A 107,213-nucleotide genomic window follows, 5' to 3' on the forward strand; every position below is an offset into this window, starting at 1 on the left:
GGCACCGCAGCGCTGGCGCCCGACGGAAGCAGGATCAAGACGGCGCTCGGACTGCATCCGGAACTCGCCGCCGCGCGAGCCCGGGAGTTGCCGTTGTTCGAGCGCCTGCTGCCCCGAACGGACTACGTTGGGGAGATTGGGCTCGACGGATCGCGGGAGCACCGCGACACGATGGATGCCCAGCTCGGGGTGTTGCGGGACATCCTCCGAATGTGCTCGCTCGCAGGTGGGCGGGTGATGTCCATGCACAGTAGGGGCGCCATCGACCGCGTGCTTGACGCCCTGGAGGCCGAGCCAAGCGCCGGCCGCCCGATCCTGCATTGGTTCGTGGGCACGAAACGCCAAGTGGAGCGTGCCGCTGAAATGGGCTGCTGGTTCTCCGTCGGCCCAAGCGTGCTGCTCGGGGAGCGTGGACGGACAGCCGTGCGTGCGATGCCTTGGGATCGGGTCCTCACGGAATCCGACGGGCCATTCGGGCAGTACCAGGGACAACCTACTAAGCCATGGGATGCCTGGGCAACCGTGGAGGGGCTTGCCCAGCTTTGGAACGCAAGTCGGGAAGAGGTCCAGTCGCGCCTTGTGTCGAACTTCCGGAAGATTGTGGCCGAGAAGTAGCTCATCCGAATGATGAGTAGGACGGCCTGCCTTCGCATCGAAGAGGGGCTTCGCAAACCTCTTGCAAGATGCGCCGCCAGCGAAAGAGGATTGTGAAAGGCCGAACGCCCGGCGCGACCGCACCCTGCCGATCGAATCTGAAAACGGCCGTTTACGAAAGGCTCCCCGTACCGTGCTCCTCGGCTACGCTCGCGTGTCCACCGTCGACGACCAGTCCACCACCGCCCAGGCCCGCGCCCTGCGCGACGCCGGATGCGAGCGAGTGTTCGAGGAAGTCGCATCCGGTGGCCGCTGGGACCGCCCAGAGCTTCAACGCCTACTCGATCACCTGCGGCCCGGCGACACGCTGGTCGTCTGGAAGCTCGACCGCCTGTCGCGGTCCCTCAAGGACGCCCTGACGGTCATGGAGCGGGTCGAGGCAGCCGGCGCAGGCTTCCGTTCGCTGACCGAGGCCGTCGACACCACGAGCCCCGCCGGCCGCATGATGGCGCACATGCTCGGGGCGTTCGCCGAGTTCGAGCGGTCCATGATCCGCGAAAGGACGGCCGCCGGTCTCCGTCAGGCCCGAGCCGAGGGGCGCGTCGGAGGGCGGCGCCGGAAGCTATCCACCGCCCAGCGTCGCGAGATCGTCGAGAGCGTCGTTTCGGGCCGGCGAACGGCGGCCGACATGGCGCGGCTTTACGGGGTGTCCCAGCCGACGGTCAGCAGGATCGTCGCCGACGCGCGCGCCGGACGAATGGACGCTTGAACATTACAACGATGTTTGCAATATCGCAGGGATGAACGACGACTCAGCCGTTGCCGCCCTATCCGCCCTTGCTCACGCCGATCGCCTCGCGGCCTTCCGGATGCTCGTCCGCGCCGGCCCGAACGGCATGCCGTCCGGGGAAATCGCCGAGGCGCTGTCGATCCCGCCGACGCGGATGAGCTTCCACCTCGCGACGCTCGAACGCGCCAAGCTCCTGCGCTCGTGGCGCGACGGGCGCCGCATCCTCTACGCCGCGAGCTACGACGACATGCGCCAGCTTCTCGCCTTCCTGACGGAGGACTGCTGTTCGGGGAACCCGGAGATCTGCGGGAACCTCGGCGCCGACCTTCTCGCCCCCTCCTGCTCGTCGGAGACCTGCTCGTGACCGTCACGATCTACCACAACCCCGCCTGCGGCACGTCCCGCAACACGCTGGAGATGATCCGCCAGTCCGGCGAGGAGCCGCAGGTTATCGAGTACCTGAAGGAGCCGCCGAGCTGCGAGCGGCTGGTCGAACTGATCGATGCCATGGGTATCCGACCGCGCGACCTCCTTCGCGAGAAGGGCACGCCCTACGCCGAGCTCGGCCTCGGGGACGAGACCCTGTCCGACGATGCCCTCCTCGACGCGATGATGGCGCACCCGATCCTGATCAACCGCCCGATCGTCGTGACGGACAAGGGCGCCGCGCTCTGCCGCCCGTCGGAGAAGGTGCTGCCGCTCCTCGCCAACCCCGTTGCCACCTTCACCAAGGAAGACGGGGAGACCGTCGGAGGCTCCCGGGCATGATCCCGACGCTCGTCGCGACGCCCGTCGACGATCCGGCCGGTCTCGTCGGCCTCCTGTCCACGGCAGGGCTGCCGACCGAGGACGTGGCCGAGCCCGGCCGGGTGTTCCTGCGCTACGCCACCGAGGACGGCGAGTTCGTCGGGATCGGCGGCTTCGAACCCCTCGGCGCCGCCGTCCTCCTGCGATCCATCGCCGTCGTTCCCGAGCATCGCGGGCGCGGCATGGGCGGCGCGATCACGGCGGACCTGATGGAGCGCGGCCGCGGGCAAGGCGCGGCCGACGCCTTCGCCTTCACGACAGGGGAACGGACCTTCCTCGCGGCGCTCGGCTTCCGCCGCGTCGAACGGACGGAAGCACCCGCCGCTGTGCTGGCGACACGGCAGGCCATGGGCCTGTGTTCGGCCTCGGCGGTCCTGTGGCGGAAGGAGACCGGACGATGATGGATCCCGTTGCCCTCGACCTGCCCTCCGTCGACATCGACCAGCTTCGACCGATCGACGGGAACGCGCTCGCCAGCCCTGGCGCCTCGACGCACCCGCCGCGCATCCTCGTCCTCCACGGCTCGATCCGCGAGCGGTCCTACTCCCGCCTCCTGTCCGAGGAGGCCGGTCGCCTGCTTCGCTGGTTCGGCTGCGAGGTGCGCACGTTCGACCCTCGCGGTCTGCCGCTCCCCGACGGGGCCGAGCCGGACCACCCGAAAGTCGCAGAGCTGCGCGACCTCGCCGACTGGTCCGAGGGCATGGTCTGGGTCAGCCCGGAGCGCCACGGCGCCATGACCGGCATCATGAAGGCGCAGATCGACTGGATCCCGCTGGCGCTTGGCGCCAAGCGTCCGACGCAGGGCAAGACCCTCGCCGTCATGGAGGTGTCGGGCGGCTCGCAGTCCTTCAACGCCGTGAACCAGATGCGCATCCTCGGCCGCTGGATGCGCATGGTGACGATTCCGAACCAGTCCTCGGTGCCGAAGGCGTTCCTCGAGTTCGACGAGGCGGGGCGCATGAAGCCGTCCGCCCTCTACAACCGGGTCGTCGACGTCTGCGAGGAACTAGTGAAGTTCACCTACCTCGTGCGCGGTCGCTCGGACACAATCACGGACCGCTACTCCGAACGCGTCGAGAGCGCCGAGAAGCTGTCCGAGCGCGTGGACCAGCGCACCCTCTGATCCTCCTTTCCCCCCGGAGCGTCCATGCTCGCCCTCGCGATCTTCGTCGCCACGCTCGTTCTCGTCATCTGGCAGCCCCGAGGCCTCGGCATCGGATGGTCGGCGCTCGCCGGGGCCGCCGTCGCGTTGGCGACCGGCGTCGTCGGCTGGGGCGATGTCGGGACGGTCTGGGAGATCGTCTGGGACGCGACGTTCACCTTCGTCGCGCTGATCGTCATCTCGCTCGTCCTCGACGAGGCTGGGTTCTTCGCCTGGGCCGCGCTCCACGTCGCCCGCTGGGGCGGGGGCAACGGGCGGCGGCTGTTCCCGCTCGTCGTCCTGCTGGGCGCGGCCATCGCCGCCGTCTTCGCGAACGACGGGGCCGCGCTGCTCCTGACCCCGATCGTGCTCGCCATCCTCCTGCGCCTCGACTTCCCGCCCGCCGGGGCGCTTGCCTTCGTCGTCGCCTGCGGGTTCGTCGCCGACACGACCAGCCTGCCGCTCGCCGTGTCAAACCTCGTCAACATCGTCACCGCGAACTTCTTCGACGTGTCCTTCGGCCGCTACGCGGCGGTCATGGTTCCGGTGAACCTCGTCTCGATGGCGGCAACGCTCCTCGTCCTGTGGACGTATTTCCGGAACGACATCCCGGCGACCTACGATGTGCGCCAGCTTGAAGCTCCCGGCAGCGCGATCCGCGACTCGGCCGTGTTCCAGACCGCGTTTCCGCTCCTCGGACTTCTACTCGTCGCCTACTTCGTGACGGGACCGCTCGGCGTGCCGATCGCGTTCGTGACAGGCGCCGCTGCCCTCGTCCTCCTGGCTGTCGCGGGACGGTGGTTCTCCGGCGGGCGCGGCGCGGTGGTCGACTTGGCCAGGGTCCTACGCGGCGCGCCGTGGCAGATCGTCCTGTTCTCGATCGGCATGTACCTCGTCGTCTACGGCCTCGGGAACGCCGGGCTGACAGACATCGCCGCAAACGTCCTACGCTGGCTTAGCGAGCAGGGCACGTTCATCGCCACCGTCGGGACGGGCTTCGTGGTGGCGGCTCTCGCCTCCGTCATGAACAACATGCCCGCCACGCTCGTCGGGGCGCTCGCGATCGACCGGGTCGACGTGGCGCCCCTGACCCGCGAACTCATGGTCTACGCCAACGTCGTGGGCAACGACCTCGGCCCGAAGCTCACGCCGATCGGATCGCTGGCGACCCTCCTGTGGCTCCACGTCCTCGCGGGCAAGGGGCAGCGGATCACGTGGGGCCAGTACATGCGGGTCGGCCTTGTCCTAACCCCGCCCGTCCTGCTGGCGACCCTCGTCGCCCTCTGGGTATGGCTGCCGCTCGTGTCGTCACCTTGAGGGACGCGCGCGGCGCTCAGGCGGACATCGCCGCCCTCGGGATCAGTCAGATCGTCGGCTACGGGACCCTCTACTACAGCTTCGGCATTCTCGCCCCCGCGATGGCGCGCGACGTCGGATGGCCGACCGAGTGGGTGTTCGGCGCCCTGTCGGCCGCGCTGCTCGCGGGCGGGCTGGTCGCGCCTTGGACGGGGCGCTGGCTCGACCGCTTCGGCGCCGGTCGGGTCATGGCCGCGGGGTCTGTCGCGGCCGCCGTTGCGCTGTTCGCCGCCGCCCTCGCTCCCGCGGCCCCCGCCTTCGTCCTCGCGCTCGTCGCGATCGAGGTCGCGTCCACCTTCGTCCAGTACGGGGCCGCCTTCCCCCTGCTGGTCCAGCGTCACCCGGGCACGGCGCAGCGAAGCATCCTGTACCTCACCTTGATCGCTGGGTTCGCCTCGACGCTGTTCTGGCCCCTGACGACGTGGCTGCACGGGACGATGTCGTGGCGCGAGGTCTACCTCGTCTTCGCGGCTATGAACCTCGCGGTCTGCCTGCCCATCCACCTGTGGCTCGCCCGCCGACCGAAGGCCTCGGCGCTCTCGCCGACTGAGGCTGAACCCTTCGCACCTGTCGCCCCGGCTCCGGGCCTCGTGTCGCCGTCCCTGCGGTCCCGGGCCTTCCTTCTGATGGGCGTCGCCTTCGCCTTCCAGAGCCTCGTGGTCTCGTCCGTGCTGGTCCACATGCTGCCTATCCTCTCGGCGCTCGAGCTGGGGCTTGCGGGCGTCATGGTCAGCGCCGTGTTCGGGCCGGCGTAGGTTGCGGGCCGCTTCACCCTCATGATGTTCGGGCGGGACCTGTCCCCGCTGGCGCTCGCGGTGATCTCCGCCGCCCTTCTGCCCGCCTCCCTGGTCCTCCTCGCGGCCACCGCGCCGTCGCCCGCCGGGGCGGCCGTCTTCGCCGCTCTGTTCGGCCTCGGGAACGGCCTCTACAGCATCGTCGGGGGTACCCTGCCGCTCGCGCTCTTCGGCCCGGAGGGATACGGCGCGTTGCAGGGGCGGGTCACGTCCATTCGGCTGATCATCGGATCGGTGGCTCCGTTCGCCTTCGCCCTAGCGACGGACTGGATGGGCGTCGGCGGCGGCCTGCTGGTCACGGCGTTCCTCGGCTGCGGGGCGGTCATCGCCTTCGCCGCCGTTAGGTTCCTCGTCTCGACGACGGAGCGGCGCCCCTGACCTGTCCGGGCAGACGGAACGCCCGAGCGCGCCGCCGAGAGCGTCCCGCCGCCGATCGAGCCGTAACGGCGACGTTCGTTACGGCCGCCGTCGCCCGTACGTCTATTCCGCCATGAACTCCGCCGCGGCCGAAGCCATCGTCGCCTCCAGCGCTCGGTCGAAGGTTGCCTTCTCCTTCGCCGACAGGCCGACCTTTTTGATCCCGGCGAGGATGCGTCCCTCGGGTCCCGTCCCCGAGAAGAACGCGTAGGGCGGCACCCCGAGGCCATGAACGGCTTGCTGGTCCACGCTCGCCGACACGATGTCGAGGGCAGCGCACTCGGCGAGCTTCCCCGCCGCCGATCGCTTGAGGGACTTGTAGCAGGCCCGGACGGCATCGGATGCCGCGGCGATCCCGCCTTCCTTGTAGATCGCGTCGAACCGCTCCGCGCCGCGCTGCACCCCGGCCGAGACCTGCCGGGACATGTCGGGGCCGGCGACGGCGGCGGCGGACGACAGCCAGAGAAGGGCGACGAGGGGAAGGCAGGCGGCGTGGCGCATGGAGGCTCCTGTCAGATGGCGCCGCCACTCTGGCACGCCGGGGCGAAGGAGCGGTTTCCAGAACCGATCGAATTCCTTCGAATTTCGAAGCGATCCGCCCTGTCTGGCGACCACGTTGTGACCGAGCGAGAAAGCTCGAAACCCCTGCGCCACAAGGCTTTCGATAGCCTTCCCGCTCGTCTCCGCCGAAATGCCTTTATAAGGATGGGGGCTTGGGCCGGGAAGGAGCGGAGCGACGCTCGGCCCGCCGCGCGAACTCGTCGGCGCGGCGGCGCTTGACGCGGGGGCGATCCGCCCGGACCCTGAAACGCAAAGACCCGGCCATGTGGGGTTGCCGCCCCGGCCGGGTCATGAAGCGTGTTTACGGAGGCGACGATGCGCGATGGGACCGCGACCGTCAAGACGAGATGAGCGTCGAGACCGACGCGTTCGAGTGGGTCCGCGAGCGCGCCTACCAGCGCTGGGGCAGGACGCCAAAGGCCGAACGACGGGTCGAGGAGGTCGCGGCTTGGTGCGCCGACGCGTCCCGGGCGTGGCGCGCCGGGGGTGAGGGTAGGCATGAGCTATCCGATGCCCAGATCGGCAGCATGTCGCGCAGCATCGCCAGATTCGTCGTCGATCAGCTCGTGGAGTTTCGGAAGCGTCCGCCGGCCCGCACGACGGCCGAAGGACGGGCGACGGAGCGCCTGCTGATGGCGACCGCCATTCCCGACTGGATCGAGGAGGACGGCGAGCGCGTCACGGCCCGGAAGGTCGCCGCCATCGCGCAGGTCAGTGAACGGAAGGCCTCCCGCGCGCTTGCCGAGCGCCGCGGCGCGCCGAAGCGCGAGGCCCAGGCCGCGGCGCTCGACGGGCACGAGCGCGCGCTGTTCGACGTCGCGAATGCACTTCTTCCCGACGACGGCTTCTGCGTCCTGCGCGTGAGCGACCTGGAGGCGCGCCTCTGGCCCGAGCCGGCCGAGACCGACGCGGCCCGCCGCAAGCGCCGCTCCCGTCTCCTGAAATCGTTCGAGGCCCTTCGACTGTTGTCGTTCCACGTCGTCGCGAAGGGCGACCTCTTGGCCCTTCGCCGTGGCAGGACGTGGAAGCCCGACGACGCGGCGGCCCGGCTGGCTGCGGCGGCATCGAAGCCCGGTCTCGTCGCCTCCCTCCCGGCTCCTCCGTCGCGTGCCACGTTCTGGACCTCGACCGAGGTCCGGGGCCTCGTGGCGACGCTGCGAGTAGCCCTGAAGAAGGGCTATGATCCCGACGTGTTCCGGGACTTCATCGCGATCCAGCGCGTCGTTCTCGACGGGCGCGCCACGGAGAATCTTCACCGCTTCGCCCATCGGATCAGCGGCGGCTACGGGTACTGGAGCAACGACCTGCCGACCTTCTTCTCCTTCGCGGCCGCGGGGCACTGGGGCATCCGCCTTGAACCGGGCGTCCGCGACGCGGTCGCCGAACTGGGGCGCCGCATCACCCTGCTGGAAGAGGACGGAAAATGGGGCCGATCGGCCGAGAGCGTCATGCACTCGCTCGAATGCTTCCAGTCCCGCGGCTCGCCCCTGTTCGAGTGCTTCGAGGCCGAGGGTCGGGCGCGGATCACCGCGTTCCGGGCAATCATCGAGGTTCGCGACCGCGCCGGCGACTGGATCGACATCGATCAGGCGCTCGCCCTCTGCGATCGTCTTGCGCGCGAGGAGGAGGCGGGACGCTGGTCGGCCGAGCCTTATCTCAATCCGGACTGCCCATTCTGATCGTTTCGAATTTCGAAGCGATCCGCCCTGTCTGGCGACCACGTTGTGACCGAGCGAGAAAGCTCGAAACCCCTGCGCCACAAGGCTTTCGATAGCCTTCCCGCTCGTCTCCGCCGAAATGCCTTTATAAGGATGGGGGCTTGGGCCGGGAAGGAGCGGAGCGACGCTCGGCCCGTCGCGCGAACTCGTCGGCGCGGCAATGGAAACAAAGTCGTGTTTGACGTGTCAAACATCCATTGCAACTCTTGGGGAGCGGCGGCACCATTGTCCTGAGACCCGCTCCAGGACCGCCCATGACCAGCCGCGTCGCCGACCCTCTGCACACCCTCTACGACGCGCTGGCCGCCCAGCAGGCGGCCCAGCCTACCCCTGTCCGTCACCTGCCCGCCGACGAGCGCCGCGCGTACATGCGCGAGGCCAAGCGCCGTTCGCGCGAGCGCCAGCGCGAGGCGGCCGAGGCCGGGTCTCCACAGGCGACGGACGACGCGATCCGGGCGGCGCTGGCCGACGCCGCGCTGATGATCCTCGCCACCGACGCTCCGGGCGCCGAGCAGGTCATGTCCGCGCTGCGCAGCGCCTTCCCCGGCCGCGGCGGGGTGGCCGGCACCGTCCGCGCCCGCTGCCGATCGGGGACGCTCCGGCCGACCCTCCTGCGGCCCTGACGGGATTTCCGAACCGGAACAAGGGCTTCAAATTGTTGACACCAATCTGGCTCAAATTGTTAACAAGCCTCTGTAAACGCTCAGGAATTTTTCATCGGGAGCGTTGACGCCAGCGGAAGGCCGTGGGATAACGGGTCTGTCGAGGCGGCAACGCCGAGACGCCGATCCGATCCCCGCAGGGGGTTAGAATTTTCGAGGCTCCGGCCGAGAGGTTCGCGTTTTCGATCCCCCTTGAGGGGTTTTGTGATCGGTCCCCTCGGGGGTCAGGAGAGAGCCGTCATAAGGCGGATCGAACCTAATGATCGTTCCGCGTAGCGGGTCCCGCATTCTGCCTCGGCTGAATGGGGGGGAAGGCGCTGGCACCGCGCCGTAGGATTACCCCACGGGGGATTCCTTTTACGGTGCCGACCGCCCTGCGCGAGCAGGGCTTCCCCTGTAAACGCAGGGGTCAACCAGTGTACGACGGTTCACCCGGCGCGCTGGCTCTACCCTCCCTGCGCAAGCAGGGTTCCTCCCTTCGTGGGAGGTTGTCTCCTCGGCGACGGGGAGTGGATCGAAACTTATAGAAACCGCTGCACAAGCGGCTCTGAAATATACGTTGTCGCGAGACATCGTTCACCGCCGAACAGGCGGCTCCTCCCTTCGCGGGAAGGTGTTTCTGCCCTGCGAGAGCAGGGACCCGTTCTCCCCACACGTGGGAGGGCAAACCGAGGTGGGTAAAGCAGAGGTCTGCTGGTCCATCGGTCTCCCCACATGCGGGAGGGAAATCGCCCTGCGGAAGCGGGGCCATCTGCAAGACGGGGCGCTCCGGAAACGGGCGCCCCTTCGGCGTTTCTGAGGCCGAACCGCGGCCCCGCCCATCTCCTCACCGCCCGAAGCCTTGCGAGTCCTAGCGCCCGGCCGCCCCGGATTGTACGCAACCAAGGATTGCGACCCCCAATCCTTGTCAAGCCGCACCTCCCAATCCTTTGGGCGGTGAGCGTGAGAAAAACGTTCCGGTTTTCGTGATTTGGAGCCTTCGGATAGGTACGATTTTCCAGCGAGTCCTACCGCGTCGACAGCGTTTTCCGGCGAGTCCTTGTCAATGTTTTCCCATAAAAATCAGTGCCTTAAATTATTTTTCTTTGCGTCCGAAGCCCTGGACGCCGGGCCGCCTCCTGGGCATTTTCACTGACGACGGAGCCGCCCGGTCGCGGGCAATTCCGTCAACGTTCAGGATGCAACTTTAAGGAACATTCGATGTCCGACGTGGACGACAAGCAGGCTGCGGAGACCGCCTTGGAGACGCCGATGCGCGGCGAGGTGATCGCGCTGGACGGCGGGGCGCTCGAAAACCCCGCGTTCGTGAGCCACAAGCGCGGCCGGAACTGGGGCGCAATCCTGACGGGGCCGAACGCCGCTCGCATGGAGCGGCGGTTCCTGCCGGCGCGCGGGGCGACGGTGGACCTGTCCGACGTGCAGCCCGGACAGGTGATCGAACTCGGCGGGGACTACGTCACCTCCGGCGGCAACAGGCACTACGACCGCCGCTACTACCTCGTGCTGGCGACGGACGGCGTCGATCAGATGACCGTCGAGCGCCACAGCACCGCCGCGCAGGCGCTCCGGGCGGCCCGCGAGCTCGCCAAGGCCGTGCCGGTCATCCAGTCCGCCGCGACGACGGCCGACGCAGCACCGGTGCTGTGATGGAGGGCGCGACTCTTTCCATCGGCCCGGGCGGGCTGGTCATGTTCGTGCAATTCTCGGACCCGACCTCCGTCGAGGTCGCAGACCTTCGCCGAGGCAAGTTGGACATCGGAATCCTCACGGTGGGCGGCACGGGAATCCTCCTGACCCGCTTCGGTGCGGCTATGGACACCCCGAGGTTTCCGCCACAGGACGCCATCGTGCTGGAGTGCCCGTTCCACATCGGACTCCTTCCGCCCGACCAGCGCCATCTCCCGACGCGCGAGGGTGGTCTGTCGCTCGCCCTGACGATCATCGTCCAAGACCAGTACGGCACGCAGCGCGGCGGCCGACACCTCGGCCTCGCCATCCCGACCGCCGAGGCGATCGAGCGCATCGTCGCCCGGCAGGCCAAGGAGGCGGCTCGGCCGGGGTGGACGAGGGCGAGCCACGATGCGGAGGTCGATCGCTTCTACGAGCGCAACCCCGACATCGGCCGGGCAGCCGACCGCCTGTTCGCGAAGGCGTGGGCGCGGGAGACCGTCCAATGACGACACCCGACGAACTACTCACGTACATCGACCGCGCAGGCTACGAGCGCGCCTGCGCCGACACCGGGACCATGCCGCTGCCCGACAACGAGACCGCCCGGCTGGCCGAGACCGGGTACGAGCGACTGGCGGAACTCGCGTCCGCCGGCGCCCCGATGGCCACGAAGGCGGCCCTCGCCACGCACCTCCGCCGGGGCTGGTCGCTCCACAGCGGCCGGCCGGAGACGACCCCGGTCGGGACTCGGCTTCTCGAAGGGTTGTTGTGATGAAGGACGACGCTTTCGCACCCGTCGTCGTACCGGAGTCCTCCGGTACGACGCAGCGCCCGCGCCTGTCGCCCGAAGAGCTGACCGTGGTTGCTAAGGCGATGCGCGAGTCCGCCGCACGCATGGATGCCGTCCTCGGCACCGACATGATGCTCGCGCTCGCCCACCTGGAGGGGCGGCCGGAGGACCCGCTGGCGGCCTTCGTCGAGTATTGCGGTCTCCCCGACATGCCGGAGGCCCGTTAGCCATGCGCGCGCTTCCAGCCACCCTCCGGGCGATCCTCCTCGACCCCGACGCGGACCCCGGCCACGCCGCTTCCGTCCTCCTGCTGCCGTGGCAGCGGGAGGAGGAAAGCCCTTTCCCTCGGCTGGTGACGGCCGTCGTCCGCGATGGCCGGACGGTTGCCACGGTGTCGGTCACGAGCGTGGTCGAATGCTGTCACGTCGTTATCATGCGGCGCGGACGCGGCGGCCCTGGCCGGCCGCGCCACTTCCTGACCCTGCCGGCGGCGCTCGCCGCCGCCGAGACCATCGCCGTCGGCTATGCCCTTGGGCTCAAACCAAGGATGTCCGCATGAGCGACCCGATGAATGCCCCGGTGGCGGGCGGCTTCCTCGCCGTGGTCATCGAGCTTTACGGCGTCGACATTGTTGCCGACGTGCTGCATGTCGACGCCGCGCAGGTCGCAGCGTGGCTTGAAACCGGACCGCCTCTCTGGACCTACATCCGCATTTCGGAGTTTGAGGACAAGGTCGAGCGGGCCTCGAAAGACGTCCGACAGGCCTGACCTGGACGCCCGGACTGCCGGGCCTCACGCTTGTCTCCCGACCCCAAGGAGGCCCCCCATGCTGCCGATCGTCCTGACCAACGCCCTCCACCGCCGCCCCTGGACGCGGCGCCTCGTCCTCGCCGCGGGCTACCTCGGCGGGACCGTCGCGCTCGCCTACGGCGGCCTCCTGTTCTGGACGGGCAGCATGAATGACGCGATGGAGTCTGGCTGGTGGATGGTCGGCGGGATCGCCGCGTGGCACTACACCGCGGAGGCCCAGACCCTATCCCAGCGCGAGCGCAGGGCCGCGTTGCCTGCTGTCAGCAAGCCCGATCCGATCGAATCCTAAGCCGCCTGGACGCCGTTCCGTAACGCCTCTACGGCATCCTCGGTCGCGGGCGCCGATGCCCAAGCGCGAGCGTCGCCGACACGTCGGCGAGGCAGCTACCCCCGGCCGGGATGCCGCTGGTCGAGGCCGGAACGGCCGCCGGGGCGGCCAGCAGATCGAGGAAACGACCATGGGACAGGCAGCCATCCAGATCACCGCAGGCATCCGCAGCCGCTGGGTCCGCGCGCTGGCGGTCATGGGGCTGATGGCCCTGCCGCCCGTCATGCTCCTGAGCGCCCCCGTCGTGGTCTACGCCGTCTGGAAGGCCCTCTACGGCTAAGGCCGGCAGGGTTCGCCGGGAACGACGAAGGGCGCCCGCATGGGGCGCCCTTTCGCATGTCTGCCGCGTCCTCGAGCACCTAGGCCGCCGCTCCGGGGCCGCCGGCCGCCGTCGCCGCAGCCTTCGCCCCGAGCTTCATCCCGGCCTTCGCGCCGTGCCCGCCGTCCTCTGACCCGCCGCCCGTCCTGCCGGACCCTCCGCCGCCCGGCTTCGGAACGTGGCGGGCGCCGCCCGTGACCCCGGCGACGACCGTGTTCCCGGCGTCGTCGTCGCCCCACGACGAGGCGCTGTAGCCGATGAACTCGGCGACCTTGGCGGGCATCTGCGTGACCATCCGGTACGACCACTGGATGATGGACCACTGGACGTAGAGCATCACGACGACGGACACGATCACCCCGACCGCCCCGATCGTCTGGCCCGCCTGCGAGGACTTGAAGGCGGCGTTGTAGCCTTCCAGGAAGGCGTTGAGGATCACCGCGTTCATCATGTGCATGGCGACGAAGGCGCCGACGGTCACGATCGGTCGGAGCATCACGCCGACCAGCAGGGAGACGTAGCCCTGACGCTGCGCCTGTCCGACGAGCTCCGGCTCGTCCAGCCTCACGTGTAGGAAAGCCCATATCGGAACCGCGATCGCCGATTTCACGACCTCCCACGCCCATGCGGCCAGCGCGAACGTCATGTAGATGAACGGGACGAGCGGCACGAGGTAGCAGAGCATCGCCCCGACGACGACGGCGCCCGCGATCAGCGGCCAGCCAGCCAGCATCACGAAGTCGAGCAGGCCGCCGCCGATCCCGCCGAACACCGCGCTGCCGCTATAGGCGACAAGCGCCGTGGCCCAGGCTGCCTGCCCAGACACGAGCAGCAGGGACCCGAGCGACATCAGGTCCCCCATGGGATCGACGCGCACGCCGTCGTACCCCGTCAGGTAGTCGGTGACGGGCAGTGTGATCGACTCCACGACCGCCGACAGGAGGTTGCTTCCCTGCGCCGCGTCCCCCGTCAGCGCCTCGCTCGTCGAGAGGGCGGCGAGCGCGGTTCCACGCCGTAGCTGGCCGTCCAACGTCGCAAGGGCAGTTCCGACCGCCCCGTCCAGCGTCTCCCACGCCGCAGGGTCCGGCTTGGTGCGTTCCGCGCGTTCGGCGACGGCCTCGGCGGACACGAGCGACGAGTGCGCCAAGGTCCGGTAGTAGCTCCCAAGCGCGTACCAGCCCCGCTCCTTGATGTCCCGGAGGACGAGCGTGCGCATGTCGCCGTCGTCGCCGTTCGAGAGCTTGGCGGCCACCGCCGACAGGCCCCGGTCGTAGCGCTCGCCGGCCTCGCGCAGCGCGGCATCGACGCCCTCTCGAAGGTAGCCGAGCCGCGCGTAGGCCGTCTCCGCGTCCGGCCCCGCGACATGGGTCTCGGACAGCGTCTTGACCGCCTCCGCGAGCCGCGGAATCCACGCCATCGCGCGGGCCTCCGAGATTACCGCGGCGACCGCCGCACGCCGCGCGTGACCGAACTCTCCGGCGCCGAACGCGTCCGCCGTCGACAGCGACAGCGACCCGCAGGCCGGACCCCACGACCACGCGTAGCCCGTCACCCGCGCGGGCTGGTCCTCGCCCCACGGGAACCAGCTTGCACGAGCCGGCGAGACGACATCCATGCCGGCCGGCGGGGGCAGCACCGCCGCCCCGTCGCCCTCGATCATCTGGTTCGCCCGCGCGGCGGCATAGGCCTGCGCGCAGACCTCGGACTCGATCACCGCGAGCACGACGTCCCGGCCGTTCGCCGACACGGGCGAGAGCGGATGCCCGTCGCGCAGCACGTACTCCGCCGCGCCGGCGGCGGCCGCGTTCGCCATGTTGAGGCCCGGCCGCGCGAACCCGTCCCGCAGCACGTAGTGGACGACGGACAGGCCGCCCGCGACCGGCACGAGGCACCCGAGGCCCAGGACGACGCGGATCATCGCCGCCGCACCCGACTGGCGCTCGGACAGCGCCTCGCCGCGCTCGGCCGCGCGCAGGACCATGGACAGCAGGGCGTAGGAGAGAACGCCGCAGGCGACGACGAGCAGGCCGGCCGAGAGGTAGCGGACGACGGTCGCGAACGCCGTGGTGTCCGACGACAGCGGCAGGATGGTGGTGACGATCCGCCACCCCACGTCCGTCGCGGGCGGTTCCTTCAGGAGGTCAGCCGGGCTCACTGTCCCGCCCCCTCGAACTCGGGCACGGGACCTCTCGCCATGTCGGCGAACAAGGCCGCGTCCCGCGGCTGCATCCGACCAACCAGCGCCGACAGAATCCAGTCCGGCGCAGTGCCGTCGCGCAGCGCCGCGAGCAAGGCGCCGCCGAGGACGACCTTGCGCCTCGTGTCGTCGCGGCGGCGAGCTTCCCGGAGCGCGGTGTCCGCGCTGGCGAGGGCCGCTTCGAGGCGCGCCTTCTTCTGCGCGAGCCGGTTGAGGTCGAGTGCCATGCGGTGTCCTCCCGTTCGTGCCGATCGACTCATCGCCGCCGGCGGAATCCGAAGCGCGGATCGGAAAACTCTTCCGCTCCGAGCGGGCCAACCGCCAGTTTTGCGAGGTTTCGTGCGGCCCGCAGGCACCCACGCGGAGCGCCCGACAGCCATGGTTCGGCGTCGGCTTGCGTCGCGCAAATCGGCGCCTGACGCTCTGCGTGGGGAAACCGGGAGAACCCGAAGGGCGCACTTATGCAAACCCCCTTCGGGAGTTTGCGCGCGGCCTACGGCGCTGGCCCCCGTCGCCGACGAGGAGGGACTACATGCCGACCGCACATCGCCAGATCGCCGACGCCGCGCGCGCCGCCTGGGACCATGCCACGACGCTCATCCTCGCGGCGCGGATCGACGGCACGTCGCGCGCCGACCTCGACGCGATCGCCGACTATGCCGACGAGCAGCGCGACCGCTGGCTGCGGGCGGACTGTCAGGCGCGCCGCGAACAGGACCGCAGTCCCGATCCGCTGACGGTTCTGTCGGCGCTCGACTACGGTATCAACGATCCGTTCGGCGAGCCGGGAGATGGTCGATGAGAGCGGTGCTCCTCCTCGCCGCTGCGGTCCTCGCGGGCTTCCCTGCCGCGAGTGCCGCCGACTACGTCTTCCGGGGCAAGCTTGCGCCGATCGAGGCGATGAACGCGCCCACGCCATCCGCACCCGCGGCGCCGGAATGGACGGCCGAGGGGATGCTCGCCTTGCGCCCCGGCGTGACGTACCTGACCGGGCCGACCTACCACGAGCTCATGGCGACAGGACTGCCGTCGCTCGTCGGCAATCGGATTGCGTCAATGCGCAACGAGCCGAAGTCCGGCGCCGTCTACCTCCAGACGTACAACTGGCGCCTTGGCCTTGGCTACATGGTCCGGTCGATGGACGAGGCACTGTCCCCGTTCGGCGTCCGCGCGTCCGCGCGTGGCGACCGGATCACGCTTCGCGTCGGGACGCGCGGCCTGTGGCTCAACCCGGCCTCGCAGGCCGGCGAAGGTCTGCTGCGCCTTCTCGGGCTGCGGGAGGCGGTGCCTTGACCTCGCTCCCGTCCAACGAGGCGTTGTTCCACCTGAACGCCAAGGTCATCCAGCGCTCCCGCGGCAAGAGCGCTGTCGCCGCTGCCGCCTACCGCGCCGGCGCGCGCCTCACCGACGCCCGCACCGGTTCCGTCTGGGACTACACGCGCAAGCGCCACATCCTGGACTCCTACGTGACGGCCCCGGCCGGCGCGCCTGCCTGGGCGCTGGACCGCGAGACGCTGTGGAGCCGCGTGGAACTCGCCGAGGTCCGCAGGAACTCCCAGACCGCACGCGAGATCGAGGTCAGCATCCCGCGCGACCTCCCACCGGCCGCGTGGCGCGCCTTTCTCGCCGACGTGGCGCGCCCCTACGTCGAGGCCGGGGCCGTGGTGGACACCTGCATCCACGTCCCGCCTGCCGCCGACAAGGCGCTGAACGCCCACGCGCACATGCTGATGACCTGCCGTCGGCTGGACCCCGTCAGCGAGACCGGGTTCGCGAGGACCCGGAACAACGACCTCGCCGCCTTCTTCGAGAGCGGCGGGCGGCGCGGCGGGACACGCGGCGACGCCCTGAAAGCCGAGCGCGGGCGCGTCGCCGCGGTGGTCAACGACCACCTCCGCCGCGCCGGGTCCCGCCGCCGCGCGGACCATCGCAGCTACGAGGCCCGGGGCGACCCACGCCCCCCCGAGCCGCACATCGGCGAGGGGCGGAAGTCCGCGACGATGCGGCGCCGGTCCCACGACCGTCGAACGATCGTCGTGGCGGGGCTCCGCCGGACCAAGACCCTCGAAAACCAGATCATCGAAGTGGAGAAAGAGATGGCACTGACCGCCCGAGGGTTCGCCCGCGCGCCTGCCCAAGACAAGAAGGCCCCGCGCCAGCAGGACTACAAGCTTTCGCTCCTTCGCGATCGCTTTCCGGACGGCGACTTCACGCCCTTCCGCGATGTCCTCTACCTCGTGGACGCCAAGGACCCGAGGCGCACCCGAGTCCTGACCCGCGACGGCGCATGGGTGGAGGCGGACGACGAAAGCGGCACCGTGTCCCTGTGGGGGCCGCGCAGCGCGCAGGCCGCCGCACTCGCCGACGCGATCAGCGTTTCCACCGGCTACGGCGTCGACAGGATCGAGCGCACCGCAGCGGCCGGGAAGCCAGGCAAGAGCCGCCGCAAGGGCGCCATCCCCGAGGAGGAGGCCGTCAGTCTCGCGGACCGCTGGCGGCGGCGAGGTTTCTCGGACGTGACAGAGTCCCCGGCCGGGGTCCGCGTCGGGCTCGGCGGGCGCAGCCGCCTCTTGGACTCCGGCGACCACATCGACCTGATCGGCCCTGTCTCCGACCAAGCCCTACGCGCCCTCGCGTCGAAAGCCGCCGAGGACTGGGGCGGGACGCTCGAACTCGACGGCCCGTGGCCTCCGGAGGCGCAGGCTCGCCTCTGGACGGAGTGCCAGCGGCAGGGCGTGACCCTGGCCGGCTACACCCCGCCGCCCGCCGTCGCCGCCGCATGGGCGGCCGAAAGCGGTTCCGTCGCCGACACGTCAACGAAATTGCGAGCCGTACGGTCGGAGACGGCCGAGGCGGACCTCCTCCTAGGCGCAGCGGCGGGCGACGTTGCGTCCCTCAAGCGCCTCGAACCCTCCCTCCGGGCCTTCGTGTCGGGCCACTGCGACGACGAACAGCGCCGCGACCTCGCGCGCGCCGACCGCGAGGACATCGTTCAGGCCCTCGCGGAGTTCCGGAAGTTGGGCGCGGCCGAGTTCGAGCGCCAGAAGGCTGAACGCCTCGCCGGGCGCCCGTCCATTTTCGATGCTCCGGCGAAGCCCGCCGATGCGCCGGCGCGGGATGCCGCCCCTGCGTTCGGGCGACGCTCGAATCCGATCGACTGAGGAGACCGCCATGCGCACCACCGACGACCTTTCCACCGTCCCGACATACCGTTCCCGTGCGATCGTGCGGGACCTTCAGGCCCTTGCGGTGCAGCCCGGCCTCGCGATCTCTGGACGCCACCCACTCAAGGATTTTCCCGCTCTGTCGGACGACCTGGCGCTCCGCCGTTTCGCGGCCGACCTTAGAGCGGGCGACTGGCATCGAATCGCCGATGCCGATCCCCACGACCTCGCCGCCCGGCTGCCCGCTTGGCGCGAGCAGGGGCGCGACCTCATCGCACGCGACCATGCCATCGCGACCGATTTCGTGGCGGCGCTGGACGGTGACAAGGCGGCGCTCGACCGCCTCCGGGCGCCAGAGTCCGAGGGCGGCTATGGAGAGGACTGGCTCGCCCGGCAGGTCTCCAGCCAACGCGGCCGTGCAGATGCGTGGCGCGAGCGCCTGACCGATTTGGACGTATTCAATGAGGAGCTTGGAGAGCTGGCTGCCGATGCGTATTTTGCCAGCCGCGAGCCTCTCCACGACAACGACTACGACGAGTTGGACGACTACGATCGCATCCGCGACTACGAGGACGGCGACAAGCCGGGACGGTACTACGGATGACCACCGCCGCCGACGTTCTCGAATCCCGCCGCGAGGCAGTCGCGCTCCGGCGGTACGTCCGCGAGCAAGCGGCCGGCAGGGCCGCCCCCGAATGGGTCATCTACGACGATCGGCTCGGTGCCTGGCTCTCGACCAGTGAAGCCCAAGCCACTGGCGGCGGTCGGGACTGGCGGCGCGTTCGGCAGCCCGGCGAGCCATGGTGCAGCACGCTCGGCCGCGACCTCACCATCGCGACCGACGACTCGCTCCAGGCCGTTTTCGCCACGATCGGCGAGGACGACCCCGGCGCATGGCGGCGCCTGTTCCTCGACGTCGACCGCGCCCCTGCGCGCTGCCTGTCGGACTGGCGCGCCCGCGGCCGACGCCTCCTCGCCGCGGTGTCCGGCGATCCCGTCGCGACGGGCGGAAACCTCGCCGGGCGGTTCGCCGCGCGGGGTACGGGCAAGCGGTCCTTGGCGGGCGTCTGAAACGGCCGCCCGGCACCCTCTCGCCGCAAGGACTCGACGGGGTGGTCCGATGCCGCCCGGCAAGGACTCACCGCTCTCGCGGCTCGCAGGAAGGCCCTTAAGAGCGACGGAAGTTTCAAGGGGTAGGAATGTGCCGCCCAACCTCACTTCGTCGTTCTGGCGGCTCGCACAGAAGCCTCCAGAACGCTCCGGCCTCTTCAGACGGCCTCGGGCACGTCCTCGCGGTCCCCGCCGCCCTCGTGCCGGGCAGCGCCCCGCCTAGGGGCCGGCGGGACGGGGGAGGCCCCTCACGGGACTATTGCCTGCTCGCCGGGGGCAGTCGGTCCCGCGCCTGTCTGCGGCGGCGCTCCTGCGGCTACCCCGAGAACCGGTCTCGCAGCCGAGAACTCCCGCAGCCGTGCCGGCCGCTCCGGTGCTCTGAGTCCTGCGTCGGCTTCGCCAGGGGGCATCTGCCGGTCGTCCGTGCAACGTCCTTCTACGCCGCAAATTGTTGACAAGCGGTCCGGTTAATGTCGCACACCATCAGTATGACGCGGACGCCGGATTTTAGTCAGCGTAACGTACCTCTCAGTGACGCATCTGAGTAAAAAGCTTCCTGCCCAATTTAAGGGAGTGTCGGTCGACTACCTGACATCAACTCAATTGCAGCAACGGAAGCATCACCCGTGGTACGCGACCAGCACGGCCCCCGCCGCGATGAGCCCGACGCCCAACCAGTTCGGGCCAGATAGCCGTTCGCCGAGGAACAGTGCGCCGAGGATCGCCACCAGAACGACACTCAGCTTGTCGATCGGTGCGACGCGGGCCGCATCGCCCATCTTCAGGGCGCGGAAGTAGCAGAGCCACGAGCCGCCCGTGGCCAGCCCGGAAAGGACCAGGAACAGGTAGGTCCGTCCCGACACCGCCCCCGGCCATTGCAGACGCCCGGTAACGGCCAGGATGCCGGCAAGAACGAACAGGATCACCACGGTGCGGATCAGCGTCGCGAAATCGGAATCGATGTTGGCGACGCCGACTTTGGCGAGAATCGCGGTCAGGGCGGCGAACCCCGCCGAACACAGTGCCCAGAACTGCCAGGAGGCAAGAGCGAGTTTCATGATGTGACTCCTCTTTTGAGACGGGGACTTCGTTGCGGAACACGCTATCCGACGCGGGCGACGGCCACGTCGTCGGTCTCGGGGGCCGGCGTCTTCTCCTCGAGCGCGCCGTCGCCCGCCCCGACCGTCCAGCGCTCGATATGCTTGAACACGATCACCTTGTCGCGCAGCAGCGCGCCGTGATGTCGGCAGAACGCCTCGAGGTCCGGCCGATGGCCGACCAGCTCGACGCACATCGTCAGCTCGGGGTTCGGCGTCTCGCTACCCTCGGGCTGCACGGGGCCGTGGTTGCTGAAGCCGTAGTGCGTGTGGTGGGCGACCGCGTTCACGATGCCCGCCTTCTTCGCCAGGAGCACGAGTTCACGATAGAGCGGCTTGGCGCCCCAGGAGGCGAAGCGCCCCGATCCCGGCGCCTTGTCGCGTGGCCTCAGGTAGATGCGCAGCATCCCGACGTCGCTCGGGATGAGGTAGTGGGTGTCGGTCATGGTGGTTCCTTCGGTGGCATAAGAGACGATCGGAACGACGACACCCGGACGGGCGCGTCGGCGGGGCAGCGACACGTTCGGGCGGGGACGCGGCAGGGCGCGCACCTCGCGCAGCGACACGTCGGGGGGCACGAAGCCGTGGTCGAGCTTCGGCACCCCGACGCGCTGGGACAGGTAGATGCCTGAATGGCCGCTGAAGACGTAGGCGAGGAAGCATCCGGTCGCGATGTAGACGGCGTTGTCGGCGCCGAAGAGTTCGATGCCCATGATGGTACAGGCGATCGGCGTGTTGGAGGCGCCTGCGAATACGGCGACAAAGCCGATCCCGGCGAAGAGGTCGACCGGCGCACCGATCGTGTGGCCGATCGATGCCCCGAGGCCGGCGCCGATGAAGAACAGGGGTGTGACCTCGCCGCCCTTGAACCCGCAGCCGAGCGTGACGACCGTGAACAGAAGCTTCCAGGCCCAGGCCCACGCATCGGAACGGGCGGGATCGAAGAAGCCGGAGATCGTCACGTCGGCCGGGTTCGGCGACCAGACCCCTAGGCCGAGATACTCGCGGGTGCCGAGCGCATGGACCAGCGCGATCAGGACAAGACCGCCGAGGACAGGGCGCAGCGGCGCGAACGGCACGACGCGCTTCACCAGCCCCTGCACGGCGTGAAGGCTTTCGGCGAAGAACTGGCTGACGAGCCCGAACGCGACGCCCGCGATCGCAACTTGGGCGAACAAGAGGATATCGAGCCGGAACCCTGGCCCGTCGGCACCGAACCCGATCAGGAAGTGGGTGTGCTCGATCCCCCATTGGAGGCAGACCCAATCTCCGACCACTGCCGCGACGAGACAGGGCACCAGCGCCTCGTACTGGATGCGACCGACGGTCAGCACCTCGAGCGCGAACACCGCCCCGGCGATGGGGGTGCCGAACACCGCACCGAAGCCCGCCGCGATGCCGGCCATGAGCAGGAGGCGAACCTCGCCCAACTCGAGGCGCAAAGCTTTGCCGAAGCCGGAGGCCAAGCTCCCGCCGAGCTGGACCGCCGTGCCCTCGCGTCCGGCAGAGCCGCCGAACAGGTGCGTGGCGACCGTCGAGACAAGGATCAGCGGCGCCATGCGCAAGGGCACGCCCGCGCCGGGCTCGTGGATCTGCTCGACGATCAGGTTGTTGCCGCTCTCGGCCGAGCGGCCGAACCAGTGGTAGACGAGGCCGACCGCAAGACCGCCGACGGGCAGCCAGTAGAGGAGCACCGGGTTGTCGAAGCGCGTGCGCGTCGCGACGTCGAGCGCCCACAGGAACAAGGCGCAGGCCGAACCGACGGCGGCCGCCATCGGCAGGACGAAGAGCACCCATCGGGCGAGAGCGAACGCCTGTAGGGTTCGGTTGGCGAGGGCGTTGGGCGGCATGGTCTGGCTCCGGATGAGGGCGGAGCGATCAGACGGAGTGTCGGGAAACACGGGCCGGACATGACTACTCGCCCGCGTGTGTTGCGGGTGGAGTAGGAGTCATCAGCCCATCGGGGAGCGGTTCGGCGCGAGGCCCGGCAGAATCCATTGCCGTTCATGACGTCTACGTGATCGCCGCGAGCATTGTCAACGCGGGCCTCGTGCGTCGCGAGATACGCCAACGGGGAACTGGTAGGCGAAGGGAATGTTGCTCTCTCCTGACGCAGTTTCCTGCGCCCTCGGAGATGTCACCATGCTCACAAGACGCGCCGTGCTCCAGGGGGCAAGTTCCATCGCAGTGGCTCGTACGACATGGCCCGCTTCCGCCGCTTCGGCGTCGGCGACCATGGCGGCACCCTCCGAGCCTTCCAGCGACTTGCTCGTCCACAGCAAGCTTCCCCTGAACGCCGAGACGCCGATAGCCAAGCTCCGGTCCGCCTTCGTCACGCCCCAGGCCGAGTTCTATATCCGCGACCACGGCACCGTGCCGACGATCGAGGAGGCGGGCTACAGGCTGACGATCGGCGGCAAGGTGAGAGCGCCCATCGAGCTGTCGCTCTCGGATCTCAAGTCACGCTTTCCCGAGCGCAAGGTGATGGCCGTCATGCAGTGCGCCGGCAACCGCCGGGCCGACATGGTCGACGTCGGGTATGTCGAGGGTGATCTCTGGGGTCCCGGAGCGATCGGCAATGCGGAGTGGACAGGCGTTTCACTTGCCGACGTCCTGAGCGCTGCCGGCGTCGAAGACGGTAGCGGGTTGCACGTCGCCTTCTCCGCTCACGACGAGGTGGTCATGAAGGATGACCGCTTCGACTACGGCGTTTCGATCCCGCTCGAGAAGGCGATGACGCCGGACGTGCTCCTCGCATGGGCCATGAACGGCGAGCCGTTGATGGCCGAGCACGGCTTTCCCCTACGCGTCGTGGTACCCGGCTATGCGGGAACGCGCAGCCCCAAATGGTTGGCCTCCATCATGGTGCAGGACGAAGAGGCCGATACCCCGATCCAGCGCAAGGAGTATCGGCTCTTTCCCCCGACGACGACGAAGGAGACGGCCGACAAGGACCCGAACGTCGTCATCAACGACATGCCGCTGAATTCCGCGATCTGCATGCCGGCGGCCGGGGCAACATTGAGGCCGGGAACGACGACAATCGAGGGTTACGCGATCGGGACGCAAAATGGCGTCGCGAAGGTCGAGGTCTCCTACGACGGTGGCGAGAACTGGCACGAGGCCGCCATCGACAAGCGGGCCGATACTCAATGGGCGTGGGTCTTCTGGTCCGTTGTCCTCGACCTGCCGGCCGGTCAGCACCAGCTCGCCGTCCGTTCCTTCGACGAGGTCGGCGGTTCGCAACCCGAGGACATCGCGAGGATCTGGAACTGGAAGGGCTACCTCGCCAATTCATGGCATCGCGTCTCGGTCAGCGTCGGCTAAGCTCTCGGGCTCTGACAATTACAACTCAACGCATCCGGTTGGCTTGGGCAGAGAAAAGCGCCGACCGAGATGCGGTGGGTTGGAGACCTGCGGACCGTATGATGAGGGGAACTGTCATGAGCAAACCAGACGGCTGGGAAGATCCGGAGGGGCTCGAGATGAAGGAGCTAGCCCAAATTGAAGATCGGAAGGCCGCAGCCAGAGGCGCGTCCCGATCGACCGTAGGCTCGGGTCTGACATGGCTTCTCATCGCAGGTTCGTTGCTGGCGGTCTGCGTCGTCCTGTGGATGACGCTTCGCTAGCGATGCAATGCTGGTCCACCCTTCTAGCGGCTGCTGAGGACCGGGGCGGCGGTGGCTTTCAGACCCTCGACCACGACCAGCCGCGGCTCCTCCCCCGCCGTCGGCTCCCCCGGGACGGCAAGCGTGCGCACCGGGCCGATGCTGGAGGCCATGCCGGCTCCCTTGTCGTTGGTCTTCAGCACCACGACGGGCTCGTCCTGTCCTTCGAAGAAGACGCCGTACTCCGTCATCGGCTTCAGCTTGGCGACGCTGACATCGATCGCGTCGACGAGCCCGAGATTGCGCGACACGACCATCCCGGAGCCAGTGGCCCCCTCAGGCGCCTTCAGCGAAAGCGTTAGGTTCTCCGGACCCGCCTTCAGCGGCACAAGGTTCTCGGTGCCCGCACCATCCGGGACCGCGCCCGGCACGAAGACGAGCGCCTGCGGGGCCTGTCCGATCGGGATCTCGGCGACGACCTTCTGCTCGGCCGTGTCGATCACATCGACCCGATCGTCATTCTCGAGCCCGACGAAGATACGGCTGCCGTCGTCGGATCCCCAGATGCCGTGGGGCAGGGCGCCCACCGGAATGGTTGCGACGAGTTCTGTCTTCTCTCCGGGCTTGTAGACCTTCACGACGTTCTCGCCGCCGATCGTGACATAGACCAGCGTCTCCCCGTTTACCGTGCCGAAGCCGAGATGGTTGGAGATCGGCCCGCTGTCGATGACCTCCTTCACCTCGAGCGTCCTAGCATCGACGCGCGTGACCTTGCCGACGTCCTTGTGCGTCAGCCAGACGTCGCTGCCGTCGGGGCTGACCTGCACGAAGGGCACGAAGGGCGAGACGACAGGAATGCGCTTGACGAGCGCGTGGCTCGCGACGTCGAAGACCTCCAGCACCGGATTGAACGAGTTCGCGACGAAGGCGAACTTGCCGTCGCGGGAGAACTTCGTCATGCCCGGACCGCTCGTCGTCGGGATGCGACCTGTTTCCTTGAAGGTCGCGGCATCGATCACCGAGAGGTAGTCCTCCCCGCGCACCGTCGCCCAGACTTGCGCGCCGTCCGGCGTGAAGAAGGCCTCGTGCGGGTTGCGCCCGACATAGGTCGTGCCCTTCACCGCGTTGGTCGCCGTATCGATGAAGGTGACGGAGTTCGTGACGGTCGAGACGACGACGAGCGTCTTGTGGTCCGGCGAGAACCCGAGGCCGTGGACGTTGACCTCGCCCTTGTAGAGCGGGCTCAGAACGTCCGGGCGTGGATTGCCGAGGCGGATCTGGCCGAGCAACGTGTTCCCGACGGGGTCGATGACAGACACCGTGTTGGAGTTCTGGTCGGCGGTATAGACGCGATCGGAGGCGGCAGGCAGCGCGAAGGCCGATGTCGAGACGACGAGCGCGGCGGCGAGGATGGCGGTGCGGGTCATGGGGTCGTCTCCGGAACGGGTTTCGCGGTGTCGGCTGATGCGGCAAGCATCGAGCGCATCAGCGTGATCTCGTAGGTCTGTTCGGTGATGATGGACTGGGCGAGGTTGCGGATCGCCGGGTCCTCGGTCGATCCGAGGACAGCCTTCGCCATGTCGATCGCACCCTGATGATGCGGGATCATCTGGGACAGGAAGTCATGATCGGGGTCGCCGGTCACCGGCGCCGACATCATGCCTGCGTGCATCGTCTCCATCGCCGCCGCGGTCGCTTGCGCATAGGGCGAGCCGTCGGGCGAGGCTGGTGCCATCGTCGCATGCTGATGGGCACGAGCGTCCTGCGCTTCGGCCGAAGTCAATGACATCCCGGCGAAGGCGAGGGCGAGGAGGAGCGTCTTCAACATGGGGCTGGCGTTTCCTTCGAGCACGGGCTGGAAGGGAAGACGCTCGGCGAACGCTTTCATTCCCGACGTCGCGACTTTTTTCCGCGACGCGGAGCCGAGAGCGCGTCCGCCGCTGCCGGTCCGACGCTGGAAGCAACCGATCGATGCAACCGATCGGAAAGACCGGAACAACGCGTTGGATGAATCCGTCGCCGCCGCGCATGGTCTGAGCAGAAAAAGGACCTCCGCCCATGACCTTCGAACAGATGCGTGCCGTCTCGCTCGGCCTCCACCCGCTGTCGCGCCTCGACAGCCCCCGCGAGGTGGTGCGCCAGTTCACCCCGAACTGGTTCGCCGCCACCATGGGGACGGGCATCCTGGCCATCGCGCTCGCGCAGTTCGGGACCGCGGTCCCGGTCCTCCATGCGATCGGGGAAGGGCTGTGGATGCTGAACATCGGGCTCTTCGCCCTGTTCACCGCGCTCTACGCCGCCCGCTGGATCTTCTTCTTCGACGGGGCCAAGCGCATCTTCGGCCATTCCGTCGTGTCGATGTTCTTCGGCTGCATTCCGATGGGGCTCGCCACCATCATCAACGGTTTCCTCGTCTTCGGACTACCGCGCTTCGGCTCCGCCGCGGTCGGGATCGCCGAGACGCTCTGGTGGATCGACGTCGCAATGGCGGCGGCCTGCGGGATCGCGATCCCCTACATGATGTTCACGCGCCAAAGCCACTCGATCGACCAGATGACCGCGGTCTGGCTTCTGCCGATGGTGGCGGCCGAGGTCGCCGCGGTGTCGGGCGGGCTGCTTGCACCCCATCTCGCCGACCCGCAGAGCCAGCTCCTCGTCCTCACGCTGTCCTACGCGCTCTGGGCCCTGTCGGTACCGATCGCGATGAGCGTCCTCGTCGTGCTCGTTCTGCGGCTCGCCGTCCATAAGCTGCCGCACGCATCCATGGCCTCGTCGAGTTGGCTGGCGCTCGGCCCCATCGGCACCGGCGCGCTTGGCCTGATGACGCTGGGCGGAGCCGCCCCCGCGATCCTCGCCGCCAACGGGCTGGACCGCTTCGGGGCGACGATGGAGGGCGTTGGCCTCGTCGGCGGCCTGCTTCTCTGGGGCTACGGCCTGTGGTGGCTCGCCATCGCGACGCTGGTCACGGTCCGCTACGTCAGGGAAGGCCTGCCGTTCAATCTAGGCTGGTGGGGTTACACGTTCCCGATCGGCGTCTACGCCGTGACGACGCTGAAGCTCGGCACCATCCTGCCCATTCCCGCGATCCACGGCTTCGGCGTGGCGCTGGTCGCACTTCTGGCCGTGGTTTGGTCGATCGTGGCGGTGCGCACGGTCCGGGGCGCGTGGCGCGGCGACCTCTTCGTCGCTCCCTGCCTCAAGGCCGGCTGATCCACCTTTGTGCTGACCCGATCATGCCCTCGGAACCCGCCCTGAAGGAATGCGGGCGGGGCTGGCGAGCGTCCTTCCCGACACAGCCAAGAACCGACTGTCGTCACGACCCTTCAGAACGAAACGCAGCCGCGCCAGCCTGGAACTTTGCCGCACCGCCCTGGGCGGGATGGCGGACGTAGGTGACCGGTACGCCGAACCCTTCGCTCGCGCCTTCCGCCACTCGACCGATGGCGAGGATGCGACGGGGTCGGATGGCTTCGACGAGAAGCGCCAGTGTGTCCCGAGACCTAGTGATCTCGGACCGGGACGGCGTTCGGTTGCGCACGGGTATCCCCGTCCGGTGCGGGTGGTGCATCACCGCGTTCCAGAACAGGGGCAGCCGTTCCGGCAGTGCATCCCAGATCTGGCGCGAGGTGCCGGACGGCGGTGCGGCGGAGGCGTCGGCCGTCGTGGCGATCTCGAACGGTGCGATGGCAAGGCGCGAGGAGAGGTCGACCAGTCGGCCTTCGCCCGTGAAGGGCACGCCCGTGCGCCGGGCTCCGAACCTCGAAGGCGCTTCACCGAGCCATAGGTCGATGCCGTCCCGTCCGGCAAACGCATGGAGGTATCGCCGAAGGTTGCGGCAGCGGATCGAAGCGGCATCCGGAACATCGACCGCCGGGTCCGTGTCGGCGTAGGGATTGAAGAGGGTCGGCATCCCGGCCGATGCGGCCATGTGCATGACGAGACGATCCAGCCCCGTCTTCTGGTTGCCTGTCACGCGCCCGGACCCGGATGGTCGTTTCGAAGCTCGTGCAGGAACGCCGATGCCGCTCGGCTGAGGCTGCGCTCCTTCATCTCCACCGCATGGAAGCCGCGAGCGGGAAGCGCAAAGGCGATCTCGATCAGCGTCCGGCTCCGCAGTCCCGGCTGAGCCACTGCGAGCGGCAGGACGCCCACGACGCCGCCGGCCTCGATGGCTGATCGCACGGCCTCGTTGGACGGGAGTTCGAGATCGACCGACAATGCGGCGGGATCGATGCCCGCGCCCCGCAGCGCGTCTTCCAGAATGCTACGCGTGCCGGATCCGGGCTCGCGCATGACCCATCTCACCCCTGCAAGCTCCGGGACGCGTGGCGGGGCGCCCTTGGGCGATTCAGCACCTGGGGATGCGACGAGAACGAGCCGGTCGTCGGCGACACGGGTCGTGCGCAGACGCGGATCGCGCAGTTCGTCCTCGACGAAGCCGAGATCGGCATCCCCGGCGGCCACCGCCTCGCTGACCTCCAGTGTGTTGGCGATCCGCAGGGAGAGGGTGATGCCGGGATGGCGTTCGCGGAAGTGCCGCATGCGAGGTGGAAGCCAGTGGTTGGCGACCGTCTGGCTGGCTGCCAGCGCGACATGCCCGCGCCGAAGGTCGGTCAGATCGTCGAGTGCCTTGGCCGCCTCCGCGGCCCGTGCGAGGACCGAGCGCGCTTCCGGGAGGAACAACCGTCCCGCCTCGGTCAACTCGATGCCGCGCCCGACCCGGTCGAACAGACGGACGCCGTGACGGCTCTCCAGCGCGGCCAGCGCCGAGCTCGTGGCCGACTGCGTGAGGTTCAACGACCGCGCCGCCTCGGTCACGTGTTGGCGCTCGGCGACCGCGACGAAGATGCGAAGCTGTTCCAGCGTCACGGGCGCTCCTCAAAGCTGGTTCGCGGGCTTGGGCTCCGGCGGTCGCTCCAGTTCGTCGTAGACGAGCCGGGCGACCGGCATCAACGCCTCGCGGGCTGTCGCGGCCGTCACGACATAGCCAAGGCCGCGGTCGCGCCACAGGAAGGCGGATACGCCGTCCTCCTCGACGAACTGGAACGACGTCTCCTCCGTCTCATCCGTCTTGACGTACAGCGTCAGCCGCGTGCCCGCGTCATCGTCGTACATCAGCATCGCGGCCGGACCGGAACGACCCGGCAGAAGGCGGCCGCCCATCAGGCGGTAGCCGAGCCGGGTAAGGTCTGGGACGGTGATCGGCGTTCGCAGCCGCTTCGACAGCCAGCCCACGAGATGGGCTCCCTCGTCGGCCCTGACCTCGACGGGATGGACGACCTCGACCACGAAGGTGCGGTAGGCCGCGATCGCGTCGTCCGCCATGCGGGCGGTGCGGACGGGTTCGGCGTTCGGGGCGCCGAGGATGCCGTTCGCCATCCAGCCCCCGAGCCCGCCGAGTGCGAGCCAGGCGCAGACGGCCGCGACCGACCGTAGATGAAGCAGCCGGCGACGGCGCACCCCGGCGCGGATGCTGGAGATGCGAAGGCGAGCCGGGATGGGTTCGGCGGCCTTGGGCCCAAGGCGGTCGCGCAACTCGGCGAGCAGCCTGCGATCCCGCTCCAGGTCGGCGGCGATCGCAGGGTGGTCCACGAGATAGCGTTCCACCGCTTCGACGCGTTCGGCACCGAGACGCCCGTCGAGATAGGCCTGGAGGTCGTCCTCGCCGACGGGAAGATCGATCGGGTTCACTTGACCCTCCTGAGGTTCGGCCTCGCGCCATGGTCGAGATAAGAGCGCAAGCGCTCCCGGGCACGCGACAGGCGCGACATCACGGTTCCGATCGGCAGTCCCGTGACCTTGGCGGTCTCCTCGTAGCTCAGGTCTTCGACGCCGACGAGAAGAAGCACCGTGCGGTGCTCCTCGCTGAGCGTCTCTAGGCCGGCGAGGACGTCGCGGAACTCGGCCTTGCCCAACTGGCCGCCATCGACTCCGGGCGGCTCGGCCATGTCGTCGAGCCCGACGTGCTCGCCGCGCCGGCGGCCCTGGCGCAGAGCCGACAGGTGAAGGTTGCGCAGGATGGCGTAGATCCAGGCGCGCAGGTCGCCGTCGGGGCGGCGCAGGTGCCAGCGCCCGACGACGCGCTCCAAACAGTCCTGGACGAGATCGTCGGCGGCTGTGGCGTCCCGCACTAGGGCGTAGGCATAGCGCCGCAGCCCCGGGATCAGCGGTTCCACCAACCGTGCGATCTCATCCTCGCTCATGGCGGCCCTCGCTTCCCGGCCTTACTTCGCGAGCGCCGGGTCGACCTGCCAGATCTCGTCGGCAAGCTTGCCGTCGCGGAACAGCATGACGTAGCGCACGGGAATCTTGTCCTTGCCCGCGAACACGACGTTCGCGGTGACGGTCGCACCCTTCGGGTTCATCGCCTCCGAGACGCCCATGACGTTCGCGGTCAGGTTCGGCTGGGCCTTGGCGAACTTCTCCCAGACCGCCTTGATCTCGGAACCCTTGTAGGTGCCGTCGAGCGGGCCGCCTACCCAATGAAGGGTCGCGCCGTCACCGTAGGCGCCTGCGACTGCGGCGGTGTCCCCCTTGGCGATCGATGCGATGCGGGCCTGCGCCATGTCGGCGGCAGGGCCGGCATGGGCTGCGGTTGCCGTGATCACGGCCATGGCCGCGGTGGCGAGAAGGGTCTTCATGGGTGTTCGTCCTCGACGTCGGAGATTGCTGACCATGCCGAGACGCTGCCGACGATCCCTTATTCCCGTGCGATTGGCAAAAATCTCGGGTGCGTCTCGCGGAATAAACTCCGGCGGGCAGCGTCCCTTTCTTGAACCGCCCGGTCTTTGGGGCACCCACCACCCGACGCAAACCGCCAGGAGTTCCGATGTTCCGCCTTCCACTTCTTGCTGCCGGCGCCGTGCTTGCCGCATGCGCTTTCGCGCAGGCCGCCGACACCGAACTGTTCGATCCCACCATCCGGCACGAGCCGAAGGACGGCGTCGTTCGCCTCTACGGTGCGGGCGGACCCAACACGGCGTTCCAGAAGGTCGCCGACCTTTGGATGCGGCAGACCGGGAACAAGGTCGAGATCACCGCCGGCCCGGAGGGCACGTGGTCGAAGAAGGCCCAGGGTGATGCCGACATCATCTGGGGCACGTCCGAGCAGTCGATGACGGCCTTCCTCCAGACCTACAAGACCTTCTCGTCGACCCAAGTTCAGCCGATCTACGTCCGTCCCACCGTGATCGCGGTGAAGAAAGGCAATCCGAAGGGGATCCAGGGCTTCGAGGACCTCCTGAAGGACGGCATGCGGATTGTCGTCACGGAAGGGTCGGGCGTCGCCAACACGTCGGGCACCGGAACCTGGGAGGACGTGGCGGGCCGTCTCGGCAGGCTGTCGGACATCGAGCGCTTCCGCCGCAACATCGTCAGCTTCTCCACCGGCTCTGGCGCCAGCTTCAAGGCGTTCGGGGATCTCGATGCGGACGCCTGGATCACGTGGCCGGACTGGACGGTGACGAAGGCCGACGTGCTCGACGCCGTGCCGATCGAGACGGACCGCCGCATCTGGCGCGACCTGAACATTGCGGTCGCTCCGGACGCCGATCCGCAGGCGAAGGAGTTCGCCGAATTCCTGGTCACACCGGAGGCGCAGGCTTTGATGCGCACGGAAGGGTGGGAGCGGTGACTTCCCAACCTCGCGAGAGCGCGTTACCGTCTCATCGCTACGGGGATGGGGTTCCCCCACAACCGCCCGCGTCGGGCTGATGACTCCTATCGAAACCGCGGCGCATGCTTGGATTTCTCCGAGCATGCGAACCCATGTCGATAGGAGACCCGCATGTCCTTCACCAGTTGCGTCATCGTCATGCTGGGCGGTGCGCTCGGCACGTTCCTGCGCTACGCCATCTCGGTTGTCGCCCTGCCGATCAGCCGCGACCTGCCCTGGGGCACGATCCTCATCAACATCGCGGGCTCCTTCGCGATCGGCCTGTTCGGGACGCTCACGCTCGCTTCGGGCCGTTTCCCGGCTTCGGAGAACCTTCGTCTGTTCGTGATGATCGGCCTCTGCGGTGGCTTCACCACCTTCTCCTCGTTCAGCCTTCAGACGCTCGATCTCCTGCGGGCCGGTGCCGTCCCCCGCGCCATGCTGAACGTTGCCCTGTCGGTGGTCCTGTGCGTGGCGGCCGTTGCCGTTGGTCACTTCGTGGCTTCACGCTACAACGACAGCGCCCAGCGTATCGCGCAGATCGACATCGAGGAGGATGCGTAGCCTTGTGCGGCGACCGGCGCTGTCCTGTTGAGGGAAGTTACAGAAACACGCGTGTTGTCTCCGAAGGGTCGATGGCTGATGGTCTGCTACAGGAGGCTCGTTTCGTAGTGCCGATCGTGCGAAAGGGATGGCACCCGGTCGGTCGATTTCGGGTGTGGAATGTGGTCGACCGGACGGGCCGAAGCAGCACCCAGGGTGCCGTATCGTTCGACGAGGGCGCATGGTCCTGCGACGCCTAGCGCTTGCCGTCGGCGGAAGTGCCGTCGCGTGGGCCTGCATGGCGTATCTCGTCCTGCCGTTCGCGCTGCGCCACTACGAGCATCAGACCGCGCTGAACGGCTTGGAGATGGTGACGCGTACGGCGGACGGGCTGTCGGGCGATCCTCTCAACGTCGGCGTCGTCGGATCCCGGAGCGAACTCGTGACGGCCATGGCAGCCGCAGGTTGGACGCCGGCCGATCCCGTGACGCTTCGCACCAGCATCGAGATCGTCGGTAGCGTGGTTCTCGACCGCGCTTATCGCGATGCGCCCGTAAGTCCGCTGTTCTACCAAAGGCGACAACAGGACCTCGCCTTCGAGAAGGCGGTCGGACTGAGCGCAGACCGGCGCCAGCATGTGCGTTTCTGGAATGTCCTGTCAGCCGGGGCGGAGGGCCGACCTGTCTGGCTCGGATCCGCCTCGTTCGATGTCGGCGTCGGGTTCAGCCATTACACGGGTGCCGTGACCCATGCCATCTCTCCGGACGTCGATGCGATGCGTGACGAGTTGGCGGCCGATCTTGCCAGGACCGGGCGTGTTGCGGAGGTCTACGAGGTGACGGGCGTCGGCTTGACCTTGAACGGTCGCAATGGCGAAGGGGACCGCTACTACACGGACGGCGAGATCCGCTTCTCCATCCTGGCGCCTCCGGGGGTGGCGGGACGCCAGCCGCCTCCCGTCCTGCCCAACCCGCCGCTCATCGACCTCAAGAACGCGTTGTGGAACGCCGCCACCAACTGAGGACGTGCAACGCTTTGGCAAAGTGCGCCTAGGAATCGTATCGTCCGCTAGGGAGCGGATTTATGAGAGGTACCTACGGCGCGAACGGGCCGGAAGCAGATGGGCCGCAGGCCGACGCCTACCCGATCGTCTGTATCTTTGATGGCGAGGCATTCTTCGTGACGCCGAACAACCTCTTCCGCGCCACGGTGGGGGCCGTCGTGCTGGGCCTCGGCACGATCACCTCCGTCGAGGCGTTCCCGAACGGCGGCGACACCGTCGCCGGCACGGAGGCAGTCCTGCGGACGCGCTGAACCGACGACGATCCGGCTTCCCCGTCACGCGAACATGCGGGCAGCCATCCAAACCGCCATCCCGACCATCATGAGGTTCTCGGTGAGGGACACGAAGCCGAGGGGCACGTTGGAGTCCCCGCCGACGCACGCGCACTTCAGTTCGCGCTTCTGGACGTAGACAGCCTTGAAGACCGAGATGGCTCCGACCGTGCCGATGAACAGCGCGACCGGGACGGACAGCCACATCGCGGCGCCTGCCAGCATCAGCACGCCCGCCAGCGCCTCGCCGAAGGGGTAGAGGTAGGCGTAGCGGACCCAGCGCTGGGCCAGGAGATCGTAGCCAAGGAACATCGTGGCGAAGCCCTCCACGTCCCGCAGCTTCTGCACAGCCAGGAGGCACATCGCGATCGAGACGAACCACTCGACGGTTCGCACCGTCAGCAGGGTTTCGAGAAGCGCCCAGGTCACCGCCATCGCCATCAGGGCGGCCATGGCGAAGATGGCGATAACGGGCTTGTAGGTGACGGCCTTGGGGTCGGCGACGGACTTGCCGAGGAAGCGCCGGAGGTCGTCGTACCCGCCGACCCGCTTCCCGTCCACGAACGTCTGGGGCGTCGTCTCCACGTGGTGCTCTGCCTTGAAGGCGTCGGTCTCGTCGCGGGTCGTCAGCCAGCGGTCGTCGACCTCGAAGCCCTCGCGCTTGAGGAGGTCGACGGCGCGCAGGCCCCAGGGGCAGATGTGTTTGGGCATGACCATCCGGTAGATGGTCGCCCGCTTGGCCTTCACCGCGCTTGAGGGAGCCGTGCTGCCGTCTGCAATCGTCGTGGACATGTCGGCGTCCTTTCCTTCGCTCAATTGCCGGCCGCGATGGCGGCCTCGGGCATCCGCGGCGGCAGGTCCGGTGCGCCGTCGGCGGGCGGGTTGGCCTCGAGGTCGGCGATGAGGCGCTCCATCTCCCCGATCTCGCGGACCTGCGCCTCCACGATGCCGTCGGCGAGCTCGCGGACCCGCGGGTCGCGAATGTGTGCGCGCTCGCTCGTCATGATCGCGATGGAGTGGTGGGGGATCATCGCCTTCATGTAGGCGACGTCGTGGACGGTCTCCTGGCTGCGCACGAGCCACAGGGCCCCGGCGAAGACGACGACGCCGGCCGCGACGATGGCCGCGTTGGTACCCTTCCTGGGGTACATCCCCCACATGAAGCCGATCATGATCAGTGCCATCACGGCACCCATCACCACGGCCATCCACGTCCGCGTCTGGCTGTAGAAGACGTGGTCGAGCGCGTATGTGTTTAGGTACATCAAGCCGAACATCACGACCGTCGAGGTCGCGATCATCGCGGCGAACCGTCCGTAACCCATAGCTCCTGCTCCGTTCGTTGGTGTGTCGAGATGCCCCGGAGGCGGCCGCCCCCGGGGCACGGGTCCGCCGCTTACTTCGCGAGCGCCTCGACGCGGGCGGTCATCTCCTCGATTTCCTTCTTCTGCGCGTCGATGATCATCCGGGCCATCTCCTTGGACTTCTCGTCCTTGCCCGTCTTGAGCTCGACCTCGGACATGGCGATCGCACCCTGGTGATGGGCGATCATCCCGCAGTTGAACGCGAGGTCCGGGTCCTTGATCATGGCCGCCTTCATCATGGGGCCGTGCATCTTCATCATCGCGTCCATGTTGCCCTTCTGGACCTCGTCCATCTGGCCGCCGGACATCATGCCCTCCATGCCGCCCATCATCTTGGACATGTCCATGGACCCGGCGGCGGCCTCGCAGGCGGCGGGGAGCGTCACCTGCTCCGACGACGCCGCCATGCCGTGCTGGTCCTGCGCGGAAGCGTGGGAGACGGCGGCGGCGAGAAGAGCGGCGGACAGGATCGTGATCTTGCGCATTGGTTCGTTCCTATGGATGGGGTCCCTCGGGACCTTTTGCTGGATGTCAGCGTGCGGCCGCGGGAGCGCGGCGACGCCGTTGCTTGTTCGCTCAGTGACGGCGGACCGGGTGCTCCGGCCCCGCCGACGGCATGCGTCGTCATGGATGGGGATTCGTGCCGATCCGGTCGCCGACGCCGCGGCGACCGTCGTCGGACGGGGACGGTGAGCGACGCCATCGGACTCGGACCGCCTCGCGGCCGCGAGGGCTCGGCACGGTCGGTCGGGCCTCTCGAGACGGCTCAGGCGGTCTTTGGGGGACGCTTCGGGCCGGGCGGCAGGATGCCCTTGCCGTCCTGGTACAAGGTTGGGGCGGGATCGGCCTCGAGGGCCACGCGGACGAAGCCGGGCGGCGCCGGGAACGGCAGGAGGCTGGTGCAGGACTTCCCGCAGCAGGACATGCCAGACGTGTCGCCGTCGGGCTTGTGTGCCCCGCCATGGGCATGCGTCGACGGACTCGGCGCGCAATCGGCGGCCGGATGGTCGTGGACGCTCACGCCGGCCGTCGCCGTTCCGTGCCCGGCGAACGCGGCGACCGCAACCAGGGACAGGATGACGACGAGACTACGCAGGCATGCGCCGAGCATGGGACGTTCCGACTTCCGATCCGTCGAGAACAGGCGGCGGCGGAAGGAGTTCCATTCGATCGGCACGAGGTGCGAGGAACGACGACCCAGGAGTGGCCGTATGCGTGTCTCCGGTGGGGCCATCGGGTCTCACTCCCGTCCAGCGCGGTAGAAGACCCCGGGGGCGGTCGACACGTCTCCGAACGACAGGACGTCGGACCGGGCCTTCGGGTCTTGCCATGCCGGGCGATCCCGCTGGCATGCCCGGTGCCGCGATGCCCGCAACCCTCGGCCTGTCGACATGAGCCTGTCGACGCCATCCATGGGCACGTGCCCTTCAATCACGTAGCCGCCGATCCTGGCCGTGTGGCAGGATTCGACCGCCTCCAAGACGCCGAGCAGGCGCTTCTGCCTTGCCATGTCATCTCGTTTGCTCTCGCCCCGACGTGCTTCGTTCTGCTCACAATCTGGAAGGCGCCGCCGTGGCTGGTCGTGCCCTTCGGTGCGCTGGGGGCGTGGCGATCGGGGTTTAGTAACTCAGACTGCGGAACGGCCGCTTTCGGGTTTCTAGTGAACCCCGTCGAACGGCGAGCTTGGGTCGGTCGGGGTCGGTGTATACGTGTCAATTAATGTAGCACACCCTCAGCATGTTGTGGCCGCCGGCCGCCGCGACCTCCAGCGCCCGGCGAGCGCTCGCCTGGCCGCGGATCTCGGCCATGTCGGGCAGGTCGGTGGCGGCGAGGCGGACCGCGGGCTCCGGTCGGCCGAGCACCTGCGTGCCGCGGAAATGGTTGGCGATCTGGATCAGGCTGCGCGCCGCCACGATCGCCATATCGGCCCCGGCCCAAGCGGCCTCCGGGCCGCCGGGCTCGGGACAGATGAGGCCGAGCCCCAGCTCGTTGGCGGCCATGGCGGCCGGCAGCACGCCCGCCACCGGCGAGACCGTGCCGCCGAGCGAGAGCTCTCCGAGCACCAGGTACTCCGCCAGCCGGTCGGCTGGCAGCGCGCCGAGCGCGGCCATCAGCCCGAGGGCGATCGGCAGATCGTAGTGGGAGCCTTCCTTCGGCAGGTCGGCGGGGGCGAGGTTCACGGTCACGCGCTTGGGCGGCATGGCGAGGCCCGAGGCGTGGAGCGCGGCCTGCACCCGCTCGCGGCTCTCGGCCACCGCCTTGTCGGCGAGACCGACGATCTGCATTCCCATCTTGCCGGGCGCGACCATCACCTCGACATCCACCGGAATGGCGTCGACGCCCTGGAAGGCGACGGTCCTGACGCGTGAGATCATGCTGGACCGCCCCCGACCGGCTCAAGCGGCCCGCGAGCCGTGGTCGGAGGCTAGTTCGAAGCCACGCGCCGCGCAAGAACAGGCAGGGAACGGCTCGCCGCGCGTGAAGAAAAAAGGGGCGGCCTGCGCCGCCCCCTCTCGCGATTGTCAGTAGTCGCGGTCGTAGGGGCCGTCCTCGGGATCGAAGGGGCGCATGTCCGTCCGCTGCCAGCGCGGCGGCGGCGGGCCGTCCTCGAAGCGGTCGTCACGGCGGTCCCGGCGGTCCTCGCGCCGCTCCTCCCAGCGATCGCGGCGCTCGTCGCGGCGCGCATGGGGCGGCGGGGGCGGCGGACCGTCGCGCCAGTCGCGGCGCGGCGCCGCGCGGTCGAAGATGCGCGGTCCGTAGACGCCGTCCCAGCGCTGGCGGTCGCGATAGAACGGCCGGCCGCGATAGTGGCGGTCCCAGTAGTCGCCGAAGGAATAGGTGATCACCGGCGCGCCGAGATAACGCACCGACCGTTCGCCGGTGTAGCGCGTGCCGCCGCGCACGAAGGCGAGGTAGTTCGACGACATCCAGCCGCGCTGGCCGTAGAAGTCGACGTCGCACCAGGAACGGTTGGCGAGGCAGCCGTAGACCTGGACGTCCTCGCCGCCGCGCACGACGTTGACGGGCGGATAGGCGGTCGAGGGTCCGGCGCGCAGGTTGACGTTGGTGGTGGCGATCGCGGTCGCCGCGTGGGCGACCCCGGGCAGCGCCACGGCGCCCAGGGCGAAGGCGGTCTTCAGGAGGGTCAGTCGGGGCATGGGAGCCGTCCGGTTCTCGTGTCGTCGATGGAAGCCATTCAAGCACCGCCCGGGCGAACGGTTCCCGAACGCCGCGTTCATCGGGCGTTCAGGATGCGGCCCGGCCTATCGCTTGGCCTCCACCGCGTCCCAGTAGAGCGCGGCGATGTCGGCGCCGCCGAACCGCTTCACCTCGCGGATGCCCGTCGGCGAGGTGACGTTGATCTCGGTCAGGTAGTCGCCGATCACGTCGATGCCGACGAAGACCTGGCCGCGCTCCTTCAGCGCCGGGCCGATCCGCGCGCAGATCTCGCGCTCGCGCTCCGTCAGCTCGGTCGGCTCGGCTCGCCCGCCCACATGCATGTTGGAGCGCGCGTCGGTCTCGGACGGCACGCGGTTGATCGCGCCCACCGGCTCGCCGTCGATCAGGATCACGCGCTTGTCGCCCCGGCGCACGTCCTTCAGGTAGCGTTGCACGATGAAGGGCTCGCGGAACAGGAGCGCGAAGGTCTCCATGAAGGAGGACAGGTTGCGGTCCTCCCGCGTCAGGTGGAACACGCCCGCGCCGCCGTTGCCGTAGAGCGGCTTCATCACGATCTCGCCGAACTCGGCGCGAAACGCGGCGACCTCGTCCGGATCCTTGGTGATGATCGTCTCCGGCATCAGGTCGGCGAACTCGGTGACGAAGATCTTCTCGGGCATGTTGCGCACCCAGGCCGGATCGTTGACCACCAGCGTCTTCGGGTGGATGCGCTCCAGGATGTGGGTGGAGGTGATGTAGTTCATGTCGAAGGGCGGGTCCTGGCGCAGCAGCACCACGTCCATCTCGGAGAGGTCCACCTTCTCCGGCGCGCCGAGGGTGAAGTGCCGGCCCTGCTCCTCCACGAGGTTCATCGTCTCGACGCGGGCCGTCGCGCGCCCGTCGCGCAGCGACAGCCGGTCGGGCGTGTAGTGGAACAGCTCGTGCCCGCGCCGCTCCGCCTCCAGGCACAGGGCGAAGGTCGAATCGCCCTTGATGGTGATTCCCGACACATGGTCCATCTGGACCGCGACCTTGAGCGACATGGCGGCTTTCCCCGGCTGGAATGGGCGCTTACCGGCGCGAGGTAGCGGGGAACCGGGCCCAAGTCCATGCGCCTCCAGTTGCCGGCGCGCCTCGCGCCTCCCATCTCGTGGTCGCAGACCCGCTCAAGGAGCCGCCCGCGATGATCCTGGCCTCGGCCGCCCGCGCCCTGCGCGACCTCTTCTCACCGCCCTTCCGGGCCGCGCTCTGGAAGTCGCTCGGCCTCACCGCCGTGGTGCTGGTGGCGCTGTGGTTCGCCGTGCGCTGGCTGTTCGAATGGGTCGCGATCCCCTTCTTCGCGCAGTTCTCGCCGGACATGCCGGCCTGGGTCGACAATGCCGGCACCTTCGCCGGATGGGCGGCCGGGATCGCGCTGGCCTTCCTTCTCGCCTTCCTGATCGCCCCGGTCTCGGCGGTGATCGCGGGCCTGTTCCTGGACGACGTGGCCGAGGTGGTGGAGCGCGACGACTACGCCGGCCAGCCGGTGGGGCGCGCCCTGCCGCTCGGCCGCTCCGTCGTGCTCTCGGTCCGCTTCTTCGGCGTCGTGATCCTCGGCAATCTCGTCGCCTTCGCGCTGCTCTGGGTGCCGGTGGTCAATTTCGGCGCCTTCTTCGTGATCAACGGCTATCTGCTGGGGCGCGAGTATTTCGAGTTCGCGGCGCTGCGCTACCGGTCGGAGGAGGAGGTTCGCACGCTGCGCACCCGCTACGGCACGACGGTGTTTCTGGCCGGGCTGCTGCTTGCCGCTTTCCTGGCGGTGCCGATCCTCAATCTCCTGACGCCGCTGTTCGCCGCCGCGATGATGGTGCACCTCCACCAGCGCGTGTCGCAGCGCGAGGGCGGCCTGCCGCTCCCCGCCGCCGGCACGCCGGGCGCGATCGGCGGCGAGGCCGCCGCGTCTCAGCCGCCCGGCCGCTTCGCCCCCGGCGGCAGGGGCTGAGGTCCCGGCGGCGCGTCCGGCAGGGCGACCAGGGGCGCGGCCGTGTCGCACGTCTTCTCGTCGGCCCGGCAGAGGTCGGCGATGACGCACACCGCGCAGTCGGGCTTGCGCGCCTTGCACACGAAGCGCCCGTGCAGGATCAGCCAATGGTGGGCGTGGCGCAGGAACCCGTCCGGGATGATCGCGAGGAACCCCTGCTCCACCGCCTCCGGCGTCTTGCCCGGCGCGATCCGGATACGGTTGCCGATGCGCAGGATATGCGTGTCGACCGCCAGCGTCTCCTCGCCGAAGGCCGTGTTCATGATGACGTTGGCGGTCTTGCGTCCGACGCCCGGCAGCGCCTCCAGCGCCGCCCGCTCGCGCGGCACCTCGCCGCCGTGCCGGTCCCGGAGGATCTCGGACAGGCGATGGACGTTCCGCGCCTTGGTTCGGAAGAAGCCGATCGTCCGGATCGCCTCGCGGATCGCGTCCTCGCCAAGCGCCGCCATGGTCTCGGGGGTCGCCGCCCGGGCGAAGAGGTCCCGCGTCGCCCGGTTGACGCCGGCGTCCGTCATCTGCGCCGAGAGCACCACGGCCACCAACAGCGTGAACGTGTTGACGTGCTCCAGCTCGGAGGTCGGATGCGCGCGCTGGACGGCGAAGCGGCGGAAGATCTCGGCCACCTCCTCCGGCGCGTAGGGGATCGGCGGCGCTTCGGCGCCGGCCTTGGCGCGCACCGCCCGGGCGAGCGCGCTCGCCCCGCCGGCCTTCGGCTCCGACGCGTCGGATCGCTTTCGCGGCGCTTTCTCCGATGCCTTCGGGGCGCGTTTGGCCGCAGGCGCTTTTTCCGCCATGGTTTCCACCTATGATGCGCTGACGGGCCCATCGGGCCCGTCCCTGTTTGGAACGGATCCAGCCTGCGAGGCAAGACGCGGATGACCGACGGCTCCGAGCGCACCGTGTTCCACGCCCTCCTGACCCCCTACCGCTCGCTTGGCCGGCGCGGCTTCAACGTCACCATGGCCCTGTTCGGCGGAGCGAGCCTCCTGTCGGGCCTGGTGTTCCTGTCGCACGGGGCCTGGCCGGTGGTGGGCTTCTTCGGGCTGGACGTGTGCCTCCTGTGGCTCGCGCTGCGCGCCAGCTTCCGTTCGGCGCGCGCCACCGAGGAGGTGCGCGTGTCGCGGCTGGAGCTCACCATCCGCAAGACCTCGGCGCGCGGCACCGTGCAGGAGGCGCGCTACAATCCGTTCTGGGCGCGGTTCCTGGTGCGTCGGCACGAACTGGCCGGGGTCACGCACATGGCCGTCGCCGGCGAGGGTCGCCAGACCGAGATCGGCGCCTTCCTGAACCCGGAGGACCGGGCGAGCTTCGCCGAGGCGTTCGGCCGGGCGCTCCACGAGGCCAAGCGCGGCTGACGGGTGCCGGAAAACGGGTGGCGGGCGAAGCCCCGAGGGTCCAAGTTCGGCGCGACCACCCGCCGAGGAGCGATCCGATGACCCTTCACGCCCCGTCCCCCGTCTCGGCCCTGCCGCCGGACGCGGCCTCGGACGGCCTCAGCGAAGTTCCGCCCCCGTCCGACTATCCGCTGGTGCGCGCGGCGATCGAGTTCATCTCGGCCGAGTATCGCAGCCAGCCCTCGCTGGACGCCGTGGCCGAGGCCTGCGGCGTCACGCCCCAGCGTCTGGAGGCCGCGTGCCGCCGCTGGGCGGGGCTCAGCCCCAAGGCCTTCCTCCAGGCGGTGACCATCGATCACGCGCGCCGCCTCCTGGCCGACGGCCTGCCGCTGCTCGACACCGCCCTCGAGGTCGGCCTGTCCGGCCCCTCGCGCCTGCACGACCTCTTCGTCAAGCACGAGGCGATGAGCCCCGGCCTGCACAAGGCGCGCGGCCAGGGATTGAGCCTCGCCTACGGCTTCGCGGACACGCCCTTCGGCCGGGCGCTCGCGATCTGGACCGCGCAGGGGCTCGCCGGGCTCGCCTTCTCCGACGAGGACCGGGGCGGCGACGCGCATGCGCTGTCCGACATGCTGGGCCGCTGGCCGCGCGCCGAGGCGACCCGCAGCGACGAGGGTGCGGCGCGGCGGCTCGCCCGCGTGTTCCGTCCGCAGGAATGGGCCGCCGGCGCGCCGCTGCGCATCGTGCTGATCGGCACCGACTTCGAGGTGCGGGTGTGGGAGCGGCTCCTCGCCATCCCGCTCGGCGAGGCACACACCTATTCGGGCATCGCGGCCGAGATCGGGGCGCCCAAGGCCTCGCGCGCCGTGGGCGCGGCGGTCGGCCGCAACCCGATCTCCTTCGTGGTGCCCTGCCACCGCGTGGTCGGAAAGTCCGGCGCGCTCACCGGCTACCATTGGGGCCTGACGCGCAAGCGCGCCATGCTCGGCTGGGAGTTCGCGATGACGCGCGCGGGCTGATCGCCGCAGGCCGGGAACGCGGCGGGCCGCCGGAGCGTCCTTCGCGGGCGAGGCAACGGGCGGGAACGGCGACGATATGGACGCACGGACGGTGGAGGCGGACACGCCGGCGGGCGATGCGGGCGCGATGAGCGCACCGGAGCGCGCGGAGGCCTTTCGCCGCCTGCGCGAGCACATGCCCGGCCGGACCCGCGACGCGAAGGGCCCGAAGGACCAGCCCGACCCGTTCCGCTCCGTGGTCTCCTGCCTCCTGTCGGCCCAGAGCCGCGACGTCAACACGGCCGCCGCCGTGCGCGCGCTGTTCGCCCTCGCCACCACGCCCGACGCGATGCTGCGCCTGCCGCAGGAGGAGATCGCGCGGGCGATCAAGCCGTGCGGGCTCTACAACATGAAGGCGAGGAGCATCCATCGCCTCTGCGCGGCGCTGATCGCCGAGCATGGGCGCGTGGTGCCGCGCACGCGCGAGGGCCTGATGAGCCTGCCCGGCATCGGGCGCAAATGCGCCGACATCGTCATGAGCTTCGCCTTCGACCAGGACGTGATCGCCGTGGACACCCACGTCTTCCGCGTCTGCAACCGCACCGGCATCACGCGCGAGCGCACGGCCGACCGGACCGCCGAGGCGCTGGAGCGCACCGTGCCCGACTGGGCGCGGCACGACGGCCATTTCTGGCTGATCCAGTTCGGCAAGAGCGTGTGCCTGTCGCGGCGGCCGCGTTGCGAGACCTGCTTCCTGGCCGACCTCTGCCGCTGGTACGCCGCGGTGCGCGAGGCGCCCGACGCCTGACGCCGGACCCTTGGCGCCCCACGCTCCGGCCGGCCCCGATCGCCCGGCCTACCGGCGCTTCAGCGCGGCCGAAAGCGCCGCGCCGAGAGCGCCCTCCTCGCGCGCCGGCTCCGCCCGGGGCGCGGGCTGCGGCCTGGGCGCCGCCGTCCCGGAGGCCGGTCGCCCCGCGGGCGCGCCGCCCTCGGCCGGATCGCGCCGCATGGACAGGGAGATCCGCTTGCGCTTCACGTCCACCTCCACCACGCGCACCCGCACGATCTGCCCCGTCCTGACCACCTCGGCCGGATCCTTCACGAAACAGTCGGCGAGCTGGGAGACATGCACCAGCCCGTCCTGGTGGACGCCGATGTCCACGAAGGCGCCGAAGGCCGCGACGTTGGTGACCGTGCCCTCCAGGCTCATGCCGGGCCGCAGGTCCCCGATCGTGTCCACGCCTTCGGCGAAGGTCGCGGTCCGGAAGGCGGGTCGCGGATCGCGGCCGGGCTTCTCCAGCTCGGCGATGATGTCGCGCACGGTCGGCAGGCCGAACCCGTCGCCCACGAAGCGGCCGGGATCGAGCGACTTCAGCGCGGCCGGATCGCGCATCGCGCTTCGCACGTCGCGGCCCAGTGCCGCCACGATCCGGCGCGCCACCGGATAGGCTTCCGGGTGCACGGCCGAGGCGTCGAGCGGCTCCGCGCCGTCCGCGATGCGCAGGAAGCCGGCGCATTGCTCGAAGGCCTTCGGCCCGAGGCGCGCCACGTCGAGGAGCCGGCGGCGCGAGGCGAACGGGCCGTTCGCGTCGCGGTGCGCGACGATCGCATCGGCCAGCGCCGGCCCGAGCCCGGCGACGTGCGACAGGAGCGCGGCGGAGGCGGTGTTGAGATCGACGCCGACCGCGTTCACCGCGTCCTCCACCACCGCGTCGAGCGCGCGCGACAGGCGTCCCTGGTCCACGTCGTGCTGGTACTGGCCGACGCCGATCGCCTTGGGATCGACCTTGATGAGTTCGGACAGAGGGTCCTGCAGGCGCCGCGCGATCGACACGGCGCCCCGGATCGAGACGTCCACGTCCGGCATCTCGCGGGCGGCGAGCTCGGAGGCCGAGTAGACCGAGGCGCCCGCCTCGCTCACCACCGCCTTCGCCGGCTTGGCGCCCGGCAGACCGGCGATCACGGCGGCGGCGAGGGCCTCGGTCTCGCGGCTCGCGGTGCCGTTGCCGATCGCCACCAGTTCGACGCCGTGGCGGGCGATCAGGCGGGCGAGCGTCGCGCTGGCGCCGGCGACGTCGTTGCGCGGCTGGAACGGGTACACGGTGGCGCTGTCCAGGAGGCGGCCCGTGGCGTCCACCACCGCGACCTTGACGCCGGTGCGCACGCCGGGATCGAGGCCCAGCACCGTCCTGGCGCCGGCGGGCGCGGCCAGGAGCAGGTCCTTGAGATTGCGCGAGAAGACGCGGATCGCCTCGCCGTCGGCGCCGTCCTTCAGCGTTCCCATCAGCTCGGTGGAGAGGCTCGGGCGCAGCTTCTGCCGCCAGGCCCAGCGCGCGACGCCCAGAAGCCATGCGTCGCCCGCCCCGCCGCCCGCGAGCCTCGCGCCGGCATGCCGCGCGACCATCGCCTCCACCGGCTTCACGCTCGCCGGATCGTCCGCGTCCACCTCGATCTCGAGCGCGACCACGCCTTCCTTCTCGGCGCGCAGCAGCGCCAGCACCCGGTGGCTCGGCGCGGTGGCCCACTTCTCGTCGTGGTCGAAATAGTCGGAGAACTTGGCGCCCGTCTCCTCCTTGCCCGCCACCACGCGCGCCCGCAGCCGCGCCCTGGCCACGAGGTGGCGCCGGATCTCGCCGACCAGCGCGGGGTTCTCCGCCATGCCCTCGGCGACGATGTCGCGCGCGCCCTCCAGCGCGGCCTTCGCGTCCGGCACGTCGGCCGTCACGAAGCGGGCGGCGAGCGCGGCGGGATCGGCCGCGCGGTCGGCGAGGATGCGCTCGGCGAGCGGGCCGAGGCCGCGCTCGCGGGCGGCGTCGGCGCGGTTTCGGCGCTTGGGGCGGAAGGGAAGATAGACGTCCTCCAGCGCGACCCGCGTCGCCGCGCCCCGGATCGCCGCCTCGATCTCGCGCGTGAGCTTGCCCTGCTCGCGCACCGACTTCAGCACCGCGGCGCGGCGCGCCTCCAGCTCGCGCAGGTAGGCGAGGCGCGTCTCCAGCGCGCGGAGCTGCGTGTCGTCGAGCCCGCCCGTCGCCTCCTTGCGGTAGCGCGCGACGAAGGGCACCGTGGCGCCGCCGTCCAGAAGCGCCACCGCCGCCGCGACCTGTTCGGCCCGCGCCCCGATCTCGCCGGCGATGGTGCTCTCGATGGCCGATTGCGTGGTGGTCATGTGGCTCTCCGCTCCTGGAACTGCGGCGACCCCTCGGCCACCAAGTCGGCGCATTCGCGGCGAAGGAGGTGGAGCGTGAACACTGCGTTCCCCCGCGCCCCGGCTGCGCGAACGGCCAAGGCGTGGCATGGGACGCAACCGTTTCCAAGGGAGATTTTCGTCCATGAAGCTCTACTACAAGCCCGGCGCGTGCTCGCTCGCGCCCCACATCGTCGCCTGCGAGGCGGACCTTCCCGTCGAGCTGGTGGCGGTGGATCTCGCCCGCAAGACGCTCGGCGACGGGTCGGACTACGCCGCGGTCAACCCGAACGGCTACGTGCCGGCGCTCGACATCGGCGACGGCCCGGTGCTTACGGAGGCCTCCGTGGTGGTGCAGTACCTGGCGGACCGCAAGCCCGGCTCCGGCCTGATGCCGGCGGCCGGCACCACGGAGCGCTACCGCGCGCAGCAGTGGCTCGCCTTCGTCTCCACCGAGCTGCACAAGCAGTTCAGCCCGCTGTTCAAGCCGAACACCCCGGACGCCACCAAGGAGATCCAGCGGGAGATCCTGGCCCGGCGCTTCGCCTTCGTGGACGATGCGCTGGCCGACCGGACCTTCCTCACCGGCGAAGGGTTCACGGCGGCCGACGCCTACCTCTTCACCGTGCTGCGCTGGGCGGACGCGATGCGGCTCGACATGACGGCCTTCCCCAACATCGCGCGCTTCATGGCGGCGGTGCAGGCCCGCCCGGCGGTCCGGCGGGCGCTCGAGGCCGAGGGCCTCGCCTGATCAGGCCACCACGAAACCGTGGGCGAAGGGGTCGCGGTCGTCGATGAAGATCGTGTTGATGCCGGTCTGACGCGCCCAGCCGGCGACCGAGGGCACGATCGCCGGGCGGTCGCCCACGGTGGCGGCCGCCTCCACCCGGCCCCGGAACAGCGAGCCGATGATGCTCTCGTGCACGAAGTCGTCGCCGACCGCCAGGCGCCCCTTGGCGGCGAGCTGCGCCATGCGCGCCGAGGTGCCGGTGCCGCAGGGGCTGCGGTCGATCGCCTTGTCGCCGTAGAACACGGCGTTGCGCGCGTGCGCCTCCGCGTGGCGCGGGGCGCCTGTCCACAGGACATGGCTGAGGCCCCGGATCGCCGGGTGTTCGGGATGGACGAACTCGTAGCGTTCGTTGAGCGCCCGGCGCAGGCGGGGCGACAGGGCGATCAGGTCGCCCGCCGAGAAGTCCGCCATGTCGCGATACACCGCCTGCGGCTCCACGATGGCGTAGAAGTTGCCGCCATAGGCGACGTCGACCACCACCTCGCCGAACCCTTCGACCTGGACCGCGAGCCCTTCCGAATGGAGGAAGCCCGGCACGTTGCGCAGGCGCACCTCCTCCACGAAGCGGCCGTCCTGGACGTAGGTCACGTCGACCCGGCCGGCCGGTGCGTCCACCGCCAGCCGCCCCGGCTCGCGCGGGGTGACGAGCCCGTTCTCGATCGCCATGGTCACCGTGCCGATCAGCCCGTGGCCGCACATGGGCAGGCAGCCCGAGGTCTCGATGAACAGGACGCCCACGTCGCAGTCGGCGCGGGTCGGCGGGTAGAGGATCGAGCCCGACATCATGTCGTGGCCGCGCGGCTCGAACATCAGGCCGGTGCGGATCCAGTCGTACTGCGCCAGGAAATGCGCCCGCCGCTCCAGCATGGTGGCGCCCTCCAGGAGCGGCCCGCCGCCGGACACGAGGCGCACCGGGTTGCCGCAGGTGTGGCCGTCGAGGCAGGAGAAGGTGCGGGTTGCCATGGGATGCCTCAAGCGAAACGCTGGGGGGAGAAGGATCGAAGCGGGATCGGCGGAACCTGTCCGGTCAGGAGGTCGGCGACGAGGCGCGCCGTGCCGGCCGACTGCGTGAGGCCGAGATGGCCGTGGCCGAAGGCATAGGCGACCCGCCGGCTGCCGCGCGAGAAGCCGATCGCGGGCAGCGAATCGGGCAAGGAGGGGCGAAAGCCCATCCACGGCCGCCCGCCCTCGGTGCGGAGGCCCGGCAGGAAGCGCGCCGCCTTGGCGAGCATCGCCTCGGACCGCCGGAAGTCCGGCGCCCGCTCTAGGCCGGCGAGTTCCACCGCGCCGCCGACGCGGATGCCGCCCGCCAGCCGGGTGACCACGAACCCATGGCCCCCGAAGGTGACCTGCGTGCGCAGGTCGAAGGCGCCGGGCGGCAAGGTCGTGTTGTAGCCGCGCTCGGTTTCCAGCGGGATGCGCTCGCCGAGCGTGCGGGCGAGCCGGTGCGAGAAGGCGCCCGCCGCCACCACCACCTGCCCGGCGCGGCGCGCGGCCCCTTGCGTCTCCACCGTGACGCCCCCGGCGTCCGGCCGCAGCGCGCGCGCATCCGCGACGGCGATCGCGCCGCCGCCGGCAGCGAACCGCTCGGCCAGCGCCAGCACGTAGTCGCGCGGATCGGCGATCGAGAACCAGCCGGGCGTGAAGGTGCCGCGCACGAAGCGGGGCGAAAGGCCGGGCTGCACGGCCGCCATGTCGCCTGCGTCGAGGTGGCGGAAGTCGATGCCGTGCCGCTCGCGCGCGTCCCAGCCGGGCAAGGAGGCGAGCCACTCGGCCTCGCTCTCGTAGAGTTCGAGATTGCCCTCCCGGCGCAGCATCGGCAGCGTGCCGGTGGCGGCGAGGAAGGGTTCGAGCTCGGCGCGCGACAGGTCCATCAGCGCGGTCTGCGCGGCGGTCGCCGCCTCGACGCGCGTTGGCGAGCAGGCCCGCGCCACGCGCCACATCCAGGGCGCGACGCGCGGCGCGTACGGGATCGGCACCGAGAGCGGCCCCAGCGGGTCGAGCAGCCAGCGCGGGGCCTTGCGCATCAGCCCCGGCGAGGCGAGCGGCAGGATGTCGGTGAAGGCGAAGGCACCCGCGTTGCCGGCCGAGGCGCCCGCCGCCGGTCCCTCGCGGTCGATCACCAGGACCCGGCGCCCGCGCCCCTGGAGGGCGAGCGCCGCCGACAGGCCGACCACGCCGGCCCCGATCACGATCACGTCCGGCTCCGGGGCGTCCTCCACGGGCGAAACGGGTCCCCGGCCGTTCAGGCGGCGCGACGCGGCGCGTGGGTCGCCGTGCGCGACCAGTCGGCGTACCAGGCGTCGAACAGGGCGAGCTGCGCCTCGGCATAGCCGCGCTGCGACGCGGACAAGGCGTCGCTCTCGTTGAAGTGCAGCGCGAACTCGCCGTATCCCTTGAGCACCATCAGGTGCTTGAAGAAGAGCACGAGATCCGGCCCCTCGTCGAACGAGGACAGGACGGCGAGCGCCGCCTCCAGCTCGCCGGCCTGGCGCCGCGCCTCGGCGTCGCCCCGCGCCGCCGCCTCGGACAGGGCGCACAGGTGCAGCACCTCGCGCGGCAGCACGTTGCCGATGCCGGTGATGGCGCCGGTCGCTCCGCAGTTGACGAAGCCGTGCACCACGGCGGTGTCGACGCCCACCATCAGCGTCACGCCGTCGTCGCGGCTGGTGATGTGCTCGGCCGCGTAGCGCAGGTCGTCCGGGCCGCCGAACTCCTTGAAGCCGACGAGGTTGGGATGCTCGGCGCGCAGCGCGAAGAACAGCTCGGCGCGTGTCGCAAAGCCATAGTACGGGCTGTTGTAGATCACCGCCGGAAGCTCCGGCGCGGCCGAAAGCACGGCCTTGAAATGCGCCTTCTGGGCGGCGGGCACCGTGCCGCGCGACAGGACGCGCGGAATGACCATGAGCCCCTTGGCGCCGACCTTCGCGGCGTGCGCGGCATGGGCCGCGGCCGCGGCCGTGCTCACCGCGCCCGTGCCGACGATCACCGGCACGCCGGCGCGGCAGAGCCGTTCCACGCCCTCCATGCGCTCCGCGTCGGTCAGGAGCGGCCAGTCGCCCATCGAGCCGCAATAGACCACGGCCGACATGCCCGCCGCGACGAGGCGGCGGGCGGTGGCGACCAGCGCGTCGAAGTCGGGCGTGCGGTCGGGGCGGCACGGCGTCATCAGGGCGGGGATCACCCCGGAGAAGACGGTCGAGGACATGGCGGGCTCCTGACGGTTCGGGGCGGACGGGCACCGACGGCGCCGCGCCTCATACCCCCCGATTACCACTCTGCATTCTATTTGTCGACAGAACTGCGCGTGAGTGCGATCGCCAGGTCGGAGCGGCGCGCCATCAGCCGGCCGATCTGCTCCACGATCTGCTCGGCATGGGCACCTGCCAGCCGGTCGGACGCCTCGGCGTCGCGCGCGGCCAGGGCGGCGATCAGGTCCTCGTGCTCCTCCACGAAGCGCCGTGGCAGGCGGTCGTCGTAGGATTCGTAGTAGAGCCGGAGCAGGCGCCGGCCGTCGTTCAGCAGCCGGTCGAACAGCGCGCAGAAGTAGGGGTTCCGCCCGGCCTCGGCGATCGCGGCGTGGAAGGCGGCGTTGGTGGCGATCATGGCCAGCGCGTCCTGCGCGGCGACGGCCTCGGCGAAGGCCGCCTGCCGGGCGCGGATGGCGTCGAGGTCGCCCGCGCGGTGATGCTCGGCGGCGAGCCGCGTGGTGACGCGGTACATCAGGACCAGCGCGTCGAAGAAGGGCGGCAGCGCGGCGACGTCGAGCGACGACACGAGAGTGGAGCGGTTGGGCAGGGCCGTCACCAGCCCCTCCCCCTGGAGGCGCACCAGCGCCTCGCGCACCGGCGTGCGCGACAGGCCGAAGCGTTCGGACAGCGCCACCTCGTCCACCGGGCTGCCGGGCGCGAGACGGAGGTCCAGGATCTCGTCGCGGAGCTGCTCGTAGACGAGCCGCGCGCCCGAGCCGCGTCGGCGCTCCGGGGTCGTCGGATCGGCGGGCTCGCTCATGGGGGCTCCTGGAAGCGGGACGGGGCCGAGCTTTAGGCGGCGGACGCGGCGAAGGCCAGCCCGGCCGGGCCTCAGCCGCGCCGCCAGAGCGTCTCGATCTCCCGCCCACCGCGCATGCGCACCACCCGGCGCACATGCGCGGCGATGTCGGGCACGCCGGGCTCGACGGCAAGCTCCACCACGCGCTCGCCCCGCGCCCGCTTCGCGCGCCAGGCGGCGTAGGGATAGTCCGCGATGGGCAGGAAGGTGGAGCGGCCGCGCGGCGCGGCCCGGCGCGCGGCAAAGCCCGAGTTGATCGCGCACAGCGTGATCCGGTCGCGATGGGCGGCGACCAGCGACGCGGTGTCCGCCTCGATCACGTCGTGCGCCTCGGCGCGATAGGAGCCGGCGTTGAGGAGCCGCAGGAGGCGCGCCCGCGTGAGGCTGAAGAAGGCGCGGGCGTTGAGGAGCGCATACCAGTCCGCCGGCCTCAGCCCGTCCTCGAGACACGCGGCGAGGCTGCGCTCCGCCAACGGCTTCTGGTCGCGGATCGTCGCGCCGCCGTGTTCGGGGTGGCGGATCCGCACCGACGCCGCACGACGCGCTTCCACCAAGCGGCGCGCCTCGCCCTCCACCTCGAACAGGTCGAGGAGCGCCGCCGTGCCCCAGAGCCCGTGGCGCCGGATCGAGAGCCAGCTTCCCTCGGTGGTCATGTGGTAGAGGACCGGGCAGTCCCGGACCAGTTCGGCGAACTCGTCCTCGCTCATTCCCCGCGCCTCCCGAACCGCGTCGAGACGCAGATGGGGCGCGCGGGCCGGCCCGGCAGGCGGCGCGTCGCCGCGCCGCGCCGGCCTCAGGCGAAGAGCTGCCAGCGGCGGGGGCGCACGGTGATCGGCGTTCCCGCCTCGCTCGGGGCGTCGGCCGGCAGCTCCACCTCGATCCGGCGCGCCGGTTCCGCGAGGTTGAACTCGGCCATGCGCGCGCCGCCGACGCGCCGCGTCAGCGAGATGCGGCCCGACAGGCCGCGCGCCTCGGCCGGCAGGACCTCGAAGTCGTGCGGGCGCACGAACATGCGCCAGGCGCCGTCGGCGGCGTCGGTACGTCCCAGCGGCACGCCCCCGCAGGCGATCTCGCCGCCGCGCACCGCCACCGGCAGCTCGTTGGACTGGCCGATGAAGGAGAACACGAAGGGGCTCTCCGGCCGGTCGTAGATGTCGTCGGCCGAGCCCACCTGCTCGATCCGGCCCTGGCTCATCACCACCACCCGGTCGGCCAGCTCCACCGCCTCGTCCTGGTCGTGGGTGACGAAGACCGTGGTGTGGCCGGTGCGCTCGTGCAGCTCGCGCAGCCAGCGGCGAAGGTCCTTGCGCACCTTGGCGTCGAGCGCGCCGAAGGGCTCGTCGAGCAGCAGCACGCGCGGCTCGGTGGCGAGCGCGCGGGCCAGCGCGACGCGCTGGCGCTGGCCCCCCGAGAGCTGCATCGGATAGCGCCGGCCGATGTCGGGAAGCTGCACGAGGTCGAGAAGCTCCTGCGTCCGGCGGCGGATCTCGGCGCCGGGCGGCCGGGAGCGGCGCTCGCGCACCGACAGGCCGAAGCCGATATTGTCGGCCACCGTCATGTGCTTGAACAGCGCGTAGTGCTGGAACACGAAGCCGACGTTGCGCTCCTGCACGCTCTTGGCCGAGGCGTCCTCGTCGCCGAACAGGATCCGGCCGGCGGTGGGGAACTCGAGCCCCGCGATCAGCCGGAGCAGCGTGGTCTTCCCCGAGCCGGAGGGCCCCAGCAGCGCGATCAGCTCGCCCGAGCGGATGTCGAGCGAGACGTCGTGCAGCGCGGGGTAGCGGTCGAATTCCTTGCGGATGTTGTGGACGCCGATCTTCATCGTGGACTTTCCGTCGTCAGTGGCCGCCGCGACCGGCCCGGATGTCGCCGGCATAGCGCCATTCCAGGAAGGTCTTGAGGCAGAGGGTGAGAAGGGCGAGCAGCGCCAGGAGCGTGGCCACGGCGAAGGCGGCCGAGAAGGCGTATTCGTTGTAGAGGATCTCGACATGGAGCGGCATCGTGTTGGTCTCGCCCCGGATCCGGCCCGAGATCACCGCGACCGCCCCGAACTCGCCCATGGCGCGCGCGTTGCACAGGAGCACGCCGTAGAGCAGCGCCCAGCGCACGTTGGGCAGCGTCACGCGCCGGAAGGTCTGCCAGCCGCCGGCGCCGAGCGAGATCGCCGCCTCCTCGTCGCCCGTGCCCTGCTCCTGCATCAGCGGGATCAGCTCGCGCGCCACGAAGGGCAGCGTGACGAAGACGGTGGCCATCACGATGCCCGGCAGCGCGAAGACGATGGGGATCCCCGTCGCCTGCACCAGCCAGTGGAAATAGCCCTGGGCGCCGAACAGGAGCACGAAGACCAGGCCCGCGATCACCGGAGAGACCGAGAAGGGCAGGTCGATCAGCGTGGTCAGCAGCGTCTTGCCGCGGAACTCGAACTTGGCGATCGCCCAGGCGGCGCACAGGCCGAACACGAGGTTCACCGGCACGGCGATGGCCGCGACGGTCAGCGTCAGCCGGATGGCGGCGAGCGCGTCCGGGTCGCTCACCGCCTCGCGGAAGGCGGCGACGCCCCCGCGCAGCGCCTCCGCGAACACGGCCACCAGCGGCAGGAACAGGACCAGCGCCAGGAACAGCATCGCGACGGCGATCAGCGTCCAGCGGACGGCCGGGCTCTCGTCCGTGGGCGAGGGACGGCGGCGACGCGCGGCGCCGGCCGGCGCCGGCGAGTGGGTATCAAGCGCCAAGGCCATGTCTGCGCCGGCTCCAGGTCTGAAGGAGGTTGATGAGAAGCAGGATGGCGAAGGAGATCAGGAGCATCAGCGCCGCCACGGCCGTGGCGGCGGGATAGTTGAACTCCTCCAGCCGGATCACGATCAGGAGCGGCGCGATCTCCGACACGTAGGGGATGTTGCCGGCGATGAAGATCACCGAGCCGTATTCGCCGATCGAGCGCGCGAGGGCCAGCGCGAAGCCGGTGAGCAGCGCCGGCAGCACGCTCGGCAGCACGACGCGGAACACGGTCTGGAAGCGGTTGGCCCCGAGGGTCGCGGCGGCCTGCTCCAGCTCGGCGTCGACCTCCTCCAGCACCGGCTGCACCGTGCGCACCACGAAGGGCAGCGACACGAACACCAGCGCCACCACCACGCCGAGCGGCGAATAGGCGATGCGCAGGCCGCCTTCGCCGAACATGGGCGCGAAGGGGCCGCCCGGCGCGAACAGCCGGCCCACCCAGCCGTTCGGCGCGTAGAGCGAGGTCAGCGCGATGCCGGCCACGGCCGTGGGCAGGGCGAAGGGCAGGTCGATCGCCGCGTCCACCAGCCGGCGGCCGGGAAAGCGGTAGCGCACCAGGACCCAGGCGAGCAGCAGCCCGAACGCGGCGTTCACCAGCGCCGCCACCAGCGAGGCGCCGAACGACAGGGTCAGCGCCGACACGACCCGGCGGTCGGTGGCGAGCGCGAGGAACTCAGCCGGCCCGAGCCCCGCCGCCCGGACGGCCAGCGCCGACAGGGGCAGGAGCACGAGCAGGCTGAGGACGCAGAGCGTGACGCCCAGCGACAGGCCGAAGCCCGGCACCACGCTGGGCTGTCGGAAGCGGAAGGCCGGGCGTCCGGCGACGGTCGAGGCCATGGGGCTCCTGGAAACGGGGCGGCCGGCGGCGCGCCCGGGCGGCTCGATGGGGAAGGTGGCCGGGCTCGCCGGGCCGTCAGTTGGCGGGCCGGTAGATCTGGTCGAAGATGCCGCCGTCGCCGAAATGCTCCGGCTGCACCTTGGCCCAGCCGCCGAATTCGGCGTCGTCCACCGTCACGAGGTCCACCGCCGGAAACCGCTCTAGAAGCGCCTTGTCGGCGACCTTCTCGGGCTCGGACGGACGGTAGAAATGCTTGGCCGCGAGGCTCTGGCCGTCCGGCGAATAGAGATAGTCGAGATAGGCCTTGGCCACCTCGGTCGTGCCCTTGGCGTCGCTGTTGCCCGGCACCAGCGCGACCGGCGGCTCCGCCAGGATCGAGACCGAGGGCACCACGATCTCGAACTGGTCGGGCCCGAGTTCCTCCAGCGCCAGGAAGGCCTCGTTCTCCCAGGCCAGGAGCACGTCGCCGATGCCGCGCTGGACGAAGGTGGTGGTGGAGCCGCGCGCCCCGGTGTCGAGCACCGGCACGTGGCGATAGACATCGCCCACATAGGCCTTCACCTTTTCGGCGTCGCCGCCGAACTGCCGGTCGGCCCAGGCCCAGGCGGCCAGGTAGTTCCAGCGCGCGCCGCCCGAGGTCTTGGGGTTGGGCGTGACGACCTGGACGCCGTCCTTCACCAGGTCGCCCCAGTCGGCGATGCCCTTGGGATTGCCCTTGCGCACCAGGAACACGATGGTCGACGTGTAGGGCGCCGAGTTGTGCGGCAGGAGCGTGCGCCAGTTCTCCGGAATCTTTCCGGTGGCCTTGGCGATCGCATCGATGTCGGCCTGGAGGGCCAGGGTCACGACGTCGGCGTCGAGGCCGTCGATCACGGTGCGCGCCTGCGCGCCCGAGCCGCCGTGCGACATGCGCACGGTGGGCGCGTCCTGCCCCTCGGCCTTGCGATGCGCGGCGAAGGCGGCGTTGAAGTCGCGATAGAGCTCGCGCGTCGGATCGTAGGAGACGTTGAGCAGCGTCTGGGCGGACGCGGGCACCGCGAGGGCCAGGAGCGCGGCGGCGGCCATTCCGAGCGACGGGATGAGGCGCATTCGGGGTTCCTTTCCGGCCTGAGGCCCGAGCTTCGATGAGACGAGGCTATGGGCGCCGGACGGATCGGAACAGGAACAATCTACTAAATCAAGTCAGTTTGTGGACAATTCGATGCTGCGAGCCGCCGGCCGACGTCGGCGGCCCGCAGGGTGCGTCAGGCGGACAGGATCTCCTTCGACGCCACGGAGGAGTCGGCGTTGAGGCGGTAGACGATCGGCACGCCGGTCGCGAGCTCCTGGCCGACGATCTCCTCGCCAGACAGGCCGTCCAGTGCCATGATCAGCGCGCGCAGCGAGTTGCCGTGGGCGGCGACGATCACCGTGCCCCCGCCCAGCACCTGGGGCTGGATGCGGTGGATGTAGTAGGGCCAGACGCGGGCGCCGGTGTCCTTCAGCGACTCCCCGCCCGGCGGCGGCACGTCGTAGGAACGGCGCCAGACGTGCACCTGGTCCTCGCCCCACTTGGCGCGGGCGTCGTCCTTGTTGAGACCGGACAGGTCGCCGTAGTCGCGCTCGTTCAGCGCCTGGTCGCGATGGGTCTCGATGCCGCCCTGGCCGAGCTCGCCCTCGATCAGCGCCAGCGTGCGCTGGGCGCGCGACAGGACGCTGGTGAAGGCCACGTCGAAGCGCAGGCCCGCCGCCTTCAGCCGGCGGCCGGCGGCGCGCGCCTCCTCGACGCCCTGCTCGGTCAGGTCCGGGTCGCGCCAGCCGGTGAAGAGGTTCTTGAGGTTCCATTCGCTCTGGCCGTGGCGGACGAGGACGAGGGTTCGGGACATCGGGCAGGCTCCCTTGGGGGTTGAAGGTCGGGTCAGAGGCCGAGAACGTCGCGCATCGAATAGAGGCCGGGCGGCCGGTTCCGAGCCCAGAGCGCCGCGCGCAGGGCGCCGCGCGCGAAAATCGCCCGGTCCTCGGCGTGGTGCGACAGGGTGATGCGCTCGCCCTCGCCCGCCAGGATCACGTCGTGGTCGCCCACCACCGAGCCGCCGCGCAGGGTGGCGAAGCCGATCGTTCCGGCGGCGCGGGGCCCGGTGTGCCCGTCGCGGACGCGCACGGAGGTCTCCGCGAGGTCGATCCCGCGCCCTTCGGCGGCGGCCCGGCCGAGGAGCAGCGCGGTGCCGGAGGGCGCGTCCACCTTGTGGCGGTGGTGCATCTCCAGGATCTCTATGTCGAAGGCGTCCGGCCCGAGCGCGCGCGCCGCCTGCTCCACCAGGACGGACAGGAGGTTGACGCCAAGGCTCATGTTGCCGGACTTCACGATCCGCGCGCCCTGCGCCCCGGCCGCGGCGATGGCCTCGTCGTCCGCAGCGGAGCACCCGGTCGTGCCGATCACGTGCACCAGCCCGCGCCGGGCCGTCTCGCGCGCCAGGAAGACGCTGGCCGCCGGGGCGGTAAAGTCGATCACGCCGTCGCCGGCCGCGAGCGCCGCGTCGAGATCGTCGGTCACGGGGACACCGAGATGCCCGGCGCCCGCGAGTTGGCCCGCGTCGCTGCCGAGCGCCAGCGAGCCCGGCCGCTCCAGCGCGGCGGCCACGGTCAGGTCCGGCGCCTCGTGCGCCAGACGCACCAGCGTGCGGCCCATCCGGCCCGCCGCCCCCAGAATCACCAGCCGCATCGCGTCCATGCGCGCCCCTCCTTCAGTCCACCGTCTCGCCCGCGCCCGACTGGAGCGCGTGGAAGCGTGCGTAGAGCCCGTTCGGGCGCGCGCTGAGCTCGGCATGGCTGCCGGTCTCCACCACGCGGCCGCGCTCCACCACCAGGATCTGGTCGGCGCCCACCACCGTGGAGAGGCGATGGGCGACCACCAGCACGGTGCGCCCGCGCATCGCCTCCTCCAGCGCCCGCTGCACCAGCATCTCGGAGCGCGAATCCAGCGCCGAGGTGGCCTCGTCCAGCACCAGGATCGGCGCGTCGCGCACCAGGGCGCGGGCGATCGACAGGCGCTGGCGCTGGCCGCCAGACAGGGTCGCACCGCCTTCGCCGACCGGCGTCTCGTAGCCCAGCGGCTGGGCCAGGATGAAGTCCTCCGCCTGGGCGCGGCGCGCCGCCTCCTCCACCTCGGCGTCGTCCGCCTCGGGCCGCCCGAAGCGGATGTTGTCGCGGATCGTGCCCTCGAACAGAACCGGCTGCTGCGGCACATAGGCGATCTGCGTGCGCAGGGAACGCTTGGTGACCTCCCGGATGTCCTGGCCGTCGATCAGGATATGGCCCGAGGCCGGGTCGTGAAACCGCTCCAGCAGCGACAGGACCGTGGACTTGCCCCCGCCCGACGCTCCCACCAGCGCCGTGGTCCGCCCGGCCGGCGCGGTGAAGCCGACGCCGCGCAGGACCTCCTCACCGCCGGGATAGGCGAAGCGCACGTCCTGGAACACGATCTCGCCGCGCGCCACCTCCAGCGCCCGCGCGCCCGGCGCGTCGGCCTGCCGGGGCGGCTCGTCCAGGATCTCGTAGATCATGCGCGCGTTGACCAGCGCCTTCTCGAGCTGCACCTGCAGCCGGGCCAGCCGGCGCGCCGGGTCGTAGGCGAGGAGCAGCGCCGTGATGAAGGCGAACATGGCGCCGGGCGAATAGCCGTAGACGATGGAGCGGTAGCCCGACCAGGCGATCACGGCGGCCACGGCGAGGCCGGCCACCGTTTCCGTCACCGGACCGGACCGCTCGGTGATCGCCGCGATGCGGTTGGAGCGCTCCTCCGCCTGCCGGATCAGCCCTTCGGTGCGATCGCGCAGCAGCGCCTCCATGGTGAAGGCCTTCACCACCTGGATGCCCTGCGCCGTCTCCTGCATGGAGCCCAGGACGCGGGCGTTGAGGTCCACCGACTGGCGCGTCGCCTTGCGCAGCTTGCGCGACAGGGTGGAGATCATGATCGCGATCGGCGGCCCGGCGGTGAGCGCGATCAAGGACAGGACCCAGTCCTGCCAGATCATCGCGGCCACCAGGAACACCAGGGTCAGGAGGTCGCGCGCGAGCGAGGTGACCGTGAGGTTCAGCGTGTCGCGCACGCCCGAGACGTTCTGGTTGATGCGCGCGGCGAGCTGCGCCGATCGGTTCTCGCTGTAGAAGTCGACCGACAGCTCGGTGAGATGCGCGAAGAGCCGGCGCTGGTAGCGCGCCACGATGTCGTTGCCGATCCGCGACAGGATCACGCCCTGTCCGTAGGAGGCCATCCCCCGGATCAGGAACGAGAGGAACACGGCGAAGGGCAGCGAGAACAGGACCGCGCGGTTGCCCTCCACGAAGATCTGGTCGATCACGTCGCGCATGATCCAGGCGAGGAAGGCCGTGGTCAGCGCCACCAGGATCAGGCACACGATCGCCAGGGCGTAGCCGCGCACGTGCTCTCGCCCGTTCTCCGCCAGGATCCGCCTCAGGAGGCGCAGCGCCTCGCCGCGCTCGGCCCCGTCCGACAGCGACAGGCTCTTCTTGGTTCCGATCAACGCCACCAACCCTCGTTCGGCGGCTCTATAGCGCGTCGCCGCGAGGCTGCCTACCGGGCGCGAATTCGCGCCCTCCCGTCAGGCGATCCAGCGCCGGCCCGCCGTTTCCAGGCCGTAGAAGCGGGGCGTGCGGGCGTAGGCGGCAAGGCCGGCGAGCGCAGCCAGCGGCTGGGTGATCACGAACAGCGGGATGTCGCGCAGCAGATCGCCGTGTGGCGCCTTGTCCTCGAAGGCGGCGCGCATCTCGGCGGCCCGGACCACCGGGATGATGCGCTGGAAGATGCCGCCGGCGATGTAGACCCCGCCGCGCGCCATGAACAGGAGCGCGAGGTCGCCGGCGAGTCGCCCGAGATACACGGCGAAGAGCTGCACGGCCTCGCCCGACTGGTGGTCGCGCGCGTTCAGCGCGGCCTCGGTCACGGCCGCCGGGTCGGCATGGACCGGGGCGACGCCGTCGGCCGCGCACACGGCGCGGTAGAGATTGACGAGGCCGCGCCCGCACAGGATCTGCTCGCCCGAGACGCGGCCCCCGATCGTTTCGAGATGCGGCCAGATGGCGGCGTCGCGCGCGGTTCGCGGGCCGAGATCGACATGGCCGCCCTCGCCCGCCACGGGAATCCACATCCGGCGCGCGCGCACCAGCCCGGCGACGCCGAGGCCCGTGCCGGGCCCGACCACGACCCGGCTCGCCCCCTCGCGCACGGTGCCCCCGCCGATCGCCTCGCGCCCGCCCTCGGGCAGCGCCGACACGGCGAGCGCCTGCGCCTCGAAGTCGTTGAGCACGATGACCTCCTCGAAGCCGAGGCCGCCGATCAGCGTGCGCGGACGCACCACCCAGGGGCAGTTGGTGAGGTCGATCTCGTCGCCGTCCACCGGGCCGGCGATGGCCAGGACCGCCGTGGCAGGGCGGATCGAGGTCTTGTCCAGGACGGCGGACTGGATCGCGTCGTCGATGTTGGCGAAATCGGCGGTCTGGACGGTGGGAAAAGCCTTGGGCTCGGCCAGCGCGTCGGGGAGAATCGCGAAGCGGGCGTTGGTGCCCCCGATGTCGCCGATCAGGATGGGAAACTTCAGACTGTCGGTCGTGTCGGCGACATGAACCATGGGACATCCCATCTCATCGTTTGACGATCGCCATAACACCGCGGCGCCGCCGGCAAAAGACGCCCCCGCCGGGGCGCCCGTCGCCGAGCCGGTCGACGCGCCCCATTTCGTGGACTATCCCGAGTCTCATGAACGCAACCAAGGACGACCCGCTTGCGATCCGCATCAGCCGCGCGCTGGCCGACCGCATCGTCACCGGCGCGATCGCGGCGGGAGCCCGGTTGCGCCAGGACCACGTGGCGGCGGAGTTCCAGGCCAGCCATGTGCCGGTGCGCGAGGCCTTCCGCCGCCTCGAGGCGCAGGGGCTCGTGGTGAGCGAGCCGCGACGGGGGGTGCGGGTCGCGAGCTTCAGCCCCGACGAGGTGCGCGAGGTCGCCGAGATGCGCGCCTCGCTGGAGAGCCTCGCCCTGCGCAACGCCTTCCCGCACCTGACGCGCTCGCTCCTGGACGAGGCCGGCCGGATCGTGGAGGCGGGCGACCAGGCGCGCAGCGTGCAGGCCTGGGAGGAGGCCAACCGGGCCTTCCACCGCACGATCCTCGGCCCGTGCGGCATGCCACGCCTGCTGCGGACCATCGAGGATCTCCAGGCGGCCAGCGCGCGGTTCCTGTTCTCCGGCTGGCGCGCGGAGTGGGACGCGCCCACGGACCGCGATCACCGGGCGATCCTGGAGGCGCTGCGCGCCGGCGACCGCGACCGCGCCGCCGGCACGCTCGCGCGCCACGTGCAGCGGGCCGGACAGGTCGGTCCATCGGCACCGCCGCGCTGACAGAGGAATTTATCTATTATTTGCAGGTCTATTGATCGAATCGCCGCAGACGGCAATGCTCCGCCGATCAGATCCCTAGAAATAATAGATAAAGATGATGCGCGATCCCTCCACCTCCCTTCCCGCCATCCGGTCGCGGCGGCTGCCCGTCGTGCTCGCCCTGCCGCTCGGCGTCGCGCTGATGACGCTGGCCGCCAAGGTGCAGGTGCCCTTCTGGCCTGTTCCCATGACCCTGCACACCATGGCGGTCATGGGCTTCGCGGCGTTCCTCGGCCCGCGCCGCGCCGCGACGATCTTCCTCGCCTACCTCGCCGCCGGCGCCGCCGGCCTGCCGGTGTTCTCCGGCACGCCCGAGCGCGGGATCGGCCTTGCCTACATGGTCGGGCCGACGGGCGGGTACCTCGCCGGGTACCTGGTCGCCTGCGCGCTGGTGGGACATCTCGCCGCCGGGCGCGGCGCCCTCGGCCGCTTCGCGGCGATGCTGGCGGGGCTCGTTCCGGTCTACGCGCTGGGCGCGGCCTGGCTGACGCTGTTCGTCCCGGCCTCCGAGGTCTTTGCGACGGGCGTCGCGCCGTTCGTTCCGGGGGACGTCGTGAAGATCGCCATCCTGACGGCCGTCTTCGCGGCGCTGGCGCGCCGGACCGCCGCCCGATGAGCGCCGACGACGGCCGAATCCGCCACGACTGGGTGGTGGACGAGATCGCGGCGCTGCTCGGCGCGCCGCTTCTCGACCTCGTCGGCCGCGCCCAGGCCGTGCATCGGCAGCATCACGATCCGAACGCCGTGCAGCGCGCGAGCCTCCTGTCGATCAAGACGGGCGGCTGCCCGGAGAACTGCGCCTACTGCCCGCAGTCGGCCCATCATCGCGAGGTGGACCTCACGCGCGAGCGGCTGATGCGGCCGGAGGCCGTGCTCCGGCTCGCCGAAACGGCGCGAGCGGCGGGCGCCACGCGCTTCTGCATGGGCGCGGCGTGGCGAGAGGTGCGCGACGGCCCGGCGTTCGACGCCGTGGTGGAGATGGTGGAGGGCGTCGACGCGCTGGGCCTCGAGGCCTGCGTGACGCTCGGCATGCTGAAGCCGCACCACGCCGAGCGCCTCGCGCGGGCGGGCCTCAAGGCCTACAACCACAATCTCGACACCTCGCCCGAATTCTACAGCCGCATCGTCACCACGCGGACCTACGAGGACCGACTGGAGACGCTCGCCGCCGTGCGCGCCGCCGGCATCGACCTGTGCTGCGGCGGCATCATCGGCATGGGCGAGAGCCTCCGGGACCGGGCGAGCCTCCTGCAGGTGCTGGCCGGCTTCGATCCCCATCCCGAGAGCGTGCCGATCAACGCCCTGGTGCCCGTCGCCGGCACGCCGCTCGCCGGGCGGCGGGAGGTCGACGCGCTGGACCTCGTGCGCATGGTCGCCGCCGCGCGCCTGACGATGCCTAAGGCGCGCGTGCGCCTGTCGGCCGGACGAGCCGCGCTCGGCCGCGACGCGCAGATCCTATGCTTCCTGGCCGGGGCAAACTCGATCTTCTATGGCGACACGCTGCTGACCACGCCCAACGCGGGGATCGGCGAGGACGCCGACCTCCTGGCCGCGATCGGCCCGCTCGCGGACAAGGCGCCGGCGTTCGCGGCGGCGGCCTCCTGACCGCTCGCCGCGCTCAGCCGTTGGGACGGAAGCGCGGCATCGGCAGGCGTCCGGCGTCCGGCACGGCGGCCGGCGGCACCGGGGCGGCCACCGGCGGACGGGCGGCCGGCACCGGCTCCGGCGCGAGCGCCATCGGCGCCGCCTCGACGGGCGGGGCGGCGCGCGCGGCCACCGGCGCACCGCCGGCGTCGGGCTGCTTCAGCACCGCCGCGCAGGCGCGCGGCAGCGCGGCCAGGAAGATCGGCGGCGGCTTCTTGTAGGGCTTGGCGTTCGGCGGCGGCGGCTGGAGCGCCACGTTGAACCACCAGTCCAGCTTGTCGCAGCCGTCGCCCTTGCCGGTGGATTCCTGCGGCTGGCAGTTGGGCGAGCCCGGCTGGCAGACCATGCGGACGTGGAAATGGTAGTCGTGGCCGTACATCGGCCGCACCTTGTTGAGCCAAGCCCGGTCGCGCCCGGCCGTGCGGCAGAGCTTCTCCTTGATGCCGGGATGCACGAAGATGCGCTCCACCTCGGGCTCGCGCGCGGCGGTGCGCAGGAGCTTCAGCATCTCCGGCCGCCAGCGCCGCTCGTCGACATGGCGGGTGCGCGGGTCGATCACGGAGGGCAGCGGCATGCCGTCCCGCTCCTCGTCCGAGAGGCGGCGGTTCGGCATCTCGGTGAGATAGATGTCGGCATCGAGGCCGATCTGGTGCGAGGCGTGGCCGTCCCTCATCGGGCCGCCGCGCGGCTGGGCCATGTCGCCGAACAGGAGGCCGCGCCAGTTCGCCTCGCGCCGCGCGTCGACCGACAGGCGCTGGAGCAGCGCGATCATCGCGGGATGGGCATAGGCGCGGTCGCGCGAGGGCTTCATCACCTGCCAGGTCGGCCCGTCCTTGGGCATCTCCATGCCGCCGGCGAGGCACCCCTTGGAATAGAAGCCGATGCTCTGCGGCGCGGCGGCCGAAGGGTGACGCTCGGCCGAGAACAGATCCTTGGCCGCCGGCTCGGCCCGCGCCGCGCCGCCGAGTGCGAGCGCCAGCGCCAGCGCCAGTGCGAGGGCCCGTCCCGGCCCCATCGATCCCGCCATGCCACAACCCTCCGTTCGGCCGCGATGAGCCCCACAGATCGGCCGAAACTATGGCCGGCGGTTGACCTGGAGCTTGCGCGGGGCGTGGCGCCTCAGACCGGGACGGGCGCGCCCGCCTCGGCCGAGCGGTAGAAGGCGTCGATGACGCGCTGATTGAGCACCGACTCCTCCAGCGTGAACAGCGCCTCGCCCGAGCCCGCGACGGCCCGTGCGAAGGCCTCGGCCTGGAGCCGGTACTGATCGACCCCGCCGAAGCGCGCGGTCTCGGCATGGCCGTGGCCGCAGTCGTGCAGGTGCACGGCGGCGTCGCCGTAGATCCCCGCGTTGAAGGGCGCGTCCACCTCGATGAAGCCCCCCGTGCCGTGGAACACCATGGTCTGGCGCGCGGCGAGCTGGGTGGCGACGTAGAAGCCGAGGCGGAAGTCCTCGAACTCCGCCTCGCACTCGGCCAGGATGTCTGTGCCGAACCGCTCGTCGCGCTCGATCCGGGCGCGCGCGGCGCGCGGCTCCAGGCCCGTGGCGAAGCGCGTCGCCACCACCGGATAGACGCCGATGTCGGGCAGGCCGCCGCCGCCGAGCTCGAGCCGGTTGCGCATGTTGGACGGGTCGTCGTTGAAATAGGAGAAGGCGCCCTGCACCAGGCGCAGGCGGCCGATGCGGCCCGCCGCGATCCACTCGCGCACCTTGGCCCATTGCGGATGGTGGCGCACCATGAAGGCCTCCGCCACCACGACGCCGGCGCGGTCGCGCGCGGCGATCACGGGCGCGATGTCCTCGGCGCGCAGGGCCAGCGGCTTCTCCACCAGCACGTGCTTGCCCGCCTCGGCCGCCCGGACCGCCCACTCCACGTGCTGCGCGGTGGGAAGCGGCACGTAGACCGCGTCGATCTCGGGCGAGGCGAGCAGCGCCTCGTAGGAGCCGAAGGCGCGCGGCGCGCCGAAATGGCGCGCGAGCTCGCGCGCCCGCCCCTCGTCGCGGCTGGCGATGCCCTCCACCACGCAGCCCTCCGCCTTCAGGAGCGCCGGAACGACGTGCTCGCGGGCGATCTTGGCGCCCGACAGAATTCCCCAACGCAGCATGGCCGCCTCCCCTTCTCCCTTGTGCCGGCCCTCGGGTCCGGCTCCGTCGACCGGCTCGCCTGCCCCGCTCAGGCGCGCAGCCGGCCGCCGGTCGCCTTCTCCACCGCCGCCACGATCTTGGCGGAGGCCGCCTCGAGATCCTCGTCGGTGAGCGTCTTCTCCGCCGGATTGAGCGTCACCTCGATGGCCACCGACTTGGCGTTCTCGCCGAGCGCGGCGCCTTCGAACACGTCGAACAGGCGCACCTCGCCGATCAGCTTGCGGTCGGCCCCCTCGGCGGCGCGGATCAGACGGATCGCGTCGACGCCCCGGTCCACCACGAAGGCGAAGTCGCGCTTCACCGGCTGGAAGGGCGAAAGCCGCAGCACCGGCTTGGTGCGCGTCGCCTTGCGCTTGCCCTCCGGCACCTCGTCCAGGAACACCTCGAAGCCGGCCGCGGCGCCCGACACGCCGAGCGTCTTCAGCGCGCGCGGATGGAACTCGCCGAACTCGGCCAGCACGGTCTTCGGACCGAGCTTGATCCGGCCCGACCGGCCCGGATGGTACCAGGAACTGGCGGGCGTCTCGAACTGGAGCCGCTCCACCGGCACGCCCACGGCCTCCAGCACGGCCAGCGCGTCGGCCTTGGCGTCGAACACGCCGACGGGCGCCGCGTTGCCGGCCCAGTCGCGCCCGGCGCCGGCATGGCCCGCCGTGCCCCGTCGCACGCCGCCCGCCACGCGCGCCTGGCCGTCCGGCTCGTCGGAGCGGTAGACCGACGCCACCTCGAACAGCGCCAGGTCGCCGAAGCCGCGCTGCGTGTTGCGCTGGGCCGCCTGCAGGAGGTTGGGCAGCAGGGAGGGGCGCATGTCCGACAGGTCGGCCGCGATCGGGTTCTCCAGGCTGAGATGGGCGGCGCCCCCGCCGAACGCCCGGGCCGCCTCCGCAGAGACGAAGGAATAGGTCACCGCCTCGGCGAGGCCCCGCGCGGCGAGCGTGCGCCGGGCGGCGCGGTCGCGCAACTGGCGCGGCGTCAGGATGCGGGCGTTGACGCCCGCCAGCGGCGGCAGCGGCCGGGGCTCGATCGTGTCGACGCCCACGAGGCGCATGATCTCCTCCACGAGATCGGCCTTGCCCTCGATGTCCGGGCGCCAGGACGGGGGCGCGACGCCCGCTTCGTCGCCGCGCCGCTCCACGGCGAAGCCGAGCCGGGTCAGGATCTCGACCTGGCGCTCGGGTTCGACCTGGAGGCCGGTCAGGCGCTCCACCTCGGAGAAGGGGAAACGGATCGGCTCGCGCGCGTCCGCGCGCGCGGGCACCACCAGCGCCTCGCTGGGCGTGCCGCCGCACAGGTCCATCACGAGGCGAGTGGCGAGCTCGAGGCCCGTCGCCATGAAGGCCGGGTCGACGCCGCGCTCGAAGCGGTAGCGCGCGTCGGTGATGATGCCGAGCGAACGGCCGGTGCGGGCGATGGCGAGCGGCTCCCACAGCGCCGATTCGATCAGGACGTCGGTGGTGCGCTCGTCGCAGCCCGACGCTTCGCCCCCCAGGATGCCGCCGATGGATTCGGGGCCCCGGTCGTCGGCGATCACGCAGACCTTCGGGTTCAGGGCATGGGTGCGCCCGTCCAGGCCGACCAGTTCCTCGCCCTCGCGCGCCTGGCGCACCACGAGCCCGCCCGCGACCTTGGCCGCGTCGAACACGTGCAGCGGCCGGCCCCGATCGAAGGTCATGTAGTTGGTGACGTCGACCAGAGCGTTGATCGGACGCAGGCCGATCGCCTTCAGCCGCTTCTGCATCCATTCGGGCGAGGCGCCGTTGCGCACGCCCGACACGCGGCGCAGCGCGAAGCCGAGGCAGGTCGCGCTGTCGACCGAGACCGGCACCGGGCAGGCGCCCTCGCCCGCCACCGGCTCCACCGCGTCGCCCTTCAGCGTGCCGAGGCCGGAGGCCGCGAGATCGCGCGCGATGCCGTGGACGCCCGTCGCGTCCGGCCGGTTGGGCGTCAGGTTGATCTCGATCACCGGGTCGGCAAGCCCGGCATAGTCGGCGAAGGCGGTGCCCACGGGCGCGTCGTCCGGCAGGTCGATGATGCCGTTGTGCTCGTCGGACAGCTCCAGCTCGCGCTCCGAGCACATCATGCCGAAGCTCTCGACGCCGCGGATCTTGCCGATGCCCAGCGTCACGTCGAGGCCGGGCACGTAGGTGCCCGGCAGGCCCAGCACGCCCACGAGACCGGCGCGCGCGTTGGGCGCCCCGCAGACGACCTGCAGCGGCTTGCCGTCGTTGACGCCGGGCCCGGCGTCAACGGTCAGCACCTGGAGCTTGTCGGCGTCGGGATGGCGCGCGGCGGCGAGGACGCGCGCGATGGTGAAGGCGCGCATGCCCGCCTTGTCGTCGAGCGATTCCACCTCGAGGCCGATGGCGGTGAGACGCTCGGCGATCTCCGGCAGGGTGGCGTCGGTGTCGAGATGATCCTTCAGCCAGGACAGGGTGAACTTCATGACGGGCTCGATGGTCTGGAACGAAAAGGGGGCTCGGGCGCGGGCCGGAGCGGGACGGGATCAGGCGCGGTCGGCGACGTCGTCGGCCGCCCGGCGGACCAGGCCGCTGGCATGCACGAAGCGGTACACCGAAAGGGCGACCAGCGCGAACACGAGGTTGAGGATCAGGAGCGTGCCCAAGGGCTCGGCGGCGTCGAAGGCGAAGCGCGCGATCACCGTGGGCAGCAGGATGCCGACGCCCAGCGAGCCGAGAACGGCAGGCGTCGCCGGCAGGTTGGCGTAGAGCACGGCGAAGATCGCCACGGTGACGAGGGCCAGCACGTAGACGGAGGCGGACCCCGCCAGCGCACCGAAGGACACCGACAGGAACAGCCAGCCGAACACGGCCGCGACCAGCGTGCCGATGATCGCGCCGGCGATCACGGACACCGCTTCCACCACGGCGGTTCGGGCGATGCCGGCGGCGGATCGGGCCATGGGATGCGTCTCCTCGTTGGACCCGGCGCGGGCCGGGCGGACGGTCGCGGCTGTGATGCCCGCCTTTGGCCCCAGGGTCAAATGGGCACCGCCCGAACGCGGCTCAGGGGGCGCGTGGGTCCTGCATGAAGCCGCGCCGCACGAGGTCCTGCGTGTCGCCGACCCGAAGCGAGCCCGGATAGGCGAGCGAGAGGTCCGCGCCGAACCCGTCGGCTTCGCTGATCTGGCGGTAGAACATCGAGCCGCCGAAGTGCTGGCCCTCGCGGGCGAGACGCGGGAACTCCTCCACCGAGGCGGCCGAGAACTTGAAGTGGAGGAGCACCGCGTTGACCGGGGCGAAGTTGCGCGCGATGGGCAGCGGGCCGTGGATCGAACCGCCGGCCAGCGAGGTCGCCTCGTCCACCAGGATCAGGGGAAACTTGGTGAGGCGGATGGCGTTGCCGAAGAGGCGCGTGCGCGGCCCCCCGCGCACCGCCAGGGTGAACTTCTCGGCCCGGATCTCGTAGCCGTCGCCGTCGATCATCGGCGAGACCTCCAGCGGATGGCGTCCGCCGGACGGATCGGCGTCCCGCAGCGCGCCCGTGGGGTAGAGGTCCAGCATCGGCGCGAGGCAGCGCTTGCGGCCGGCCCGCTCGAGATCGGCGATGAGGTCGGGGATCCGTCGCGTCTCGCTGCCCGGAAAGACCAGGAACTCGTCGGCGTCGACGTTGAGATACCAGCGACCGCGCCCGTAGAGCGTGAACAGCGCGTCGCGCCAAGCGAGGCCGCGACCGCCCTCGGCGAAGGAGGCCGCGGCGGTGAAGAGGTCGACGTCGCCTTGGGCCGCGAGGCGCTCGGCCGTGCCGTCGGTGGAGCGGTCGTCCACCAGCACGAAGCGGGTGACTCCCAGGCGCCGGTAATGGTCGAGGAAGGCGTCGAGATAGGCCGCCACGTTGCGCAGAACGCAGACCAGCGCGAGATCGCCGGCCGCGAGCGGGCGCACCGGCCCGGCCGGCGTCAGCCCGGCCCCGGCCGCATCCGCCGCCGGCGGGGCACGGCGCCGGTAGCGCCGCTCTCGCAGCGCGAGCGCCAGCCGCCGGAGCGGCGACAGCCGCCCGATCGCCGCCCAGTCGGCGGGATCGGCCACGGGGTAGCGGACGCCGTGCGCCATTCTCCAAGGCTCCCTAGCTGCTGAGCCCCCCGAACAGTGTCGGCATGTCGAGGGGACGGAAACCGTAATGCTCGACCCAGCGGATGTCCGCGTCGAAGAAGGCGCGCAGGTCCGGCATGCCGTATTTCAGCATGGCGATGCGGTCGATGCCCATGCCCCAGGCGAAGCCTTGGTACTCGTCCGGGTCGAGGCCGACGCCGCGCAGGACGTTGGGATGGACCATGCCGCAGCCGAGGATCTCCATCCAGTCCGTGCCCTCGCCGAAGCGCACCTCGCTGCCCGAGCGGTCGCACTGGATGTCGAGCTCCATGGAGGGCTCGGTGAACGGGAAGAAGCTCGGCCGGAAGCGCATCTCGAGGCTCGGTACCTCGAAGAACGCCTTGCAGAACTCGGTCAGCACCCACTTCATGTTGGCGATGTTGGCCGTCCGGTCGACCACCAGCCCCTCCACCTGGTGGAACATGGGCGTGTGCGTCGCGTCCGAATCCTGCCGGTAGGTCTTGCCGGGGATCACGATGCGGATCGGCGGGCGCGAGGCCTCCATGGTGCGGATCTGCACGGGCGAGGTGTGGGTGCGCAGGAGCTTGCGCTCCGCTCCCTCGCGCGGCTTCAGGAAGAACGTGTCGTGCATCTCGCGCGCCGGGTGGCCTTCGGGAAAGTTCAGCGCGGTGAAGTTGTAGCGGTCGGTCTCGATGTCGGGCCCTTCCGCCACCGAGAAGCCCATGTCGGCGAAGATCGCGGTGATCTCGTCCACCACCTGGGAGATCGGGTGGATGCGCCCGCGACCCACGGCGGCGGGACGCACCGGCAGCGTGACGTCGAGCGTCTCGGCGGCCAGGCGCGCGTCGATCGCGGCTTCGGCCAGCCGTTCGCGCTTGGCGCCCATCGCGTCCTGCACGCGGTCGCGCAAGCCGTTGAGCTTCGGCCCGAACTCGCGCCGCTCCTCGGCGTCCATCCGGCCGAGGCCCTTGAGCAGGTCGGAGATCTCCCCCTTCTTGCCGAGGGCGGCGAGGCGCACGGCCTCCAGCGCGCCCTCGTCGGCGGCTTGGTCGATGTCCTGGAGATAGCGGGCTTCGATCGCGGACAGGTCCGTCACGGCGGGTCCTCACGGGCAGGCGGCAGGATGCCGGAGGGCGCCAAAGGCCGCCCGGCGGCGCCTTCCTACAGCATCGACCGGCCGAGCAAAACGCTTTTCGCTCCGGGTCCTACAGGGACGGGCCGCCGTCCTCCTCGCTCCAGGTCGCCGCGGGCCTGGGCGCCAGCGGCCCGGGCATCGGGTCGACGCCCGTCAGCGCGGCCAGGAGGAAGGTCGTCGCCGCGACGTAGCGCAGAAGGTCCCCGCCGTTGTGAAGACGCAGCAGGAGGCGGCCGGGCCCGAGCGTCCAGGCCAGCCGGCAGAGATGGAGGCGCAGCCGCGTGGAGGCCGTCTCGGGCGCCCGGGCACGATAGGCGGCCATGGCGCGCAGCGGCGTCTGGGGATCGATCGCCCGATGGCAGACCTGGAAGAACAGGAGCCAGAGGTCGCGCGCCTGCGCGTCGGACAGCGGCATCGCCGCCTCCGGCTCCTCCTCGAAGTCGAACCAGACGAACCGCCCGCCGCCGAGCGGCGCCGTGTCGCGCGGGTGGGGACGACCATGGCACAGGCCGGCGGCGTGGATCTCGGCCAGCGAGCCGGCGAGCGCGACCAGGAGGGCGTCGTGCCGCGCCGTCTCGCCCTCCAGCCGCAGCCGCTTCAGGACGGCCTGCGTGTCCGAACCGGCGTCGGAGGCGCTGAGCGCCGTCGGCCCGGCGGGCGCCAGGTCGGGCACGGCGATGCCGGCCGCGCGGAACCGGGCGCTCTTGCGCAGCTCTCGCGCCACGCGCTGGCGCGGGTCGGCCGGCGGCGAGGCGCTCCAGATGCCGGCCGGCAGGATGGCGGAGAGGCGGGCATGGACCCGGCAGCCGAACGAGACGCCCTCCTTGCCGAAATCCTTGATGAACACGGACCGGCCGTCCGGGCCGGTCGCGCGCAGAACACGCCCCTCGCCGCCGTCGCCTGATCCCGTTCCGCCTGCCGCCCGCACCGTTTTCCGCTCCGCCGATCGCTTCGCCGGCGGGGATCGCGCTCGCCGCGCCGCCGCCTCAACCTCTGGTCGAAACGGCTAGCACGCCTGTCATGGAACTGTCATCCGAAACTCGCGAAGGCCCGGGCGAGCCGGGTCGCGGACCACGAAAAAAGGCCCGCGACGGTGTCCGTCGCGGGCCTTTTGGGTCGTCGATCCCGGAAGGGCGCTTCGCCTCAGGCGGCGCGCTTCTCGCCCACGGCGCGGGCATGGGCGGTCTCGCTCTCGTCCTTGATGTAGCCGAGCGCGGTGCGCGCCTGCTCCACCAAGGCGGCGAAGGCCTCCGGCTCGTGGATCGCGATGTCCGAAAGCACCTTGCGGTCCACCTCGATCCCGGCCTTGTTCAGGCCGTCGATGAAGCGGGCGTAGGTCAGGCCATGCTCGCGCACGCCGGCGTTGATGCGCTGGATCCACAGGGCGCGGAAGTTGCGCTTCTTGACGCGGCGGTCGCGCGTGGCGAACTGCTTGGAGCGGTCCACGGCCGCCTTGGCGGCGCGGATCGTGTTCTTGCGGCGGCCGTAGAAGCCCTTGGCGGCCTTCAGGACCTTCTTGTGCTTGGCGTGGGACGTGACGCCCCGCTTGACGCGTGCCATGATCTTATCTCCTTGAAATCTTTAGGGCCCGACCGCGTTCAGCGGTTGTAGGGCATGTAGATCTTGACGATCTTGGCATCCGCCTCGCTGAGGATCATCGTCCCGCGCGAGTCGCGAATGAAGTCGTTGGAGCGCTTGATCATGCCGTGGCGCTTGCCGGCGGCGCCCGCCTTGACCTTGCCCGAGGCGGTCATGCGGAACCGCTTCTTGGCGGCCGACTTGGTCTTCATCTTGGGCATTTTGCTCTCCTCGATCGGAAAATCGCGCCCCGCATCGACCGGCCCGGACGGGCGGCCGAATCAAATCCCGTGAAGGATCGGGGGAAACACGACAGCATCAGAACCGGCACGGCATGCCCTGCCGGCCGGTTCGCGTGAACGGGCGGCTTATACAGAGACCGCCGGCACGACGCAAGATAGTGCCGGTCGCGTCGAGAATCCGACCGATAATTGATGGTTTGCAGAGGATTGCACGCGATAGTTTGCGGCGAGCCCTCTCCTGCTGCCCGACCATGACCCACACGCCCTGCCCCATAGGACACCCGACCGCCCTCGCCCTTCGCCTGAGCGAGGCGGCGCTGGAATCCTCCGGCTGGCACACCGTGGCACAGGCTTTGGAGACGGAGGCGGGCGCCGGCTTCGCCCTGCGCTTCCAGGCGCACGGGTCCGGCAGCCTGCCCGCCCCGGACCACCGCGCGACCCGGATCGTGCTGTCCGTGCCGGACCTCGGGACCTGGACCATGGACCTGCCGGCCGGCTCCGGCGGCGCGCTGGCGCTCGCGGTGCCGCTGCGCGAGGCGCTGGCGCTCGCCATGCGTCTTCGCGAGGGCCTGCCGCTCAGCCTCGCCGAGCTCGAGGCGGTGCTGGACCCGCTGCCCTACGCGACCATGCTCCTCGACGGAGAGGCCGGGCTCCTGTTCGCCAACGCGGCGGGCGAGGACCTCCTGGCCAGCCGCCGTCTCTTCCTGCCGTCCCGGCCGGGCGCCCCGCTGCGGCCTGTCCAGGGGCAGACCGACGAGGCGCTGGACGCGGCGGTCGCCGACATCCTGCACCGGCGCGACACCGGCGCGCGATGGGTCGCGCGGGGGCCGGACGGGGCGCATCTCGTGATCCACCTCCAGCCGGTGGGCCCGGCGCACGCCGAGCGCGGCGCGGCGCGCATCCTGATGACGCTGCGCTCCATCGGCGCGGCGGAGACCCTCGGATAGGACCCGCCGGCCCGTCAGGCCGGGAAACGAAAAAGGGCGACCCTCGCGGGCCGCCCTGAAACAGGTCGCATGGGCGCGGGGCGGATCAGCCCTTGGGCGCCAGCACCATCATCATCTGCCGGCCTTCCAGCTTCGGCTCCGCCTCAACCTTCGAGATCTCGGCGGTCTCCTCGCGCACGCGGTTGAGCAGGCGCATGCCCAGTTCCTGGTGCGCCATTTCGCGGCCGCGGAAGCGCAACGTCACCTTGACCTTGTCGCCTTCCTCGAAGAAGCGGCGCACCGCCTTCATCTTGGTCTCGTAGTCGTGGTCGTCGATGTTGGGACGCATCTTGATCTCCTTGACCTCGATGGTCTTCTGGCGACGACGCGCCTCGGCGGCCTTCTTCTGGCCTTCGTACTTGAGCTTGCCGAGATCGAGGATCTTGCAGACCGGCGGAACGGCGGTCGGCACGATCTCCACGAGGTCCAGCCCGGCCTCCTCGGCCAGCGCGAGCGCCTCCTGGGTGGGGATCGCACCCCGGTTCTGGCCGTCGGCGTCGATCAGCTGGACCTGGGGAACCCGGATCTCCCGGTTGGAGCGCGGCCCCTCCTTCTGGGTGGGCGGCGCACGAAATGGTCTGCGAATGGTCGTTGACTCCGGCTGTTGACGTTCGACTCTTCGGTCACGAAAACTGGTCCGGATCGGAGGGGCGCCGGGACGCGCGAAGGCGTTGCCCGACTCTTCCGACCGGAGACTGTCGCCTCATATAGCACGCTCCGGCTTCGATTTCACGCCGGGAGCGAGAAAAAAGGCCGGAATCCCGCCACACCCGCGCCATGGAGGCCCGATGACCGAGGCACCCCCCACCCCGACGCCGCCCCGCTTCGAGACCGTGCCCCATTCGGGCGAGCGCCTCGCCTATCTCGCGGTCGAGGGGCGAGACGAGGGGCCGACGCTCGTCTGGCTCGGCGGCTTCCGCTCGGACATGCGCGGCACCAAGGCCGAGGTCCTGTCGGCGCTGTGCGAACGCGAAGGCCTGCCCTTCCTGCGCTTCGACTATTCGGGGCACGGCGGGTCCGAGGGCCGCTTCGAGGACGGCACGATCTCCGGCTGGACCGAGGACGCGGCGGCGATGATCGCGGCGCGCACGCGCGGGCCGCTCCTCCTGGTCGGCTCGTCGATGGGCGCCTGGATCGCCCTGCGCCTCGCCCAGCGCCTGCCCGGCCGCGTCCGCTGCCTGCTCCTGCTGGCGCCGGCGCCGGACTTCACCACCCGCCTCGTGGAGCCGCGACTGACGGCGCAGGATCGCGCCGCGCTGGCGCGCGACGGCTTCATCGCGGAACCCTCGCCCTATTCCGACCAGCCCACGGTCTACACGCGCCGGCTGATCGAGGACGGGGCGGCGGCCGCCGTGATGACAGGGCCGATCGCGCTCGACCTGCCGGTGCACGTGATCCAGGGCATGGAGGATCCCGACGTGCCCCACGCCCACGCGCTGGAACTCGTCTCGCTCCTGCCCTCCGCCGGCGTCACGCTGACCCTGGTGAAGGACGGCGACCACCGCCTGTCGCGGCCGGAGGACCTCCAGCGCATGGAACGGGCGGTGCTCGCGCTGCTAGGGGAAGGCGCCGCGAGCGCCTGAAGAAGGCGCCCCGGCGGCCCCGCGGCCATTCCGCGACAAACGCGTGACGTTTGCGCAACAGCGGCAAGACGGCGCCCGCCACCCAGCGCAAAGCCCCGGTTTGGCGGGTTTGAAGGACGAGGGCGGAATTTTCCCCGCCCGTCCCTTGCCGCCTCCAGGCTGCCGCCTACCTTGCCTGCGCGTTTTGGGTGATTGACAGCATTCGGCACTGCACACACGATACTCCCCGAGCGAGGACGGGTCGCTCGTTCGACGGAGATCGTGATGATTTTTCGGCGCTTTCTCGGCGTGACGGTCGCTTTGTGCCTGCAATCCGCCGCCACCCTCGCGGCCGATGCCGCAGTGCACTCGGACAGGTCGGGGCACGGCGACGCGATGCTGGTGGGCGGCCCGATCAAGCAGCCCTTCGGCCATCGCGCCTTCTGCCTGCGCCAGCCCGAGGAGTGCGGGCCGACGGCGAACGCCGACCGGCCGCCTCCGGTGCTGGACGACGCGCTGATGGCCACCGTGGCGCGCATCAACACGGCGGTGAACGCCGAGATCGAGCCGGTCAGCGATCAGGTCCTCTACGGCCAGGAGGAGTTCTGGGCGATCCCCACCACCCAGGGCGACTGCGAGGACTACGCCCTCCTGAAGCGCGCGCGGCTCCACGCGGCCGGCATCCCCCTGTCCGACCTCCTGCTGACGGTGGTGAACAAGACCGACGGGACGGGCCACGCCATCCTCACCCTGCGGACCATGTCCGGCGACTTCGTGCTGGACAATCTCGACTGGCGGGTGCGCCGCTGGAACGAGGTGCCCTACCGCTTCGTGAAGCGGCAGTCGCCGCGCAACGCCGGCGAATGGCTGGAGATCGAGAGCGCGCCCGAGCCGCTGGTGAGCTCGGTCTCGCGCTGAGCCGCTCGCGTCCCGCCGCGCGGGGCTCGGGATCGGGTGCGGGACAGCGCGTCGCCCTTGGGCTATGGACGGCCCGATGAGCAAGCTCTTCTCCTTTCTGATCGTGCTGGCGATGGCGCTCCAGATCGTCCGCCCGCTGGGCCTGCCGGGCCTCCGGCGGCGCGGCGACTTCTGGAAGCTCGCGATCGGCGCCATGGTGGTGTTCGGCCTCGACGTCCTGCTGCGTCCGCACTGAGCCCACACGGCTCCCGGCGCGCCGGATTTGATCGGGGCGGAGGGCTCGTGTAGGAGACGCGCTTTCACAACTGCGTCGACCGCACGGCTCGGCCAGCGCGCCGGATTTTCCCATGGATCGCATTCGCATTCGCGGCGGCAACGCCCTCAACGGGACGATCCCGATCTCGGGCGCCAAGAACGCGGCCCTGCCGCTGATGATCGCCTCGCTCCTCACCGACGACACGCTGACGCTGGAGAACGTGCCGCACCTGGCCGACGTCGAGCAGCTCATCCGTATCCTCGGCAACCACGGCGTCGACTATACCGTGTCGGGCAAGCGGCTGGCGACGCAGGCCTCCTCGGGCCGCACCATCCACTTCACCGCCCGCACCATCGTCGACACCACCGCGCCCTACGAGCTGGTCTCCAAGATGCGCGCGAGCTTCTGGGTGATCGGCCCGCTGCTCGCCCGCTGCCACAAGGCGCGCGTCTCGCTGCCCGGCGGCTGCGCCATCGGCACGCGGCCGGTGGACCTCTTCATCGAGGGGCTTCAGGCGCTGGGCGCGACGATCGACATCGACGCCGGCTACATCGTCGCCGAGGCCAAGGGCGGGCTGGTCGGCAACCGCTACACCTTCCCCAAGGTCTCGGTCGGCGCGACGCACGTCATGATGATGGCGGCCTCGCTCGCCAAGGGGCAGACGGTGATCGAGAACGCCGCGCGCGAGCCCGAGGTGGCCGACCTCGCCGCCTGCCTCAACGCCATGGGCGCCAAGATCTCGGGCGCCGGCACCGCCACCATCACGATCGACGGGGTCCCCGCGCTCTCGGGTGCGCGTCACCGCGTGCTGCCCGACCGGATCGAGACCGGCACCTACGCCATGGCGGTCGCCATGACCGGCGGCGACGTGACGCTCGAGGGCACGCATTCGGGCCTCCTGCAGACCGCGCTGACCGCGCTCGGCGACGCGGGCGCCGAGATCACCGACACGTCCGGCGGCCTGCGGATCGTGCGCAACGGCGGCGGCATCCGACCGGTGGACGTCGTCACCGACCCGTTCCCCGGCTTCCCGACCGACCTCCAGGCCCAGTTCATGGCGCTGATGACGCGCTCGGACGGCGTCTCGCACATCACCGAGACGATCTTCGAGAACCGCTTCATGCACGTGCAGGAACTGGCGCGCCTGGGCGCCCGGATCTCCCTCTCGGGCCAGATGGCCCGCGTCGAGGGCGTGCCGCGCCTCGTGGGCGCTCCGGTGATGGCCACCGACCTTCGCGCCTCGGTCAGCCTGGTGATCGCCGGTCTCGTCGCGGAGGGCGAGACGCTGGTCAACCGCGTCTACCATCTGGACCGCGGCTTCGAGCGCCTGGAGGAGAAGCTGGGCGCCTGCGGCGCCGAGGTGGAGCGCATCTCCGGCTGAGCCGGGGCGCTCCCGTGGCCTAAAACGGCGGCAAGGCTTGCTTTTTGCCGCGCGAAATCCGATCTAGGGCACGAAATCACCCAACGACGAGGTCGCCCAGCGGGGCGCACCGAGATTCAGGAGGGAGGACGCGCGGCGTCCGCCCCCCCGCAACGAGGCCCGATAGGCGCATGGCGAAAGAAGAAGTTCTCGAGTTTCCCGGCACGGTCACCGAACTGCTGCCCAACGCGACCTTCCGCATCAAGCTCGAGAACGACCACGAGATCATCGCCCACACGGCGGGCCGGATGCGCAAGAACCGCATCCGCGTTCTGACGGGCGACAAGGTGCTCGTCGAGATGACGCCCTACGACCTCACCAAGGGCCGCATCACCTACCGCTTCAAGTAAGCCGCGATGTCGGCCGTGCCGCACAGCGCGCTGGTGCTCGCCTCGGGCTCGCCGCGACGGCTGGAGCTTCTCCAGCAGGTCGGCATCGAGCCCGCGCGGCTGCTGGCCACCGCCGTCGACGAGACCCCGGAGCGTTCCGAGCACCCGCGCTCGCTCGCCAAGCGCCTGTCGCGCGCCAAGGCCCTGGCCGCGCACGCGGCGCTGGCCGCGCGCGGCGAGAGCGGGGGCACGTTCGTGCTCGGCGCCGACACGGTGGTCTCGCTCGGCCGGCAGGTCGTGCCCAAGGCCGAGATCGCGGAGGACGCGATCACCAATCTGCGCATCCTGTCGGGCCGCTCGCATCGCGTCTTCACCGGCGTGTGCGTGGTCACACCCGGCGGCAAGGCACGCCAGCGGCTGGTGGAAACCCGCATCCGCTTCAAGCGCCTGTCGCGCGACGAGATCGAGCGATACGTGGACAGCGGCGAGTGGCAGGGCAAGGCCGGCGGCTACGCCATCCAGGGCCTGGCCGGCGGCTTCGTGGTGCGCCTCGTCGGCTCCTATTCCAACGTCGTCGGCCTGCCGCTCTACGAGACCCTGTCGCTGCTGACGGGCGAAGGCTTCGTGATGCCGCGGCCAGGCGCCGCGCCGGCCGCCTGAGACCCATGGTCGCCGCCGTCACGGGGCTCCGCCCGACGCGTAAGTGCCCCGAATGCGGCCGCCCGTCCGCGCGCGCGAGCTTTCCCTTCTGCTCGCCGCGCTGCAAGGCGGTGGACCTCAACCGCTGGCTGTCGGGCTCCTACGTGATCCCCGGCCCCGCCGACGAGGGCGGCGCGCCGGGCGACGACGAGCGGTCCTGACGATCGGGCCATCCCCATAAAAGAAAGCCGGCGTGCCGCATCGCGGCCGCCGGCTTTTTCGTGGGAGGTCCGCCGCCTCGGAAGGGCGAGCGGCGGACCGACCGGCCGCTACTGCGCGGGCGCCGCGGTCGCGGCGGGCTCGCCCCCGCCCTGCCCCGCGCCGACGGGCAGCGCCGGATGGGCCGTGTCCTCCACCGCGAAGGGGATGTACTCGCCGATCGGCGGATAGACCTGCACGAGGCCCTTCAGCACCATCTCCACCGCGACGAAGAGGATCACCGCAAGGCCGACATAGGCGATCCAGCGGTGGCGGTTCAAAAGCTTGGCGATGAAGTTGGCGGCCACCGCCATCAGCGCGATCGACAGGAGGAGGCCGAAGGCGAGCAGCGTCCAGTGATGGCCCTCGGCCGCGCCCGCCACCGCGATCACGTTGTCGAGCGACATGGAGACATCGGCCAGGATGATCTGCGTCGTCGCCTGGCCCAGCGTCTTGCGCTTCTTGGCGGCCGCGCCCTCGAGCGCCGCCTCGCCGGCCTCGTCGTGCTCGGGCGCGCGCAGCTCGGTCCACATCTTCCAGCAGACCCAGAGCAGGAGGACGCCGCCGGCCAGGAGCAGGCCGAAGATGCCCAGGAGTTGCGTGGCGACCACCGTGAAGGCGATGCGCAGCAGCGTCGCGGCCGCGATGCCCCAGAAGATCGCCTTCTTGCGCTGGTCGGCGGGGAGGCCGGCGACGGCGAGGCCGATGACGATCGCGTTGTCGCCCGCCAGGACGACGTCCATGATGATGATCTGGCCGAGCGCCAGCCAGCCTTCGGGTGTGAGGAGTTCGAACATGGGGGCCTTTCCCGCGCTCCAGCGGATGACGGGCGACCCGAGGGGCGAGACGTGCGGACCGCGCGGCTGTGGGTCAGTCGGCGGACGGGCTCGCGGGCGACGGGTCGCCGCATGGAGGAAATCGTCCGCCAGTCCGACATCGCAGCCGCGGAGCGGCTGCCAGAGGGGCCCGGCCTGGCCCCTCGGCCATAGCGGTCCTCACGAAAAGTTGCAAGCGGCGTGACGGATGGACGGCACGGTTGAGTCGCGCGCGCTGCCGGTCTACCCACCCGGCCGACGCATCCGATCCGGGAACGAGCCGCCCATGTCCACCACCACCCTGACCCAGCTCGGCGCCGAGGCGCGCCCCGCCGCCAGCCCCGAGGAGGCGGTCCTCGAGACCGTCCCCTACACGCGCGGCGAGGGCCCGCCCGCCATCGTGCGCTTCGTGGCGCCCGAGTTCACCTCGCTCTGCCCGGTCACCGGCCAGCCCGACTTCGCCCATCTGGTGATCGACTACGCCCCCGACGCCCGGCTGGTGGAATCGAAGTCGCTGAAGCTCTTCCTCGTGTCGTTCCGCAATCACGGAGCCTTCCACGAGGACTGCACCGTGACCGTGGGGCGGCGGATCGTGGAGGCGACGCGGCCGCTCTGGCTGCGCATCGGCGGCTACTGGTATCCGCGCGGCGGCATCCCGATCGACGTGTTCTGGCAGACCGGGGCGCCGCCGGAGGGCGTCTTCCTGCCCGACCAGGGCGTGCCGCCCTATCGCGGACGGGGCTGAGCGCCGGGGAACGCAGCGTCGCCGTTGATCGGCAGGCGATGCCCGTCTACACGCTGCCTGGATGAAGGCCCGAGGGGGATCCCGCATGGAACTGGACAAGGTCGAGGACGCGATCGCCGCCGTGGCGGCGGGCGAGCTCGTGGTGGTGGTGGACGACACCGATCGCGAGAACGAGGGCGACCTCATCATGGCCGCGGCGCGCGCGACGCCCGAGAAGATGGCCTTCATGATCCGCCACACGAGCGGCATCCTGTGCGTGCCGATGACGGGCGAGCGGGCGCACCGCCTCAACCTGCCGCCCATGGTCGCCAACAATCTCGACCCGATGCGCACCGCCTTCACCGTCTCGGTGGACTACCGCGTCGGCATGACGACGGGCATCGCGGCGGAGGAACGCGCCGCCACCGCCCGGGCCCTGTCCAACGACAACGTGCCCGGCGGCGAGTTCCTGCGTCCCGGCCACATGTTCCCGCTGATCGCGCGCGAGGGGGGCGTGCTCACCCGCTCCGGCCACACGGAGGCGGGCACCGACCTCGCGACGCTCGCGGGCCTGCCTCCGGTCGGCGTGCTGGCCGAGGTGGTGAACGACGAAGGCACGGTGAAGCGCCTGCCCGAGCTCATTCCCTTCGCCCGCGAGCACGGGCTGAAGATCGTCTCGATCGAGGACCTGATCTCCTACCGCATCCGGCGCGAGAGCTTCGTGACCTGCGTGCGCGAGGAGGAGATGATGATCGGCGGGCTGAAGGGGCGCGTGCGCGTCTACGAGACGCCGTTCGACGACATGCAGCACGTGGTCGCCCTGTTCGGCGACGTGCGCTACGCCGAGCGGGTGCCCACGCGCATCCACCGCGAGCAGCCGGTCAGCGACCTGTTCGCCAAGGTGCGCGGGCGGCCGAGCTGGGTGGAGCTGGCGGTGGACAAGCTGCGCGACCGCGGCCAGGGCATCCTGATGCTGCTGCGCACGCCCGAGGTGGACCAGTTCGAGGCCGCGCCCACGCCCGGCGAGCCGGTGGCCGACGGCGAACGCCACGGCAGCGCCAAGGCGCGCCGCCAGCGCTGGCGCGAGGTCGGCATCGGCGCGCAGATCCTGCGCGACATCGGCGTGCGCTCGATCTCGGTGCTCGCCACCCACGAGCGCGCCTATGTCGGCCTCACCGGCTTCGGCATCGAGGTGGCGGACACGATCCTCGTCGACGACTGACCGTTCAACGCTCGCCCTCTCGGCAGCGGGGCGGGGCGTGGCCTATGTGAGGGGGGCCGGCGGCGCACCGCCGGCTTCGCCCGGAGCCCCGCCATGAGCCTGACCGACCTTTCCGACCCGACGCCGCTGCGCATCGGCACCGTGACGCTCGTGGTGCGCGACGCGGCGCGCGTGTCCGAGTTCTACCGCGAGGTGGTGGGCCTTGCCGAGACCGGGTGCGAGGGCGGCACGATCCATCTGGGCGTGGGCGCGCGCACGCTTCTGGAACTCGTCGCGAGCCCCGGCGCGCCCCTGTCCGACCGCGGCGCGGCGGGCCTCTTCCACACCGCCTTCCTCCTGCCGGACCGCGCCGCGCTCGGCCGCTGGCTGCGCCATGCCGCCGGTCAGCGCGTGACCCTTCAGGGCGCCTCCGACCACGGCGTCAGCGAGGCGGTGTATCTGGCCGATCCCGAAGGCAACGGCATCGAGATCTATGCGGACCGGCCGGCCGGCGCGTGGCCGCGCTCGGGCGGCGCGCTGCGCATGGTCACCGAACCGATGGACGCCGACGCCGTGCTGGCCGCCGGCGGCGGCGCGGCCTATGCCGGCGCACCCGAAGGGACGGTGGTCGGCCATGTCCACCTCCAGACCGGATCGGTTGCGCTCTCGGAGCGGTTCTACACCGACGCCCTCGGGCTGGAGCTCACCCAGGCGATGCCGAGCGCCGCCTTCCTGTCGAGCGGCGGCTACCACCACCACGTCGCCGCCAATGTCTGGAACAGCCGGGGCGCGCCGCCGCGCGACCCGGCCGCCACGGGCCTGCGCGGCTTCGAGATCCTGGCGCGCGACGAGGCCGCCTTCGAAAGGGCCGAGGCGGCGGTTCTGCGATCGGGGGCGACGGCCGCCCGCGCCAGGGAGGCGATCCACCTCACCGACCCGTCCGGCGTGGGCGTCGCACTGCGAAGGGGCTGACGGGCTCGCGCAGCCTTCCCCCGCCCCTTCAGGCGATCAGAGCTCGTTCCGTGCGGCCGCCTCGGCGCGACGGCCGGCCTCCAGCCAGAGCGCGCGCTCGCGGCGCGCGTCGGGCAGCGCGCGGTGCTCGGGCACGGCCTCGCGGCCCATGCGCTCCACCGCGTGGAGGATCGCCTGCGCCTCGGCCGCGCGCTCCGGGCCGAGGTGGCGGGCGACGGCCGCCCCGCGCGCCTCCTCCGTGTCGGCGAGACGCAGCGCGTGGCGCGGCAGGCCGCCGCCGCGCAGGAGGACGCTCAGCCACTTGCCGTCCCAGGACGGGGCGCTGGCGAACAGCGCGTGCGGCTCGAGAACCTCCAGCATCCGGCGCGCCAGGCGCTCGGGCGGCCTGCCGTCGCGCTCCAGCGTGGCGCGGTCGATGCCGTGGATGCGCTCGGCCTCGCGGTCCCAGTCGGTCCAGTCGGCGGCCGGGCGGATCAGGTGGCTTTCCGCTTCGCCGGTCTCGAAGACCCAGGCGATCTCGACGGGAAAGCTGCGGCGAGCGAGGGACGAGGCCTCGAAGTCCAGGAAGACGATCATGCCCCCTCAACGCACGAAAGGGCCGGCGGATCGCTCCGCCGGCCCTTTCGCTTCCCTTTACGGGCCCGGTCAGCCGGCGTAGGCGCGCACGTCCTGGCGCTGCTCGCCGAGACCCTCGATGCCGAGGCGCATGACGTTGCCGGGCTTCAGCCAGACCGGCTCCGGCTTGATGCCCATGCCGACGCCCGGCGGCGTGCCGGTGGTGATGACGTCGCCCGGCTGGAGGCTCATGAACTGCGAGATGTAGTGGACGAGATGGGCGACCCCGAAGACCATCGTCTTCGTGGAGCCGTCCTGGTAGCGGTGGCCGTCGACCTCCAGCCACATGGACAGCGCCTGCGGGTCGGGAACCTCGTCGCGCGTCACCAGCCACGGGCCGATGGGGCCGAACGTGTCGGCCGACTTGCCCTTGACCCACTGGCCGCCGCGCTCGGTCTGGAAGTGGCGCTCGGAGATGTCGTTGACGACGCAGTAGCCGGCCACGAAATCCAGCGCGTCGGCCTCGTCCACGTAGCGCGCCTCGCGCCCGATCACGACGCCGAGCTCGACCTCCCAGTCCGGCTTGGTGGAGTTGCGCGGGATCACCACGTCGTCGTTGGGCCCGACGATGGCGCTGGTCGCCTTCATGAAGAGCACCGGCTCGGCGGGCACCGCCATGCCGCTCTCGGCCGCGTGGTCGGCATAGTTCAACCCGACGCAGATGAACTTGCCGACGCGCCCGACGCAGGGGCCGATGCGCGGGTCGCCCTCGACCGTCGGCAGCGCGGCGAGGTCGGCCGAGCGGATGCGGGCGAGGCTCTCGTCCGAAAGGGCCACGCCGGCAATGTCGTCCACCAGGCTCGACAGGTCGCGCAGCGTCCCGTCCTCCAGGCGGATCGCCGGCCGCTCCCGGCCCTTCTGTCCGACGCGAAGAAGCTTCATTCTGTTGGTCCCCTCAATAGGTGGCGCGGCCGCCCGACAGGTCGAAGACCGAGGCGGTGGTGAAGGAATTGTCCCGGGACACGAGCCAGGCCACCATGGCGGCGGCCTCCTCGACCTCCAGGAAGCGGCCGCGCGGAATGCGCACCAGCATGTAGTCGATGAACTCGGGCGTCAGCGTGTCGAGGATACGCGTGCGCGCCGTGGCCGGGGTGATCGCGTTGACCGCGATGTCGTATGTCGCCAGCTCCTTGCCGAGCGACTTGGTGAGGCCGATCACGCCGGCCTTGGCCGCCGAATAGGCCGACAGGTTCGGGTTGCCCTCCTTGCCGGCGATCGAGGCGATGTTGACGATGCGCCCGTAGCCGCGCGCCTTCATGCCCGGCACCACGGTCCGGTTGACGTAGAAGGTGCCGTTCAGGTTGATCTCCACGACGCGGCGCCATTCCGCCGGGTCGTATTCGTCCAAGGTCGCGTTCTTGCCGGCGATGCCGGCCGAGTTGACCAGGATCGAGACCGGGCCGACCTCGCGTTCCACCGCCGCGTGGACGCGGCCGAGCGCGTCGAGATCGGTGATGTCGACGACCTGCGACGAGGCGGCTTCGCCGAGCGCGGAGCGCGCCTCGTCCAGAAGCGCGGCGTCGAGATCCCACAGGCTGACGCGAGCGCCCGAGGCGACGAGGCGCTGCGCCACGGCGAAGCCGATCCCCTGCGCGCCGCCCGTGACCACGGCGACCTGCCCCTCCAGATCGATGCGGTTCATGCTCCCCTCCCAAGGATGTCCGAAGACTGGTTTAACGTTACATGAAACGCGCCGCAAGCCGTCCTCACCCCGTCTCCCCCGGCAGGAAGGCGACCGGCAGGCACAGGTCCTGCGTCTCGAACCGGCCGCCCTCGAGCCGCCGGAGCATCGCCTCGCCGGCCCGCTCGCCGAGCTCGTAGGCGGGCGAAGCGAGCGTGGTGAGGCGCGGGCGGGCGTGGCGATGGGCCGGAAAGTCGTTGAAGCCGACCACCCGCACGCGGCCGGGCACGGCGACGCCCCGGTCCAGAAGATGGAGGAGCGCGGCCGAGGCGATCTGGTCGTTGGCGCCCCATACGGCATCGGGCAGGCCGTGGGCGGCGATCCAGGCGCCCAGCGCCTCCTGCACGGCGGAGAAGTCGTCGTGGTCGACGCTGATCGCGGCGCGCGGGGCGCCGCCCAGCCCCGCCGCGAGGCCGGCGAGGCGGTTCTCGATCGCCGGCCAGCTCTGGCGCGGCAGCATGGCGAGCACGGAGCGCGCGCCGAGCCGGGCGAGGTGCTCGCCGACGCGCCGCCCGCCCCCTTCGTCGTCCTGGCGCACCAGGCACAGGTCGAGCCCCTCGGTCTCCACCACCTCCTGGAACAGAACCACGGGCTGGCCGAGGCCGCACAGACGGCGCAGCACCTCGCGCCGCGCCTCCGGGGCGCCGGACACCATGGCGCAGAGCCCGCCGACGTCGTAGGTGCGCATCAGGGCCGAGGCCGCGAGCCCGTCCGGCGGGAGGCCCGACAGGGTGAGCGTCCAGTCGGCGCGGTTGAGGACGTTGGCGAGGCCCGCCACGAGCTGCGCGGTGAAGAAATTGGCGAGGAAGGCGGGCGATTCGTCCACGATCACCATGCCGATCGACCGGGGGCCCGCGCCGCGCAGGTTGCGCGCGCTGGCCTGTCGGCGATAGCCGAGCCGCTCGATCGCGGCCTCGACGCGCGCGCGGGCGGCCGCGCCCACGAACTGCGTCTTGTTGTTGACGACGTTGGACACGGTCATCGCCGAGACGCCCGCCTCGCGCGCGACGTCCTTGATCGTCGCCCGGCCCTGCCTGTCGGCGTTCATGCGTGCCCGTGTCTCCGTCCCGGACGCGCAAAGGGGGCGCCGCCCGCGCCCCAGTCATAGCCGGGGACTGCCGCCCGCGCCTAGCCCATGGCGGGCCGGGCGTCAGGTCGCCGGCGCGTCCTCGGCCTCGCGCGGGGCGCGACGACCGAACAGGAGCGCGCCGACCCAGCCCGCCGTCATCACCAGCACCACGGTCGGGGCCGGCGCGCTGTCCAGGAACACGGACAGGTAGATGCCGAGCGTCGAGGCGACGAGGGCGAAGAGCGCCGCGACCAGCAGCATCCATCCGAAGGAGCGGGTCAGGAGGAAGGCGGTGGCGCCCGGCGCGATCAGGAGCGCCACCACGAGGATGATCCCGACCGCCTGCATGGAGGCGACGATCGCCGCCGAGAGCGCCGCCAGCAGGCCGTAGTGCAGAAAGCGCACCGGCAGGCCCGAGACGCGGGCCTGCACCGGGTCGAAGCTGTGCAGCAGGAGGCTGCGCCAGGACAGGAGCACGAACAGGAGCACGGGCAGGACGATCAGCGCGATCTCCAGGAGGTCGCCCGGTACGAGGCCGAGAAGGTCGCCGAACAGGATGTGGTCGAGGTGCAGCGCCGAGCGCACCTTGGCGTGGAGCACGATGCCGAGCGCGAACATGCCGGCGAAGGCGACGCCCATGGCCGTGTCCTGGCGGATGCGGCTGTTGTTCTTCAGGAAGCCCGAGCCGGACGCGCACAGGAGGCCGGCGGCGAAGGCGCCCAGCGCCAGCGGCAGGCCGGCGGCATAGGCGAGGACGATGCCGGGCAGGACGGCGTGCGACACCGCGTCGCCCATCAGCGACCAGCCCTTCAGAACCAGGAAGCAGCTCAGGAGAGCGCAGGGAACCGCGATCATCGCGCCCGCCAGGAAGGCTTGGCGCAGGAAATCGATCTGGAACGGAAACAGGAGATCGGCCGCGCTCACGGGATCGCCTCGCGCATCGCCTTCGTCGCCCGCCGCCGCGCCGCCAGCATGCCGTGGCGTGGCGCGAAGACGAAGGCGAGGAGGAACAGGACGGTCTGCAGCACCACGATCACGCCGCCGGTCGCCCCGTCCAGGAAATAGCTGAGATAGGCGCCCACGCCGCTGGTCAGTGCGCCGATGGCGACCGAGAGCACGATCATCCGGCCGAACCGGTCGGTCAGGAGATAGGCCGTGGCGCCCGGCGTCACCACCGCGGCGACCACGAGGAAGGCGCCGACGGTCTGCATGGCGGCGACCGTCGAGGCGCTGAGCAGCGTGAAGAACAGGGCGCGCCAGAGCGTCGGCCGCATCCCGATCGTGCGGGCGTGGTTCTCGTCGAAGAACACGGCCATCAGGCTGCGCCAGGTGAGAAGCAGGACGCCCAGCGTGACGCCCGAGATCAGCGCGAGCTGGAGCGTGTCGCCCGGCGTCACCGCCAGGATGTTGCCGAGCACGATCGCCTGGATGTCCACCGGCACGGGCGACACCGATACCAGGAACAGGCCGAGGCCGAAGAACGAGGTGAAGATCAGCCCGATCACCACGTCCTCCTTGAGGCGCGACACGCGCGCGACGAGGAGGATGGCGCCGGCGGCGAGGCCGCCCGAAAGGAAGGCGCCGATCGAGAAGGGCAGGCCCAGCATGTAGGCGCCCGCCACGCCCGGCACGATGGAATGGGACAGGGCGTCGCCGATCAGCGACCAGCCCTTGAGCACCACGAAGGCCGACAGGAAGGCGCACACGCCGCCGACCAGGGTGGAGACCCAGATCGCGTTGGCCATGTAGTCGTAGGTGAAGGGCTCCAGCAGCGCGGCACTCACGCGAAGGCTCCGGCAGGCTGGGGCGCGGCGCCGTCCGCGGGCGGCGCGCCGCCCGGCAGGCCGCCGCGCAGGGCCCCGCCGAAAGCGCGCTCGAGATTGGCCGGCGTGAAGACCTCCGCCGTCGGCCCCGAGGCGAGAACGGTGCGGTTGACCAGGATCGCCCGGTCGCAGAAGTCCGGCACGGCGGCGAGGTTGTGGGTGGAGACCAGCATGGCCGCCCCCTCGCGGCGCAGGTCCTTCAGGAGCGCCACGATCGCCGCCTCCGTGCGCAGGTCGACTCCGGTGAAGGGCTCGTCGAGCAGGATCACCTCCGCGCCCTGCGCCAGCGCGCGGGCCAGGAAGACGCGCTTCTTCTGGCCGCCCGACAGCTCGCCGATCTGGCGGGCGCGGAACTCCGCCATGCCGACGCGCGCCAGCGCGGCGGCGACGGCCTCGCGGTCCCGCGCCTTGGGACGGCGCAGCCAGCCCATGTGGCCGTAGCGGCCCATGGTGACGACGTCCTCCACCAGGACCGGGAAGTTCCAGTCGATCTCCTCGCTCTGCGGCACGTAGGCGACGCGGTTGCCGGCCAGCGCCCGCGCGACCGGCGCGCCGAGGATCGACACCCGGCCCGCCGACTGGGGCACGAGGCCGAGGACCGACTTGAAGAGCGTGGACTTGCCCCCGCCGTTGACGCCCACCAGCGCCGTGATCGAGCCGCGCGGAACCGCGAAGGCGGCGTCGCGCAGGGCGACGTGGCCGTTGCGGTAGACCACGGTGAGGCCGGCCGCCTCGATGCCGGGCGCGGCGGCACTCACGGGGCGAACCCGGCGGCGATGGTCTGCGTGGTGACGCGCAGGAGGTCGAGATAGGTCGGCACCGGGCCGCCCTCGGCGCTCAGCGAATCGACGTAGAGGACGCCGCCGTAGCGCGCGCCGGTCTCGCGGGCGACCTGCTCGGCCGGATCGGGCGAGACCGTGCTCTCGGAGAACACGACCGGGATGCCCTCGGCCTTCACCGTGTCGACCACGCGGCGGACCTGCTGGGGCGTGCCCTGCGCGTCGGCGTTGATCGGCCAGAGGTAGAGCTCCCGCAGGCCGAAGTCGCGCGCCATGTAGGAGAAGGCGCCCTCGCTGGAGACCAGCCAGCGGTGCCCTTCGGGAAGCGCGGCCAAGGCGGCGCGCGCGGGTTCGACGCTCGCCATGATCTCGCCCTTGTAGCGCCCGGCATTGGCGGCGTAGGTCGCGGCATTGGCCGGGTCCTGTGCCGCGAGCGCGTCGCGGATGTTGTCGACGTAGCGCAGCGCCAGGGTCGGCGACATCCAGGCATGAGGGTTGGGCCGCCCCTCGTAGGGCCCCTCCCCGATCAGGATCGGCTCGATGCCGTCGGTGAGCACGGCCGACGGCTTGTCGCCGAGCTGTGCGAAGAACCGCTCGAACCAGAGCTCGAGGCCGAGGCCGTTCCAGAGCACCAGGTCGGCGTCGCGCACCGAAAGGATGTCGCGCGGCGTCGGCTGGTAGTTGTGGATCTCGGCGCCCGGCTTGGTGATGGAGACCACCTCCGCTTTGTCGCCCACGACGTTGCGCGCCATGTCGGCGATCACTGTGAAGGTCGTGGCGACCTTGAGCCGATCGGCGGCGGAAGCGGCGGGGGCGGCCAGCGCCGCCACCAGCGCGAGGGCGGAAAGGGCGAAGCTTCGCCGGGTAAGGGGCACGCAGGATCTCCAGGAGGGCATCGTCAGGACGGAAAAATATGCAATTGCGAATGGTTTGCAAGTTGCGTCCGCGCGGTTTTCCTCCGGCGACCCTTCGGCACGGGCGGCGCCCCTCCCACGGCACAACCGACGCCGCGCCCGCGCCGCGCCGGCCCGACAGGCCGTGCCCGCCCGGTCTCCCGCCGGGCGGCGAGGAAAGCGACCGCTCAGGCGAGGCGCAGCCACTCGAAGCCGAACGGGGCGAGCCGCCATTCGCCGTTCGGCCCCGCCGGCTGCACCGTGCCCTGGTGCAGGAGGTTGACGCAGCGGCGGCCGGCGATCGCCTCGGCAAGGTTCAGCGTCGCCGGGCGGTCGGCGAGGTTGTGCAGCGTCAGCACCTCGCCGTCGCGCCAGCGGGCGCGCAGCGCCAGGACGCTCGACGCGCCGAGGTCGAGCACCTCGACCTCGCCCCAGCCGATCTCGCGGCAGGCGCGTCGCGCCCGCACCAGTCGCTGGACGGTGGAGAACAGGGAATCGCCCGACGCCTTCTGCGTCTCGGCGTTCACGAAGGCGGGCGCGAACGGGCCGTCCAGCACGGGCGCGCGCACCCAGGACCCCGGGTCGGCCGCGGAGAAGCCGCCGGCGCCCTCCGGCGTCCATTGCATGGGCGTGCGAACGGGATGGCGCTCGGGCAGGTCGAGGTTCTCGCCCATGCCGATCTCGTCGCCGTACCAGAGCACCGGCGTTCCCGGCAGCGACAGCATCAGGCTGAAGCCGAGACGGATGCGCCGCTCGTCGCCGCCCAGCATCGGCGCGAGGCGCCGGCGCAGGCCGCGATCGTAGAGCTGCATGTCCTCGTCCGGCCCGAAGGCGGCGAACACCTCCGCGCGCTCGGCGTCCGACAGGCGGCCGAGGTCGATCTCGTCGTGGTTGCGCAGGAAGGTCGCCCATTGGGCGATCGCGGGAATAGCGGGAAGGCTCTCGAGCATCGCCCGCACCGGCGCGGCGTCGCGCCGGGCGAGCGCCAGGAAGAGCTTCTGGTTGAGCGGGAAGTTGAAGATCAGGTGCAGGCGGTCGCCGTCGCCGAAATAGGCGTCCGCCTCCTCCATCGGGATGTTGGCCTCGGCGAGCAGGATCGCCTCCGCGCGCCGCCACGACAGGAACGACTGGAGCTCGGCGAGATAGGCGTGCGGGTCGCCCTCCAGCCCTTCCAGCATGAACGGAGCGGCGTCGATGCGAAAGCCCGAGACGCCGAGCGCCAGCCAGAAGCCCATGATGCGCTGGATCTCCTCGCGCACCGCCGGGTTGGCGATGTTGAGGTCGGCCTGATGCTCGTAGAAGCGGTGGTTGTAGTATTCCCGGCGCTTGCGGTCGAAGGTCCAGGTGGTCTTCTGGACGCCGGGGAAGATCACCCCGTCCTCGGCGTCGTCCGGCTTCTCCTTCCGCCAGACGTACCAGTCGCGGTAGTGCGACTGGGGGTCCGAGCGGCTGGCCTGGAACCAGGGATGCTCCACCGAGGTGTGGTTCACCACGAGGTCGACGATGACGCGAAGACCCCGGTCGCTCGCGGCCTGCATGAACTCGGCGAAGTCGCCGAGCGTCCCGTAGCGGGGGTCGACATTGTAGTAGTCGGCGACGTCGTAGCCGTTGTCGCGGTTGGGCGAGGGATAGAACGGCAGGAGCCAGATGCAGTTGGCGCCCAGCGCTTCGATATGGTCGAGATGGTCGGCAAGGCCCCGGAAGTCCCCGACCCCGTCGCCGTCCGAATCCCGGAAGGCGTCGACGTCGAGGCAGTAGATCACCGCGTTCTTGTACCAGAGGTTCCGCATCCGCCATCCTTCCCGCCGGCCCTTCGGACCATAGCTAGAGGCGGGAGGGACGGATGGCAGGCCCGCGCCGCGCGACGGGCCGGACGGCCGGCGGGGCCGCGAACGGGGAACGGGAGGGCCGACGCCCATGCAATCGCTGCGGATCGCGCTCGGCCTCCTCGCGCTGGTCGGCCTCGTGTTCCTGATCCTTCCGAGCGAGCCGACGCTGTTGGCGGGCCGGAGCGCGGCGCCGCCCTCGCTCGCCGAGGCAGCGGACGGCATGCCGCCGACGGCCACGGCACCCCGGGTCGAGCCGCCTCCCGCCGCGCCGGTGCGCACGATCGGGCCGACGCCGGCGCCGACCACGGCGCTGACGCGCCTGCCCCCGGTCGCCAGCGGCGCCGCGACGCCGCCACGGGCCGACGAGCCCGAGCCCGAGCCGGCCGCGGGCGCAGCCGTTGCCGCTGCCACGGACACGGCCGACGACGAAGCGGCGACGTCGGAGGCCGCCGCCGCGCCCGACCCCGACAAGCCCGCGTTCCGCCTCTTCGCCCGCCCCATCGCGGTGGATGCCGGCACGTTGAAGGCGGGCGAGTTCACGCTTCGGGTGGCGGGCGTCCAGCCGGTGGCCCGGAGCGCGCGCTGCACCGACGGGGCGCAGGCCTGGCCTTGCGCGACGCGGGCCCGCACGGCCCTGCGCGGCTGGCTGCGGGGCCGCTCCGTGCTGTGCGCCGTAACACCGGCCGAGGCGCAGGCGATCGAGATCACCGCGCCCTGCCTCCTGGGCGAGGAGGACGTCGGCGACTGGGTGGTGCGCAACGGCTGGGCGCGCGCCGCGTCCGGCAGCCGCTACGAGGCGGCCGAGAGCGAGGCGCGCGAGGCGCGGCGCGGGGTCTGGGCCTACGGCTTCGCCGACGAGGCGAGCGCCAGTTCAGGCGGTTGAGGCGAGCGAGCCGTCCAGCGCGCGTGCGATCAGGCGGCGCGTCTCGTCGATGCCGTAGAGCGCCACGAAGGAGCCGAAGCGCGGCCCGCGCTCCTGCCCGATCAGCACCTGGTAGAGCGCCGAGAACCACTCCAGCGACACGCCGGGTCCGCCGTCCGGGCCCTTCTTCTTCTCGTCCTGGTAGCGCGGGACCGGCCGGGCGGCGTCGAGCACCGCGTCCTGGATCGCGGCGGCGTCGGCCGTGTCGGGGAGCGCCGCCAGCCGCCGGTCGAGATCCGCGAGCGCCGCGCGCTCCACCTCGTCGGGCGCCCGGAACCGCTTGGTCGGGCGCACGAAGTCCTCGAAGTAGCGCAGCGCGTAGCCGACCAGCCGGTCGAGCTCGGGATCGCTCTGGGCGGTGACGCCCGGCGCATAGCGCGAGATGAAGCCCCAGAGCGTCTTCGGATCGGCGGCGTTGGAGGCCGAGACGAGGTTGAGGAGCAGCGCGAAGGAGACCGGGATGCCCTTCACCGGCGGCTCGCCGCCATGGATGTGGAAGGTCGGGTTCTGGAGGCGGGACTTGGCGTCCTGGCGCTCGTAGGCGCTCGCGAACGCGTAGTAGTCCTCCACGGCCTTGGGGATGACGTCGAAGTGGAGCCGCTTGGCGGCGCGCGGCTTGTTGAACATGTAGAGGCCGAGGCTCTCGGGCGAGGCGTAGGTCAGCCACTCCTCGATCGACAGGCCGTTGCCCTTGGACTTGGAGATCTTCGCCCCTTCGGCGTCCAGGAAGAGTTCGTAGACGAAGTGCTCCGGCGCCTCGCCGCCCAGGATCTCGCAGATCCGGTCGTACACGGCGGCGTTGGTCTGGTGGTCCTTGCCGAACATCTCGAAATCGACGCCGAGCGCGGCCCAGCGCATGCCGAAGTCCGGCTTCCACTGCAGCTTCACCTGGCCGCCGGTGACGGGCAGCGTCGTTTCCGCTCCGTCCTCGTCCAGGAAGGTGATGGTGCCCGCCGCGGCGTCCACATGCTTCATCGGCACGTAGAGGACGCGGCCGGTGGTGGGCGAGATCGGCAGGAACGGGCTGTAGGTCGCCCGACGCTCGGGGCCCAGCGTCGGCAGCATCACGCCCATGATGTCGTCGTAGCGTTCGGCCGCGCGCCGCAGCACCGCGTCGAAGCGACCGTCGCGGTAGTACTGCGTGGCGCTGGCGAACTCGTAGTCGAAGCCGAACGTGTCGAGGAAGCGGCGCAGCATCGCGTTGTTGTGGCCCGCGAAGGTCGCCTCCGCGCCGCCGAACGGGTTCGGCACGTCCGACAGCGGACGCTGGAGATAGGGCTCCAGCGCGGCCCGGTCGGGCACGTTGTCGGGGATCTTGCGCATCCCGTCCATGTCGTCGGAGAAGCAGATCAGGCGGGTCGGGATCGCGTCCTCGGTCAGGATGCGGAAGGCGTTGCGCACCATGGTCGTGCGCGCGACCTCGCCGAAGGTTCCGATATGCGGCAAGCCGGAGGGCCCGTAGCCGGTCTCGAACAGCGCCTCGCGCTTGCCGGTGCGCCGGAGGCGGGCGACGATCTTGCGCGCTTCCTCGAAGGGCCAGGCCTGCGAGGTCAGCGCGGCCTCGAGAATCTCCGGCATGGTCCGGCCGCTCGCCGCTCCGTCCTCGATCGTCATGATGGGTCAACCTCTCGCATCGAGCCGGCCGGGCGCCGGACGGCGCGGAGCTCGCATTCCAAGCGTCCGTCTATGGTTTCGCGGCGCCCCGCCGTCAACGGCGCGGGCCCGCTTCAGAAGGCGCTGACGGGAAAATAGCGCAGGAGCAGCTCCGACATGCGCCCGCTCGCCACGATCCGCCCGATCGCGTAGTCGAAGGCCGCGCGAAGGTCGCCGTCCTCCGGCTTCACCGCGATCGCCAGTCCCTCGCCCAGGAAATGGTCCGACAGGAGCGGCCCGCCCGAGAAGGCGCAGCAATCGGCCGCCGCCTCGCTGGAGAGCCAGAAGGACAGGCCGACCCCGTCGCCGAACACCGCCCGCACGCGCTCGGCGCGCAAGGCGTCCAGCGCCGCCTCGCGCGTCGGCAGGCCGACCGCCTCGGCCCGCGGGAAGAAGGCCCGCAGCATCGCCTCGTGCGCGCTGCCCGAGACCACCGCCACCTTGACGCCGGCGAGCCCCGCCTGGAGCTCGCGCTCGACCGGCTGCCCGGTCAGGGTGACGAAGCGGGCGGGGTAGCGGAAGAATGGGTGGGTGAAGTCGAAGCGCGAGCGGCTGTCGGCGTCGATCGCGAGCCCGGCGATCACCGCCTCGCCCTCGCCCTGCGCCAGGGCCCCGCCGAGCTCGGCGAAGGGCCGGGCCTCGATCTGGCAACGCGCCGCGACGTCGAGCTCCTCGCAGATGGTTCGGGCCAGATCGACGTGGAACCCTGCGAGGCGGCCGCGCTGGTCGAGGAAGTTGAACGGCGCGAAGTCGACCGAGGTCAGGAACCGGATGCGGGCGCGGTCCGAAAGGTCCGGTTCGGCGAACCGCTGCCCCTGGTCCCAGAAGTTCGGCGTCGGCACGGCCGGCGGGGGGGCAAGGGCGGGCGCCTGGCTTTGGGCGTATCCGGGGCCGGCCACAACCAGAAGGGGCAGCGCCAGAAGGGTCGCGGCTACAAATGCACGCAAGGGTTTCTTCTCCCCCATGGATTACGAGCCCAAGATGTCCACGCTGCGGGAAACCGTCACGGCTTCGGGGACAACGTGTTGCGTGAACCGGAATATGCCCTCTGCGGCGCGGATGCCAGCCGCAACGCGGCCGTCCGCACCGACGAGCCCTTCGCGAACGCGCTCGCCGGCCATGGGGCGCGCGCCCTCCCCGCCGGTTCGCCGCCGTCGCCCGCGCTGGAGCAGGCCCTTCTCCGTCTGGGACTGGATCGCGGCACCTTCGAGGCGGCCTGCCGGGAGGCCGAGCGGAACGGCTCCAGCGCCGACGAGGAACTGATCGCCGCCGGCCTGGTGGACGAGGCCGCGCTGGCGCGGGCCCTCGGTGCCGTGCTGGGTCTCTGCGCCGAGCCGATCGGTCCCGGAGCGTCGCTGCTGCGCGACGGCCGGGGTGCCTTCGACGCCTCGGAGCGTCACGCCAAGACCTGCGACGGGGCGATGCGGCCCCGCCTGTTCCTCGCCCCCAGGCTGGAGCGGATCGGCTTCCTGGCCGATCGGATCTCGCGGTCGCCGCAACTGGCGACGACGCTGCGGGTCACCAGCCTGTCGGAGATCGCCATGGCGCGTGGGGCGGCCAGCGGCGCCGAACGCTCGACGCGGGCGCGCGCCCTGGCGGCGCTGGACTGGCCACGCTCCCGGCTCGAGGTCTTCTTCGTCTGCGAGGCCAACGACCCGGAGACCATCGCGGCGGTGGAGCGTGCGATCGCGGGCGAGCCCAACTTCTCGGTGATCGCGACCCCGCGCACCGCGCCGACCACCAAGCCCAAGGCTCTGAACTTCGCGCTGCCGCTGACGCGCGGCGAATTCGTGGTTCTCTACGACGCGGAGGACCGGCCCGACCCCGGCCAGCTTCGCGCGGCCCATGCCGCCTTCCGCTCCGCGCCCGTCTCGCTGGCCTGCGTCCAGGCGCCGCTGGTGATCCGCAATGCGGCCGACGGCTGGCTGGAGACCCTGTTCGCGCTGGAATACGCGGTCCTGTTCCGCGCGATCCTGCCCTGGCTTGCCCGGCGCGGCCTGCCGCTGCCGCTCGGCGGCACCTCCAATCATTTCCGGCGCGCGGCGCTGGTGGAGGCGGGCGGCTGGGACAGCCACAACGTCGCCGAGGACGCCGATCTCGGCATCCGCCTGTCGCGGCTCGGCTACCGGATCGGCACCATCGCGAGCCCGACCTCGGAGATCGCGCCCTCGCGCTTTCTCGACTGGCGCAACCAGCGCACCCGCTGGATCAAGGGATGGTGCCAGACCTGGCTGGTGCACATGCGCGACCCGCGCCTCGCCTGCCGCCAGCTCGGCCTGCGCGCCTTTCTGACCTTCCAGATCCTGTTCGGCGGCATGATCGCGGCGAGTTTGATGCACGTGGTCTTCGCCGGCCATCTCCTGGCGGCCACCCACGCGTATCTGACGACCGGCGAGATCCACGTCGCCGCCGGGGTCCTGGCGGCCGTCGACCTCCTCAACATCGCGCTGGCCTACACCGTGTTCATCCTCACGGCGCGGCTCGTCGCGAGCGAGGCCGAGCGGCCGCTCCTGCGCCGTCTCTGGTCGCTCTGGTTCTACTGGCTGATCGTCAGCCTGGCGGGCCTGCGCGCGATCGGCCAGCTCGTCCACGCGCCGCACATGTGGGAGAAGACCCCGCATCGCGAGCCGGCGGGGCGGGCCTGATCGGCGGCCCGTCCCCGCGCCGGTCAGGAGCGCGCGCCCTCGCCGTCCACCACGTCGGCATGGGGCCGGTCGTCGCCGCGCGAGACCTCCTCGTGCCAGACGCCGCTGCGGTCCTGATACTGGATGCCGGCGGTTTCGCCGGCCAGTTCCTGGCGGGCCGAGGCGTCCCTGGCGGCCGCCAGCGCCCGGTTGTGCGTCGGGAAGGTCTCGGAGAACACGTCTCCGACCTTGTAGGCCCAGCCGCCGTCGTGCTCGACGATGTTGTAATGGATGTCCGACATCCCGCGTCCTCCATGTTCTTCGGGCGTCAGGCGCCCGGCGGAAGAACGCGAGGGTCGGGTCAGCCGTTCCAGCGCGAGGCGGTGCGGGCGGTGCCCCCCACGGGACGGCCGGCCGGAACGCCGAGCCAGCGCCGCGCGGCCGCGCGCCAGCGGTCGCGCCGGCGCTCGGGCGTCTCGCGCGCCACGGGCCGCCCCTTGTAGCGGATCACGAGGGGCACGGTCGTGGTCATCGGATGGGCGATGCCGTGTTCCCACAGCCCGTCCTCGCCCCAGCAGTCGCCGTGGTCGCCGCAGACGATCACGGTACCGTCGCGGTGGCTGGCGAGGAGCGGCGCGAGGAGCCGATCGACATAGTCGAGGCAGGCCGCCTGGCGCCGCGCGCATTCGGCGGCTCGGTCGCGATTCTGGAAGGGCAGGCACGGATTGTCGTCGGGCGACCAGTCGGCGCCCTCGAACCAGTAGGGCACGTGAGTCTCGCCGACATTGACGAAGGTGAAGGTCGGCCCTTGCGCGTAGTCGAGCCGGCGGGAGATCCAGTCCATCTGGCGGCGCAGGTGGTAGGGCCCCGCATACAGGAAATGGTCGAAGCTGCGGCTGAGGTGGATGCCGGTCGGCGTGGCAGGATCGAACCAGCCCATCGCGGCCGTGCCGATCGTGGTGTAGCCGAGGTTGCGGAAGCCCTCGACGATGTTGCAGCCGGACAGCGTGTAGCCCTCCGTCCCCTTGCCGGCGAAGCCGACCCCGGCGATCTTGAACAGCTTGCCGAACTTCGGGTCGAGCAGCGGCTGCGCGGCGCCCGGAATGCCGGGGGTGAAGCCGACGAACATCGCCGAGTGCGAGCCATAGGTGAAGTAGCTCGGCGACTGCGCCTTGTGGAACGGCGCCAGCGCCTTGATGTTGGGCGCCGAGCCGTTGGCGAACGTGTCGTAGCGGCAGGAATCGAGGGTGACGAAGAGGACGCGGTCGGCGCTCATGACATGACCCCACACGGATGACGGATGGGGGCGGCCGGAACCGCCCCCTGTTGTCTGTCCGATCCGCCCGCGCGGGGCGGAATACCTGTGTTACACCAGAAGCTCGGCGGTCCCAGGCAGACCGACCGGGTCGGTGAACACGTCGGCGTCCGCGGTACCGGTGTAGCCGGTGATGTTGACGACCTGCTCGCCGCTGCTGCTGTCGTAGACGAGGTAGGTGCCGGCCAGGGCACCCGAACTCACCGTGACGATGGCTGCGTTGTCGTTCGAGAGCGTTCCGGCGGACAGGTTGAGGATGTCCTGGAAATTGTTGGCGCGCCCCGAGATCGCGACGAGGTCGTTGACCTGATCGCCGGCGATCTTGTCCTCGTCGAAGTTGAAGTCGGCGATGCGCACGATCGGCGCGATGTCGCGATCGTCCTGGCGGCCGTTGATCTGGAACAGGTCGGAGCCCTGACCACCGTACAGCACGACGCTCTCGGGGAAGAAGTTGTTGTCCCCGTTTTGGTTGCTGACCACCAGCGTGTCGTCGCCAGCGCCGCCGTATACGGTGCTGCTGCCGCTGCCGTAGACGAACAGGAAGTCGTCGCCGCCGTTGCCGAAGACCTGCGCCGAGGCGTCTTCGCCGACGCCCACGAAGATGACGTCGGTGCCGTCGGTCGGATCGGTGGTGCCGTTGCCGCCGACGATCGAGACGTTCTCGCCGACCACGAAGGCCGAGATCACGTCGCTGCCGACGCCGCCCGCGACATAGCTGTTGCTGGCGAGGTTGCCGGCCGAGATGAAGTCAGTGCCCTGGCCGCCGTAGATCGAGGCCTGCACGCCCATTTCCGAGGTCGACACGAGGGTGATCGAATCGTTGCCGCCGTTGCCGGTGATCAGCGCGGTCGGGACGAAGTCGTCCGCCACGAAATCGTCGGTTCCGATCGAGACGAAGATCTGATCGTTGCCGTCCACCGCGTCGGTATTGCCGTTGCCGCCGTAGACCGTGATCGCGTTCAGCGCGCCCACGTCCACGATATCGGCGCCGACGCCGCCGTAGATCGTGGAGTCGGAACCCGCGAAGCCATAGACCTGATCGTTGCCCTGCCCGGCGTGCACGTAGAAGCGCGAGGAGAGTTCGCCCGCGATCTCGCGAACCGAGCCGCCGAGTTCAACGAAGTCATTGCCGCCATTGCTGTAGATCTCGGCGTAGGAGTTGGTGCCGAGGTTGACGGTGATGTTGTCGCCCTGATCCTGGGCGTCGGCGCTTTCGCTGCCGCCGTACACGGTTACCTGACCGACAAAGCCGGGAGCGATAACAATGGTGTCGAGGCCCTGGCCACCGACGACCTTGGCGCGGATGGCCAGCTCGGATTCGGTGGTGCTCCCGGCAATGCCGTCGATCTCGAGGTAGTCGTTGCCCTGGCCGCCGTAGATCGTGTCCGAGCCGCCGTTGCCGTAAATTTCGTCGTCGCCGGCGTTGCCGAACAGCGTGTCGGCATTCGTGCTGCCGTAGATCGTGTCGAAGCCGGCCAGGCCGGTGACATTGACGCTGGCAGCGGGGTTGGCGGGGGCGTCGTTCAGAACGTCGTCGCCGTTCGTGCCTGTGATGTCGATTGCCATGTTATCTCCTGGGCGCTCGTTATGGTTGCGTCCCGACGGGCCGCAGCGCACGGCAGCCCGCCTCGCGCGGGATGCCGATTGCAATCACAGGTAGAGTCTATGGCTGGATTCGCGACAACTGGCAATGGGACGCCCATCGGCAAAATACCTACCATTGGTTGTGTTGCCGAAACGCACTACCGTCGCATGCATCGGGGCGTATCCTCCGGCGCAGCTCGATCGACCCCTGCATCACGGCGCGATCGAGCGGAACAGATGACCGGTCCTTTGCTGGAGTCCCCATCCGACAGACGAAACCGTCATCCGTGCGCCCGCTTTCGCCCAAAGGAAGCGGGCGCACTTTTAGCGTGCATGCGGGCACGAGGTCGCCATCCGCAACGGCACACCACCCCATCCAGAGGATTGCAACCGGACGATGCCGTGCATCGTTCGCCGTGGCTCCTCCGCCGCACAGGCTCCGGCGTGGGAGACGCGCAACAGAAAACCCGGCATCGAGTGCCGGGTCGTTGCTCGGAGGGCGGTCTCGCCCGCGAGGAGAAAGCTCAGATTTCGTCGTTGCCCTTCGTGTCGATCTCGGCGATCGCATAGTCGATCATGCCGGCGATCGCACTGTGGTCGCGCCGCAGGAGTTCGCGCGCCAGAGACAGGAGATAGATCGCGGTGCGCTCGTCGACCTCGCGCGAGGAGGAGTTCGCATCCGACACGCCAGCCGCGTCTGCCGAGGTGCCCGCAGCGCCGAACTGCTGGCCGTTCGTCCCCAGCCTCGGCTGCGTGGTCATGATCGATCCTCCTGACTTCGACGAGAACATGTCGCTCAACAAATAATCGTCAGCTTTGATGATCGTCGTTCTTTGTTTTTCCGCAACCATGGAAACGTCGCTCCCTACCCTTCGTCACAACAACAATAGGTTGCACTTTCGACGGAATGCAACCTTGTCCGGAGCAGTTCCCCTTCGTCAGTTCACAATGGCGTCGAACGGGTGGTTTCCTGGCAACAGATCGGCGCCGCCCGCCCTCGGCGCCCGAAAACACATCGAAAGACGCCGACCCGCTTTGGGGAGCGTGACACGTGCGCCGAGGGCGAAGGGGCCCGCTCGCGGCGAGCGACCCAGCAGGCCCGCACGAAAAAGGCCCGGCATTCGGTTGCCGGGCCTCTCATGTCTCTCAGGGCGACGTCCCGAGGCGCAGGCGCCGAGAGCGCCCCGATCGGGTGCGCCGTGCTTCGTGCCGACGCGGCGTCAGCCGTCGGAGTCGAGAAGCGCCGGCGAGCGCTCCTCGCCGCCCTCGCCTTCGTCTTTCTTGCGGCGCGGACGGGCCACGCGGCGCTTGGGCGCCGTCTCGTCCTCCGCCGCGACCGGCGCGTCCAACGAGGGCGCGGCCTTGGCGCTGCGGCGGCGGGCCGGCGCGGGGACGGAGTCCTCGCTCGGTGCGGCAGGCGAAACGGCGGGCTCGACCGCCGACACCGCGTCCGTCTCTCCGGCGTCGCGGCGCTTTCGCGCACGGACGCGCGGCTCGGCGCTACCCGGTTCCCCGACGGTCTCGGCGACGACCGGTGCGGGCACCGGCGGCAGGCTCGTCGCGGCGGGCTCGATCGCCGCCACCGGCGCCGGCTGCGCCGATGCCTCGTCCGGCTGATCCCGCCGCTCGGCGGCGGGCGCGTCCGTGCGTCCCTCGTCGGCGGCGCGCTGGCGCCCGAAGCGTTCCTCGAACCGGCGCTCGCCGCTGCGCTCGTTCAGCCGCGCGCGCTCGCGACGGCTTTCGCGACGCCCGCCCTCGAAGCGGCCCGCGTCCTGGCGCGGCGCGCCGCCCTCGGCGTCGACGTCCGGCCCCTGCGGAAAGGGCTGCGGCCCGGTTCCGGGCTGGCGGCCGTCGCGATAAGAAGAGCCGTCGCGGCCCTGGCCCTCCCGGCCCTGGCCGTCGCGGTTCTGGCCATCTCGGTTCTGGCCATCTCGGTTCTGGAACGGACGCTCGCCGCGATTGTCGCGGCCGTCCCGGCGCTCGCCGCGGCCGTTCTGCCCGTCGCGGAAACCCTGCCGGTCGTTGGCATGGCGCTCGCCGCCCTGGCGCTCGCCGCCGAAGCCGTTCTGCGGCCGGTCCTGGCCGCCGGCGTAGGGCTGTCCCGCCTCGGGGCCCTGGCCCTCCTCGCCGTCCTCGTCGTCGAAGTCCGCATAGTCGCGCTCGGGCTGGCTCGGCTGGAACTGCCCCTGCGCGGCGGCGACGATGCGCCCGTAATGCTCGGCGTGCTGAAGGTAGTTCTCCGCCATCACCCGGTCGCCGGCAGCGGCGGCATCGCGCGCCAGCGTGGTGTACTTGTCGGCGATATGCTGGGCCGTGCCGCGGATCTTGACGTCGGGACCGTTGGACTCGAAGCTCCGCGACAGCGGATTGGGTCCCTTGCGCCCGCCGCGTCCGCGCATGCGCTTGTTCTGCTGCTGCTGTCCTGGCCTCATGCTCATCCTGTTTTCTGGATCTTCCGGCCTCCGGCCGGCTCTTCCTCTCGTTGCGAGCGCGGTCCTGTCGCCTCGCAGGGGAACCGTCTGGCGTTCGCCCGCCGGGCTTGAAGGGCCCGGCTCGCAACGCCTTGCATGGAAGCTTGCTGTCCGGCGCGGCTCCATCCTTCGCCGACTTGCCGGACGGGGCGGCTGCATTCGAGCATCCCGCCTGGGACGCGTTCCGATGCAGTGTGCGGGGGGGCATATCCCTCGCGGCATCCGCCTTTGCCCGGAGACACTAGTGATTCGCCCCCCTCCCCACAAGGGGCAAAGGGCTCCAAGCGCCGGAAATCAACCGCATTCCGGCGGAAAATCCGCCATTCCGCCGCGGCGGAACCACAGCGCCCGCGCGATGCCGGACAGATCGGCACGGGTCGTCACGGCGCGCAGCCCCACCGCGGCCGCCAGCCCGGCGACGTCCTCCGCCTGGCCCCGGCCGATCTCGAACAGGAGGTCGCCCCCCGGCACCAGCAAGGCGGCCGCCTCGCCCACGAGGCGGCGATAGGCGACGAGCCCGTCCGGGCCGCCGTCCAGCGCCAGCGCGGGATCGAAGCGGCGCACGCCGGGGTCCAGCGTGTCGAGCTCCGCCGTGGGGATGTAGGGCGGGTTGGAGACCACGCAGTCGAGGGGCCGGCCGAGCGCGAGCAGGTAGTCCGCCCGCAGCGGCCAGAACCGGTCGGCGACGCCTGCCGCCGCCGCGTTGCGCCGGGCGGTCTCCAGCGCCCCTTCCGCAAGGTCCACCGCCACGCAGCGGCTGCGGGGAAAGCGGGCGAGGAGGCATACGGCGATCGCCCCCGTGCCCGTGCCGACGTCGGCGAACAGGAGCGGCGCGTCGCCCCGCAGCGCCATCGCCTCGGCCGCCAGGTCCACCAGCGTCTCGGTGTCGGGGCGTGGCTCCAACGTCTCGGGCGACAGGGCGAACTCGTGCTCGCCGAAGGCGCGCCGACCGAGGATGCGGTGCACCGGCTCGTGCGCCAGCCGCCGCGCCGTCATGGCCGCCAACCGGGCGGCGGCGTCGGGCGCTGCGGCATCGTGCGCCCTCAGGATCAGCCCGGCCGCGTCGAGCCCGAGCGCGGCGCCGGCCAGGAGACGCGCGTCGAGGTCGGCGCTCGCGATGCCGGCGGCGCGCAACAGCGCGCGCGCCTCGGCCACGAGCGACGCGACGCTCGGCGACCCGACGTGGGGCGACCCGACGCTGGGCGGCGCCACGGTCGGCTCAGTCCCCCATGGCGGCGAGGCGTGCCGCCTGGTCGTCGGCCACCAGCGCCTCCACCAGCTCGTCCATGTCGCCCTCGATCACCCGGTCGAGCTTGTAGAGCGTCAGGTTGATGCGGTGGTCGGTGACCCGCCCCTGGGGGAAGTTGTAGGTTCGGATGCGCTCCGACCGGTCGCCCGAGCCGACCTGCGCGCGCCGGTCGGCCGACCGCTCGGCGTCGAGGCGCGATCGCTCCATGTCGAACAGCCGCGCGCGCAGCACCTGCATGGCACGGGCGCGGTTCTGGTGCTGCGACTTCTCCGACGAGGTGACCACGATGCCGGTGGGCAGGTGGGTGATGCGAACCGCCGAATCCGTGGTGTTGACGTGCTGGCCGCCGGCGCCCGACGAGCGCATCGTGTCGATCCGGATGTCCTCGTTGCGGATCGCGACGTCGACCTCCTCCGCCTCCGGCAGCACGGCCACGGTGGCGGCGGAGGTGTGGATGCGGCCCGACGATTCGGTGGCCGGCACGCGCTGCACGCGATGGACGCCCGATTCGAACTTCAGGCGCGAGAACACGCCCTGCCCCGTCACCGAGGCGACCACCTCGCGGTAGCCGCCGGCCTCGCCGTCCGACGCCTCCATGATCTCCACCCGCCAGCCGCGCCCCTCGGCGTAGCGCTGGTACATTCGGAACAGGTCTCCAGCGAACAACCCGGCCTCCGAGCCGCCCGTGCCGGCGCGGATCTCGAGGATCGCGCCCTTGGCGTCGGCCGCGTCCTTGGGCAGGAGCAGGACCAGGAGCTCGCGCGAGAGCGTCTCCAGACGCGCCTCGACCGTGCCGATCTCGGCGCTGGCAAGGTCGCGCATCTCGCGGTCGGCCGCGGGATCGGCCAGCATCTCGCGAAGCCCGGCGAGCTCGGCCTCGGCCGCACGATGGGCACGGATGCCGGCGACCACGTCCTCCAGCCCGGCATATTCGGCGGCGAGCCGGGCATAGGTCTCGTGGTCGGGGCCGGACGCCATTTCCGACGCCAGCTGATCCGAGCGCCGCAGGATCTCGGTCATGGTATCGGCGGGAAGAAGGGCCATGCGTGTCGTCCGGTGCGGGCGCGCCGGACCGTCCGGCCCGTCCGCGCACCTGTCAAATGGGGATGGCGTGCGCCTGCGCGTAGTCCTCCAGCATCCGCCGGAAGGTCTGGCGCGGGTGACGCTCGGCGAGATAGGCGGTGATGGCGTGGTGCAGGTCGCCCGCGTCGAGGTCGAGCAGCATCGCCTTCACCGGCCCGATCGCCGACGAGGTCATGGATATGGACCGGAAGCCGAGGCCGATCAACGCCATGGCCGAGAGCGGGCGCCCCGCCATCTCGCCGCAGAGCGTCACCGAGACGGAATGGCGCTGGCCGGCGTCCAGGATCTCGCGCAGCGCCCGCATGAACGGCGCCGACAGGTCGTCGAAGCGGCCGGAGATCTGCGCGTTGCCCCGGTCCACGGCGCAGAAGAACTGGAACAGGTCGTTGGAGCCGATCGAGACGAAGTCCACGAGCTGCATCAGCTCGTCGAGCTGGAACAGCAGCGAGGGCACCTCGATCATCGCGCCGAGCTTCAGCCGGCGCGGCATCGCATGGGCGAAGCGCGTCAGGTGCTTGAACTCGCGGCTGATGAGGTCGCGCGCCTGGCGCAGCTCCTCGAGGTCCGTGACCATCGGGAACATGACGCGCAGCTCGCGCCCCGCCGACGCCTTGAGCAGGGCGCGGAGCTGGGTGCGCATTAGTCCCGGCCGGTCCAGCGCCAGCCGCAGCGCGCGGTAGCCGAGGGCCGGGTTCTCCTCCGGGCTCTGGTGCAGATAGGGCAGCACCTTGTCGCCGCCGACGTCCAGCGTGCGGAAGGTCACCGGCTTGCCGTCGGCCGCGTCGAGCACGGCCGAGTAGAGCCGCTCCTGGTCGCTGGTCTTGGGCATGGTCGAGGCGATCATGAACTGCAGCTCGGTGCGGAACAGGCCGATGCCCGCCGCCCCCGCCGCCTCGACCTGCGGCAGGTCCACCAGGAGGCCCGCGTTCATCAGAAGCGCCACGTCCTGCCCGTCCTGGGTGCGCGCCGGCACGTCGCGCAGCGCCTGGTAGCGCTGCTGGCGCTTGGCGCGGAACTGGATGCGCTCGACGAACACGCCCTCGACGTCGGCCGGCGGGCGCAGGTGGACCGCGCCCTCCTCGCCGTCCACGATCACCGCGTCGCCCTTCTCGGCCATGGACACGGCGCCCTTGGCCTGGCCCACCACGGGAATGCCGAGCGCGCGCGCCACGATCACCACGTGGCTGGTGGCGCCGCCCTCCTCCAGCACCAGGCCGCGGATCTGCTCGCGTCGGTAGTCGAGAAGCTCGGCCGCGCCCATGGAGCGCGCCACGATCACCGCGTCGCCCGCCACGCCGTCGCCGAACAGGTCGCCCGCGCGGCCCATGAGCTGGCGCAGGAGGCGGTTGGCGAGGTCGTCGAAATCGTGCAGGCGCTCGCGCAGGAACGGGTCGCTCGCGTGCATCATGCGCGCGCGCATGTCGTTCTGCACCTTCTCGACCGAGGCCTCGGCGGTGAGGCCGTTGCGCACGGCCTCCTCCAGCCGGCGCACCCAGCCCCGGTCGTGCGCGAACATGCGATAGGCCTCAAGCACCGCGCGGTGCTCGCCTTCGGCCGCCATGTCGCGGCGCTGGAGCATGTCCTCGATCGAGATGCGCAGCGAGGACACGGCCTTCTCGAGGCGCGCGACCTCGGCCTCGGCATCCTCGTTGAAGAGGTTGGTGACGACGACGCGCGGCTCGTGCAGGATGACGTGGCCGAGCCCGATCCCGTCGGCGAGCGCCAGACCCTCGAAATGCACGGGGCGCGAGAGGTCGAGCACCACGCCGGGGCGCGACAGGCCTTCGAGGCTTCCGGCCGCGATCATCTCGGCGACCACCATGGCGACCGTCTCCAGCGCCTCGGTCTCCTCGTCGCGGTAGACGCGCTTCTCCTTGTTCTGGACCACCAGCACGCCCAGCGTGCGGCCGGCCCGCAGGATCGGCACGCCCATGAAGGAGTAGAAGATCTCCTCGCCCGTTTCCGGCAGGTAGGTGAAGGCGGGGTGCTTCTGCGCGTCCTGGAGGTTGAGCGCGCGGGCGGTGGCTGCGATCGTGCCGACGAGGCCCTCGCCGAGGCGCAGCTGCGCCAGGTGCACGGAGCCCGGATTGAGGCCCTGCGTGGCGTAGAGCTCCAGCACGCCGTCGGCGCGCAGCACGTAGAGCGAGCACACCTCGGCCACCATGTTGGCGGCGATCTGGCGCACGATCTCGTCGAGGCGCGCTTGCGCCTCGAGGGGTTCGGCCATCAGTTCCCTGATCCGGCGCAGAAGGATGCGCGGTCCCGAGGAGTCGCTTCGCATCAGGCACGTCTTCCGTCGGTCGGCGATCGGTCCCGGCCCGAGGGGACATCGGGCCGGAGAGGACTCAAAGGACGCCCTCGGGCGCCGCGGCTCAAGCTTTGTCGAGACCGTACACGGAATGCAAGGTGCGCACGGCAAGTTCGGTGTACTCGCCGTCGATCAGGATGGAGATCTTGATCTCGGAGGTGGTGATGGCGCGGATGTTGATGCCGCGTCCGGCCAGGGCCTTGAAGGCGGTGGCGGCGACGCCCGTGTGCGAGCGCATGCCGATGCCGATCACCGAGACCTTGGTGAGGCCGCGCTCGGACTGCACCACGTCGAAGCGCATCTCGGCCTTGGCGTCCTCGATCGCCTGCGTGGCCTTGGCGAGGTCGCCGGCCGGCACGGTGAAGGTCATGTCGGTGCGCGTGCCGTCTTCCGAGACGTTCTGCACGATCATGTCGACGTTGACGCCGGCGTCCGCCAGCGGCCCGAAGATGGCCGCGGCCACGCCCGGCCGGTCCTCCACGCGGCGCAGCGAGATCTGCGCCTCGTCCTTGGCGTAGGCGATGCCGGTGACGACCTGCTGTTCCACGATTTCATCCTCGTCGCAAATAAGGGTCCCCGGAGGGTTCAGGAAGTCGCCCATGCCCGGCGCGTCGGGATCCTCGAAGGAGGAGCGCACGAAGGTCCGCACCTTGTGGACCATGGCGAGCTCGACGGAGCGGACCTGCAGCACCTTGGCGCCGAGCGAGGCCATCTCCAGCATCTCCTCGAAGGAGACGCGCGCCATGCGCCGGGCCTTCGGCTCGATGCGCGGGTCGGTGGTGTAGACGCCGTCGACGTCGGTGTAGATGTCGCAGCGGTCGGCCTTGAGCGCAGCCGCGACCGCCACGGCCGAGGTGTCGGAGCCACCGCGCCCGAGCGTGGCGACGCGGTTGTCCGGGGCGACGCCCTGGAAGCCCGCGATCACGGCCACCTGGCCGTCGCCGAAGCGGCGCACGATCTCCGAGCCGTCGATCTCCTGGATGCGCGCGGCGCCGTGCGCGCCGTCGGTGCGGATCGGCACCTGCCAGCCCTGCCAGGAGCGGGCGTTGACGCCCATGTTCTGGAGCGTGATCGCCAGGAGCCCGGCCGTGACCTGCTCGCCCGACGCCACCACGGCGTCGTACTCGCGCGCGTCGTGCAGGGGGGAGGCCTGGGTGCACCAGCCGACCAGCTCGTTGGTCTTGCCGGACATGGCCGAGACCACCACCGCCACCTGGTGGCCGGCGTCGACCTCGCGTTTCACATGGCGCGCGACGTTCCGGATCCGGTCGATGTCGGCGACGGAGGTGCCGCCGAATTTGAGAACGAGACGCGCCATGGACTTGGAACCGATGCCGGGCGGACGGCCCGCCGGACCTTTGCCGGGGAACCCGCCCACTCTGGAGGAAACACAGCGCCCGCGCGCTTGTCCCGTTCCGGGGCGCGGCAGGCGGCCCCGGTTAGCCGAAGCGGGGCGGGAGCGCAAGGCGAGCGCGTCGGCCCGCCGCGCTTGACTTCCGGGCCGGCGGCGGAACATGCCGGCTCTGGAGTTTTCGGGCAACGGATGGGCCGCATGAGCGAGGCACGGCAGACCACGATCGACGCCGGCGAGGTGGAGCGCTTCTCGCGCCTGGCCGCCGAGTGGTGGAACCCGCGCGGCAAGTTCAAGCCGCTGCACAAGTTCAACCCGGTGCGCCTCGCCTATATCCGCGAGCAGGTGGGTCTCGCCTTCGGCCGCGACCTCCACTCGCTGAAGCCCTTCGACGGCCTGCGCATGCTGGACATCGGCTGCGGCGGGGGGCTCATCGCCGAGCCCCTGGCGCGGCTGGGGGCGGCGGTGGTGGGCGCCGACGCCTCGGCCACCAACATCGAGGTGGCGCGCCTCCACGCCGCCGAGAGCGGCCTGGCGATCGACTACCGCGCCGAGACCGCCGAGGCTCTCGACGCGGCGGGCGAGCGCTTCGACGTGGTGCTGGCGCTGGAGGTGGTGGAGCACGTCGCGGACGTCGACCTCTTCCTGACCTCGG

The 107,213-nt window shown here is 70.7% G+C and carries 115 protein-coding genes, 2 pseudogenes and 2 riboswitches (2 of these 119 cut by a window edge); of the genes and pseudogenes, 51 read left to right on the plus strand and 66 right to left on the minus strand.

Features of this window, described 5'->3' with window-relative positions:
* The 8 genes and pseudogenes from qatD to arsK form a co-directional block, all read left to right on the plus strand.
* A protein-coding gene (qatD, locus tag D3218_RS15125) for a Qat anti-phage system TatD family nuclease QatD (RefSeq protein WP_019994350.1) crosses the window boundary here: on the plus strand, positions 1-615 show its 3' portion. Its footprint begins 117 nt before the window's first position; 615 of the gene's 732 nt are visible here — the last part of the coding sequence; its start codon lies beyond the left edge, outside the window; its stop codon occupies positions 613-615.
* A gap of 172 nt (positions 616-787) precedes the next feature.
* Complete coding sequence (locus tag D3218_RS15130) at positions 788-1,363, plus strand: recombinase family protein (protein WP_119540929.1); 576 nt, start codon at positions 788-790, stop codon at positions 1,361-1,363.
* Between the two features lie 31 nt (positions 1,364-1,394).
* Entirely contained in the window at positions 1,395-1,748 is a 354-nt protein-coding gene (locus D3218_RS15135) for an ArsR/SmtB family transcription factor (protein ID WP_119540930.1), read from the plus strand.
* Positions 1,745-2,152: an arsenate reductase (glutaredoxin) gene (arsC, locus tag D3218_RS15140; protein ID WP_119540931.1), complete on the plus strand. Its 408-nt coding sequence runs from the start codon at positions 1,745-1,747 to the stop codon at positions 2,150-2,152. The genes D3218_RS15135 and arsC overlap by 4 nt, the downstream gene beginning before the upstream one ends.
* A complete protein-coding gene (locus D3218_RS15145; protein ID WP_119540932.1) occupies positions 2,149-2,592 on the plus strand; it encodes a GNAT family N-acetyltransferase in 444 nt (147 codons plus the stop codon). The genes arsC and D3218_RS15145 overlap by 4 nt, the downstream gene beginning before the upstream one ends.
* Entirely contained in the window at positions 2,589-3,314 is a 726-nt protein-coding gene (arsH, locus tag D3218_RS15150) for an arsenical resistance protein ArsH (RefSeq protein ID WP_119540933.1), read from the plus strand. Before D3218_RS15145 ends, arsH begins: the two co-directional genes overlap by 4 nt.
* Before the next feature lie 24 nt (positions 3,315-3,338).
* Complete coding sequence (locus D3218_RS15155) at positions 3,339-4,649, plus strand: arsenic transporter (protein ID WP_119540934.1); 1,311 nt, start codon at positions 3,339-3,341, stop codon at positions 4,647-4,649.
* Positions 4,622-5,860, plus strand: a pseudogene (gene arsK / locus D3218_RS15160) (arsenite efflux MFS transporter ArsK). The gene D3218_RS15155 and the pseudogene arsK overlap by 28 nt, the downstream one beginning before the upstream one ends.
* A gap of 102 nt (positions 5,861-5,962) precedes the next feature.
* Here the strand turns inward: arsK and D3218_RS15165 are convergent.
* The gene (locus D3218_RS15165; protein ID WP_119540935.1) at positions 5,963-6,400 is read right to left on the minus strand and encodes a hypothetical protein; all 438 of its coding nucleotides are present in this window, start codon (positions 6,398-6,400) and stop codon (positions 5,963-5,965) included.
* Between the two features lie 212 nt (positions 6,401-6,612).
* On the opposite strand from D3218_RS15165, the gene D3218_RS15170 reads away from it, so the two are divergent.
* From D3218_RS15170 to D3218_RS19810, 10 genes are all read left to right on the plus strand, one after another.
* Positions 6,613-8,139, plus strand: a complete 1,527-nt coding sequence (locus tag D3218_RS15170; protein WP_136625111.1) for a hypothetical protein — start codon at positions 6,613-6,615, stop codon at positions 8,137-8,139.
* A gap of 293 nt (positions 8,140-8,432) precedes the next feature.
* Complete coding sequence (locus D3218_RS15175) at positions 8,433-8,801, plus strand: hypothetical protein (RefSeq protein ID WP_119540937.1); 369 nt, start codon at positions 8,433-8,435, stop codon at positions 8,799-8,801.
* Between the two features lie 1,239 nt (positions 8,802-10,040).
* Entirely contained in the window at positions 10,041-10,487 is a 447-nt protein-coding gene (locus D3218_RS15180; RefSeq protein ID WP_168990546.1) for a hypothetical protein, read from the plus strand.
* 101 nt (positions 10,488-10,588) lie between these two features.
* Positions 10,589-11,017, plus strand: coding sequence for a hypothetical protein (locus D3218_RS15185; protein ID WP_136625112.1), 429 nt, complete (start codon positions 10,589-10,591; stop codon positions 11,015-11,017).
* Positions 11,014-11,283, plus strand: a complete 270-nt coding sequence (locus D3218_RS15190; protein WP_119540939.1) for a hypothetical protein — start codon at positions 11,014-11,016, stop codon at positions 11,281-11,283. The genes D3218_RS15185 and D3218_RS15190 overlap by 4 nt, the downstream gene beginning before the upstream one ends.
* On the plus strand, positions 11,283-11,528 hold the full coding sequence (locus D3218_RS15195) for a hypothetical protein (protein WP_119540940.1): 246 nt from the start codon (positions 11,283-11,285) through the stop codon (positions 11,526-11,528). The genes D3218_RS15190 and D3218_RS15195 overlap by 1 nt, the downstream gene beginning before the upstream one ends.
* Before the next feature lie 2 nt (positions 11,529-11,530).
* Positions 11,531-11,860, plus strand: a complete 330-nt coding sequence (locus D3218_RS15200) for a hypothetical protein (RefSeq protein ID WP_119540941.1) — start codon at positions 11,531-11,533, stop codon at positions 11,858-11,860.
* A complete protein-coding gene (locus D3218_RS15205; protein WP_119540942.1) occupies positions 11,857-12,069 on the plus strand; it encodes a hypothetical protein in 213 nt (70 codons plus the stop codon). The genes D3218_RS15200 and D3218_RS15205 overlap by 4 nt, the downstream gene beginning before the upstream one ends.
* Before the next feature lie 58 nt (positions 12,070-12,127).
* A complete protein-coding gene (locus D3218_RS15210) occupies positions 12,128-12,400 on the plus strand; it encodes a hypothetical protein (RefSeq protein WP_019996277.1) in 273 nt (90 codons plus the stop codon).
* A 169-nt stretch (positions 12,401-12,569) separates the two neighbouring features.
* On the plus strand, positions 12,570-12,719 hold the full coding sequence (locus D3218_RS19810) for a hypothetical protein (RefSeq protein ID WP_019996276.1): 150 nt from the start codon (positions 12,570-12,572) through the stop codon (positions 12,717-12,719).
* Positions 12,720-12,798: 79 nt separating this feature from the next.
* Here D3218_RS19810 and D3218_RS15215 read toward each other — a convergent pair whose 3' ends face one another.
* Entirely contained in the window at positions 12,799-14,913 is a 2,115-nt protein-coding gene (locus D3218_RS15215) for a DotA/TraY family protein (protein WP_168990547.1), read from the minus strand.
* The gene (locus D3218_RS19815; RefSeq protein ID WP_019996274.1) at positions 14,910-15,182 is read right to left on the minus strand and encodes a hypothetical protein; all 273 of its coding nucleotides are present in this window, start codon (positions 15,180-15,182) and stop codon (positions 14,910-14,912) included. Before D3218_RS19815 ends, D3218_RS15215 begins: the two co-directional genes overlap by 4 nt.
* Before the next feature lie 305 nt (positions 15,183-15,487).
* On the opposite strand from D3218_RS19815, the gene D3218_RS15220 reads away from it, so the two are divergent.
* The 5 genes from D3218_RS15220 to D3218_RS15235 are packed head-to-tail and all read left to right on the plus strand — an operon-like array spanning position 15,488 to position 19,190.
* The gene (locus tag D3218_RS15220) at positions 15,488-15,757 is read left to right on the plus strand and encodes a hypothetical protein (protein ID WP_119540944.1); all 270 of its coding nucleotides are present in this window, start codon (positions 15,488-15,490) and stop codon (positions 15,755-15,757) included.
* Entirely contained in the window at positions 15,754-16,248 is a 495-nt protein-coding gene (locus tag D3218_RS19820) for a hypothetical protein (RefSeq protein ID WP_168990548.1), read from the plus strand. Before D3218_RS15220 ends, D3218_RS19820 begins: the two co-directional genes overlap by 4 nt.
* Before the next feature lie 23 nt (positions 16,249-16,271).
* Positions 16,272-18,116 carry a MobA/MobL family protein gene (locus D3218_RS15225; RefSeq protein ID WP_168990549.1) on the plus strand — a complete coding sequence of 615 codons (1,845 nt, stop codon included), beginning with the start codon at positions 16,272-16,274 and terminating at the stop codon, positions 18,114-18,116.
* Positions 18,117-18,126: 10 nt separating this feature from the next.
* Positions 18,127-18,723: a hypothetical protein gene (locus D3218_RS15230; RefSeq protein ID WP_119540946.1), complete on the plus strand. Its 597-nt coding sequence runs from the start codon at positions 18,127-18,129 to the stop codon at positions 18,721-18,723.
* Complete coding sequence (locus tag D3218_RS15235; protein ID WP_119540947.1) at positions 18,720-19,190, plus strand: hypothetical protein; 471 nt, start codon at positions 18,720-18,722, stop codon at positions 19,188-19,190. The genes D3218_RS15230 and D3218_RS15235 overlap by 4 nt, the downstream gene beginning before the upstream one ends.
* Positions 19,191-19,849: 659 nt before the next feature.
* On the opposite strand, the gene D3218_RS15240 is transcribed toward D3218_RS15235, so the two are convergent.
* Both D3218_RS15240 and D3218_RS15245 read right to left on the minus strand, forming a co-directional pair.
* Positions 19,850-20,287: an EamA family transporter gene (locus tag D3218_RS15240; protein WP_019996270.1), complete on the minus strand. Its 438-nt coding sequence runs from the start codon at positions 20,285-20,287 to the stop codon at positions 19,850-19,852.
* 44 nt (positions 20,288-20,331) lie between these two features.
* Positions 20,332-22,176 (minus strand): DUF190 domain-containing protein, encoded by a 1,845-nt coding sequence (locus D3218_RS15245; protein WP_019996269.1) that lies wholly within the window; start codon positions 22,174-22,176, stop codon positions 20,332-20,334.
* A gap of 86 nt (positions 22,177-22,262) precedes the next feature.
* Positions 22,263-22,337, minus strand: a riboswitch (Fluoride riboswitch).
* Positions 22,338-22,561: 224 nt separating this feature from the next.
* Between D3218_RS15245 and D3218_RS15250 the strand changes: the two genes are divergently transcribed.
* Positions 22,562-23,653 carry a molybdopterin-dependent oxidoreductase gene (locus D3218_RS15250; RefSeq protein ID WP_026358493.1) on the plus strand — a complete coding sequence of 364 codons (1,092 nt, stop codon included), beginning with the start codon at positions 22,562-22,564 and terminating at the stop codon, positions 23,651-23,653.
* Positions 23,654-23,978: 325 nt separating this feature from the next.
* Here the strand turns inward: D3218_RS15250 and D3218_RS15255 are convergent, their stop codons facing one another.
* Both D3218_RS15255 and D3218_RS15260 read right to left on the minus strand, forming a co-directional pair.
* On the minus strand, positions 23,979-25,361 hold the full coding sequence (locus D3218_RS15255) for a YncE family protein (protein WP_019996266.1): 1,383 nt from the start codon (positions 25,359-25,361) through the stop codon (positions 23,979-23,981).
* A complete protein-coding gene (locus D3218_RS15260; protein ID WP_119540948.1) occupies positions 25,358-25,822 on the minus strand; it encodes a DUF305 domain-containing protein in 465 nt (154 codons plus the stop codon). Before D3218_RS15260 ends, D3218_RS15255 begins: the two co-directional genes overlap by 4 nt.
* A gap of 170 nt (positions 25,823-25,992) precedes the next feature.
* Here D3218_RS15260 and D3218_RS15265 point away from each other — a divergent pair, with 170 nt between their 5' ends.
* The gene (locus D3218_RS15265; RefSeq protein ID WP_019996264.1) at positions 25,993-27,144 is read left to right on the plus strand and encodes a TDT family transporter; all 1,152 of its coding nucleotides are present in this window, start codon (positions 25,993-25,995) and stop codon (positions 27,142-27,144) included.
* Between the two features lie 103 nt (positions 27,145-27,247).
* Here the strand turns inward: D3218_RS15265 and D3218_RS15270 are convergent, their stop codons facing one another.
* From D3218_RS15270 to D3218_RS15290, 5 genes are read right to left on the minus strand one after another with little or no spacing between them, the layout of a single operon-like run.
* The gene (locus tag D3218_RS15270) at positions 27,248-27,907 is read right to left on the minus strand and encodes a uracil-DNA glycosylase (protein WP_019996263.1); all 660 of its coding nucleotides are present in this window, start codon (positions 27,905-27,907) and stop codon (positions 27,248-27,250) included.
* Positions 27,904-28,803, minus strand: a complete 900-nt coding sequence (locus tag D3218_RS15275; RefSeq protein WP_019996262.1) for a LysR family transcriptional regulator — start codon at positions 28,801-28,803, stop codon at positions 27,904-27,906. Before D3218_RS15275 ends, D3218_RS15270 begins: the two co-directional genes overlap by 4 nt.
* Before the next feature lie 9 nt (positions 28,804-28,812).
* Positions 28,813-29,625 (minus strand): anti-sigma factor family protein, encoded by an 813-nt coding sequence (locus D3218_RS15280; RefSeq protein WP_019996261.1) that lies wholly within the window; start codon positions 29,623-29,625, stop codon positions 28,813-28,815.
* Positions 29,622-30,137: an RNA polymerase sigma factor gene (locus D3218_RS15285; RefSeq protein ID WP_019996260.1), complete on the minus strand. Its 516-nt coding sequence runs from the start codon at positions 30,135-30,137 to the stop codon at positions 29,622-29,624. The genes D3218_RS15280 and D3218_RS15285 overlap by 4 nt, the downstream gene beginning before the upstream one ends.
* 21 nt (positions 30,138-30,158) lie before the next feature.
* Entirely contained in the window at positions 30,159-30,575 is a 417-nt protein-coding gene (locus tag D3218_RS15290; protein WP_019996259.1) for a nuclear transport factor 2-like protein, read from the minus strand.
* 188 nt (positions 30,576-30,763) lie between these two features.
* On the opposite strand from D3218_RS15290, the gene D3218_RS15295 reads away from it, so the two are divergent.
* The 4 genes from D3218_RS15295 (at position 30,764) to D3218_RS15310 (ending at position 33,445) form a co-directional block, all read left to right on the plus strand.
* The gene (locus tag D3218_RS15295) at positions 30,764-31,567 is read left to right on the plus strand and encodes a substrate-binding domain-containing protein (protein WP_019996258.1); all 804 of its coding nucleotides are present in this window, start codon (positions 30,764-30,766) and stop codon (positions 31,565-31,567) included.
* A 32-nt stretch (positions 31,568-31,599) separates the two neighbouring features.
* A riboswitch (Fluoride riboswitch) is annotated at positions 31,600-31,663 on the plus strand.
* A 57-nt stretch (positions 31,664-31,720) separates the two neighbouring features.
* Positions 31,721-32,152: a fluoride efflux transporter CrcB gene (gene crcB / locus D3218_RS15300; protein ID WP_062236508.1), complete on the plus strand. Its 432-nt coding sequence runs from the start codon at positions 31,721-31,723 to the stop codon at positions 32,150-32,152.
* A 277-nt stretch (positions 32,153-32,429) separates the two neighbouring features.
* Positions 32,430-33,152, plus strand: a complete 723-nt coding sequence (locus D3218_RS15305; RefSeq protein ID WP_019996256.1) for an LssY C-terminal domain-containing protein — start codon at positions 32,430-32,432, stop codon at positions 33,150-33,152.
* 62 nt (positions 33,153-33,214) lie between these two features.
* Positions 33,215-33,445, plus strand: a complete 231-nt coding sequence (locus D3218_RS15310; protein WP_019996255.1) for a hypothetical protein — start codon at positions 33,215-33,217, stop codon at positions 33,443-33,445.
* Positions 33,446-33,469: 24 nt separating this feature from the next.
* Here D3218_RS15310 and D3218_RS15315 read toward each other — a convergent pair whose 3' ends face one another.
* The 8 genes and pseudogenes from D3218_RS15315 to gshB all read right to left on the minus strand — a co-directional run bounded on the left by D3218_RS15315 (position 33,470) and on the right by gshB (position 39,032).
* Positions 33,470-34,258, minus strand: a complete 789-nt coding sequence (locus D3218_RS15315) for a glutaredoxin family protein (RefSeq protein ID WP_019996254.1) — start codon at positions 34,256-34,258, stop codon at positions 33,470-33,472.
* A 20-nt stretch (positions 34,259-34,278) separates the two neighbouring features.
* On the minus strand, positions 34,279-34,791 hold the full coding sequence (locus D3218_RS15320) for a DUF305 domain-containing protein (protein WP_019996253.1): 513 nt from the start codon (positions 34,789-34,791) through the stop codon (positions 34,279-34,281).
* A gap of 71 nt (positions 34,792-34,862) precedes the next feature.
* A complete protein-coding gene (locus D3218_RS15325) occupies positions 34,863-35,315 on the minus strand; it encodes a DUF305 domain-containing protein (RefSeq protein ID WP_019996252.1) in 453 nt (150 codons plus the stop codon).
* Between the two features lie 281 nt (positions 35,316-35,596).
* The gene (locus D3218_RS15330; protein ID WP_244639599.1) at positions 35,597-36,064 is read right to left on the minus strand and encodes a hypothetical protein; all 468 of its coding nucleotides are present in this window, start codon (positions 36,062-36,064) and stop codon (positions 35,597-35,599) included.
* 6 nt (positions 36,065-36,070) lie between these two features.
* Entirely contained in the window at positions 36,071-36,340 is a 270-nt protein-coding gene (locus tag D3218_RS20380; protein WP_051091529.1) for a DUF411 domain-containing protein, read from the minus strand.
* 217 nt (positions 36,341-36,557) lie between these two features.
* Positions 36,558-37,205, minus strand: a pseudogene (locus tag D3218_RS15345) (magnesium chelatase domain-containing protein); the annotation flags it as partial.
* 147 nt (positions 37,206-37,352) lie between these two features.
* Positions 37,353-37,988 carry an SH3 domain-containing protein gene (locus D3218_RS15350; RefSeq protein WP_168990550.1) on the minus strand — a complete coding sequence of 212 codons (636 nt, stop codon included), beginning with the start codon at positions 37,986-37,988 and terminating at the stop codon, positions 37,353-37,355.
* Positions 37,989-38,093: 105 nt separating this feature from the next.
* The gene (gshB, locus tag D3218_RS15355) at positions 38,094-39,032 is read right to left on the minus strand and encodes a glutathione synthase (protein WP_119540952.1); all 939 of its coding nucleotides are present in this window, start codon (positions 39,030-39,032) and stop codon (positions 38,094-38,096) included.
* A 140-nt stretch (positions 39,033-39,172) separates the two neighbouring features.
* On the opposite strand from gshB, the gene D3218_RS15360 reads away from it, so the two are divergent.
* Positions 39,173-39,970: a sulfate transporter family protein gene (locus tag D3218_RS15360; protein WP_119540953.1), complete on the plus strand. Its 798-nt coding sequence runs from the start codon at positions 39,173-39,175 to the stop codon at positions 39,968-39,970.
* Here the strand turns inward: D3218_RS15360 and nth are convergent.
* Entirely contained in the window at positions 39,931-40,686 is a 756-nt protein-coding gene (gene nth / locus D3218_RS15365; protein ID WP_245415063.1) for an endonuclease III, read from the minus strand. The two genes, D3218_RS15360 and nth, sit on opposite strands and share 40 nt — an antisense overlap.
* Before the next feature lie 198 nt (positions 40,687-40,884).
* On the opposite strand from nth, the gene D3218_RS15370 reads away from it, so the two are divergent.
* From D3218_RS15370 to D3218_RS15380, 3 genes are all read left to right on the plus strand, one after another.
* Entirely contained in the window at positions 40,885-41,364 is a 480-nt protein-coding gene (locus tag D3218_RS15370) for a DUF2244 domain-containing protein (protein ID WP_119540955.1), read from the plus strand.
* A gap of 77 nt (positions 41,365-41,441) precedes the next feature.
* A complete protein-coding gene (locus D3218_RS15375; RefSeq protein ID WP_119540956.1) occupies positions 41,442-42,362 on the plus strand; it encodes a methylated-DNA--[protein]-cysteine S-methyltransferase in 921 nt (306 codons plus the stop codon).
* A 76-nt stretch (positions 42,363-42,438) separates the two neighbouring features.
* Positions 42,439-43,149 carry an endonuclease III domain-containing protein gene (locus tag D3218_RS15380; RefSeq protein WP_245415064.1) on the plus strand — a complete coding sequence of 237 codons (711 nt, stop codon included), beginning with the start codon at positions 42,439-42,441 and terminating at the stop codon, positions 43,147-43,149.
* 48 nt (positions 43,150-43,197) lie between these two features.
* Here D3218_RS15380 and D3218_RS15385 read toward each other — a convergent pair whose 3' ends face one another.
* Positions 43,198-45,507, minus strand: a complete 2,310-nt coding sequence (locus D3218_RS15385) for a Tex family protein (RefSeq protein WP_119540957.1) — start codon at positions 45,505-45,507, stop codon at positions 43,198-43,200.
* 163 nt (positions 45,508-45,670) lie between these two features.
* Between D3218_RS15385 and gstA the strand changes: the two genes are divergently transcribed.
* Positions 45,671-46,276 (plus strand): glutathione transferase GstA, encoded by a 606-nt coding sequence (gene gstA / locus D3218_RS15390; protein ID WP_119540958.1) that lies wholly within the window; start codon positions 45,671-45,673, stop codon positions 46,274-46,276.
* Here the strand turns inward: gstA and D3218_RS15395 are convergent, their stop codons facing one another.
* The 13 genes from D3218_RS15395 to D3218_RS15455 all read right to left on the minus strand — a co-directional run bounded on the left by D3218_RS15395 (position 46,277) and on the right by D3218_RS15455 (position 59,608).
* A complete protein-coding gene (locus D3218_RS15395; RefSeq protein ID WP_119540959.1) occupies positions 46,277-47,278 on the minus strand; it encodes a 4-hydroxyproline epimerase in 1,002 nt (333 codons plus the stop codon).
* Between the two features lie 8 nt (positions 47,279-47,286).
* Entirely contained in the window at positions 47,287-48,537 is a 1,251-nt protein-coding gene (locus D3218_RS15400) for an NAD(P)/FAD-dependent oxidoreductase (RefSeq protein WP_119540960.1), read from the minus strand.
* A 23-nt stretch (positions 48,538-48,560) separates the two neighbouring features.
* Positions 48,561-49,523 (minus strand): dihydrodipicolinate synthase family protein, encoded by a 963-nt coding sequence (locus D3218_RS15405; protein ID WP_119540961.1) that lies wholly within the window; start codon positions 49,521-49,523, stop codon positions 48,561-48,563.
* 77 nt (positions 49,524-49,600) lie between these two features.
* Entirely contained in the window at positions 49,601-50,326 is a 726-nt protein-coding gene (locus tag D3218_RS15410) for a GntR family transcriptional regulator (protein WP_119540962.1), read from the minus strand.
* Positions 50,327-50,397: 71 nt separating this feature from the next.
* Complete coding sequence (locus tag D3218_RS15415) at positions 50,398-51,072, minus strand: DUF7002 family protein (RefSeq protein ID WP_119540963.1); 675 nt, start codon at positions 51,070-51,072, stop codon at positions 50,398-50,400.
* Positions 51,073-51,158: 86 nt separating this feature from the next.
* The gene (locus D3218_RS15420; protein ID WP_119541075.1) at positions 51,159-52,187 is read right to left on the minus strand and encodes a sulfate/molybdate ABC transporter ATP-binding protein; all 1,029 of its coding nucleotides are present in this window, start codon (positions 52,185-52,187) and stop codon (positions 51,159-51,161) included.
* 16 nt (positions 52,188-52,203) lie between these two features.
* Entirely contained in the window at positions 52,204-53,103 is a 900-nt protein-coding gene (gene cysW / locus D3218_RS15425; RefSeq protein ID WP_119540964.1) for a sulfate ABC transporter permease subunit CysW, read from the minus strand.
* Positions 53,087-53,980 (minus strand): sulfate ABC transporter permease subunit CysT, encoded by an 894-nt coding sequence (gene cysT, locus D3218_RS15430; protein ID WP_119540965.1) that lies wholly within the window; start codon positions 53,978-53,980, stop codon positions 53,087-53,089. Before cysT ends, cysW begins: the two co-directional genes overlap by 17 nt.
* 76 nt (positions 53,981-54,056) lie before the next feature.
* Positions 54,057-55,070, minus strand: coding sequence for a sulfate ABC transporter substrate-binding protein (locus D3218_RS15435; RefSeq protein ID WP_119540966.1), 1,014 nt, complete (start codon positions 55,068-55,070; stop codon positions 54,057-54,059).
* 155 nt (positions 55,071-55,225) lie between these two features.
* Positions 55,226-55,846, minus strand: a complete 621-nt coding sequence (locus tag D3218_RS15440) for a 2,3-bisphosphoglycerate-dependent phosphoglycerate mutase (protein ID WP_119540967.1) — start codon at positions 55,844-55,846, stop codon at positions 55,226-55,228.
* Positions 55,847-55,878: 32 nt separating this feature from the next.
* The gene (dapB, locus tag D3218_RS15445) at positions 55,879-56,691 is read right to left on the minus strand and encodes a 4-hydroxy-tetrahydrodipicolinate reductase (RefSeq protein ID WP_119540968.1); all 813 of its coding nucleotides are present in this window, start codon (positions 56,689-56,691) and stop codon (positions 55,879-55,881) included.
* A 13-nt stretch (positions 56,692-56,704) separates the two neighbouring features.
* On the minus strand, positions 56,705-58,501 hold the full coding sequence (locus D3218_RS15450; protein ID WP_245415070.1) for an ABC transporter ATP-binding protein: 1,797 nt from the start codon (positions 58,499-58,501) through the stop codon (positions 56,705-56,707).
* Between the two features lie 81 nt (positions 58,502-58,582).
* Positions 58,583-59,608, minus strand: a complete 1,026-nt coding sequence (locus D3218_RS15455) for a glucokinase (RefSeq protein WP_119540969.1) — start codon at positions 59,606-59,608, stop codon at positions 58,583-58,585.
* 128 nt (positions 59,609-59,736) lie between these two features.
* On the opposite strand from D3218_RS15455, the gene D3218_RS15460 reads away from it, so the two are divergent.
* From D3218_RS15460 to bioB, 3 genes are all read left to right on the plus strand, one after another.
* Positions 59,737-60,375, plus strand: a complete 639-nt coding sequence (locus D3218_RS15460; protein WP_119540970.1) for a GntR family transcriptional regulator — start codon at positions 59,737-59,739, stop codon at positions 60,373-60,375.
* Positions 60,376-60,469: 94 nt separating this feature from the next.
* On the plus strand, positions 60,470-61,030 hold the full coding sequence (locus tag D3218_RS15465; protein WP_119540971.1) for a biotin transporter BioY: 561 nt from the start codon (positions 60,470-60,472) through the stop codon (positions 61,028-61,030).
* Positions 61,027-62,019, plus strand: coding sequence for a biotin synthase BioB (gene bioB, locus D3218_RS15470; protein ID WP_119540972.1), 993 nt, complete (start codon positions 61,027-61,029; stop codon positions 62,017-62,019). The genes D3218_RS15465 and bioB overlap by 4 nt, the downstream gene beginning before the upstream one ends.
* A gap of 13 nt (positions 62,020-62,032) precedes the next feature.
* On the opposite strand, the gene mepA is transcribed toward bioB, so the two are convergent.
* The 9 genes from mepA to rpmI form a co-directional block, all read right to left on the minus strand.
* A complete protein-coding gene (gene mepA / locus D3218_RS15475) occupies positions 62,033-63,085 on the minus strand; it encodes a penicillin-insensitive murein endopeptidase (protein ID WP_119540973.1) in 1,053 nt (350 codons plus the stop codon).
* 92 nt (positions 63,086-63,177) lie between these two features.
* Positions 63,178-64,164, minus strand: coding sequence for a Gfo/Idh/MocA family protein (locus tag D3218_RS15480; RefSeq protein ID WP_119540974.1), 987 nt, complete (start codon positions 64,162-64,164; stop codon positions 63,178-63,180).
* Positions 64,165-64,232: 68 nt separating this feature from the next.
* Positions 64,233-66,647 (minus strand): phenylalanine--tRNA ligase subunit beta, encoded by a 2,415-nt coding sequence (gene pheT / locus D3218_RS15485; RefSeq protein WP_119540975.1) that lies wholly within the window; start codon positions 66,645-66,647, stop codon positions 64,233-64,235.
* A gap of 60 nt (positions 66,648-66,707) precedes the next feature.
* The gene (locus D3218_RS15490; protein WP_119540976.1) at positions 66,708-67,124 is read right to left on the minus strand and encodes a hypothetical protein; all 417 of its coding nucleotides are present in this window, start codon (positions 67,122-67,124) and stop codon (positions 66,708-66,710) included.
* Between the two features lie 103 nt (positions 67,125-67,227).
* Entirely contained in the window at positions 67,228-68,274 is a 1,047-nt protein-coding gene (locus D3218_RS15495; protein ID WP_119540977.1) for a glycosyltransferase family 2 protein, read from the minus strand.
* Between the two features lie 13 nt (positions 68,275-68,287).
* Entirely contained in the window at positions 68,288-69,370 is a 1,083-nt protein-coding gene (gene pheS, locus D3218_RS15500) for a phenylalanine--tRNA ligase subunit alpha (RefSeq protein ID WP_119540978.1), read from the minus strand.
* Between the two features lie 109 nt (positions 69,371-69,479).
* Positions 69,480-70,256 (minus strand): BUD32 family EKC/KEOPS complex subunit, encoded by a 777-nt coding sequence (locus D3218_RS20385; RefSeq protein ID WP_136625113.1) that lies wholly within the window; start codon positions 70,254-70,256, stop codon positions 69,480-69,482.
* A 296-nt stretch (positions 70,257-70,552) separates the two neighbouring features.
* Positions 70,553-70,969, minus strand: coding sequence for a 50S ribosomal protein L20 (gene rplT / locus D3218_RS15510; RefSeq protein ID WP_119540980.1), 417 nt, complete (start codon positions 70,967-70,969; stop codon positions 70,553-70,555).
* 38 nt (positions 70,970-71,007) lie between these two features.
* Complete coding sequence (rpmI, locus tag D3218_RS15515; RefSeq protein ID WP_119540981.1) at positions 71,008-71,208, minus strand: 50S ribosomal protein L35; 201 nt, start codon at positions 71,206-71,208, stop codon at positions 71,008-71,010.
* Between the two features lie 272 nt (positions 71,209-71,480).
* Between rpmI and D3218_RS15520 the strand changes: the two genes are divergently transcribed.
* Positions 71,481-72,176, plus strand: coding sequence for a nitrogen regulation protein NR(II) (locus D3218_RS15520; RefSeq protein WP_136625114.1), 696 nt, complete (start codon positions 71,481-71,483; stop codon positions 72,174-72,176).
* Between the two features lie 85 nt (positions 72,177-72,261).
* On the opposite strand, the gene infC is transcribed toward D3218_RS15520, so the two are convergent.
* Positions 72,262-72,801, minus strand: a complete 540-nt coding sequence (gene infC, locus D3218_RS15525; RefSeq protein WP_119540983.1) for a translation initiation factor IF-3 — start codon at positions 72,799-72,801, stop codon at positions 72,262-72,264.
* Positions 72,802-73,003: 202 nt separating this feature from the next.
* Between infC and D3218_RS15530 the strand changes: the two genes are divergently transcribed.
* The 7 genes from D3218_RS15530 (at position 73,004) to yacG (ending at position 77,560) form a co-directional block, all read left to right on the plus strand.
* On the plus strand, positions 73,004-73,798 hold the full coding sequence (locus D3218_RS15530; protein ID WP_119540984.1) for an alpha/beta fold hydrolase: 795 nt from the start codon (positions 73,004-73,006) through the stop codon (positions 73,796-73,798).
* Positions 73,799-74,062: 264 nt separating this feature from the next.
* Positions 74,063-74,695 (plus strand): transglutaminase-like cysteine peptidase, encoded by a 633-nt coding sequence (locus tag D3218_RS15535; protein ID WP_119540985.1) that lies wholly within the window; start codon positions 74,063-74,065, stop codon positions 74,693-74,695.
* A 76-nt stretch (positions 74,696-74,771) separates the two neighbouring features.
* On the plus strand, positions 74,772-74,930 hold the full coding sequence (locus tag D3218_RS19825) for a hypothetical protein (RefSeq protein WP_168990551.1): 159 nt from the start codon (positions 74,772-74,774) through the stop codon (positions 74,928-74,930).
* Positions 74,931-75,042: 112 nt separating this feature from the next.
* Entirely contained in the window at positions 75,043-76,332 is a 1,290-nt protein-coding gene (gene murA / locus D3218_RS15540; protein WP_119540986.1) for a UDP-N-acetylglucosamine 1-carboxyvinyltransferase, read from the plus strand.
* 170 nt (positions 76,333-76,502) lie between these two features.
* The gene (infA, locus tag D3218_RS15545) at positions 76,503-76,721 is read left to right on the plus strand and encodes a translation initiation factor IF-1 (RefSeq protein ID WP_055892241.1); all 219 of its coding nucleotides are present in this window, start codon (positions 76,503-76,505) and stop codon (positions 76,719-76,721) included.
* 6 nt (positions 76,722-76,727) lie between these two features.
* Positions 76,728-77,360, plus strand: coding sequence for a Maf family nucleotide pyrophosphatase (locus D3218_RS15550; protein ID WP_119540987.1), 633 nt, complete (start codon positions 76,728-76,730; stop codon positions 77,358-77,360).
* A 5-nt stretch (positions 77,361-77,365) separates the two neighbouring features.
* Positions 77,366-77,560 carry a DNA gyrase inhibitor YacG gene (gene yacG, locus D3218_RS15555; RefSeq protein ID WP_119540988.1) on the plus strand — a complete coding sequence of 65 codons (195 nt, stop codon included), beginning with the start codon at positions 77,366-77,368 and terminating at the stop codon, positions 77,558-77,560.
* A gap of 108 nt (positions 77,561-77,668) precedes the next feature.
* Here yacG and D3218_RS15560 read toward each other — a convergent pair whose 3' ends face one another.
* Positions 77,669-78,394: a TerC family protein gene (locus D3218_RS15560; protein WP_119540989.1), complete on the minus strand. Its 726-nt coding sequence runs from the start codon at positions 78,392-78,394 to the stop codon at positions 77,669-77,671.
* 304 nt (positions 78,395-78,698) lie between these two features.
* On the opposite strand from D3218_RS15560, the gene queF reads away from it, so the two are divergent.
* The 3 genes from queF to D3218_RS15575 all read left to right on the plus strand — a co-directional run bounded on the left by queF (position 78,699) and on the right by D3218_RS15575 (position 81,309).
* Positions 78,699-79,157, plus strand: a complete 459-nt coding sequence (gene queF, locus D3218_RS15565; protein WP_119541077.1) for a preQ(1) synthase — start codon at positions 78,699-78,701, stop codon at positions 79,155-79,157.
* An 85-nt stretch (positions 79,158-79,242) separates the two neighbouring features.
* Positions 79,243-80,358, plus strand: coding sequence for a 3,4-dihydroxy-2-butanone-4-phosphate synthase (gene ribB, locus D3218_RS15570; protein WP_119540990.1), 1,116 nt, complete (start codon positions 79,243-79,245; stop codon positions 80,356-80,358).
* Positions 80,359-80,451: 93 nt separating this feature from the next.
* Complete coding sequence (locus tag D3218_RS15575; RefSeq protein ID WP_119540991.1) at positions 80,452-81,309, plus strand: VOC family protein; 858 nt, start codon at positions 80,452-80,454, stop codon at positions 81,307-81,309.
* Positions 81,310-81,345: 36 nt separating this feature from the next.
* Here the strand turns inward: D3218_RS15575 and D3218_RS15580 are convergent, their stop codons facing one another.
* The 9 genes from D3218_RS15580 to D3218_RS15620 all read right to left on the minus strand — a co-directional run bounded on the left by D3218_RS15580 (position 81,346) and on the right by D3218_RS15620 (position 89,959).
* Positions 81,346-81,885, minus strand: a complete 540-nt coding sequence (locus tag D3218_RS15580) for a 3'-5' exonuclease (RefSeq protein WP_119540992.1) — start codon at positions 81,883-81,885, stop codon at positions 81,346-81,348.
* A gap of 69 nt (positions 81,886-81,954) precedes the next feature.
* Positions 81,955-82,806 (minus strand): fumarylacetoacetate hydrolase family protein, encoded by an 852-nt coding sequence (locus tag D3218_RS15585; RefSeq protein ID WP_119540993.1) that lies wholly within the window; start codon positions 82,804-82,806, stop codon positions 81,955-81,957.
* Positions 82,807-82,819: 13 nt separating this feature from the next.
* Entirely contained in the window at positions 82,820-83,566 is a 747-nt protein-coding gene (locus tag D3218_RS15590; RefSeq protein ID WP_119540994.1) for an SDR family NAD(P)-dependent oxidoreductase, read from the minus strand.
* A gap of 64 nt (positions 83,567-83,630) precedes the next feature.
* Positions 83,631-84,653, minus strand: coding sequence for a LacI family DNA-binding transcriptional regulator (locus tag D3218_RS15595; RefSeq protein ID WP_119540995.1), 1,023 nt, complete (start codon positions 84,651-84,653; stop codon positions 83,631-83,633).
* 102 nt (positions 84,654-84,755) lie between these two features.
* Complete coding sequence (locus D3218_RS15600) at positions 84,756-85,598, minus strand: metal ABC transporter permease (RefSeq protein ID WP_119540996.1); 843 nt, start codon at positions 85,596-85,598, stop codon at positions 84,756-84,758.
* Positions 85,595-86,419: a metal ABC transporter permease gene (locus D3218_RS15605; protein WP_136625117.1), complete on the minus strand. Its 825-nt coding sequence runs from the start codon at positions 86,417-86,419 to the stop codon at positions 85,595-85,597. Before D3218_RS15605 ends, D3218_RS15600 begins: the two co-directional genes overlap by 4 nt.
* Before the next feature lie 35 nt (positions 86,420-86,454).
* Positions 86,455-87,255 (minus strand): ATP-binding cassette domain-containing protein, encoded by an 801-nt coding sequence (locus D3218_RS15610; RefSeq protein ID WP_119540998.1) that lies wholly within the window; start codon positions 87,253-87,255, stop codon positions 86,455-86,457.
* A complete protein-coding gene (locus D3218_RS15615) occupies positions 87,252-88,172 on the minus strand; it encodes a metal ABC transporter substrate-binding protein (protein ID WP_119540999.1) in 921 nt (306 codons plus the stop codon). Before D3218_RS15615 ends, D3218_RS15610 begins: the two co-directional genes overlap by 4 nt.
* Before the next feature lie 185 nt (positions 88,173-88,357).
* Positions 88,358-89,959, minus strand: coding sequence for an alpha-amylase family glycosyl hydrolase (locus D3218_RS15620; protein WP_119541000.1), 1,602 nt, complete (start codon positions 89,957-89,959; stop codon positions 88,358-88,360).
* A gap of 127 nt (positions 89,960-90,086) precedes the next feature.
* On the opposite strand from D3218_RS15620, the gene D3218_RS15625 reads away from it, so the two are divergent.
* Positions 90,087-90,881 carry a hypothetical protein gene (locus tag D3218_RS15625; protein WP_119541001.1) on the plus strand — a complete coding sequence of 265 codons (795 nt, stop codon included), beginning with the start codon at positions 90,087-90,089 and terminating at the stop codon, positions 90,879-90,881.
* Here D3218_RS15625 and D3218_RS15630 read toward each other — a convergent pair.
* On the minus strand, positions 90,870-92,534 hold the full coding sequence (locus D3218_RS15630) for a lysine--tRNA ligase (protein ID WP_168990552.1): 1,665 nt from the start codon (positions 92,532-92,534) through the stop codon (positions 90,870-90,872). The genes D3218_RS15625 and D3218_RS15630 overlap by 12 nt on opposite strands.
* A 113-nt stretch (positions 92,535-92,647) precedes the next feature.
* Entirely contained in the window at positions 92,648-93,520 is an 873-nt protein-coding gene (locus tag D3218_RS15635) for a transporter substrate-binding domain-containing protein (protein WP_245415065.1), read from the minus strand.
* 78 nt (positions 93,521-93,598) lie between these two features.
* On the opposite strand from D3218_RS15635, the gene D3218_RS15640 reads away from it, so the two are divergent.
* Positions 93,599-95,218 carry a glycosyltransferase family 2 protein gene (locus tag D3218_RS15640; protein ID WP_119541003.1) on the plus strand — a complete coding sequence of 540 codons (1,620 nt, stop codon included), beginning with the start codon at positions 93,599-93,601 and terminating at the stop codon, positions 95,216-95,218.
* Positions 95,219-95,241: 23 nt separating this feature from the next.
* On the opposite strand, the gene D3218_RS15645 is transcribed toward D3218_RS15640, so the two are convergent.
* The 9 genes from D3218_RS15645 to D3218_RS15685 all read right to left on the minus strand — a co-directional run bounded on the left by D3218_RS15645 (position 95,242) and on the right by D3218_RS15685 (position 106,525).
* Entirely contained in the window at positions 95,242-95,499 is a 258-nt protein-coding gene (locus D3218_RS15645; RefSeq protein WP_119541004.1) for a DUF2188 domain-containing protein, read from the minus strand.
* A gap of 59 nt (positions 95,500-95,558) precedes the next feature.
* A complete protein-coding gene (locus tag D3218_RS15650; RefSeq protein WP_119541005.1) occupies positions 95,559-96,473 on the minus strand; it encodes a sulfatase-like hydrolase/transferase in 915 nt (304 codons plus the stop codon).
* A gap of 90 nt (positions 96,474-96,563) precedes the next feature.
* Positions 96,564-98,129, minus strand: a complete 1,566-nt coding sequence (locus D3218_RS15655) for a calcium-binding protein (protein WP_136625115.1) — start codon at positions 98,127-98,129, stop codon at positions 96,564-96,566.
* A gap of 491 nt (positions 98,130-98,620) precedes the next feature.
* Positions 98,621-98,857: a hypothetical protein gene (locus D3218_RS15660; protein WP_119541007.1), complete on the minus strand. Its 237-nt coding sequence runs from the start codon at positions 98,855-98,857 to the stop codon at positions 98,621-98,623.
* A gap of 459 nt (positions 98,858-99,316) precedes the next feature.
* Entirely contained in the window at positions 99,317-100,528 is a 1,212-nt protein-coding gene (locus D3218_RS19960) for a DUF4167 domain-containing protein (RefSeq protein ID WP_210209689.1), read from the minus strand.
* Positions 100,529-100,861: 333 nt separating this feature from the next.
* On the minus strand, positions 100,862-101,779 hold the full coding sequence (prmC, locus tag D3218_RS15670; protein ID WP_119541009.1) for a peptide chain release factor N(5)-glutamine methyltransferase: 918 nt from the start codon (positions 101,777-101,779) through the stop codon (positions 100,862-100,864).
* A gap of 7 nt (positions 101,780-101,786) precedes the next feature.
* Entirely contained in the window at positions 101,787-102,860 is a 1,074-nt protein-coding gene (gene prfA, locus D3218_RS15675; RefSeq protein ID WP_119541010.1) for a peptide chain release factor 1, read from the minus strand.
* A gap of 52 nt (positions 102,861-102,912) precedes the next feature.
* The gene (ptsP, locus tag D3218_RS15680) at positions 102,913-105,180 is read right to left on the minus strand and encodes a phosphoenolpyruvate--protein phosphotransferase (RefSeq protein WP_119541011.1); all 2,268 of its coding nucleotides are present in this window, start codon (positions 105,178-105,180) and stop codon (positions 102,913-102,915) included.
* Between the two features lie 91 nt (positions 105,181-105,271).
* Positions 105,272-106,525 (minus strand): aspartate kinase, encoded by a 1,254-nt coding sequence (locus tag D3218_RS15685; RefSeq protein ID WP_119541079.1) that lies wholly within the window; start codon positions 106,523-106,525, stop codon positions 105,272-105,274.
* A gap of 234 nt (positions 106,526-106,759) precedes the next feature.
* On the opposite strand from D3218_RS15685, the gene ubiG reads away from it, so the two are divergent.
* Positions 106,760-107,213: the 5' portion of a bifunctional 2-polyprenyl-6-hydroxyphenol methylase/3-demethylubiquinol 3-O-methyltransferase UbiG gene (gene ubiG, locus D3218_RS15690; protein ID WP_119541080.1), read on the plus strand. The gene runs 290 nt beyond the window's last position; 454 of the gene's 744 nt are visible here — the first part of the coding sequence; its start codon is at positions 106,760-106,762; its stop codon lies off the right edge, out of view.

Source organism: Aureimonas flava, from assembly GCF_003583935.1.
In the GTDB taxonomy this organism is placed as follows: Bacteria; Pseudomonadota; Alphaproteobacteria; order Rhizobiales; family Rhizobiaceae; genus Aureimonas; species Aureimonas flava.

What these genes read in the sequence shown, in the direction of transcription:
- D3218_RS15135 (WP_119540930.1), top strand. Translation starts at nt 1,395, where the DNA reads ATGAACGACGACTCAGCCGTTGCCGCCCTATCCGCCCTTGCTCACGCC.
- D3218_RS15145 (WP_119540932.1), top strand. Translation starts at nt 2,149, where the DNA reads ATGATCCCGACGCTCGTCGCGACGCCCGTCGACGATCCGGCCGGTCTC.
- arsH (WP_119540933.1), top strand. Translation starts at nt 2,589, where the DNA reads ATGATGGATCCCGTTGCCCTCGACCTGCCCTCCGTCGACATCGACCAG.
- D3218_RS15155 (WP_119540934.1), top strand. Translation starts at nt 3,339, where the DNA reads ATGCTCGCCCTCGCGATCTTCGTCGCCACGCTCGTTCTCGTCATCTGG.
- D3218_RS15165 (WP_119540935.1), bottom strand. Translation starts at nt 6,400, where the DNA reads ATGCGCCACGCCGCCTGCCTTCCCCTCGTCGCCCTTCTCTGGCTGTCG.
- D3218_RS15175 (WP_119540937.1), top strand. Translation starts at nt 8,433, where the DNA reads ATGACCAGCCGCGTCGCCGACCCTCTGCACACCCTCTACGACGCGCTG.
- D3218_RS15180 (WP_168990546.1), top strand. Translation starts at nt 10,041, where the DNA reads ATGTCCGACGTGGACGACAAGCAGGCTGCGGAGACCGCCTTGGAGACG.
- D3218_RS15190 (WP_119540939.1), top strand. Translation starts at nt 11,014, where the DNA reads ATGACGACACCCGACGAACTACTCACGTACATCGACCGCGCAGGCTAC.
- D3218_RS15195 (WP_119540940.1), top strand. Translation starts at nt 11,283, where the DNA reads ATGAAGGACGACGCTTTCGCACCCGTCGTCGTACCGGAGTCCTCCGGT.
- D3218_RS15200 (WP_119540941.1), top strand. Translation starts at nt 11,531, where the DNA reads ATGCGCGCGCTTCCAGCCACCCTCCGGGCGATCCTCCTCGACCCCGAC.
- D3218_RS15205 (WP_119540942.1), top strand. Translation starts at nt 11,857, where the DNA reads ATGAGCGACCCGATGAATGCCCCGGTGGCGGGCGGCTTCCTCGCCGTG.
- D3218_RS15210 (WP_019996277.1), top strand. Translation starts at nt 12,128, where the DNA reads ATGCTGCCGATCGTCCTGACCAACGCCCTCCACCGCCGCCCCTGGACG.
- D3218_RS19810 (WP_019996276.1), top strand. Translation starts at nt 12,570, where the DNA reads ATGGGACAGGCAGCCATCCAGATCACCGCAGGCATCCGCAGCCGCTGG.
- D3218_RS19815 (WP_019996274.1), bottom strand. Translation starts at nt 15,182, where the DNA reads ATGGCACTCGACCTCAACCGGCTCGCGCAGAAGAAGGCGCGCCTCGAA.
- D3218_RS15220 (WP_119540944.1), top strand. Translation starts at nt 15,488, where the DNA reads ATGCCGACCGCACATCGCCAGATCGCCGACGCCGCGCGCGCCGCCTGG.
- D3218_RS19820 (WP_168990548.1), top strand. Translation starts at nt 15,754, where the DNA reads ATGAGAGCGGTGCTCCTCCTCGCCGCTGCGGTCCTCGCGGGCTTCCCT.
- D3218_RS15230 (WP_119540946.1), top strand. Translation starts at nt 18,127, where the DNA reads ATGCGCACCACCGACGACCTTTCCACCGTCCCGACATACCGTTCCCGT.
- D3218_RS15235 (WP_119540947.1), top strand. Translation starts at nt 18,720, where the DNA reads ATGACCACCGCCGCCGACGTTCTCGAATCCCGCCGCGAGGCAGTCGCG.
- D3218_RS15240 (WP_019996270.1), bottom strand. Translation starts at nt 20,287, where the DNA reads ATGAAACTCGCTCTTGCCTCCTGGCAGTTCTGGGCACTGTGTTCGGCG.
- D3218_RS15245 (WP_019996269.1), bottom strand. Translation starts at nt 22,176, where the DNA reads ATGCCGCCCAACGCCCTCGCCAACCGAACCCTACAGGCGTTCGCTCTC.
- D3218_RS15250 (WP_026358493.1), top strand. Translation starts at nt 22,562, where the DNA reads ATGGCGGCACCCTCCGAGCCTTCCAGCGACTTGCTCGTCCACAGCAAG.
- D3218_RS15255 (WP_019996266.1), bottom strand. Translation starts at nt 25,361, where the DNA reads ATGACCCGCACCGCCATCCTCGCCGCCGCGCTCGTCGTCTCGACATCG.
- D3218_RS15260 (WP_119540948.1), bottom strand. Translation starts at nt 25,822, where the DNA reads ATGAAAGCGTTCGCCGAGCGTCTTCCCTTCCAGCCCGTGCTCGAAGGA.
- D3218_RS15265 (WP_019996264.1), top strand. Translation starts at nt 25,993, where the DNA reads ATGACCTTCGAACAGATGCGTGCCGTCTCGCTCGGCCTCCACCCGCTG.
- D3218_RS15285 (WP_019996260.1), bottom strand. Translation starts at nt 30,137, where the DNA reads ATGAGCGAGGATGAGATCGCACGGTTGGTGGAACCGCTGATCCCGGGG.
- D3218_RS15290 (WP_019996259.1), bottom strand. Translation starts at nt 30,575, where the DNA reads ATGAAGACCCTTCTCGCCACCGCGGCCATGGCCGTGATCACGGCAACC.
- D3218_RS15295 (WP_019996258.1), top strand. Translation starts at nt 30,764, where the DNA reads ATGTTCCGCCTTCCACTTCTTGCTGCCGGCGCCGTGCTTGCCGCATGC.
- crcB (WP_062236508.1), top strand. Translation starts at nt 31,721, where the DNA reads ATGTCCTTCACCAGTTGCGTCATCGTCATGCTGGGCGGTGCGCTCGGC.
- D3218_RS15305 (WP_019996256.1), top strand. Translation starts at nt 32,430, where the DNA reads ATGGCGTATCTCGTCCTGCCGTTCGCGCTGCGCCACTACGAGCATCAG.
- D3218_RS15310 (WP_019996255.1), top strand. Translation starts at nt 33,215, where the DNA reads ATGAGAGGTACCTACGGCGCGAACGGGCCGGAAGCAGATGGGCCGCAG.
- D3218_RS15315 (WP_019996254.1), bottom strand. Translation starts at nt 34,258, where the DNA reads ATGTCCACGACGATTGCAGACGGCAGCACGGCTCCCTCAAGCGCGGTG.
- D3218_RS15320 (WP_019996253.1), bottom strand. Translation starts at nt 34,791, where the DNA reads ATGGGTTACGGACGGTTCGCCGCGATGATCGCGACCTCGACGGTCGTG.
- D3218_RS15325 (WP_019996252.1), bottom strand. Translation starts at nt 35,315, where the DNA reads ATGCGCAAGATCACGATCCTGTCCGCCGCTCTTCTCGCCGCCGCCGTC.
- D3218_RS15330 (WP_244639599.1), bottom strand. Translation starts at nt 36,064, where the DNA reads ATGGCCCCACCGGAGACACGCATACGGCCACTCCTGGGTCGTCGTTCC.
- D3218_RS20380 (WP_051091529.1), bottom strand. Translation starts at nt 36,340, where the DNA reads ATGGCAAGGCAGAAGCGCCTGCTCGGCGTCTTGGAGGCGGTCGAATCC.
- D3218_RS15350 (WP_168990550.1), bottom strand. Translation starts at nt 37,988, where the DNA reads ATGCCCCGACTGACCCTCCTGAAGACCGCCTTCGCCCTGGGCGCCGTG.
- gshB (WP_119540952.1), bottom strand. Translation starts at nt 39,032, where the DNA reads ATGTCGCTCAAGGTCGCGGTCCAGATGGACCATGTGTCGGGAATCACC.
- D3218_RS15360 (WP_119540953.1), top strand. Translation starts at nt 39,173, where the DNA reads ATGATCCTGGCCTCGGCCGCCCGCGCCCTGCGCGACCTCTTCTCACCG.
- D3218_RS15370 (WP_119540955.1), top strand. Translation starts at nt 40,885, where the DNA reads ATGACCGACGGCTCCGAGCGCACCGTGTTCCACGCCCTCCTGACCCCC.
- D3218_RS15375 (WP_119540956.1), top strand. Translation starts at nt 41,442, where the DNA reads ATGACCCTTCACGCCCCGTCCCCCGTCTCGGCCCTGCCGCCGGACGCG.
- D3218_RS15380 (WP_245415064.1), top strand. Translation starts at nt 42,439, where the DNA reads ATGGACGCACGGACGGTGGAGGCGGACACGCCGGCGGGCGATGCGGGC.
- D3218_RS15385 (WP_119540957.1), bottom strand. Translation starts at nt 45,507, where the DNA reads ATGACCACCACGCAATCGGCCATCGAGAGCACCATCGCCGGCGAGATC.
- gstA (WP_119540958.1), top strand. Translation starts at nt 45,671, where the DNA reads ATGAAGCTCTACTACAAGCCCGGCGCGTGCTCGCTCGCGCCCCACATC.
- D3218_RS15395 (WP_119540959.1), bottom strand. Translation starts at nt 47,278, where the DNA reads ATGGCAACCCGCACCTTCTCCTGCCTCGACGGCCACACCTGCGGCAAC.
- D3218_RS15405 (WP_119540961.1), bottom strand. Translation starts at nt 49,523, where the DNA reads ATGTCCTCGACCGTCTTCTCCGGGGTGATCCCCGCCCTGATGACGCCG.
- D3218_RS15410 (WP_119540962.1), bottom strand. Translation starts at nt 50,326, where the DNA reads ATGAGCGAGCCCGCCGATCCGACGACCCCGGAGCGCCGACGCGGCTCG.
- D3218_RS15415 (WP_119540963.1), bottom strand. Translation starts at nt 51,072, where the DNA reads ATGAGCGAGGACGAGTTCGCCGAACTGGTCCGGGACTGCCCGGTCCTC.
- D3218_RS15420 (WP_119541075.1), bottom strand. Translation starts at nt 52,187, where the DNA reads ATGAAGATCGGCGTCCACAACATCCGCAAGGAATTCGACCGCTACCCC.
- cysW (WP_119540964.1), bottom strand. Translation starts at nt 53,103, where the DNA reads ATGGCCTTGGCGCTTGATACCCACTCGCCGGCGCCGGCCGGCGCCGCG.
- cysT (WP_119540965.1), bottom strand. Translation starts at nt 53,980, where the DNA reads ATGGCCTCGACCGTCGCCGGACGCCCGGCCTTCCGCTTCCGACAGCCC.
- D3218_RS15435 (WP_119540966.1), bottom strand. Translation starts at nt 55,070, where the DNA reads ATGCGCCTCATCCCGTCGCTCGGAATGGCCGCCGCCGCGCTCCTGGCC.
- D3218_RS15440 (WP_119540967.1), bottom strand. Translation starts at nt 55,846, where the DNA reads ATGTCCCGAACCCTCGTCCTCGTCCGCCACGGCCAGAGCGAATGGAAC.
- dapB (WP_119540968.1), bottom strand. Translation starts at nt 56,691, where the DNA reads ATGGACGCGATGCGGCTGGTGATTCTGGGGGCGGCGGGCCGGATGGGC.
- D3218_RS15455 (WP_119540969.1), bottom strand. Translation starts at nt 59,608, where the DNA reads ATGGTTCATGTCGCCGACACGACCGACAGTCTGAAGTTTCCCATCCTG.
- D3218_RS15460 (WP_119540970.1), top strand. Translation starts at nt 59,737, where the DNA reads ATGAACGCAACCAAGGACGACCCGCTTGCGATCCGCATCAGCCGCGCG.
- D3218_RS15465 (WP_119540971.1), top strand. Translation starts at nt 60,470, where the DNA reads ATGATGCGCGATCCCTCCACCTCCCTTCCCGCCATCCGGTCGCGGCGG.
- bioB (WP_119540972.1), top strand. Translation starts at nt 61,027, where the DNA reads ATGAGCGCCGACGACGGCCGAATCCGCCACGACTGGGTGGTGGACGAG.
- mepA (WP_119540973.1), bottom strand. Translation starts at nt 63,085, where the DNA reads ATGGCGGGATCGATGGGGCCGGGACGGGCCCTCGCACTGGCGCTGGCG.
- D3218_RS15480 (WP_119540974.1), bottom strand. Translation starts at nt 64,164, where the DNA reads ATGCTGCGTTGGGGAATTCTGTCGGGCGCCAAGATCGCCCGCGAGCAC.
- pheT (WP_119540975.1), bottom strand. Translation starts at nt 66,647, where the DNA reads ATGAAGTTCACCCTGTCCTGGCTGAAGGATCATCTCGACACCGACGCC.
- D3218_RS15490 (WP_119540976.1), bottom strand. Translation starts at nt 67,124, where the DNA reads ATGGCCCGATCCGCCGCCGGCATCGCCCGAACCGCCGTGGTGGAAGCG.
- D3218_RS15495 (WP_119540977.1), bottom strand. Translation starts at nt 68,274, where the DNA reads ATGGCGCACGGCGTCCGCTACCCCGTGGCCGATCCCGCCGACTGGGCG.
- rplT (WP_119540980.1), bottom strand. Translation starts at nt 70,969, where the DNA reads ATGGCACGCGTCAAGCGGGGCGTCACGTCCCACGCCAAGCACAAGAAG.
- rpmI (WP_119540981.1), bottom strand. Translation starts at nt 71,208, where the DNA reads ATGCCCAAGATGAAGACCAAGTCGGCCGCCAAGAAGCGGTTCCGCATG.
- D3218_RS15520 (WP_136625114.1), top strand. Translation starts at nt 71,481, where the DNA reads ATGACCCACACGCCCTGCCCCATAGGACACCCGACCGCCCTCGCCCTT.
- D3218_RS15530 (WP_119540984.1), top strand. Translation starts at nt 73,004, where the DNA reads ATGACCGAGGCACCCCCCACCCCGACGCCGCCCCGCTTCGAGACCGTG.
- D3218_RS15535 (WP_119540985.1), top strand. Translation starts at nt 74,063, where the DNA reads ATGATTTTTCGGCGCTTTCTCGGCGTGACGGTCGCTTTGTGCCTGCAA.
- D3218_RS19825 (WP_168990551.1), top strand. Translation starts at nt 74,772, where the DNA reads ATGAGCAAGCTCTTCTCCTTTCTGATCGTGCTGGCGATGGCGCTCCAG.
- murA (WP_119540986.1), top strand. Translation starts at nt 75,043, where the DNA reads ATGGATCGCATTCGCATTCGCGGCGGCAACGCCCTCAACGGGACGATC.
- infA (WP_055892241.1), top strand. Translation starts at nt 76,503, where the DNA reads ATGGCGAAAGAAGAAGTTCTCGAGTTTCCCGGCACGGTCACCGAACTG.
- D3218_RS15550 (WP_119540987.1), top strand. Translation starts at nt 76,728, where the DNA reads ATGTCGGCCGTGCCGCACAGCGCGCTGGTGCTCGCCTCGGGCTCGCCG.
- yacG (WP_119540988.1), top strand. Translation starts at nt 77,366, where the DNA reads ATGGTCGCCGCCGTCACGGGGCTCCGCCCGACGCGTAAGTGCCCCGAA.
- D3218_RS15560 (WP_119540989.1), bottom strand. Translation starts at nt 78,394, where the DNA reads ATGTTCGAACTCCTCACACCCGAAGGCTGGCTGGCGCTCGGCCAGATC.
- queF (WP_119541077.1), top strand. Translation starts at nt 78,699, where the DNA reads ATGTCCACCACCACCCTGACCCAGCTCGGCGCCGAGGCGCGCCCCGCC.
- ribB (WP_119540990.1), top strand. Translation starts at nt 79,243, where the DNA reads ATGGAACTGGACAAGGTCGAGGACGCGATCGCCGCCGTGGCGGCGGGC.
- D3218_RS15575 (WP_119540991.1), top strand. Translation starts at nt 80,452, where the DNA reads ATGAGCCTGACCGACCTTTCCGACCCGACGCCGCTGCGCATCGGCACC.
- D3218_RS15580 (WP_119540992.1), bottom strand. Translation starts at nt 81,885, where the DNA reads ATGATCGTCTTCCTGGACTTCGAGGCCTCGTCCCTCGCTCGCCGCAGC.
- D3218_RS15585 (WP_119540993.1), bottom strand. Translation starts at nt 82,806, where the DNA reads ATGAAGCTTCTTCGCGTCGGACAGAAGGGCCGGGAGCGGCCGGCGATC.
- D3218_RS15590 (WP_119540994.1), bottom strand. Translation starts at nt 83,566, where the DNA reads ATGAACCGCATCGATCTGGAGGGGCAGGTCGCCGTGGTCACGGGCGGC.
- D3218_RS15595 (WP_119540995.1), bottom strand. Translation starts at nt 84,653, where the DNA reads ATGAACGCCGACAGGCAGGGCCGGGCGACGATCAAGGACGTCGCGCGC.
- D3218_RS15605 (WP_136625117.1), bottom strand. Translation starts at nt 86,419, where the DNA reads ATGGCCAACGCGATCTGGGTCTCCACCCTGGTCGGCGGCGTGTGCGCC.
- D3218_RS15615 (WP_119540999.1), bottom strand. Translation starts at nt 88,172, where the DNA reads ATGCCCTCCTGGAGATCCTGCGTGCCCCTTACCCGGCGAAGCTTCGCC.
- D3218_RS15620 (WP_119541000.1), bottom strand. Translation starts at nt 89,959, where the DNA reads ATGCGGAACCTCTGGTACAAGAACGCGGTGATCTACTGCCTCGACGTC.
- D3218_RS15625 (WP_119541001.1), top strand. Translation starts at nt 90,087, where the DNA reads ATGCAATCGCTGCGGATCGCGCTCGGCCTCCTCGCGCTGGTCGGCCTC.
- D3218_RS15630 (WP_168990552.1), bottom strand. Translation starts at nt 92,534, where the DNA reads ATGACGATCGAGGACGGAGCGGCGAGCGGCCGGACCATGCCGGAGATT.
- D3218_RS15645 (WP_119541004.1), bottom strand. Translation starts at nt 95,499, where the DNA reads ATGTCGGACATCCATTACAACATCGTCGAGCACGACGGCGGCTGGGCC.
- D3218_RS15650 (WP_119541005.1), bottom strand. Translation starts at nt 96,473, where the DNA reads ATGAGCGCCGACCGCGTCCTCTTCGTCACCCTCGATTCCTGCCGCTAC.
- D3218_RS15660 (WP_119541007.1), bottom strand. Translation starts at nt 98,857, where the DNA reads ATGACCACGCAGCCGAGGCTGGGGACGAACGGCCAGCAGTTCGGCGCT.
- D3218_RS19960 (WP_210209689.1), bottom strand. Translation starts at nt 100,528, where the DNA reads ATGAGGCCAGGACAGCAGCAGCAGAACAAGCGCATGCGCGGACGCGGC.
- prfA (WP_119541010.1), bottom strand. Translation starts at nt 102,860, where the DNA reads ATGGCCCTTCTTCCCGCCGATACCATGACCGAGATCCTGCGGCGCTCG.
- ptsP (WP_119541011.1), bottom strand. Translation starts at nt 105,180, where the DNA reads ATGCGAAGCGACTCCTCGGGACCGCGCATCCTTCTGCGCCGGATCAGG.
- D3218_RS15685 (WP_119541079.1), bottom strand. Translation starts at nt 106,525, where the DNA reads ATGGCGCGTCTCGTTCTCAAATTCGGCGGCACCTCCGTCGCCGACATC.